This window comes from Pseudomonas sp. DF5 (assembly GCF_058148225.1).
Genome location: NZ_JBYVYM010000004.1, coordinates 57,672 through 173,014, shown reverse-complemented (window position 1 = coordinate 173,014; position 115,343 = coordinate 57,672). Strand labels below are relative to the sequence as shown.

Annotated in this window: 88 protein-coding genes (2 of these 88 cut by a window edge); 38 read left to right on the top strand and 50 right to left on the bottom strand. The window is 58.9% G+C overall.

Annotated features, from left to right (window positions below):
• Window positions 1-214: the 5' end (the start) of a Cys-tRNA(Pro) deacylase gene (ybaK, locus tag AC30D7_RS05595; protein ID WP_007938929.1), read on the bottom strand. 257 nt of this gene lie to the left of the window's left edge; 214 of the gene's 471 nt are visible here — the first part of the coding sequence; it begins with the start codon at window positions 212-214; its stop codon lies beyond the left edge, outside the window.
• Window positions 215-583: 369 nt separating this feature from the next.
• Here ybaK and AC30D7_RS05590 point away from each other — a divergent pair, with 369 nt between their 5' ends.
• From AC30D7_RS05590 to AC30D7_RS05540, 11 genes are all read left to right on the top strand, one after another.
• Window positions 584-1,435, top strand: coding sequence for an MIP/aquaporin family protein (locus AC30D7_RS05590; protein WP_019581559.1), 852 nt, complete (start codon window positions 584-586; stop codon window positions 1,433-1,435).
• Window positions 1,436-1,511: 76 nt separating this feature from the next.
• On the top strand, window positions 1,512-3,017 hold the full coding sequence (gene glpK / locus AC30D7_RS05585; RefSeq protein ID WP_018926616.1) for a glycerol kinase GlpK: 1,506 nt from the start codon (window positions 1,512-1,514) through the stop codon (window positions 3,015-3,017).
• A 95-nt stretch (window positions 3,018-3,112) separates the two neighbouring features.
• Entirely contained in the window at window positions 3,113-3,868 is a 756-nt protein-coding gene (locus tag AC30D7_RS05580; RefSeq protein WP_007938932.1) for a DeoR/GlpR family transcriptional regulator, read from the top strand.
• A gap of 317 nt (window positions 3,869-4,185) precedes the next feature.
• The gene (glpD, locus tag AC30D7_RS05575) at window positions 4,186-5,724 is read left to right on the top strand and encodes a glycerol-3-phosphate dehydrogenase (RefSeq protein ID WP_490133374.1); all 1,539 of its coding nucleotides are present in this window, start codon (window positions 4,186-4,188) and stop codon (window positions 5,722-5,724) included.
• A 433-nt stretch (window positions 5,725-6,157) separates the two neighbouring features.
• Window positions 6,158-7,072 (top strand): glutamate/aspartate ABC transporter substrate-binding protein, encoded by a 915-nt coding sequence (locus AC30D7_RS05570; RefSeq protein WP_490133373.1) that lies wholly within the window; start codon window positions 6,158-6,160, stop codon window positions 7,070-7,072.
• Between the two features lie 164 nt (window positions 7,073-7,236).
• A complete protein-coding gene (locus tag AC30D7_RS05565; RefSeq protein WP_490133372.1) occupies window positions 7,237-7,983 on the top strand; it encodes an amino acid ABC transporter permease in 747 nt (248 codons plus the stop codon).
• On the top strand, window positions 7,983-8,654 hold the full coding sequence (locus tag AC30D7_RS05560) for an amino acid ABC transporter permease (RefSeq protein WP_018926620.1): 672 nt from the start codon (window positions 7,983-7,985) through the stop codon (window positions 8,652-8,654). Before AC30D7_RS05565 ends, AC30D7_RS05560 begins: the two co-directional genes overlap by 1 nt.
• A complete protein-coding gene (locus AC30D7_RS05555) occupies window positions 8,651-9,385 on the top strand; it encodes an amino acid ABC transporter ATP-binding protein (protein ID WP_490133371.1) in 735 nt (244 codons plus the stop codon). Before AC30D7_RS05560 ends, AC30D7_RS05555 begins: the two co-directional genes overlap by 4 nt.
• Window positions 9,386-9,520: 135 nt before the next feature.
• Complete coding sequence (gene aauS / locus AC30D7_RS05550) at window positions 9,521-11,422, top strand: two-component sensor histidine kinase AauS (protein WP_490133370.1); 1,902 nt, start codon at window positions 9,521-9,523, stop codon at window positions 11,420-11,422.
• Complete coding sequence (gene aauR / locus AC30D7_RS05545) at window positions 11,419-12,747, top strand: two-component response regulator AauR (protein WP_490133369.1); 1,329 nt, start codon at window positions 11,419-11,421, stop codon at window positions 12,745-12,747. The genes aauS and aauR overlap by 4 nt, the downstream gene beginning before the upstream one ends.
• An 8-nt stretch (window positions 12,748-12,755) precedes the next feature.
• Window positions 12,756-13,085 (top strand): GlpM family protein, encoded by a 330-nt coding sequence (locus AC30D7_RS05540; RefSeq protein WP_490133465.1) that lies wholly within the window; start codon window positions 12,756-12,758, stop codon window positions 13,083-13,085.
• 47 nt (window positions 13,086-13,132) lie between these two features.
• On the opposite strand, the gene AC30D7_RS05535 is transcribed toward AC30D7_RS05540, so the two are convergent.
• From AC30D7_RS05535 to AC30D7_RS05520, 4 genes are all read right to left on the bottom strand, one after another.
• A complete protein-coding gene (locus AC30D7_RS05535) occupies window positions 13,133-14,041 on the bottom strand; it encodes a hypothetical protein (protein WP_490133368.1) in 909 nt (302 codons plus the stop codon).
• Window positions 14,038-14,733 (bottom strand): hypothetical protein, encoded by a 696-nt coding sequence (locus tag AC30D7_RS05530; RefSeq protein WP_490133367.1) that lies wholly within the window; start codon window positions 14,731-14,733, stop codon window positions 14,038-14,040. The genes AC30D7_RS05535 and AC30D7_RS05530 overlap by 4 nt, the downstream gene beginning before the upstream one ends.
• Window positions 14,734-14,837: 104 nt before the next feature.
• Window positions 14,838-15,506, bottom strand: coding sequence for a DsbA family oxidoreductase (locus tag AC30D7_RS05525; RefSeq protein ID WP_490133366.1), 669 nt, complete (start codon window positions 15,504-15,506; stop codon window positions 14,838-14,840).
• A gap of 176 nt (window positions 15,507-15,682) precedes the next feature.
• Window positions 15,683-16,717 carry an alpha/beta fold hydrolase gene (locus AC30D7_RS05520; RefSeq protein WP_490133365.1) on the bottom strand — a complete coding sequence of 345 codons (1,035 nt, stop codon included), beginning with the start codon at window positions 16,715-16,717 and terminating at the stop codon, window positions 15,683-15,685.
• A gap of 250 nt (window positions 16,718-16,967) precedes the next feature.
• Between AC30D7_RS05520 and AC30D7_RS05515 the strand changes: the two genes are divergently transcribed.
• Window positions 16,968-20,174 carry a hypothetical protein gene (locus tag AC30D7_RS05515; protein WP_490133364.1) on the top strand — a complete coding sequence of 1,069 codons (3,207 nt, stop codon included), beginning with the start codon at window positions 16,968-16,970 and terminating at the stop codon, window positions 20,172-20,174.
• 151 nt (window positions 20,175-20,325) lie between these two features.
• Here AC30D7_RS05515 and metE read toward each other — a convergent pair whose 3' ends face one another.
• Window positions 20,326-22,638: a 5-methyltetrahydropteroyltriglutamate--homocysteine S-methyltransferase gene (gene metE / locus AC30D7_RS05510; protein WP_490133363.1), complete on the bottom strand. Its 2,313-nt coding sequence runs from the start codon at window positions 22,636-22,638 to the stop codon at window positions 20,326-20,328.
• Between the two features lie 118 nt (window positions 22,639-22,756).
• Here metE and metR point away from each other — a divergent pair, with 118 nt between their 5' ends.
• Window positions 22,757-23,674, top strand: a complete 918-nt coding sequence (gene metR / locus AC30D7_RS05505; RefSeq protein WP_105345031.1) for a transcriptional regulator MetR — start codon at window positions 22,757-22,759, stop codon at window positions 23,672-23,674.
• Between the two features lie 5 nt (window positions 23,675-23,679).
• Here the strand turns inward: metR and AC30D7_RS05500 are convergent, their stop codons facing one another.
• The 4 genes from AC30D7_RS05500 to nosR all read right to left on the bottom strand — a co-directional run bounded on the left by AC30D7_RS05500 (window position 23,680) and on the right by nosR (window position 26,888).
• Window positions 23,680-24,189 (bottom strand): GNAT family N-acetyltransferase, encoded by a 510-nt coding sequence (locus AC30D7_RS05500; RefSeq protein ID WP_018926628.1) that lies wholly within the window; start codon window positions 24,187-24,189, stop codon window positions 23,680-23,682.
• 2 nt (window positions 24,190-24,191) lie between these two features.
• The gene (locus tag AC30D7_RS05495; protein ID WP_064616303.1) at window positions 24,192-24,830 is read right to left on the bottom strand and encodes a LysE family translocator; all 639 of its coding nucleotides are present in this window, start codon (window positions 24,828-24,830) and stop codon (window positions 24,192-24,194) included.
• A 36-nt stretch (window positions 24,831-24,866) separates the two neighbouring features.
• A complete protein-coding gene (locus AC30D7_RS05490; protein ID WP_018926630.1) occupies window positions 24,867-25,301 on the bottom strand; it encodes an NUDIX hydrolase in 435 nt (144 codons plus the stop codon).
• Between the two features lie 234 nt (window positions 25,302-25,535).
• Complete coding sequence (gene nosR, locus AC30D7_RS05485) at window positions 25,536-26,888, bottom strand: response regulator c-di-GMP phosphodiesterase, NosR family (RefSeq protein ID WP_018926631.1); 1,353 nt, start codon at window positions 26,886-26,888, stop codon at window positions 25,536-25,538.
• 257 nt (window positions 26,889-27,145) lie between these two features.
• On the opposite strand from nosR, the gene AC30D7_RS05480 reads away from it, so the two are divergent.
• From AC30D7_RS05480 to AC30D7_RS05455, 6 genes are all read left to right on the top strand, one after another.
• Complete coding sequence (locus AC30D7_RS05480) at window positions 27,146-29,452, top strand: GGDEF/EAL domain-containing response regulator (protein WP_490133362.1); 2,307 nt, start codon at window positions 27,146-27,148, stop codon at window positions 29,450-29,452.
• The gene (locus tag AC30D7_RS05475) at window positions 29,449-31,311 is read left to right on the top strand and encodes a putative bifunctional diguanylate cyclase/phosphodiesterase (protein WP_490133361.1); all 1,863 of its coding nucleotides are present in this window, start codon (window positions 29,449-29,451) and stop codon (window positions 31,309-31,311) included. Before AC30D7_RS05480 ends, AC30D7_RS05475 begins: the two co-directional genes overlap by 4 nt.
• 44 nt (window positions 31,312-31,355) lie before the next feature.
• A complete protein-coding gene (locus AC30D7_RS05470; RefSeq protein ID WP_490133360.1) occupies window positions 31,356-32,315 on the top strand; it encodes a cytochrome-c peroxidase in 960 nt (319 codons plus the stop codon).
• Window positions 32,312-34,120 (top strand): DAHL domain-containing protein, encoded by a 1,809-nt coding sequence (locus AC30D7_RS05465; protein ID WP_490133359.1) that lies wholly within the window; start codon window positions 32,312-32,314, stop codon window positions 34,118-34,120. Before AC30D7_RS05470 ends, AC30D7_RS05465 begins: the two co-directional genes overlap by 4 nt.
• Window positions 34,117-35,523: an ATP-binding protein gene (locus tag AC30D7_RS05460; RefSeq protein ID WP_490133358.1), complete on the top strand. Its 1,407-nt coding sequence runs from the start codon at window positions 34,117-34,119 to the stop codon at window positions 35,521-35,523. Before AC30D7_RS05465 ends, AC30D7_RS05460 begins: the two co-directional genes overlap by 4 nt.
• A gap of 279 nt (window positions 35,524-35,802) precedes the next feature.
• Window positions 35,803-37,422, top strand: coding sequence for an FMN-binding glutamate synthase family protein (locus AC30D7_RS05455; RefSeq protein WP_490133357.1), 1,620 nt, complete (start codon window positions 35,803-35,805; stop codon window positions 37,420-37,422).
• Between the two features lie 62 nt (window positions 37,423-37,484).
• On the opposite strand, the gene AC30D7_RS05450 is transcribed toward AC30D7_RS05455, so the two are convergent.
• From AC30D7_RS05450 to AC30D7_RS05425, 6 genes are all read right to left on the bottom strand, one after another.
• Window positions 37,485-38,966, bottom strand: coding sequence for a glucosyltransferase domain-containing protein (locus tag AC30D7_RS05450; protein ID WP_490133356.1), 1,482 nt, complete (start codon window positions 38,964-38,966; stop codon window positions 37,485-37,487).
• A gap of 33 nt (window positions 38,967-38,999) precedes the next feature.
• Complete coding sequence (locus tag AC30D7_RS05445) at window positions 39,000-39,965, bottom strand: glycosyltransferase family 2 protein (RefSeq protein WP_490133355.1); 966 nt, start codon at window positions 39,963-39,965, stop codon at window positions 39,000-39,002.
• Window positions 39,962-40,336 carry a GtrA family protein gene (locus AC30D7_RS05440; RefSeq protein WP_490133354.1) on the bottom strand — a complete coding sequence of 125 codons (375 nt, stop codon included), beginning with the start codon at window positions 40,334-40,336 and terminating at the stop codon, window positions 39,962-39,964. Before AC30D7_RS05440 ends, AC30D7_RS05445 begins: the two co-directional genes overlap by 4 nt.
• Window positions 40,337-40,473: 137 nt before the next feature.
• A complete protein-coding gene (locus tag AC30D7_RS05435; protein ID WP_490133353.1) occupies window positions 40,474-42,018 on the bottom strand; it encodes a glycosyltransferase family 39 protein in 1,545 nt (514 codons plus the stop codon).
• Entirely contained in the window at window positions 42,015-43,523 is a 1,509-nt protein-coding gene (locus AC30D7_RS05430; protein WP_490133352.1) for a glucosyltransferase domain-containing protein, read from the bottom strand. The genes AC30D7_RS05435 and AC30D7_RS05430 overlap by 4 nt, the downstream gene beginning before the upstream one ends.
• 1 nt (window position 43,524) lies before the next feature.
• Entirely contained in the window at window positions 43,525-44,466 is a 942-nt protein-coding gene (locus AC30D7_RS05425; protein ID WP_490133351.1) for a glycosyltransferase family 2 protein, read from the bottom strand.
• A gap of 251 nt (window positions 44,467-44,717) precedes the next feature.
• Here AC30D7_RS05425 and AC30D7_RS05420 point away from each other — a divergent pair, with 251 nt between their 5' ends.
• Complete coding sequence (locus AC30D7_RS05420; RefSeq protein ID WP_490133350.1) at window positions 44,718-45,842, top strand: OpgC family protein; 1,125 nt, start codon at window positions 44,718-44,720, stop codon at window positions 45,840-45,842.
• Window positions 45,843-45,896: 54 nt separating this feature from the next.
• On the opposite strand, the gene AC30D7_RS05415 is transcribed toward AC30D7_RS05420, so the two are convergent.
• Window positions 45,897-47,318, bottom strand: coding sequence for an amino acid permease (locus AC30D7_RS05415; RefSeq protein WP_019581581.1), 1,422 nt, complete (start codon window positions 47,316-47,318; stop codon window positions 45,897-45,899).
• A gap of 619 nt (window positions 47,319-47,937) precedes the next feature.
• Here AC30D7_RS05415 and AC30D7_RS05410 point away from each other — a divergent pair.
• The 3 genes from AC30D7_RS05410 (at window position 47,938) to AC30D7_RS05400 (ending at window position 57,001) form a co-directional block, all read left to right on the top strand.
• The gene (locus AC30D7_RS05410) at window positions 47,938-48,396 is read left to right on the top strand and encodes an REP-associated tyrosine transposase (RefSeq protein ID WP_490133349.1); all 459 of its coding nucleotides are present in this window, start codon (window positions 47,938-47,940) and stop codon (window positions 48,394-48,396) included.
• Window positions 48,397-48,678: 282 nt separating this feature from the next.
• Window positions 48,679-51,789 carry a transglycosylase domain-containing protein gene (locus AC30D7_RS05405; RefSeq protein ID WP_490133348.1) on the top strand — a complete coding sequence of 1,037 codons (3,111 nt, stop codon included), beginning with the start codon at window positions 48,679-48,681 and terminating at the stop codon, window positions 51,787-51,789.
• Window positions 51,790-52,183: 394 nt separating this feature from the next.
• Window positions 52,184-57,001 carry an NEL-type E3 ubiquitin ligase domain-containing protein gene (locus AC30D7_RS05400; RefSeq protein WP_490133347.1) on the top strand — a complete coding sequence of 1,606 codons (4,818 nt, stop codon included), beginning with the start codon at window positions 52,184-52,186 and terminating at the stop codon, window positions 56,999-57,001.
• Window positions 57,002-57,049: 48 nt separating this feature from the next.
• Here the strand turns inward: AC30D7_RS05400 and AC30D7_RS05395 are convergent, their stop codons facing one another.
• The 6 genes from AC30D7_RS05395 to AC30D7_RS05370 form a co-directional block, all read right to left on the bottom strand.
• Window positions 57,050-58,315, bottom strand: coding sequence for a hypothetical protein (locus AC30D7_RS05395; RefSeq protein ID WP_490133346.1), 1,266 nt, complete (start codon window positions 58,313-58,315; stop codon window positions 57,050-57,052).
• Window positions 58,312-58,809 (bottom strand): CS1 type fimbrial major subunit, encoded by a 498-nt coding sequence (locus tag AC30D7_RS05390; RefSeq protein ID WP_490133345.1) that lies wholly within the window; start codon window positions 58,807-58,809, stop codon window positions 58,312-58,314. Before AC30D7_RS05390 ends, AC30D7_RS05395 begins: the two co-directional genes overlap by 4 nt.
• A 15-nt stretch (window positions 58,810-58,824) precedes the next feature.
• Window positions 58,825-59,565, bottom strand: coding sequence for a molecular chaperone (locus AC30D7_RS05385; protein WP_490133344.1), 741 nt, complete (start codon window positions 59,563-59,565; stop codon window positions 58,825-58,827).
• Between the two features lie 43 nt (window positions 59,566-59,608).
• On the bottom strand, window positions 59,609-60,913 hold the full coding sequence (locus AC30D7_RS05380) for a hypothetical protein (RefSeq protein WP_490133343.1): 1,305 nt from the start codon (window positions 60,911-60,913) through the stop codon (window positions 59,609-59,611).
• Window positions 60,913-63,435 carry a TcfC E-set like domain-containing protein gene (locus AC30D7_RS05375; RefSeq protein ID WP_490133342.1) on the bottom strand — a complete coding sequence of 841 codons (2,523 nt, stop codon included), beginning with the start codon at window positions 63,433-63,435 and terminating at the stop codon, window positions 60,913-60,915. The genes AC30D7_RS05380 and AC30D7_RS05375 overlap by 1 nt, the downstream gene beginning before the upstream one ends.
• A 109-nt stretch (window positions 63,436-63,544) precedes the next feature.
• Window positions 63,545-64,033 carry a CS1 type fimbrial major subunit gene (locus AC30D7_RS05370; RefSeq protein WP_490133341.1) on the bottom strand — a complete coding sequence of 163 codons (489 nt, stop codon included), beginning with the start codon at window positions 64,031-64,033 and terminating at the stop codon, window positions 63,545-63,547.
• A 508-nt stretch (window positions 64,034-64,541) separates the two neighbouring features.
• Between AC30D7_RS05370 and AC30D7_RS05365 the strand changes: the two genes are divergently transcribed.
• Together AC30D7_RS05365 and AC30D7_RS05360 are read left to right on the top strand one after the other, a co-directional pair.
• Window positions 64,542-65,117 (top strand): PadR family transcriptional regulator, encoded by a 576-nt coding sequence (locus AC30D7_RS05365; RefSeq protein WP_490133340.1) that lies wholly within the window; start codon window positions 64,542-64,544, stop codon window positions 65,115-65,117.
• Window positions 65,114-65,905 (top strand): siderophore-interacting protein, encoded by a 792-nt coding sequence (locus AC30D7_RS05360; RefSeq protein ID WP_490133339.1) that lies wholly within the window; start codon window positions 65,114-65,116, stop codon window positions 65,903-65,905. Before AC30D7_RS05365 ends, AC30D7_RS05360 begins: the two co-directional genes overlap by 4 nt.
• 55 nt (window positions 65,906-65,960) lie before the next feature.
• On the opposite strand, the gene AC30D7_RS05355 is transcribed toward AC30D7_RS05360, so the two are convergent.
• The 3 genes from AC30D7_RS05355 to AC30D7_RS05345 form a co-directional block, all read right to left on the bottom strand.
• The gene (locus tag AC30D7_RS05355) at window positions 65,961-66,605 is read right to left on the bottom strand and encodes a Pr6Pr family membrane protein (RefSeq protein WP_028939482.1); all 645 of its coding nucleotides are present in this window, start codon (window positions 66,603-66,605) and stop codon (window positions 65,961-65,963) included.
• Window positions 66,606-66,607: 2 nt separating this feature from the next.
• Window positions 66,608-66,838, bottom strand: coding sequence for a VF530 family protein (locus tag AC30D7_RS05350; RefSeq protein WP_028939483.1), 231 nt, complete (start codon window positions 66,836-66,838; stop codon window positions 66,608-66,610).
• Between the two features lie 160 nt (window positions 66,839-66,998).
• On the bottom strand, window positions 66,999-68,387 hold the full coding sequence (locus AC30D7_RS05345; RefSeq protein ID WP_490133338.1) for an aminotransferase-like domain-containing protein: 1,389 nt from the start codon (window positions 68,385-68,387) through the stop codon (window positions 66,999-67,001).
• Window positions 68,388-68,736: 349 nt separating this feature from the next.
• On the opposite strand from AC30D7_RS05345, the gene AC30D7_RS05340 reads away from it, so the two are divergent.
• The 5 genes from AC30D7_RS05340 to lon all read left to right on the top strand — a co-directional run bounded on the left by AC30D7_RS05340 (window position 68,737) and on the right by lon (window position 78,258).
• Window positions 68,737-69,942, top strand: a complete 1,206-nt coding sequence (locus AC30D7_RS05340; protein WP_490133337.1) for a benzoate/H(+) symporter BenE family transporter — start codon at window positions 68,737-68,739, stop codon at window positions 69,940-69,942.
• Window positions 69,943-70,081: 139 nt separating this feature from the next.
• The gene (gene glyA, locus AC30D7_RS05335; protein ID WP_428634597.1) at window positions 70,082-71,320 is read left to right on the top strand and encodes a serine hydroxymethyltransferase; all 1,239 of its coding nucleotides are present in this window, start codon (window positions 70,082-70,084) and stop codon (window positions 71,318-71,320) included.
• 243 nt (window positions 71,321-71,563) lie between these two features.
• Window positions 71,564-72,946 (top strand): carbohydrate porin, encoded by a 1,383-nt coding sequence (locus tag AC30D7_RS05330; RefSeq protein ID WP_490133336.1) that lies wholly within the window; start codon window positions 71,564-71,566, stop codon window positions 72,944-72,946.
• A gap of 150 nt (window positions 72,947-73,096) precedes the next feature.
• The gene (locus AC30D7_RS05325; RefSeq protein ID WP_490133335.1) at window positions 73,097-75,505 is read left to right on the top strand and encodes a glucose/quinate/shikimate family membrane-bound PQQ-dependent dehydrogenase; all 2,409 of its coding nucleotides are present in this window, start codon (window positions 73,097-73,099) and stop codon (window positions 75,503-75,505) included.
• Window positions 75,506-75,840: 335 nt separating this feature from the next.
• On the top strand, window positions 75,841-78,258 hold the full coding sequence (gene lon, locus AC30D7_RS05320) for an endopeptidase La (protein ID WP_490133334.1): 2,418 nt from the start codon (window positions 75,841-75,843) through the stop codon (window positions 78,256-78,258).
• Window positions 78,259-78,402: 144 nt separating this feature from the next.
• On the opposite strand, the gene AC30D7_RS05315 is transcribed toward lon, so the two are convergent.
• Both AC30D7_RS05315 and AC30D7_RS05310 read right to left on the bottom strand, forming a co-directional pair.
• Entirely contained in the window at window positions 78,403-81,468 is a 3,066-nt protein-coding gene (locus tag AC30D7_RS05315; protein ID WP_490133333.1) for an efflux RND transporter permease subunit, read from the bottom strand.
• 6 nt (window positions 81,469-81,474) lie between these two features.
• On the bottom strand, window positions 81,475-82,575 hold the full coding sequence (locus tag AC30D7_RS05310; RefSeq protein ID WP_490133332.1) for an efflux RND transporter periplasmic adaptor subunit: 1,101 nt from the start codon (window positions 82,573-82,575) through the stop codon (window positions 81,475-81,477).
• A 94-nt stretch (window positions 82,576-82,669) separates the two neighbouring features.
• On the opposite strand from AC30D7_RS05310, the gene AC30D7_RS05305 reads away from it, so the two are divergent.
• The gene (locus AC30D7_RS05305) at window positions 82,670-83,314 is read left to right on the top strand and encodes a TetR/AcrR family transcriptional regulator (protein WP_230175144.1); all 645 of its coding nucleotides are present in this window, start codon (window positions 82,670-82,672) and stop codon (window positions 83,312-83,314) included.
• A gap of 132 nt (window positions 83,315-83,446) precedes the next feature.
• Here the strand turns inward: AC30D7_RS05305 and AC30D7_RS05300 are convergent, their stop codons facing one another.
• Window positions 83,447-84,229: a class I SAM-dependent methyltransferase gene (locus tag AC30D7_RS05300; protein ID WP_018926668.1), complete on the bottom strand. Its 783-nt coding sequence runs from the start codon at window positions 84,227-84,229 to the stop codon at window positions 83,447-83,449.
• Between the two features lie 93 nt (window positions 84,230-84,322).
• Here AC30D7_RS05300 and AC30D7_RS05295 point away from each other — a divergent pair, with 93 nt between their 5' ends.
• Window positions 84,323-84,943 carry a hypothetical protein gene (locus AC30D7_RS05295; RefSeq protein WP_019581603.1) on the top strand — a complete coding sequence of 207 codons (621 nt, stop codon included), beginning with the start codon at window positions 84,323-84,325 and terminating at the stop codon, window positions 84,941-84,943.
• Window positions 84,944-84,977: 34 nt separating this feature from the next.
• Here AC30D7_RS05295 and AC30D7_RS05290 read toward each other — a convergent pair whose 3' ends face one another.
• From AC30D7_RS05290 to ppc, 6 genes are all read right to left on the bottom strand, one after another.
• Window positions 84,978-85,799 carry an isocitrate lyase/PEP mutase family protein gene (locus tag AC30D7_RS05290; protein WP_433785258.1) on the bottom strand — a complete coding sequence of 274 codons (822 nt, stop codon included), beginning with the start codon at window positions 85,797-85,799 and terminating at the stop codon, window positions 84,978-84,980.
• 31 nt (window positions 85,800-85,830) lie between these two features.
• A complete protein-coding gene (locus tag AC30D7_RS05285; protein ID WP_490133464.1) occupies window positions 85,831-86,691 on the bottom strand; it encodes a DUF72 domain-containing protein in 861 nt (286 codons plus the stop codon).
• The gene (locus AC30D7_RS05280; RefSeq protein WP_490133331.1) at window positions 86,688-86,993 is read right to left on the bottom strand and encodes a hypothetical protein; all 306 of its coding nucleotides are present in this window, start codon (window positions 86,991-86,993) and stop codon (window positions 86,688-86,690) included. The genes AC30D7_RS05285 and AC30D7_RS05280 overlap by 4 nt, the downstream gene beginning before the upstream one ends.
• 257 nt (window positions 86,994-87,250) lie before the next feature.
• Window positions 87,251-87,925 (bottom strand): tRNA (adenosine(37)-N6)-threonylcarbamoyltransferase complex dimerization subunit type 1 TsaB, encoded by a 675-nt coding sequence (gene tsaB, locus AC30D7_RS05275; RefSeq protein ID WP_490133330.1) that lies wholly within the window; start codon window positions 87,923-87,925, stop codon window positions 87,251-87,253.
• Window positions 87,926-88,018: 93 nt separating this feature from the next.
• A complete protein-coding gene (gene adk, locus AC30D7_RS05270) occupies window positions 88,019-88,666 on the bottom strand; it encodes an adenylate kinase (protein ID WP_007940185.1) in 648 nt (215 codons plus the stop codon).
• Window positions 88,667-88,969: 303 nt separating this feature from the next.
• Entirely contained in the window at window positions 88,970-91,600 is a 2,631-nt protein-coding gene (gene ppc / locus AC30D7_RS05265) for a phosphoenolpyruvate carboxylase (RefSeq protein ID WP_490133329.1), read from the bottom strand.
• A 202-nt stretch (window positions 91,601-91,802) separates the two neighbouring features.
• Between ppc and AC30D7_RS05260 the strand changes: the two genes are divergently transcribed.
• The 3 genes from AC30D7_RS05260 (at window position 91,803) to lptF (ending at window position 93,679) form a co-directional block, all read left to right on the top strand.
• The gene (locus AC30D7_RS05260) at window positions 91,803-92,147 is read left to right on the top strand and encodes a hypothetical protein (RefSeq protein WP_019581608.1); all 345 of its coding nucleotides are present in this window, start codon (window positions 91,803-91,805) and stop codon (window positions 92,145-92,147) included.
• 272 nt (window positions 92,148-92,419) lie between these two features.
• On the top strand, window positions 92,420-92,833 hold the full coding sequence (locus tag AC30D7_RS05255) for a DUF4398 domain-containing protein (protein ID WP_490133328.1): 414 nt from the start codon (window positions 92,420-92,422) through the stop codon (window positions 92,831-92,833).
• Window positions 92,834-92,890: 57 nt separating this feature from the next.
• The gene (gene lptF, locus AC30D7_RS05250; protein ID WP_490133327.1) at window positions 92,891-93,679 is read left to right on the top strand and encodes a lipotoxin F family OmpA-related lipoprotein LptF; all 789 of its coding nucleotides are present in this window, start codon (window positions 92,891-92,893) and stop codon (window positions 93,677-93,679) included.
• Between the two features lie 123 nt (window positions 93,680-93,802).
• Here lptF and AC30D7_RS05245 read toward each other — a convergent pair whose 3' ends face one another.
• The 15 genes from AC30D7_RS05245 to AC30D7_RS05175 all read right to left on the bottom strand — a co-directional run bounded on the left by AC30D7_RS05245 (window position 93,803) and on the right by AC30D7_RS05175 (window position 112,305).
• On the bottom strand, window positions 93,803-94,132 hold the full coding sequence (locus tag AC30D7_RS05245) for a PA3694 family proteiin (protein WP_007940182.1): 330 nt from the start codon (window positions 94,130-94,132) through the stop codon (window positions 93,803-93,805).
• Window positions 94,129-95,043: an alpha/beta hydrolase gene (locus AC30D7_RS05240; protein ID WP_028939493.1), complete on the bottom strand. Its 915-nt coding sequence runs from the start codon at window positions 95,041-95,043 to the stop codon at window positions 94,129-94,131. The genes AC30D7_RS05245 and AC30D7_RS05240 overlap by 4 nt, the downstream gene beginning before the upstream one ends.
• Window positions 95,044-95,173: 130 nt before the next feature.
• Window positions 95,174-96,424, bottom strand: a complete 1,251-nt coding sequence (locus tag AC30D7_RS05235) for a flavohemoglobin expression-modulating QEGLA motif protein (protein WP_172901247.1) — start codon at window positions 96,422-96,424, stop codon at window positions 95,174-95,176.
• A gap of 63 nt (window positions 96,425-96,487) precedes the next feature.
• Window positions 96,488-97,042: a hypothetical protein gene (locus AC30D7_RS05230; protein ID WP_019581611.1), complete on the bottom strand. Its 555-nt coding sequence runs from the start codon at window positions 97,040-97,042 to the stop codon at window positions 96,488-96,490.
• Window positions 97,043-97,112: 70 nt separating this feature from the next.
• Entirely contained in the window at window positions 97,113-97,829 is a 717-nt protein-coding gene (locus AC30D7_RS05225; RefSeq protein WP_007940176.1) for a TetR/AcrR family transcriptional regulator, read from the bottom strand.
• Between the two features lie 102 nt (window positions 97,830-97,931).
• Window positions 97,932-99,434, bottom strand: a complete 1,503-nt coding sequence (gene lysS / locus AC30D7_RS05220) for a lysine--tRNA ligase (protein WP_019651828.1) — start codon at window positions 99,432-99,434, stop codon at window positions 97,932-97,934.
• Between the two features lie 109 nt (window positions 99,435-99,543).
• Window positions 99,544-100,639 (bottom strand): peptide chain release factor 2 gene (gene prfB / locus AC30D7_RS05215; protein ID WP_096481021.1). Its coding sequence is split into 2 segments (ribosomal slippage): window positions 99,544-100,566 and window positions 100,568-100,639, totalling 1,095 coding nucleotides; the frame shifts between segments, so codons are not numbered across the junction.
• A gap of 139 nt (window positions 100,640-100,778) precedes the next feature.
• Window positions 100,779-101,780 (bottom strand): diguanylate cyclase domain-containing protein, encoded by a 1,002-nt coding sequence (locus AC30D7_RS05210; RefSeq protein WP_490133326.1) that lies wholly within the window; start codon window positions 101,778-101,780, stop codon window positions 100,779-100,781.
• A 48-nt stretch (window positions 101,781-101,828) separates the two neighbouring features.
• Window positions 101,829-102,839, bottom strand: a complete 1,011-nt coding sequence (locus tag AC30D7_RS05205; protein WP_490133325.1) for a chemotaxis response regulator protein-glutamate methylesterase — start codon at window positions 102,837-102,839, stop codon at window positions 101,829-101,831.
• Window positions 102,836-105,145 carry a hybrid sensor histidine kinase/response regulator gene (locus tag AC30D7_RS05200; RefSeq protein ID WP_490133324.1) on the bottom strand — a complete coding sequence of 770 codons (2,310 nt, stop codon included), beginning with the start codon at window positions 105,143-105,145 and terminating at the stop codon, window positions 102,836-102,838. Before AC30D7_RS05200 ends, AC30D7_RS05205 begins: the two co-directional genes overlap by 4 nt.
• The gene (locus AC30D7_RS05195; RefSeq protein ID WP_490133323.1) at window positions 105,142-105,825 is read right to left on the bottom strand and encodes a chemotaxis protein CheW; all 684 of its coding nucleotides are present in this window, start codon (window positions 105,823-105,825) and stop codon (window positions 105,142-105,144) included. Before AC30D7_RS05195 ends, AC30D7_RS05200 begins: the two co-directional genes overlap by 4 nt.
• Window positions 105,822-107,087: a CheR family methyltransferase gene (locus AC30D7_RS05190; protein WP_490133322.1), complete on the bottom strand. Its 1,266-nt coding sequence runs from the start codon at window positions 107,085-107,087 to the stop codon at window positions 105,822-105,824. Before AC30D7_RS05190 ends, AC30D7_RS05195 begins: the two co-directional genes overlap by 4 nt.
• Entirely contained in the window at window positions 107,084-107,620 is a 537-nt protein-coding gene (locus AC30D7_RS05185) for a chemotaxis protein CheW (RefSeq protein WP_490133321.1), read from the bottom strand. Before AC30D7_RS05185 ends, AC30D7_RS05190 begins: the two co-directional genes overlap by 4 nt.
• On the bottom strand, window positions 107,620-109,242 hold the full coding sequence (locus AC30D7_RS05180) for a methyl-accepting chemotaxis protein (protein WP_490133320.1): 1,623 nt from the start codon (window positions 109,240-109,242) through the stop codon (window positions 107,620-107,622). Before AC30D7_RS05180 ends, AC30D7_RS05185 begins: the two co-directional genes overlap by 1 nt.
• 390 nt (window positions 109,243-109,632) lie before the next feature.
• Window positions 109,633-112,305 carry a hypothetical protein gene (locus tag AC30D7_RS05175; RefSeq protein ID WP_490133319.1) on the bottom strand — a complete coding sequence of 891 codons (2,673 nt, stop codon included), beginning with the start codon at window positions 112,303-112,305 and terminating at the stop codon, window positions 109,633-109,635.
• Between the two features lie 385 nt (window positions 112,306-112,690).
• On the opposite strand from AC30D7_RS05175, the gene ydcS reads away from it, so the two are divergent.
• The 3 genes from ydcS to AC30D7_RS05160 all read left to right on the top strand — a co-directional run.
• Entirely contained in the window at window positions 112,691-113,842 is a 1,152-nt protein-coding gene (ydcS, locus tag AC30D7_RS05170) for a putative ABC transporter substrate-binding protein YdcS (RefSeq protein WP_490133318.1), read from the top strand.
• Window positions 113,843-113,947: 105 nt separating this feature from the next.
• Window positions 113,948-114,985, top strand: a complete 1,038-nt coding sequence (locus AC30D7_RS05165) for an ABC transporter ATP-binding protein (RefSeq protein ID WP_490133317.1) — start codon at window positions 113,948-113,950, stop codon at window positions 114,983-114,985.
• Window position 114,986: 1 nt separating this feature from the next.
• Window positions 114,987-115,343, top strand: partial view of an ABC transporter permease gene (locus AC30D7_RS05160; RefSeq protein WP_019581622.1) — the beginning only. The gene runs 588 nt beyond the window's last position; only the first 357 of its 945 coding nucleotides appear in the window; it begins with the start codon at window positions 114,987-114,989; the stop codon falls past the right edge of the window.

Below are 115,343 nucleotides of genomic sequence, written 5' to 3'. Positions count from 1 at the left end.
CCTTCAAGTCCAGACTTCCGACGACCGGCACCACTGCCACCAATAACTCACCCTTCTCACTCGCCGCCAGCAATGTCTTGAACACCTGCGCGGGGTCCAGACCCAGTTTTTCCGCGGCCTCCAGACCATAGGACGCTGCCTTCGGGTCATGTTCGTAACTATGCACGCGATGTTCGGCACGAACTTTTTTCAACAAATCCAATGCGGGGGTCATGACAGCTCCAAGCTTGGCGGCAGAAGAAAAATACTGCGCAGGATTCTAGGTCATCGATCGACAAAAGGCTCTATTGCGGCGCTGTTTCCAAGGCCTGGCCGGGCTTTCAGCCGTTCATCCACGCGCTTCCCGCCAGATGAACGATGCGATCATTCACAGAACTAATAGTTTAAATATGACTGACGGTTCACTTTCGACCTTTGACAGCAGTGCTTCTTGTCTATATTTTTTCGAATGTGAACACTGTACTAATGTCTCACCGCAGCACCCGGCAGTAAGCCGAGCGCAGGATGGGGATCCTGCCTCGGTGGAAATCGCGCTTTGACCTCGATGGAAAAGCGCCAGACAACAACAAAAACGAGGTTTTCAATGACAACTGCGTTACAACAACCGTCGCTCTCGAGCCAATGCATGGCCGAGTTTCTGGGTACTGCACTGCTGATCTTTTTCGGTACCGGCTGCGTTGCCGCGCTCAAGGTCGCGGGTGCCAGCTTCGGGCTGTGGGAAATCAGCATCATCTGGGGGGTTGGTGTCAGCATGGCGATTTACCTCACCGCCGGCGTCTCCGGCGCTCACCTCAACCCTGCCGTGAGTATCGCGCTGAGTATTTTCGCTGACTTCGAAAAGCGCAAACTGCCTTTCTATATCTTCTCCCAGGTCGCCGGTGCCTTCTGCGGGGCATTGTTGGTTTACACGCTGTACAGCAACCTGTTCTTCGATTTCGAACAAACTCACCAAATGGTTCGTGGCACCGAAGCCAGCCTTGAATTGGCTTCGGTGTTCTCCACCTTCCCGAACCCTGCCCTGTCCACGGGCCAGGCCTTTTTGGTTGAAGTGATCATCACCGCGATTCTGATGGGCGTGATCATGTCGCTCACCGACGACAACAATGGCCTGCCCAAAGGGCCATTGGCGCCGTTGCTGATCGGTCTGCTGATTGCCGTGATCGGCAGCTCGATGGGCCCGCTGACCGGTTTCGCGATGAACCCGGCCCGCGACTTCGGTCCTAAACTGATGACTTTCTTCGCAGGCTGGGGTGAAATTTCCTTCACTGGCGGACGCGATATCCCGTACTTCCTGATTCCGGTTTTTGCACCGATTGTCGGTGCCTGTCTCGGTGCTGCAGCTTATCGCGGGCTGATTGCCCGTCATCTGCCCAGCGCCATACCTGCTACAAAGGACGCAGCACTGGCCATTGACGGCAAACCAAGAACGTCTTGAAACCGTTGGCGCGTGATCCTGCCCATTTTGATCCCTCGCCTGACTTCACTTCCTTATTTCGTCCAAGGCAATCGACATGACCGACATTCAGAATAAGAACTACATCATTGCCCTCGATCAGGGTACGACCAGCTCCCGCGCGATCATTTTCGATCGCGACGCGAACGTGGTCTGCACCGCCCAGCGTGAATTCGCACAGCATTACCCACAAGCCGGTTGGGTCGAACACGACCCGATGGAAATCTTCGCCACCCAAAGCGCCGTGATGGTCGAGGCCCTGGCTCAAGCCGGCCTGCATCACGACCAGGTCGCGGCCATCGGCATCACCAACCAGCGCGAAACCACCGTGGTCTGGGACAAGACCACTGGCCGCCCGATCTACAACGCGATCGTCTGGCAGTGCCGCCGCAGCACCGAAATCTGCCAGCAGCTCAAGCGCGATGGCCACGAGCAATACATCAGCGACACCACGGGCCTGGTCACCGACCCGTACTTCTCCGGCACCAAGCTCAAGTGGATCCTCGACAATGTCGAAGGCAGCCGTGAGCGGGCACGCAAGGGTGAACTGTTGTTCGGCACCGTCGACAGCTGGCTGATCTGGAAGTTTACCGGCGGCAAGGTGCACGTCACCGACTACACCAACGCCTCGCGCACCATGCTCTTCAACATCCACACGCTGGAGTGGGACGCGAAGATGCTGGACGTCCTCGACATCCCGCGCGAGATGCTGCCGGAAGTTAAGTCCTCGTCCGAAATCTACGGCCACACCAAAAGCGGCATCGCCATTGGCGGTATCGCCGGCGACCAGCAAGCGGCCCTGTTCGGCCAGATGTGCGTCGAGCCAGGCCAGGCAAAAAACACCTACGGCACTGGTTGCTTCCTGCTGATGAACACTGGCGACAAAGCGGTGAAGTCCAAGCACGGCATGCTGACCACCATCGCTTGCGGCCCGCGTGGCGAAGTGGCCTATGCGCTGGAAGGCGCGGTGTTCAACGGCGGCTCCACCGTGCAGTGGCTGCGCGACGAACTGAAGATCATCAATGACGCCCACGACACCGAATACTTCGCCAATAAGGTCAAGGACAGCAACGGCGTGTACCTGGTGCCAGCCTTCACCGGCCTGGGTGCTCCGTACTGGGACCCGTATGCCCGTGGCGCGCTGTTCGGCCTGACCCGTGGCGTACGCGTGGATCACATCATTCGTGCCGCGCTTGAGTCGATTGCCTACCAAACCCGCGACGTTCTGGACGCCATGCAGCAGGATTCCGGCGAACGCCTGAAAGCCCTGCGCGTGGACGGCGGTGCAGTGGCGAACAATTTCCTGATGCAATTCCAGGCCGACATCCTCGGTACTCAAGTCGAGCGCCCGAAAATGCGCGAAACCACCGCGTTGGGCGCCGCTTACCTGGCGGGTCTGGCCTGCGGCTTCTGGGGCAGCCTGGACGAGTTGCGCGGCAAGGCCGTGATCGAGCGCGAGTTCGAACCGGCGCTGGACGAAACCGCGAAGGAAAAACTCTACGCCGGCTGGAAAAAAGCTGTCAGCCGCACTCGCGATTGGGAACCGCACGAAGGCGCTGAATAAGCCACGGACCGGACTCGTATCCGGTTGTAACTGGTAGGGAGCGGATTCCTGCGGCATCATGGGCAAATTTTGCACGGCAGCCCAAAGGAAGCCCCATGAATCTGCCTCCCCGTCAGCAGCAAATCCTCGAACTGGTCCGCGAACGCGGCTATGTCAGCATCGAGGAAATGGCCCAGCTGTTCGTCGTTACACCGCAAACCATCCGCCGCGATATCAATCAACTGGCGGAAGTGAATCTGTTGCGTCGCTATCACGGCGGCGCCGCCTACGACTCCAGCGTCGAAAACACCGCCTACGCCATGCGCGCCGATCAGATGCGCGATGAAAAGCAGCGTATCGGCGAAGCCATTGCGGCGCAGATTCCCGATCACGCCTCGCTGTTCATCAATATCGGCACCACCACCGAATCCATTGCTCGGGCGCTGCTCAACCACAGCCACCTGAAAATCATCACCAACAACCTGCATGTGGCCTCGATGCTCAGCGCCAAGGACGACTTCGACGTGCTGCTGACCGGTGGCAACGTGCGACGTGATGGCGGCGTGGTCGGTCAGGCCAGCGTCGACTTCATCAACCAGTTCAAGGTCGACTTCGCCCTGGTCGGCATCAGTGGCATTGATGAAGACGGCAGCTTGCTGGATTTCGACTATCAGGAAGTGCGGGTGTCCCAGGCGATCATCGCCAACGCCCGACAGGTGATTCTCGCGGCGGACTCCAGCAAATTCGGGCGCAACGCCATGATTCGCCTGGGGCCGATCAGCCTGATCGATTGCCTGGTCACCGATCAGCCGCCTTCGCCGGCCCTGGCGCAGTTGTTGAGCCAGCACAAGATTCGGCTGGAGGTCGTGTAAGCACATCCCCCCTGTGGCGAGGGGGCTTGCCCCCGTTCGGCTGCACAGCAGACGCCAATCAGACAACATGCTCTTCCTGAGATACCGCGGTAGCCGGTTTTAGGGCCGCTTCGCAGCCCAGCGGGGGCAAGCTCCCTCGCCACAAAAGCACTCCCTACCATCATTCAATGTTCGAAAATTTTCCTTTAACGACCCTTCGATCAGTATTTTCAATCGAAGCACGCTGGCTGTGGGCGTCTTTATGGGCTAGTATTTTCGCAAATGAACATTAATGTTCGAATTCAAATATAGAAATCAAAAAAGCCCGAGGCCAGCCGATGCCCACTTCTACCTTGCCTACGCCCCCTCTCGCCGAGGTCTACGATATCGCCGTCATCGGTGGTGGGATCAATGGCGTGGGGATCGCAGCGGATGCCGCCGGTCGCGGCCTTTCGGTGTTCCTTTGCGAAAAGGATGATCTGGCCAGCCACACGTCGTCGGCCAGCAGCAAGCTGATCCACGGTGGCCTGCGCTACCTGGAGCATTATGAATTCCGCCTGGTACGCGAAGCCCTTGCCGAGCGCGAAGTGCTGCTGGCCAAGGCACCGCACATCGTCAAACAGATGCGTTTCGTGCTGCCGCACCGCCCGCACCTGCGTCCGGCCTGGATGATCCGCGCCGGCCTGTTCCTTTATGACCACCTCGGCAAACGGGAAAAACTCGAAGGCTCGAAAAGCCTGAAGTTCGGCCCGGACAGCCCGCTGAAAAGCGAAATCACCAAAGGCTTCGAATATTCCGATTGCTGGGTCGATGACGCACGCCTCGTCGTACTGAACGCCATGGCCGCCCGCGAGAAAGGCGCCCACGTTCATACGCAAACCCGCTGCGTCAGCGCCCGTCGTACCAAGGGTCTGTGGCACATGAACCTGGAACGCGCCGATGGCAGCCTGTTTTCGATCCGCGCCAAGGCACTGGTGAATGCTGCCGGCCCATGGGTCGCCCAGTTCATTCGTGATGACCTGAAGATGGAGTCACCGTACGGCATCCGTCTCATCCAGGGCAGCCACCTGATCGTGCCAAAACTGTACGAAGGCGAACACGCGCACATTTTGCAAAACGAAGATCAGCGCATCGTCTTCACTATTCCGTACCTGAACCACTTCACCCTGATCGGCACCACCGACCGCGAGTACACCGGCGACCCGGCAAAAGTGGCGATCACTGAAGGCGAAACCGATTACCTGCTGAAAGTGGTCAATGCCCACTTCAAGAAACAACTCAGCCGCGCGGACATCCTGCACAGCTATTCCGGCGTTCGTCCGCTGTGCAACGACGAATCCGACAACCCGTCGGCCGTTACCCGCGACTACACCCTGGCATTGTCGGGCTCTGGCGAAGAAGCGCCGTTGCTGTCGGTGTTCGGCGGCAAGCTGACGACCTACCGCAAACTGGCTGAGTCGGCGCTGGCACAACTGGCTCCGTACTTCGCGCACATCAAGCCAAGCTGGACCGCCAACGCTCCTCTGCCCGGCGGCGAAGACATGACCACTCCACAGGCCCTTAGCTCGCGGATCCGCGACAAGTTCGACTGGATCCCCACCGAAATCGCCCGACGCTGGTCCACCACTTACGGCAACCGCACCTGGCGCATGCTCGAAGGTGTGGAAAACCTGGGCGACTTGGGCGAACACATCGGCGGCGGCCTCTACACCCGCGAAGTCGACTACCTGTGCAGCGAAGAATGGGCGACCACCGCCGATGACATTCTGTGGCGCCGCAGCAAGCTTGGGCTGTTCACCACCGCGGCGGAACAGCAAAGGCTCAAGGATTATCTGAACAAGCTCGAACAGAACCGCAGCAAAATCGAAGCGGCCTGATCGGATATCCGGTTAAACCAAAGCCCCTGAATCTGACGATTCAGGGGCTTTTTCATACCGCGCATTACTGTAGGAGCGAGGCTTGCCCGCGAAGAACGATAAAGCGGTTCAACAGACAGACCGCAGTGCCCCCTTCGCGGGCAAGCCTCGCTCCTACAGTTTTGTGTGAGTCAATCCATTCGGTTTTCCGAACGCGACTCCTCGGTCGATTCGGAAAACCGGATCATCCGACAACAAACTCAACGTCACAAAAATTAAAACACTCTTAAAAATCAATAGCTTGCTAGATGATGCATGGTCTGGCACGAGTCATGCTCTACTCTCCCGGACGAATGTTTATTGCGCTACTCCTTCAGGAGCCGCCAGGCATTCGAAGCACCAAAAAAGGCCGATGAACTGGCTCCATAAAAAAAACAATGTCGAGGAAAATTTGATGCGCATCGTTCCCCATATCCTGGGCGCAGCCATTGCTGCCGCTCTGATTAGCACTCCAGTTTTCGCCGCCGAACTCACCGGCACACTGAAGAAGATCAAAGAGTCCGGCACCATCACCCTCGGGCATCGTGACGCTTCCATTCCGTTTTCCTACATCGCGGACGCTTCCGGCAAACCGGTTGGCTACTCCCACGATATACAGCTGAAAATCGTCGAAGCCATCAAGAAAGATCTGGACATGCCCAACCTCCAGGTCAAATACAACCTGGTGACCTCGCAAACCCGTATCCCGCTGGTGCAGAACGGCACCGTGGACGTCGAGTGCGGCTCCACCACCAACAACGTCGAGCGTCAGCAACAAGTTGATTTCTCCGCCGGCATCTTCGAAATCGGCACCAAGCTGCTGGCCAAGAAAGACTCGCCCTACAAAGATTTCGCCGACCTCAAAGGCAAGAACGTCGTGACCACCGCCGGCACCACGTCCGAGCGCATCCTCAAGTCGATGAACGCCGACAAGCAGATGGGCATGAACGTGATTTCCGCCAAAGACCATGGCGAATCCTTCCAGATGCTGGAAACCGGCCGTGCCGTGGCCTTCATGATGGACGACGCCTTGCTGGCCGGTGAAATGGCCAAGGCCAAGAAGCCAGATGACTGGGCCGTGACCGGTACACCACAGTCCTTCGAAATCTACGGCTGCATGGTTCGCAAAGGCGACGCACCGTTCAAGAAAGCCGTCGACGACGCAATCATCGCGACCTACAAGTCGGGCGAGATCAACAAGATCTACGAAAAATGGTTCATGCAGCCAATCCCGCCAAAAGGCCTGAACCTGAACTTCCCGATGAGCGCCGAGCTCAAGACCCTGATCGCCAATCCGACCGACAAAGCGGCTGACGAAAAGAAATCCTGATTTCTGACTAACGTTATCCCCTGAAAAGGCCTCAGCCCTTTCAGGGGTTGTCACTCCCTGCTGGCATTTCTGGAAACACTCGAACCGGTGGTTGTCGAGCCGTTCGCGTGTGCCTGACCGTCATCGGGCACTTGTACATCGATCGAATCCGAGGGGAGACCCTAATGAATTACAACTGGGACTGGAGCGTGTTCTTCAAGTCCACCGGCGTGGGCAGCGAGATTTATTTCGACTGGTACCTCTCCGGTTTGGGCTGGACCATCGCCATCGCCGTCGCCGCCTGGATCATCGCGCTGCTGCTGGGCTCGATCCTGGGCGTCATGCGCACGGTGCCGAATCGCATCGTATCGGGCATCGCGACCTGCTACGTCGAACTCTTCCGTAACGTGCCACTGCTGGTGCAGCTGTTCATCTGGTACTTCCTGGTGCCCGACCTGCTGCCGCAAAACCTGCAGGACTGGTACAAGCAGGACCTGAACCCGACCACCTCGGCCTTCCTCAGTGTCGTCGTGTGCCTGGGCCTGTTCACCACGGCCCGGGTTTGCGAACAAGTGCGCACCGGTATCCAGGCGCTGCCCCGCGGCCAGGAATCCGCTGCCCGCGCCATGGGTTTCAAGCTGCCGCAGATCTACTGGAACGTACTGCTGCCCCAGGCTTACCGCATCATCATTCCGCCGCTTACTTCGGAATTCCTGAACGTGTTCAAGAACTCCTCCGTCGCGTCGCTGATCGGCCTGATGGAGCTGCTGGCGCAGACCAAACAGACCGCCGAGTTCTCCGCCAACCTGTTCGAAGCCTTCACCCTGGCAACGCTGATCTACTTCACCCTGAACATGAGCCTGATGCTGCTGATGCGCGCGGTCGAGAAGAAAGTCGCCGTGCCGGGCCTGATTTCCGTAGGGGGTAAATGATGGAATTCGACTTCTCGGGCATCATTCCGTCCCTGCCGGGTATGTGGAACGGCATGGTCATGACCCTCCAGCTGATGGCCCTGGGCGTGAGCGGCGGGATCATCCTCGGCACGGTCCTGGCGTTGATGCGCCTGTCCCACAACAAACTGCTGTCGAACATTGCCGGCGCCTACGTCAACTACTTCCGCTCGATCCCGCTGCTGCTGGTCATCACCTGGTTCTACCTGGCGGTGCCGTTCGTATTGCGCTGGATCACCGGCGAAGACACCCCGATCGGCGCGTTCGCCTCGTGCATCGTGGCGTTCATGATGTTCGAAGCAGCGTACTTCTGCGAAATCGTCCGGGCCGGCGTGCAGTCGATTCCCAAGGGCCAGATGAGCGCCGCCCAGGCCATGGGTATGACGTATGGCCAGATGATGCGGTTGATCATCCTGCCGCAAGCGTTCCGCAAGATGACCCCGCTGCTGTTGCAACAGAGCATCATCCTGTTTCAGGACACCTCGCTGGTCTACGCGGTCGGCCTGGTGGACTTCCTCAATGCCTCGCGTGCCAGTGGCGACATCATCGGCCGCTCCAATGAGTTCCTGATCTTCGCAGGTCTCACGTACTTCATCATCAGCTTTGCCGCCTCGCAGCTGGTCAAGCGTCTGCAAAAAAGGTTCGCCGTATGATCTCTATCAAGAACGTCAACAAGTGGTATGGGGACTTCCAGGTACTGACTGATTGCAGCACCGAGGTCAAAAAAGGCGAGGTGATCGTGGTGTGCGGGCCGTCCGGTTCCGGCAAATCCACCCTGATCAAGTGCGTCAATGCACTGGAACCGTTCCAGAAAGGCGACCTGATCGTCGATGGCACGTCCATCGCCGATCCGAAGACCAACCTGCCGAAACTGCGTTCGCGGGTGGGCATGGTGTTCCAGCATTTCGAACTGTTCCCGCACCTGACCATCACCGAAAACCTGACCATCGCGCAGATCAAGGTGTTGGGCCGCAGCAAGGAAGAAGCCACCAAGAAAGGCCTGCAACTGCTTGAGCGCGTCGGGCTGTCTGCCCATGCGCATAAGCATCCAGGCCAACTTTCCGGTGGTCAGCAACAGCGTGTGGCGATCGCCCGTGCGCTGGCGATGGACCCGATCGTCATGTTGTTCGACGAACCGACCTCGGCACTGGACCCGGAAATGGTCAACGAAGTGCTCGACGTGATGGTGCAACTGGCCAACGAAGGCATGACCATGATGTGCGTGACCCACGAAATGGGCTTCGCCCGCAAGGTCGCGGACCGGGTGATTTTCATGGACGCCGGCAAGATTATCGAAGACTGCAAGAAAGAAGAGTTCTTCGGCGACATCAACGCCCGCTCCGAGCGTGCGCAGCATTTCCTCGAGAAGATTCTGCAGCACTGAGAAGGAAGACACCGCTCCCCCAATTGTGGGAGCGGGCTTTTGTGGCGAGGGGGCTTGCCCCCTCACCACACAGCAACTCCCACAGGCCCCGTGGGGATATGGATATTGTGTTGTGGTTGACCCAAGGCTTCTGTGATGAAATGCGACTCCACCTTCTATCGCGCAGCGCCGCCATCACTCGCCGTGAAACCCCGTCTGATTCGCCATCTGTTCCTGCCGCCGCTGATCATCGCCCTGATGATTGGATTGGGTTACATCGGCTTCTGGGTCAGTGAACACTACGGCATTCGCAGCCTCAGCGAGAACGGCCAGCGTCAGCTGGAACTGCACGCGCGCGCCGTCGAAAGCGAGATCAGCAAATACACCTACCTGCCCAGCCTGCTGGAACTCGAATCGAGTGTTTCCAAGCTGCTGGCAGACCCGTCGCCAGAACTCCGGCAGACGGTCAACGAATACCTCGAAGGCCTGAACCGGCGCAGCCGCAGTCGGGCCATTTATGTGATGGACACCACCGGCCGCGTACTGGCCACCAGCAACTGGCGCGATGTCGACAGTTATCTGGGCGAAGACCTGTCCTTCCGCGCCTACTTCCAGAGCGCCGTGCGTGGCCAGCCGGGACGTTTCTACGGCATCGGCAGCACCAGCGGCGAACCCGGCTATTACCTGGCTCATGGCCTGGAAGAACACGGCAAAATCACCGGCGTCGCGGTGGTCAAGGTTCGCCTCGAGGCCATGGAAGAACGCTGGCAACGCGCTCGTCTGGAAGCCTTCGTCAGCGACGAGAACGGCATCATCATTCTCTCCAGCGATCCGGCGCGGCGGCTCAAGTCGGTGCTGCCGTTGAGCGACGACACCAAGGAGCGCCTGGCCCGCAGCCTCCAGTACTACTGGTATCCGTTGAATGAACTGCAACCGCTGGCCCGAGAGAAACTGGCTGAAGGCGAGGAAAAACTGACCTTCCCCGCCAACAGCGAACTGGTGTCCGATGAAGAAAACATCAGCTACTTGTCGCAAACCCGGCCGCTGAGCGACACCCCGTGGAATTTCACCCTGCTCACGCCCCTGCAAGACCTGCGGCGTGAAGCGATCAATCAGGGAATCCTGGTGGCGGTGGCGTTTGCCCTGGTGGCATTCCTGCTGATCGCCTGGAACGAGCGCCGCAAAGTGATCGCCACCCGCCTCGCGGCGCGGGAAGCCTTGCAGGAAGCCAACAATCAACTGGAGCGTCGGATTACCGAACGCACCACTGACCTGCGCGCCAGCAACGAACGGCTCAAGGGTCAGATTCGTGAACGCCGACAGGCTGAAGAAACCTTGCGCCGCGCTCAGGATGAACTGGTACAGGCCGGCAAACTGGCCGCCATCGGCCAGATGTCCACCAGCATCGCCCACGAATTGAACCAACCGCTGGCAGCCTTGCGGACCTTGTCCGGCAACACCGTGCGCTTTCTGGAACGCGGTCAGCTGGATGTGGCCAGCACCAACCTCAAGACCATCAATGAACTGATCGACCGCATGGGCCGGATTACCGCCAGCCTGCGTTCCTTCGCCCGGCGCGGCGATGACAAGGGCCAGGCCAGCCTCGGCAAAGGCGTGGACGCCGCCCTGCAATTACTGGGCAGCCGGATGGAAAACGTGCCACTGCAATTGCATCGCGACTTTACCGACGTGCAGGTGCAGATCGACCAGACCCGTCTGGAGCAGATCCTGGTCAACCTGATCGGCAATGCGCTCGATGCCATGCAGTCGCAGCCCCAACCGGCGTTGTGGCTCGAAGGCGAGGAATTCGACGGCAAGTATCGCCTGCGGGTGCGCGACAACGGCCACGGCATCGATGCCGAAGCGCGCAAACATCTGTTCGAACCGTTCTTCACCACCAAGCCCGGCGAACAGGGCCTGGGTCTCGGCCTGACACTGTCAGCGAGCCTGGCTGCCGCCACGGGCGGGCATCTGGGTGTCGAACACCCGGCCAGCGGTGGTACCACCTTCGTCCTCAGTTTACCGTTGGTAAGCCCTACTCCCGCCGAGCCAATATGAACAACGACCTTAGTGTGCTGATCGTCGAAGACGACCCCCATGTGCTGCTCGGTTGCCAACAGGCGCTGACGCTTGAAGACATTCCCTGCATCGGCGTCGGCAGCGCCGAAGAAGCGCTGGAGCGGGTCGGCGATAACTTCGCCGGCATCGTTATCAGCGACATCCGCCTGCCGGGCATCGATGGCCTGGAGCTGCTGACCCGGCTCAAGGCCCGCGATCGCAGCCTGCCGGTGGTGTTGATTACCGGCCATGGCGACATCTCGATGGCTGTCGGCGCGATGCAGAAAGGCGCCTACGACTTCATGGAGAAACCTTTCTCCCCCGAACGCCTGGTGGACGTCGCCCGCCGTGCGCTGGAGCAACGCAGCCTGGCGCGGGAAGTCACCTCGTTACGTCGCCAACTGTTCGAGCGCGATTCCCTCGAAGGCCGGATCATCGGTCGCTCACCGGCCATGCAGAACCTGCGGGAACTGATCGCCAACGTCGCGGATACGTCGGCCAACGTGCTGATCGAAGGCGAGACCGGCACCGGCAAGGAACTGGTTGCGCGCTGCTTGCACGACTTCAGCCGCCGGCACAGCAAACAGTTCGTTGCGCTGAACTGCGGTGGCCTGCCGGAGAATCTGTTCGAAAGCGAAATCTTCGGCCACGAGGCCAACGCCTTCACCGGCGCCGGCAAACGGCGGATCGGCAAGATCGAACACGCCGATGGCGGCACGCTGTTCCTCGACGAAGTGGAAAGCATGCCGCTGCCGTTGCAGATCAAGCTGCTGCGGGTGCTGCAGGAACGCACCCTCGAACGCTTGGGCTCGAACCAGAGCGTGGCGGTGGATTGCCGGGTGATCGCCGCGACCAAGTCCGATCTGGATGAGTCGAGCAAGGCCGGCGAGTTTCGCAGCGACCTGTATTACCGCCTGAACGTGGTCACCCTGGAACTGCCACCGCTGCGCGAACGCCGCGAAGACATCCTGCAATTGTTCGAGCACTTTTTGCAGCAATCATCCCTGCGCTTCGACCGCTCGCCTCCTGAGCTGGACAACCAGACCGTGTCGATTCTGATGAGCCACGATTGGCCGGGCAACGTGCGCGAACTGCGCAACGTCGCCGAACGCTTCGCCCTCGGCCTGCCAGCCTTCAAAAAAACCGGCGCCAGTAGCGGCAACCAGAGCCTGGCCTTTGCCGAAGCGGTGGAAGCTTTCGAACGCAACCTGCTGAGCGATGCCTTGCAGCGCAGCGGCGGCAACCTGACCCAGGCCAGCCAGGAACTGGGGATGGCCAAGACCACACTGTTCGACAAAGTGAAAAAATACGGGCTGAGCCACTGATGGACCTGATTTTCAAAGCGACCCTGGGCGCGGCAGTGGTGGTAATCCTCGCCATGCTGGCCAAGACCAGAAACTATTACATCGCAGGCCTGGTGCCGCTGTTTCCGACCTTTGCGCTGATCGCTCATTACATCGTCGGCAAAGGGCGTTCGCTGGATGACCTGAAGACCACCATCGTGTTTGGCATGTGGTCGATCATTCCGTACTTCGTCTATCTGGCGACCTTGTATGTGATGGTCGACCGGATGCGGCTGGAGGCTTCATTGGCGGTGGCAGCGGTGGCGTGGTTGATGGCGGCGACGATGCTGGTGACGGTGTGGGTGCGCTTTCAATCCTGACCACAATTCCCTGTGGGAGCATGCCTGCTCGCCCCCGCAGGGTCGCATTACTGCCCGTAAACCTTCTGCAACTGCGCTTGTGTCAATGCATCCTCAAACGGCACAGGCACCGATTTCACCGCACCATAGAGGTTGCGATAACGCCAATAGTTTCCGCTATGGGCCAGTTGATAACCACGCTCGACCACTCGCTGGCCATCAAGAACATAGCGCAAGGTTTCCTGGGCAGCCGCTGGTGGCGCTGGCTGCATCAGGTCGGTGGCCAGAACGCGCATCGACTCGTCGATACACTCGTCGAGCACGGCCGTAACCTTCTCCAAGTCGAAGCCGCCATCGTCAATGCACTGCTTGCCGCAGCGCCGAATCGGCTGGCTGACCACTTCGATCCGCATGCGATACAGCGCCGACGCCGCAATGTCCTGGACCTGCACCTGATTGACCAGCACGAAACTGCCGCGATCAGGGGTGAGCATCAGTTTGGGTTCAATCACCAGACGCGCAGTGACCTGACCCTCCCCCTGCTTGAGCCCGGCCACTTGCGAAGCCTGTTGATAGCGCTTTTGCAGACGCTCCTGCAACGGAACGCCCGCGAGCAAGTCGGCCATGGGTCGCGCCTCGTTGAGCGCGGTTTTTTCCGCATCGCGCTGCAAACTGCCGCTACCCATCTGGGTGTTGATCAGGCTGGCTACCAGCAAGCCGGCAAGCCCGGCACCGTTGCCCGAGCTTGCCACCAGATTGTGACTCGAGGATGCGGCTTTCAGGGCCGCCTGGGAGTCAATCACGGTACTGGCGCCGACAAAGGATGGCGGCAACTGCACATCGACCTTAAGCCCGTGGGCCTGGACGTAGGGCAAGGCACCCGAATCCTTGAAACCGGCCTCAGGGGCCGGTTTCTGCGCACACCCCGCCAATATCGACAGAGCCAGCGCAGCGCCGACTACGAACGATCGCTTCATTGCGCGAACGGGGTAATCATTTGTTGGCGGCTATCGTCCATAGCTTGATAGAACGCGTTGGACAGGTTGGTATAGGTCGGTTCGTCCCACTCACCCTGAGCGGCTTGCGTCACGACAAAGGGTTTGAACCACAGCAGCTTGTTGTCTGCCAGATCGATCACCATACCCTGTCCACCCACTTGCGCCATCGGCACGCTGGTCGGCACGATGCTGTAGTAGCTGCGGGTGGCACCGGTGGCGTAGACATTCACCAGCAGCAAACGATCGACGCCGAAAGCGGCCTTGACCGGCGTCATGTCCCGGGTCATATAGCCTTCACGGAAACTGGTTTCCTTATAAGTCTTCAAATCGAGCGGCTGGTCTATCCGCTTGGCCTTGTAACCCTTGGCCTGCAGCTTGGCGACAATGGCATCCGGCAAGGTGTTGAGGTCGCGCACTTGCCATTTTTCGACATTGTCACTGAGCTTGCTGTTAACGCCCTTGTTGATCGCCAGATCGAGAAGCCCCTGATTGCCGGTCAACGCCAGCACCGGCTCTGGCACTACGGTGATCGCCACGCCGATAGTCGGCTCTTTGGCATCCCAGAATTGGTGGTCCAGCGGTACTGGAGGTTGCACATGAGCACAGCCTGTGAGGGTGAGGCAGGCAAGCAGCGTCAGCGCGGCCCAGGTGCGTAGAACGTAAAGATTCATGGATCAAGTCCCTATGATGATTAACGATGCTGCCTATGTCGGCAGCATCGGTAAAAACCATAGTGGCATATTGATATATTTTTCACTCCGCACAGATGGAGCCATCAGCCGTTGACCTTGCCGCCCCTGGCCTCGCTCATGATCTGCCGGATCGCACCAACGAACGCTTCCACCGGCTGCCCGCCAGTGACGGCGTATTGCCCGTTGAACACCACCGTCGGCACCGAACTCACTCCGCGCGATAACCACAACTGTTCTTCCTCGCGAACCTCTTTGGCGAATTCGTCCGAAGCCAGAATCGCTTCGGCACGCTGACGGTCCAGCCCGACGCTTTCAGCGATCTGCACCAATTGCCCGTGATCGGATGGATTACCGCTCTCGGTGAAATACGCCTTGAACAACGCCTCTTTCAGGTTGAACTGCAACCCTTCCAGCCCCGCCCAGTACAGCAAGCGATGGGCATCGAAGGTGTTGTAGATGCGGCTGTTGCCGTCCGTGCGAAAAGCAAACCCGACCTCGGCACCGCGGGCGCGGATCATCTCGCGATTTTTCTGCGACTGCTCAGGGGTCGAGCCGTACTTTTCGCTGATGTGCTCGGTGATGTTCTGCCCTTCGGGCCCCATCTTCGGGTTCAGCTCAAATGGCTGGAAACGGATCTCGGCCCGGACTTCGTCACCCAACACATCCAGAGCCCGGGTCAGGCCGTACAGGCCGATGACACACCAGGGGCAAGACACGTCACTGACGAAATCGATTTTCAAGGGGGTACTCATCACACACCTCGCAGGCTTGAATCACACCGGAAAGTTCGAACAATACACCAGGCGAGGGCTCGCAGCAGATCCCTTGTGGGAGAGGGCTTGCTCGCGAAGGCAGAGGTTCATTCAACATTGATGTGGCTGATACACCGCTTTCGCGAGCAAGTCTGTTCCCACAAGGGATCGGGGTGTTAGAGAAGGTTGTGTTCGGCCACCGGATCGATTTGCGCCCAGTGCGAAGTGTCTTCGCGATGTGCCTGCAAATACGGCAACACCGCTGCCAGCAACGGCGCCTTGAACGCTTCCTGAAAACGATGGGCCAGCCCCGGAATCAACTTCAACTGACTGCCACGAATATGTGCCGCCAGATGCACGCCATGCATCACCGGCAACAACGGATCAGCAGTGCCGTGAACCACCAGCGTCGGCACCCGCAGCTGGTTGAGCAACGCCACACGGCTCGGTTCGGCGAGGATCGCCATGATCTGGCGTTTCACGCCTTCCGGGTTAAATGCCCGGTCATAAGACAGCGCCGCTTGATGCAACAACGTCTGCCGATCATCAGTGACCGAAGGACTGCCCAGCGCCGCCAGCAGATCAGCCTGTTGCTCCAGTGCCACTGCGCGATTCGGCGCGCCGCGTCGCGCGAGCAACTGCACCAGCGCCGCGCTCGGCGCCGGCAAGCCTTCGGCGCCGGAGCTGGTCATCAACAAGGTCAGGCTCTCGACACGCTGCGGCGCCATCGCCGCCATATGCTGGGCAATCATTCCGCCCATGCTCGCGCCCAAAACGTGGAATTGCTCAACGTGCAACACATCCATCAGGCCAAAGGCATCGTCCGCCATATCGGTCAGGGTGTACGGCGCCGACACCGGCAACCCGAGTTTGTAGCGCAGCACTTCGAAGGTCAGGTTGGCGTCGGCAGGCGCTTGCCGCCAGGTCGACAGCCCGACATCACGATTGTCATAACGAATCACCCGGAAGCCTTGCTGACACAGCGCAACCACTACCTCGTCCGGCCAGTGAATCAACTGCCCGCCCAGGCCCATCACCAGCAATAAAGCAGGATCGGACGCACGGCCGATGCTCTGGTACGCCAGGCTCACCTGCGCCAGATCGGCATATTCGGTTGGAACGTTAACGTCGCAACGAGACGCCGCCAGGGACGGGAAATTGAACAACACAGCGATCAGAAAAACCGCTGTGGATAAAAATCGTGCACGCATGAAAAACACCGAAACGCAGAACTCCAGTAGAGCGCGAGTCTGATGAAGTTTGTACAAGCGCGCTGCCACAGTTACGTGACAGTTTGATGAAGAGTGCTGAGCGGTTGTGGAGCATACGGGCCCACCGCTCGTCGGAAAACAACCTCAGACTGTTATTTATGACAGTTGCCAGCCGCCAGCTTCGAGCCTTCAATCCTCTGACGCATCAATGCCCAGCGGTTCAGGCACCATCTCAAAATCGGAGCATGCTATGAGCGTTTATACAGCAGAACAGTTGGCCGCACTGCAAATCGAAAGCCCGCAGCAACCGGTCGATCTGTTCGCAGAGATCAAGTCAGAGGGGGCATTTACGCAGGATGGAATACTCAACCTGTATCCTGCCCTGATTCCTGGTTGGCACAAGGTCGACTATCCCGTGGCATCGTACGGGGTCAACGCTGACGAAACGGCTGGCACCGGAATTGGTTGGCTGATTCTCTTCCTCTCCTACGAATTGATGGCGGCGCAAGACACGATACGGCTATACATGAGCAAACGCCTTGAGCCGGGTCAGGTTCCGGATCCGACAGAGGAAGGTACCCTGATCAAGACAGTCGTGGTCCCTTCCGATCACAACAATCAGGACGTAGTCGGTTTAATTCCCAGAGCAGCCGTTGGAAGTCCGGGCATCTACTGGATTCGGTACACCGTCGAACGCACCAGTGGCAATGGCCCCGAACCCTCGGACGGACTCGCCGTATGGTTCAAGACAACCTTTCCGGACAGCCTCGATCCGACGGGCAACTCCAGCGAACGAGTGCCTTTGCAAGCCCCTGAGTTCCCATCGATTATCGATCAGGCGATGGTAGAGGCAGGGATTAAAGTCATTGTTCCGTCCTGGCCAATCATGACCGCCGGTGACGTTATTACCCTGACGATCGGCAATCAAATCGTCGAATACACCCTCAAGAATGATGAGGTGGGCCAGAACGTTGTGATGTTTGTGTCGTCTGCCATCCTCAAGCGAATCGGGCCCTCTGACCCGTTGTTGGTACGTTACAAAATCCGTGACCAGGTACACAACAGTAGCCTCACGTCCGAAACAGGTAAAGGAACGCTGATTCCGGAAGTTACCTATCTAGAAGCACCTTCAGTGCCTGGTTCAATAAAAGATGTTCTCCACCTCGACCACCTCGACCAAGCCCCCATGAAAGTCGAAATCTTCGTGGAACGCGCCGACGCCGTCGCTGGAGATAAAGTGGAATGCTTTCTCTACGACCCCACGACCGGAGTCACCCGCTCCTATGGTCCGTTCGATTACAAAAGAGGCACCCTCGTAATCGAGGTACCTTACGAAACGGTGAAAAAACTGGCCCCGGCAACTATAGAGCTCTACTACGAGCGTATAAGAATGGTGTCGGGCGTAGAGGAGCGCACCCCGTCCTTCTCCTATTTTCTGGAGCTGGTCGGCGAAAAATACCGTGCTCCAGCACCTACTGCACCGCAAGCCCGAGGCGGCGTGCTAACGCCAGACCTTGCAGAGACAGTGGTGTATGTCGGTCCCGGGATCGAGGGGCTGGAAATTGGCGATAAGGTAACGTTGACCTGCCTGAGTACGAGCGCAGGCGGCACCACTCGCCTGCAAACCTTTGAGCGATTTGTTACGCGATCGATGGTGATTCCAGGAGTGGGAACCGTCGTGCCGTTCGAGATCGACACGAGGCACTTTGCCACGTACCAGAGTGGCTCATTCCGGGTTACCTACACTGTAACCGGGGAAAATTACCTCGCCCCTCTGGAATCTCATGCGCTGCTTTTGCACATCGGTCCCGTCAAAAACACCTTGGGCGTCGTCGATGTCGGCAAGGATGTAAACGGTGTACTGGATCCCGAGGACATTCCTTTCGGCACACCGGCCATTTGCCCGGCAAAGGACCATACCCAGGTTGGCGATACGGTTTACCTCCAGGTGTGGACCGCTGATGACAGACTCGTCTGGGTCGACTCGCTACCCGTTACCGCCGCTCACATTGGTAAGGACATTGAGTTCAGATTGACGTTCGAACTGATCGACTCGCTGAACCACCAGGTCATCCGTATCGACTGGTACATTGAACGTAATCGAGCACTGCCGCTGACGGCACCCGAACTGGAGTTACGCGTTGGGGATATGGCTCTGGAGCTCCCGCCTCCGACGCTCGTTGAGGTGTCCACCGGCAACCACATCAATCCGCGGCTTACCGAAAAAAGCACAACCGTCGAAATCACCTATAAAGGCATGTCCGCCGTCCATAACATTGCTCTGATCGTGATTGGCCGCGCCGGCTTGGGCAGCCCTGTCGTGGCCACGCAGCCAGGTAACGCCAACGGTACGCTACTGATCGAATTGCCACTGACGACAGTGCCCGCCAACCTGCGCCACTTCATGAAACTTCGATACCGTGTGTCCCAGCCCGGACTACCTGACCAATACTCTGGCGTCACCACTTATGAAGTCACCGCTGTACCCGATGAAGCCATCGTATTTCCGAGCATCAGCATTGCTCAAGCGCCGGATCACAAGACGCTGGACCTCAGCACGTTTCAAGGCGATGCGCACTGGAGTCTGGCGCGCTGGCTATTTATCGCCGTAGGAACCCGAATGCGCGTGGCCTTAGGTGGAAGCAATGCGGCGGGAACCGATCATCTCATCATATTGTTCGATGGCGTGATTACTGCCGATCATGTGACAAGTGGGTTAAGCGGAGTCATTAACCGTCAGCAACTTGAACTGTTCAAGGATGGCAGTCAGGTGATGGGGCTTTCGATTGCGAACTTCAATAACAAGGGTGGCGTCGACACGTTTTTCCCTGTTCGTGAGTTAACACTCCTGAACAAGACCTGGGGTCTGCTCATCAATAGAGCGATCGATGCCAATACAAACGATTCGATTCCCAACGGCGGCAGCACCAAAACCAATCGCGTGACGTTGTCCGGCACGGGCAAACCGGATAGCACACTTACACTGTTCCAAAACGATAATGTCCCGAAACCCATCGGCACATTCAAAGTGCCCGCCAGCGGCAACTGGAGTTACACCTTCACCGTGACGGCCTCATCGTTTTATCGGCTGACCGTTCAAGTGCAACCTGACGGGCAGACCTCGCACCTATGGACGTTCAGTGTCCTTGCGCCCGAACCGGCTCCCGTCAGACCGCACATATTACTCGCGCTTAATACAAGAGGTCAGAACCTGTATGACTACCAGCGCACCACAACAACCGGCATCAGCATGAATGGCGTTGCGGCCCCTGGCGCGATGGTGCAGATATTGCTCAATGGCACAGTGGTTCAGGACCGCGTTCACGTAGGCACCAACGGATTCTGGCAGTCTGTCCTTTTTGGAGTGGGCTCTGGCACACACCGGCTCAGTGTAAGAGGCTTGTATGGAAACTATCCCGTTTCGCTGGTGTTCACACAGTCGGTGACCTACGGCTAGGGTACTGAGCGGTCGTATTCAAGACCGAGTCGCCTGCTTCGCGAACAAGCCCGCTCCCACAGGATTGATGTCGTACACAAATTTTGTGATCGACCTCTCCCCCGTGGGAGCGGGCTTGCTCGCGAAGATGCCAGAACAGGCGCCGCAGGGTTTAGGCCAACTGACTGCGCAACTGCCGCGCCGCCGCCACCATGTTCACCAGCGCCGCCTCTGTCTCCGGCCAGGCCCGGGTCTTCAACCCGCAGTCGGGGTTGACCCACAACCGCTCGGCAGGAATGCGCTTCACCGCTTTGCTCATCAACTTCACCATCTCGGCCGTGTCCGGCACCCGCGGCGAGTGGATGTCGTAGACGCCAGGGCCGATGTCGTTCGGGTAGTCGAAGGCTTCGAAGGCCTCCAGCAATTCCATATCCGAGCGCGAAGTTTCGATGGTGATTACGTCGGCGTCCATCGCCGCGATGGACTCGATTACGTCGTTGAATTCGCTGTAGCACATGTGGGTGTGGATCTGGGTTTCATCGCGCACGCCGGAGGCGCTCAAGCGGAATGCTTCCACCGCCCAGTCGAGGTATTCCTGCCATTGCGCCCGACGCAGCGGCAGGCCTTCACGGAACGCGGCTTCGTCAATCTGGACGATCTTGATGCCCGCAGCTTCCAGGTCGACCACTTCATCACGCAGGGCCAACGCCAACTGCTGCGCCTGGATTTTGCGCGAAACGTCTTCGCGCGGGAACGACCACATCAGCATGGTCACGGGACCGGTGAGCATGCCTTTCATGATCTTGTCAGTCAGGCTCTGGGCATAGGTGATCCAGTCGACGGTCATGGCGTTCGGGCGACTCAGGTCGCCGTAGATGATCGCCGGCTTGACGCAGCGCGAACCGTAGCTCTGGACCCAGCCGAAACGGGTGAACAGGTAGCCGTCCAGTTGCTCGGCGAAGTACTCGACCATGTCGTTGCGCTCGGCTTCACCGTGCACCAGCACGTCCAGCCCCAGGCGTTCCTGGATTTTCACGGCGTGGCGGATTTCGCTGTGCATGGCATCGGTGTAATCGTTGGCCGAAAGTTTGCCTTGCTTGAAGGCCTGACGAGCCAGGCGGATCGAACCGGTTTGCGGGAACGAGCCGATGGTGGTCGTCGGGAATGCCGGCAGCTGCAAGCGCGCACGCTGCTGCTCGATCCGTTTGGCAAACGGCGAATGGCGTTGGCTGTCTGCCGCGCCGATGGCGTTGATGCGGGCCTGAACATCCGCCTTGTGGATACGCGGCGATTGGGCGCGGCTGGCCGCAATGGCACGGCTTTCAGCCAGGGCGGCTTGCACCTTGGGCGCTTGCGGATCGTTCAGGGCATCGCGCAGCACGGCGATCTCACCGCATTTCTGCACGGCAAACGCCAGCCAGCTTTTCAATTCGGGGTCGAGTTTGTCTTCACGCGCAAGGTCCACCGGGCTGTGCAGCAGCGAGCAGGAACTGCTGACCCACAAGTTATCGCCAAAGCGCTCCTGGGCAAATTGCAGCTGGGCCAGCGCCTGCTCCAATTCGCAGCGCCAGACGTTGCGGCCATTGACCAGCCCCACCGAGAGAATCTTGTAGGTTGGCAGACGATCCAGCACCTGGCCCAATTGCTCCGGCGCCCGCACCGCATCGATGTGCAAGCCTTGCACCGGCAGCCCGACGGCCAGCCCGAGGTTGTCTTCCAGGCCACTGAAGTAGGTGGCCACGAGTTTTTTCAGCGGCGAGTATTGGAGGATGTGGTAAGCGCGCTCGAAGGCGTTTTTCCAGGCTTGTGGCAGGTCGAGGGTGAGGATTGGCTCATCAATCTGTACCCACTCCACACCTTGGGCGGCGAGGCGGCCAAGGATTTCGCCGTAGACCGGCAGCAGGCGTTCAAGCAGATCGAGTTTGTCGAAGTCGTTGCCTTTGGCTTTGCCCAACCACAGGTAGGTCAGCGGCCCGATGATCACCGGCTTGACGTTGTGGCCCAGCGCCTTGGCTTCTTCGACCTCATCGAACAGCTGCTCCCAGCTCAGTTTGAACTGTTGGTCTGCGCTGAACTCCGGGACCAGGTAGTGGTAGTTGGTGTCGAACCACTTGGTCAGTTCCTGGGCGTATTGCGCCTTGGCATGTTCGCCGCCGCAGCAGGTCGCGGTGGCACCACGCGCCATGGCGAACAGGGTGTCGAGGGTCGGCAGGCCGCGCTCATCCCTGGCGCCGTCGAAACGCTCGGGGATCACGCCGAAGGTCAGGGAGTGGGTCAGCACCTGGTCGTACCAGGCGAAGTCGCCGACGGGTAGCAGGTCGATGCCGGCGTCTTTCTGCAATTGCCAGTGGGTGGCGCGCAATTGGCGGCCGACGCTGTTCAGCGCGTTCTGATCGAGATCGCCCTTCCAGTAGGCTTCGAGGGCTTTTTTCAGTTCACGGTCAGCGCCGATGCGCGGAAAACCAAGGGTGTGGGCCTGAGCCATGGTGAGTTCTCTCTATTAAGGATGCTGTAAAACATGGCGCTATTGTCGACAGCTCACCCAACATGAGACAAACTCAACCTTTTCGTGTTGATCACAAGTTTTCCTCATGGAGCCCCCGGTGCTTGAAATCCGTCACCTGAAAACCCTGCACGCCCTGCGCGAAGCCGACAGCCTGGTGGATGCGGCCGACCGCCTGCACCTGACCCAGTCGGCGCTGTCCCACCAGTTCAAGGAGCTGGAAGAACGCATGGGCATGCCGCTGTTCGTGCGCAAGACCAAACCGGTGCGCTTCACCAGTGCCGGTTTGCGCCTGCTGCAACTGGCCGACGCCACCCTGCCGTTGCTGCGCAGTGCCGAGCGCGACATTGCACGGCTGGCCGGTGGCACGGCGGGGCGTTTGCACATGGCGATCGAGTGCCACAGTTGCTTCCAGTGGCTGATGCCGACCATCGACCAGTTCCGCGATGCCTGGCCGGAAGTCGAGCTGGACCTGGCTTCGGGTTTCTCCTTCGCCCCGCTGCCGGCGCTGGCCCGAGGCGACCTGGACCTGGTGGTGACCTCCGATCCGCTGGAACTGGTGGGCATCACTTATGTGCCGTTGTTCACCTACGAAGCCATGCTCGCAGTGGCGAACCAGCACCGCTTGGCGAACAAACCCTACATCGTGCCGGAAGACCTGCTCACGGAAACCTTGATCACCTACCCGGTGGAACGCGATCGGCTGGACATCTTCACCCGCTTCCTGGAGCCGGCCGACATCGAACCGGCGCAGGTGCGCACCTCGGAACTGACGGTGATGATGATGCAACTGGTGGCCAGCGGTCGCGGTGTCTGCGGCATGCCGCATTGGGCGCTGCATGAATACAGTTCACGGGGTTACGTGAAGGCCAAGCGACTGGGGGAGAAAGGCTTGTTCGCGACGTTGTATGCCGGGATCCGCGCCGACATGCTGGATGCGCCGTACATGCGCGACTTTTTGCTGACGGCCAAGGACACGTCGTTTTCGACGCTGGATGGGGTTAGTGCCGTCCGATAGAACGATCAAGGCTCAGGGGTGATCTCGCGCCACATGTGGATCTTGTCGAAGTAGTCTTCGCCGACCCGCACCGCCAACGGTTCCAGGCCAAACTGCACGAAGCCGCAGCGCTGATACAGCCTGAAGGCGGCTTCGTTGCCGGCGGTGACGGTCAACTGGATCAGCCTCAGGCCTTGATGACTCTGCGCTTCAGCCAACGCGGCCTGTAACAGTTGATAACCGAGCCCGCGCTGGCGCACCTTGCCGGTCACGTACATGCCAAACAGCGTCGCCTTGTGCCGGGCCTTTTCCCGAGACTCGAAGGCCAGGCCGACGATGCCTGCCAGTTCCCCTTCCTCGAACGCCCCGAGCACCCGGTCCAGCTTGCTGGTCAGGCGCGACTCCCACCACCCCAGCGGCATAGTGGCGCGCTCGCGCACGCTGGAAGTGAACGCCTGGGGATGCGAGTCGTAGGCTTCGAGCATCAGCGCCCGATAATCCAGGGCATGACTGGCATCAAGCCGCTGAATCCACATGTTCAGGCCACTCGCCGCTGCTCAAACATCAACCGCACCGCCAGCCCGGACAGGACGAAGCCCATGAAATAGCGCTGCATCGCCAGCCAGTTCGGGTTGTTGACGAACCAGGAGGCGATGCCTGCGGCGAACAGCGCGATCAGCAGGTTGACGCTGAAGCTCACGCTGATCTGGGTCAGGCCGAGGATGATGCTCTGGTTGAACACCGAACCGTGCTCAGGGGAAATGAACTGCGGAAACACCGACAGATAAAACACCGCGATCTTCGGGTTCAGAGCGCTGGTGAGAAAACCCATCGTGATCAATTTGCGTGACGAGTCCGCCGGCAACTGCTGCGCCTCGAACGGCGAACGCGCACCGGGCTTGACCGCCTGCCAGGCCAGCCACATCAGGTACAACGCACCGGCCCACTTCAGCACCTCGTAGGCCACCGGCACGGCCATGAACACCGCGGTCAAACCCGCTGCAGCAGCGAACAGGTGCACTAGAAATCCCGCGACCACACCCAGCAATGACGTCACCCCGGCCTTGCGTCCCTGGCAGATGGAACGGGAGATCAGGTAGATCATGTTCGGCCCCGGCGTGAGTACCATCAGCAACGCCGCGGCGGCAAAAATCAGCAAGTCTTGAAGTGGAATCATGGGCATCCTGTCCTTGAAGTCAGAGGGTCTGGGTGATCAGGCGGTTTCGATCAGTGAAGCTCGATAAAACGGCAAGATCAGGTCTCGTGTCAATGGCGCCAGCGTGAGATCGCCGTCGGTGGCCGGGTCGATCCAGCGCACCTCTTCGATTTCCGCCGCCGGGCAAACGTCAGAATCGATGGTCAGCTGAAACAGTTCGGCCTGTACGACAAAACCCGGCTCGTTGGCGGCCGGTGCCGAGAATGGCCCCAGGTAGGTGGCGTGCGCCGGATCGATGACCAGTCCCAATTCCTCCTCCAGCTCACGGGCCAGGGCGTGGACCGGTTGCTCATGAGCCTCGATCTTGCCCCCCGGCTGCATGAACGCCTGGGTGCCGCGCTTGCGCACCAGCAAGGTGCGACCGTCGGGGCCGATCAACAGGGCAGCGGCAATGTGGATGATGCGGGGCGAAGCGGCAGATGAAAGCGTCATGGATCAGGATTGGCCTTGGGTAAAGGCGCAAGGATCACATGAGCGCCGGCTTTTCGTCACGTCGAAAAGCACTGTGGCGAGGGGGCTTGTCGGAACGCCACACCGCCCCGTTTGAGTGCGTAGCACTCACAAGATCTCTGGTACATCAGAGTTTTTGGGGCTGCTTCGCAGCCCAACGGGAGCAAGCTCCCTCGCCACAAGAGCCCGCTCCCACTGTTGATCAGTGCTGAAAGCTCAACTCGTCTCGAGAATCGCCACTTCCTCCGGCACTTTCACAAAAATGCTGTACTTGGCACCTTCCATCGCCTCGAACGCGATCAGTTTCTCCACCAGCGGCCCGTTCAACACCTTGCCGGCATTGAGCAGCAGCATGCCGTTGTCGGCATTCAGGTTGCGCGCCAGGATCATGCCCGCCGCCAGGTCCCGGGTGGTCAGCACCTTGACCGTCGGATCGGCCAGCGTCACATCGCTCAGGTAAGCAGCACAGACCTTAATGAAATCCTCCACCAGTTCCGGGTCATAGAGCCGACCGGCGTACTGGCGGATATACACCAGGGCTTCATCGCTGTTCATCTGCCGTTCGAGGATCAGCCCGCGCTGCAACTCGATGAAATCCACCGCCAGTTTCAGCAACCGCGAACCGAGCGGAATGGCCTCGCCCTTGAGCCGATCGGGAAAACCGCTGCCGTCCCAGCGCTCCTGATGATGCAGGATCAGCCGCGCGGCATCCTTCATCGGATCAAGGGTCATCAGCAGCGACTCACTCTGTTTCGGATAACCCCGATAGCGCTCGCGGTCATTGTGATGCAGCAGATCCGAAGGCGTGCTCATCATGCTGTCGGTCCAGCTCAATTTACCGATGTTGTAGAGCGCCGCCGCCATGGTCAGGTCTCGACTGGTGGCTTCGTCCAGGTGATGGAGTTTGCAGTACACCCGCACCAGTTCGATGATCTGCCGGTTGGTCTGCTTGGCGGGTGGAAGGCGCAGGTTGGCCAGCAACGAAAACACTTCCGTGCCGGTGACATAGCTGCGTTTGAGCTCTTCGTAAGCCAGGTCCAGCATGTCAGCGGTCTGTTGCAGCTCGCTGGTGCGGGCCGCGACGTGTTTTTCCAGGGTGGTGTTGAGCAGCTTCAGTTTTTCGTTCTGGTCCCACGTCTCCTGCACCAGACGCAACCGCTCACGCTCGGAATACTGATAGGCCAGCGATTGCCGCAGCGTCAGCAGCATTTCCTCATCGTGCCAGGGCTTGCTGATGTAACGATGGATCTGCCCTTCATTGATGGCTTTGATAATGGCCGAGGGGTCGGCATAACCGGTCAACATGATCCGGGTGGTGTCGGGGTAGCGCTGATGGACGTGGGCCAGCAGCGTGGCGCCGTCCATATTGGGCATTCGCGCGTCACTCATCACCAGATCGACCGACCGCTGCTCCATGATTTCCAGGGCCTGGGCACCGCTGGTGGCCAGCAGCACCTCATAGGGCTGGCTGCGTAGCAGGCGGCGCAGGCTGTTGAGAATCGACTCCTCATCGTCGACCAGCAGTAACGTGGGTTTATCGGTCACAGTCGTGGGGAGCTGCTCTTCCATGGCGATACCTCAAGTGAAACCAGCCTCTTTATGTCAGGCGCGAAAAAACTTCCTCTGACTTTCCCGAGCCTGAGCTACAGGCTAGATGATTTTCCGACCGACTCCGCAAATGATTCGTTTCAGTCAACCGGGCGAATATCCGACCGGACGACTATGCTCAGGTCACTCGGATCCAAACGATGCCCGCTCCGTCCAGCACTCAGGGAAGGGATACCCTCTATGAGCCCACCGCACCAAACCGCTCTCGGTACAGGCGCATGTCAGTGAATACGCTGCTTGCGCGGACTAATCGTCGGATTCTCATCGTCGACGACACCGCGTCGATCCACGAGGATTTCGCCAAGATTCTCAGCCCGTCATCGATCGAAGACGACAGTCTGGCCAGCGCTGAAAACGCCCTGTTCGGCACCCCCGTGTCGGTATCGTCGCAAGGTTTTATCATCGAATCCGCGTTTCAGGGCCGTGAGGCGCTGGACAAGGTCGAGACCGCGCTGGCGAATGACTCGCCCTACGCGATGGCCTTCATCGACATGCGCATGCCGCCGGGCTGGGACGGCCTGGAAACCATCGAACGCCTGTGGCAGGTCGATCCCAAGCTGCAAGTGGCGCTCTGCACCGCGTATTCCGACTATTCCTGGGAAGACATCGACGAGCGCCTGGATCTGGGCGATCGCCTGCTGATCCTGAAAAAACCGTTCGATGCCATCGAAATCCGCCAGATGGCCAGCGCATTGACCGCCAAGTGGCAAATGACCGAAGACGCGGCGCTGAAAATGTCCCTGCTGGAACAAGCGGTCGAGGAGCGCACCCGGGAGCTGTCCGACGCCAACATCATCGTGCAGAACAGCCCGACCATTTTGTATCGGCTGCGGGGCGAACCGTCGTTTCCATTGATGTACATCTCCCACAACATCACCAAATACGGCCATATCGCGGCGGCCCTGGTGGCTTCGTCCAACTGGGCTCAGGAGCTGATCCATCCCGACGATCAAGAGAAAGTCGACACGGCCATGGCGCGGGTGCTGGACCGTCATGCAGCCGGTGCTTCCATCGAGTTCCGGATGCGCACCGGCGGCGGTGACTGGCGCTGGGTCGAAAACCGCTACATTCCGGTGCGTGACGATGAAGGCCGCTTGCTGGAAGTCGAAGGCATCATCATCGATATCACCGAGCGCAAACTGGCCGAGGAAAAGATTGCCCTGCTGGCCCGCACCGATGGGCTGACCGGGCTGGCCAACCGCGCGACGCTGATCGAGCGCCTGCATCAGGCATTCGCCGCCGCCCGGCGCGGGGCCACTCCGTTCGCCATGTTTTACCTGGACCTGGATCACTTCAAACGCATCAACGACACCCTGGGCCACCCGGTGGGCGACCTGCTGTTGCAGGAAGTCGCCCACCGGATCAAAACCTGCGTACGGGAAAACGACGTGGTCGCCCGCCTGGGGGGCGACGAGTTCGCGATACTGCAACTGGATGTCGGCGACCCGACCCAATCCGCGGCCCTGGCCGCCAAGGTGCGCGATACGCTGGTGCAGCCCTACTCCCTGGCCGGCAATGCTGTGCGGGTCTCGGTCAGCATCGGCATCAGCAGCTACACCCAGATCAGTCTCAGCGCCGACAACCTGTTGAGCCAGGCCGACATGGCGCTGTATCGCTCCAAGGAAAAGGGTCGCAACCAGTACCACTTCCACTCCGAGGAAATCAATCAGGAGGTGGTCGAACGCATGACCATCGCCAACGACTTGAAGACGGCCATCGAACGCGACGAACTCGAACTGCGTTACTGGCCTGAAGTGGACCTGAGCAGTGGCAAGATCCTCGGCATGGAAGCGCAGGTCAGCTGGAATCACCCGATACGCGGTTTACTGGAAGCCCCCGCATTTCTGCCCACGGCGGAAAAGACCGGCATCATCATTGCCCTCGGTCGCTGGGTGCTGGAGCGTGCCTGTCGGCAAATGCGCCAGTGGCGCGACGAAGGCATGGCGCCACCGGTGGTGGCGATAAAACTGTCCCTGGCCCAGCTCAAGAGTGGTCCCGAGCTGATCTATGACGTGTTGCGCACCACCGCCCACTGGAAACTGTGCCCATGGGACCTGCGTTTCGACGTCACCGAAGCGACCCTGGCCCAGACCAAGTGGACGCACAACGACATCCTGCCGCGCCTGCATGAGCTGGGGGTGAAGATCGCCATCGATGACTTCGGCACCGAATACTCTTCGTTCGACTACCTCAAGACTTACCAGGTCAATCATCTGAAACTCGCTCAGGCGTTCATCGACACCGCCGCCCACGACGCGGCCAGCGCCACCACCTTGCGAGCCATCATCAATTTCGCCCGCGACGTCGGGATCGGCATCATCGCCGAGGGCGTCGAAACCCAGGAGCAGCGCACTTCGTTGATGGCCACCGGCTCACCGATGAACGCCCAAGGTTACTACTACAGCAAAGCGGTCAGCAGCCAACAGGCCGCCGAGCTGCTGAAGGCCGGGAGCATCGTGCACGCGAATCACACTCCTGGGGCAATACCGGGCGATTCGCAACGTGCCACGGAGGACAAGGAATGAAAACTCCGTTCATCCAGGCCAACCGGCGCATTCTGATCATCGACGACACGCCCTCGATCCATGAGGACTTTCGCAAGATCCTGGGCGCCGATACCGACGATGAACACCCCCTCGCCGACACTGAAGCCGCGCTGTTCGGCACCCCGCAAGCAACCCGGCTGGTTTTCCAGCTCGACTCCGCCTACCAAGGCCAGGAAGCACTCAAACTGGTCAAGCGGGCCCAGGCAGAAGGTCGTCCTTACGCCATGGCGTTCACCGACATGCGCATGCCGCCTGGCTGGGATGGCCTGGAAACCATCGAACGGCTCTGGAAAGCCGACCCTAACCTGCAAATCGCGCTGTGCACGGCGTTCTCCGATTACACCTGGGAAGCCATGGCCGAACGGCTGGAGTTCGGCGATCAATTGCTGGTGTTGAAAAAACCTTTCGACAGCCTGGAAATCCGCCAGATGGCCAGCGCCCTGACCTGGAAGTGGCAGATGGCGCAGGACGCGGCGATGAAAGTGCTGAGCCTTGAGCAAACCATCGAAGCCCGGGTCCATGAACTGCTCAAGGTGTCTCATCTGTTGCAGTACGACGTGTTGACCGAGCTGCCCAACAGCACCTTGCTGGGTGACCGGCTGAACCAGTCCCTGGCCTTGTCCAGGCGCCATGACAAACAACTGGCGGTGATGTTTCTGGGGCTCGACCGCTTCAAGCGGATCAACAATGCGTTGGGCCACCCGACCGGTGACGAGATGCTCAAGCGTGTCGGGCAAAGCCTGGTGGCCTGCGTGCGCGCCTCCGACTCGGTGTTTCGCTATGGCTCCGATGAATTTGTGGTGATCCTGGCCGACATCCACCACCCACAACAGACCAAGGGCATCGCCGAAAAACTCTTGAACGCCATACGTGCGCCCCAGCACATCGCCGGCCATGACCTGAGCGTGACGGCCAGCCTGGGCATCAGCATCTACCCCAATGACGGTTTCGATGCCATCGCCCTGATCAAGAAAGCCGAAACCGCGATGCGCAACGTCAAGGAAAGCGGCCCAAACGACTTCAGCTTTTTCATTGATGAGATGAACCAGCGCGCCCGGGAACAGCAGACCATCGAATCGGGTATTCGCCTGGCGCTGGAACGGGACGAGTTTGTCCTGCACTACCAACCGAAACTCGACCTGGGCACCGGCAGGGTGGTCGGCGCCGAGGCGTTGATCCGCTGGCAAAAACCGGGGCACGGCTGGATCTACCCGACAGACTTCATCGGTGTGGCCGAAGACAGCGGCCTGATCGTGCCATTGAGCAAATGGGTGCTGGCCCAGGCCTGTCGACAAGCCCGCGCCTGGCAGGCGAATGGCCTGCCGGATCTGTGCATGTCGGTGAACGTGTCGGCCATCGATTTCCGCCAGCGGGATTTTGTCGAAGGCATCGAACAGATACTCCAGCAAACCGGTTTGGACCCCGCCTTGCTCGAGCTGGAAATCACCGAAGGCGTATTGATGCAGAACGTCGATGCCACGATGGTCGCGCTGAATCGACTCAAGGCTTTGGGCGTACGGCTGGCCATCGATGACTTCGGCACCGGTTATTCCAGCCTGAGTTACTTGCAACGATTTCCCATCGATGTACTGAAAATCGACCAGTCATTCATTCGGGGCCTGGGCTGTGACAGCAATGACGCGGCCCTGGTCGGTGCCATCATCAGCCTGGGCAAGAGCCTCAATCTGACGGTCATTGCCGAAGGGGTGGAAACCCTCGAACAACTGAATTTCCTCAAGGCCCTCCATTGCGAGGAAGGCCAGGGTTACTACTTCAGCAAAGCCGTGGAGCCGGACGCCTTCGTGCAATACCTGACATCCGTAAAACCCACCTCCTGAACGATGTGCAACGACACACAGGCCCTGCGCCAAGGAATCATAAGATGTCGCGCTCCTTCTGCTGCTTGCTCCTTGCACCTCTGCTCGGCTGTTGTCTGACAGCCAGCGGTGCACCGCTGGACGAACCGCTCAAACCCTTGCCTGCGGTGCCCGAGCAGAATCCCCTGCAAGTCGAACTCGGTCGTCGGTTGTTCAACGAACCACGGCTGTCGGTCAACAACAGCCTGTCCTGCGCCAGTTGCCATCGTCTGGAAATCGGCGGTGCCGACGACAAGGCGCTGTCCACTGGCTTCAAAGGCGAGCCCTTGACGATCAATACCCCAAGCGTATTCAACGCGAGCCTGAACTTCCGGCAATTCTGGAACGGCCGCGCCGACTCTCTGGAAACCCAAGCCCACGAAGTGGTGCAGAGCCCCAATGAAATGGGCAGTCATTGGGAGCATGTGGTCCAGATGCTGTCCGCCGACCCGGATTACAAAAGCGCTTTCACCAAGGCCTACCCGGACGGCGTCACCATGAACAATGTGCAAAGTGCCCTGGCCACCTACGAGCGCACGCTGATCAGCGCCAACTCGCGTTTCGACCAATACCTGTCGGGCGATACCGACATTCTCACGATCGACGAGAAGTACGGTTACCAACGCTTCAAGGACTACGGCTGCATTGCCTGCCATCAGGGGGTGAACATCGGCGGCAACATGTTCCAGAAGTTCGGGGTGATGGGCGATTACTTTCAGGCTCGAGGCAACCCCACCGAAGCCGATCTGGGCCGCTATCTGGTCACCAAGGCTGAAGAGGATCGCAACGTGTTCAAGGTGCCGAGCCTGCGCAATGTCGCCGTGACCGCGCCGTACTTTCACGACGGCTCGGCTAAAACCCTCGAAGAGGCGGTAGACGTGATGTTCAAGTTTCAGCTCGGCCGTGTGCCCTCTGACAAGGACAAGGACCTGATCATCAAATTCCTCAAGACACTGACCGGTGAATGGGGAGGCAAACCTTTATGAAAACCTTCCCCCGCCGCAACCTGGCGCTGCTCGCTGCCGTGGCCGTGCTGCTGGCCTCGACGCTGTTGTTCCTGTACCTCAAGTCCAGCTCGAACGAGACGTCGACCTACGCCGAATCCCGGGATTTGATCGGCCGGATCAAACAGTTGAATGCGCAATGGGAAACCGAGATTCTCAAGTCCAGGATCGCCATCAGTCACAACTACGATCCGCTGGTGGCACCGCTGAGCGAGATGACACGCCTGTGGCAGCTGTTCGAGACCATGGAGTCCAATCACGGCCGCAACGACCCCATCTGGCATGCCAGCCATGATGCATACCACGCCGCCATGCTGGAAAAAACCCGGTTGGTGGAACAGTTCAAATCCCACAACGCGGTGCTGCGCAACTCACTGGCGTTTCTGCCGACGGCCGAAGACGACATCCAGCAACCGCTCGCCCAATTGTCAGATGAAGACAAGCTGCAACTGCAGAACATCGCCACCGACACTTACGACTTGCTGCTCAGCAGCCTGGAATTCGCCCAGGTCACCTCCGACGATAAAGCGGCGGATATTCTGCTGGGGATGAACAAACTGGGGGTTAACAAGCAACGATTGCCGGAGCAGTTTCACAGCCCGATCGATATTTTGAGTAACCACGTCACCCTGATCCTGCGTGAGCAACCGGTGGTCAATCGGTTACTGGAAAACATCGAGGCCATTCCCGTGGCCGAACGGCTGGACGACATCACCGGCCTGCTGAACAAGGACCAGCAGCAAACCGATGCCATCGACCAGCGCTACCACTTCTACATGCTGGTGTTTTCGACGCTGCTGGTGCTGGTGCTGGTGTACCTGGCGATTCGCCTGATGCGCAGCTTCGGGGAGACTCAGCGGGTCAACAAGGAACTGCAAACCGCCAACGAAGTCCTCGAACAACGGGTCGAAGAACGCACCCGCGAACTCAAGGATACCCAGAGCGAATTGCTCGACACCGCGCGTCAGGCCGGCATGGCCGAGATCGCCACCAACGTGCTGCACAACGTCGGCAACGTGCTCAACAGCGTGAACATCTCGGCCGACCTGGTCACCCGAAGGCTGCGTAGCAGCAAGGCCCAGGGGTTGGGCAAGGCGATGCAGCTGATCAACGAACATCAAAGCGACCTTGGCACCTTTCTGACCCAGAACGAGAAAGGAAAACTGCTGCCCGGCTATCTGAATCAACTGGTTGAAGCCATTGCCCTCGAACAGCAAGGCATGACCGAGGAGCTCGCGCAGCTGAGCAAAAGCGTCGACCACATCAAAGACATCGTCGCCACCCAGCAGTCCTACGCGGGGGCCAACAACCTGGTGGAGCCGTTGTACATCAGCGAATTGCTCGAGGACGCCCTGCGCATGAACGCAGGCGCCTTGACCCGGCATCACGTCACGGTGGTCAAGGAGTACGGCGACGTACCGCAAGTGATGGGCGACAAGCACCGCTTGTTGCTGATCCTGATCAACCTGATCAGCAACGCCAAATACGCCATGTCCGACCTCAGCAACCGAGCCCGACAGATCACCCTTGGGGTAAAAGTCGTCGAGGACACGATCCTGCAAATCAGCGTCAAGGATGACGGCGAAGGCATTGCGCCGGAAAACATGACGCGGATCTTTGCCCACGGTTTCACCACCCGCAAGGAAGGCCACGGCTTCGGCCTGCACAGCTGTGCGCTGGCCGCGATCGAGATGAACGGCCATCTCACCGCCCACAGCGACGGACCGGGCAAGGGCGCCCTGTTCACCTTGCAGATCCCGTTGAACCCCGTCATGGAGGAAGCATGAGCGACCTATCGAACCGCCGCATTCTGCTGATCGACGACACGCCGTCCATCCATGATGACTTTCGCAAAATCCTCACCCCAACCTCGGCCAAACATGCCGAACTGGACGAAATGGAGGCCGCGCTGTTCGGCAGCGAAGTGAAATCCACCCAGCCTCTGTTCGAGCTGGATTCGGCCTATGGCGGCCAGGAGGGCCTGGGCAAACTCGTCCAGGCCTTACAGGAAGACCGCCCCTACGCCCTGGCCTTCGTCGACATGCGCATGCCCGAGGGCTGGGACGGTGCACAGACCATCGAACACCTGTGGCAGGAAGACCCGAGCCTGCAAGTGGTGGTGTGTACCGCCTATTCCGACTATTCGTGGGATGAACTGCTGGAGCGCCTGCACGCCCACGACCGCCTGCTGATTCTGAAAAAACCGTTCGACAATATCGAAGTCCAGCAGATGGCCAACACCCTGCTCACCAAATGGGACATGACCGAACGGGCGTCTATCCAGATGAGTCATCTGGAGCATCTGGTGGACCAGCGCACGACCCAATTCAAGCAGGCCAGCGAAGCATTGCAGCGGGAAATCGATGAGCGCAAACAACTGGAAAGCCAACTGGTGCAGTCGGAAAAACTCGCCTCGCTGGGGCAACTGGCGGCGGGTGTCGCCCATGAAATCAACAACCCCATCGGCTTCATTTCCTCCAACCTCGGCGCCCTCGATGGCTACTTCAAACAGCTGCAGACCATGCTCGATGCTTATCGGGAGGCAGAGGCTGTCATTACCTCAGGCGAAGTCCTCGAACGTCTCGGCCAGTTGCGTGAAAAGGTCGAGCTGGAGTTTCTGCGCGAAGACATTCCGCTGCTGATCAAGGAATCCAAGGATGGCATCAACCGTGTCGGGCAGATCGTCAAGGACCTGAAGGACTTCTCCCGCGTCGACTCCAATCAGGAATGGCAGTGGGCCAACCTTCAACAAGGCATCGAGTCGACGCTGAACATCGTCGCCAATGAACTCAAATACAAGGCCGATGTAGTGAAGGAGTATCAAACGCTGCCTGACATCGAATGCCTGCCGTCGCAGATCAATCAGGTGATCATGAACCTGATCGTCAACGCGTCTCAGGCCATGGGGCCGGAACGGGGCACCATCACCCTGCGTACCGGGCTTGAAGGTGAAACGGTGTCGATCGAAGTCGCGGACACCGGATCAGGCATCGAACCGGAATGCCTGCAGAAGATATTCGACCCGTTCTACACCACCAAACCGGTGGGCCAGGGGACAGGGCTCGGGTTGTCCCTGTCCTATGGCATCGTGAAAAAACACCGGGGCGACATTTCGGTACGCAGCAAAGTCGGCGTGGGTACCACGTTTCGGGTCGAGCTGCCGGTGCGCCAATCGAAAGCGGCTGTCTGACCAGCCGAACAAGGGATCAAATCTCAATCCAGGCTGTTTTCGTTTATTCTCCAGGCGCAGAATGCCTGACGCTCTGTGCTAACACAGGAAATCTCTGTGACGAGGGAGCTTGCTCCGCTGGATCGCGAAGCGAACCCAAAACAGGCAATGCGTTCAGTCAGACAAATCCCGTCAGCAGGTTTTGCGACTGCTGCGCAGCCGAGCGGGAGCAAGCTCCCTCGCCACAAAAGCCTGTATACCACGGTCCAACATGACCGAGTCCGAACCCAAGGAAACCGTATGAGCCTGTCACTCCTGAGCCGCTACGCCTTCTTTGCCGTCTGTGTGATATTCACCCTCGCCAGCCTGCCCTTCCTGGCATACGACTGGCTCTGGCCGATCGCCGCCGTCACCGGCGTCCTCAGCCTGGTGGGCCTGTTCGACCTGCTGCAAAGCCCTCATGCGGTGCGCCGCAACTACCCGATCCTGGGCAATATCCGTTATCTGGTGGAGGGCATTCGCCCGGAAATCCGCCAGTACCTGCTCGAATCCGACAGCGATGCCCTGCCCTTCTCCCGGGCCCAGCGTTCGCTGGTGTATTCGCGGGCCAAGAACGAGAGCGCCGACAAACCTTTCGGCACGCTGATCGACGTGTATCAGTCAGGTTTCGAATTCATCGGCCATTCGATGCGCCCGGCGCCGTTGAGCGACCCGAGCAGTTTCCGGGTGATGGTCGGCGGTCCGCAGTGCACCCAGCCGTACTCGGCATCGGTGTTCAACATCTCGGCCATGAGCTTCGGTTCCCTCAGCGCCAACGCCATTCGCGCGTTGAACCAGGGCGCCAAACTCGGCAACTTCGCCCATGACACCGGCGAAGGCAGCATCAGCCCCTATCACCGGGAAAACGGCGGCGACCTGACCTGGGAACTGGGCAGCGGCTACTTCGGCTGCCGCACCGCCGATGGCCGCTTCGACCCGGAACGCTTCGCCGCCCAGGCACAGAACCCGCAAGTGCGGATGATCGAAATCAAAATGAGCCAAGGCGCCAAACCCGGCCACGGCGGGATTCTGCCCAAGCACAAAGTCACCCAGGAAATCGCCGAAACCCGTGGCATCCCGATGGGCGAAGACTGCATTTCGCCGTCGCGCCACAGCGCGTTTTCCACGCCGATCGAAATGATGCACTTCATCGCGCAACTGCGTGAACTGTCCGGCGGCAAACCGGTGGGCTTCAAGTTCTGCCTGGGCCACCCGTGGGAATTCATGGGCATCGCCAAGGCCATGCTGGAAACCGGCATCCTCCCGGACTTCATCGTGGTCGACGGCAAGGAAGGTGGCACCGGCGCCGCGCCCGTGGAATTCACCGACCACATCGGCGTACCGATGCGTGAAGGCCTGTTGTTCGTGCACAACACCCTGGTGGGCCTGAACCTGCGGGACAAGATCAAACTCGGCGCCAGCGGCAAAATCGTCAGCGCCTTCGACATCGCCAGCGTCCTGGCCATCGGTGCCGACTGGGCCAACTCGGCGCGCGGCTTCATGTTCGCCATCGGCTGCATCCAGTCACAAAGCTGCCACACCAACAAATGCCCGACCGGCGTCGCCACCCAGGACACCCTGCGCCAGCGCGCGCTGGTTGTTCCGGACAAGGCCCAGCGCGTGTACAACTTCCATCGCAATACGCTCAAAGCCTTGGCCGAAATGCTTGCCGCCGCAGGTCTTGAACATCCTTCACAGCTGTCGGCCAAGCATCTGGTGCGACGCATGTCGGCGACCGAGATCAAGCTGTTTTCGCAGTTGCATGTGTTCCTCAAGCCAGGCGAGTTGCTCACCGGGGAAGTGAACGGCGAGTTTTATTCGCGGATGTGGCAGATGGCACGGGCGGATAGTTTTGAGCCTAATGAGGTGGTTGCAGCTTGATAAACCTCGAGACATAGGTCCCTGCCCCGTATGGCGCCACTGTCACCGGCAATGCCTGCCACCTAATTATAATGTTCACCACCTTCGATGATGTTTAGAACAATGTAACCTGTGCGACCGATGACATAAATACGATAAAAACGGCTGTTGACAACCGGGAAATCCTTCTCCGTATCAACAGCCGATAAAAAATCACGTTCTTCCATATAAAACACATTGGTAACTCCATACCTAGGCATCGTTTCAGCCAACAGTAGAAAATCGACATTAAGTATGTACCTCAAGACCGGCATCAAGTTAGTTACTCCACTCGCCGCCGAAAGCCAATCCTGATTGACAATAACCAGATTAAACCTCTCTACCTCTTTTAGCTTTTCATTAGAACTCACATCAAAAGTCAGCGTTTGAGCAACGCTAGCCCCGAGTAGTTTCTGAGCACTGAGCACGCGCCCATAGGCGTATGACAACGACAACATTGTAACCAGTGGTAGGGCGAGTAACATCGTGGCTCGCCAATGAATGCTATTGAGCGCCCGGTAACTCAGAAAGAACACAAAAACCAACGCACTTGAGAAACCGAGCATTAGCCTGGCGTTGTCATTGAAAAAATCAAAAACCATAGAAACGCCGGGTATCGATATCAATACCACCATTACAACAAACAAGCACAATACAAACAAAATAACTCTCTGCCAATAAGGGCTTTCAGCCCGAAACACAACAATAGCCAATTGCAAAAACCCAACAACTGCCAGAACCAGCAACAGCCAAAACAAACCAATACCTCCCTCACTATAAAACAATGAAATTTTTTCGCCGACAAGTTTTGCAATGCTTATCAGTTTATCAACACTTTCAACTTCTAGCGGGAGCAACGCCTTGCGTTCACCCGTCATAAACCGATAAGAACTCGCCAGATAAAAAACCACACCACACACCAACTTAGCAAATTGCTCCGCGCCCCAAGCGCACACTTTCTTTAAATCAGAATCTTTACCAACCACATTAAGAAACACTACACAACACAAGCCCGCATACACATTGATCAATATCTGATAAAAACTCAGTCCAGCACAAACGAGCCCACCCGATACCACTATTCGTTTCGCGACCGACGCATTCTTGTAAGTTACCGAATACACCACCGCAGCAAGTCCTAGCGCCATTCCGGGACCGTCATATTGATAAGACAAATTCTGCAAAAAAAAAGGACTGTACCAAAGCGGTAATACGACGAAGCACGCCGCTAGGGTCGGTTTTTCGAACAGATCCATAACCATGGACTTCAGTGCTAAAGACATGACTACAACCGAAACAAGCATAGGCAGTGGAAACAGGTTGGGCGCGCCCCGAGTGAGGGACAAACCTTGGTAAAGCCACTCCGTCAATATCCGGCCACTGGTTTTCCATTCCGTCCCGGCATACTGCGCCCGCCAAACGTCGTCAATGTAAAGATAGTCCGCCAAAATCAATGGAAAAATGTGCACCAGAAGAGCCATAAAAAAGAAACGCTGCACAGCTCGAGGCGCCAGCGCTCTGTTCATGTCACCTCCTTGCCGCCAAAAGTCGCTCACCGGCTAAATACTCCTTTTCAACTGAGTGTATTCACTCTGTGCGCTATCACATTTCACGACACTTCTAACCACATACTTTGGCCGATGTTTAGCTTCCATGTAGATCCGCCCAATGTATTCCCCCAATATTCCGATCCCGATCAGTTGCACACCTCCCAGAAACAGAATTGCGGTCATCAGCGACGGGTAGCCCGGCAATTCGTTGCCGAAAAAAATCTTGTCCAGAATCAGGCTGACCGCATAGGCCAGCGCAACCAGAGAGAGAGTTCCGCCGACATAGCTCCACAAACGCAACGGCACAGTGCTGAATGAAGTGATCCCATCCAACGCCAGATTCCACAACTTCCAGCCATTGAACTTGCTCTGGCCAGACGTACGGGACGCGCGGTCATATTCTATGGTTACGCTGTTGAACCCCGCCCAAGACAGCACACCTTTCATGAACAATTGCTGCTCTGGCAGCGCCTTGATGACATCCACCACCTTGCGATCCATCAAACGAAAGTCGCCAACATTTTCTTCAATACGCGTGTAAGCGATCCTGTTCAACAGGTGATAAAACATCGCTGCACAATGACGCTTCAGGTAACTGTCCGATGAGCGATCGCGGCGCTTGGCCAAGACCACTTCAGCGCCTTTTTCCCACTCTGCGATAAGCCGAGGGATGACGTCTATCGGGTCTTGCAAGTCCACATCCAAGGGAATAACCACGTCCCCACTGGCATACTCCAGCCCTGCGAATAACGCCGATTCCTTACCGAAGTTACGCGAAAAGTTGATCAGCAATACATCGCTGTCCGCCAAGGCTATGGCTTGGGCGAGATCCGATGTTCTGTCCGTACTGCCATCGTTGATGAACACGATTTCGATCTGGTGCCCGTGCAAGGATGTTTCCTGCCGCACGGTCTGATAGAAACGCTCGACTGATTGTTCTTCATTGAATACCGGAACTATCAAAGAAACTTTCATGCCTCGCGCTCGCGAAACACTACAAACCTCGAAAAAAAGAACCCACACACAAGACTAAAGAGCGAAAACGATGCGAGTGTCACCAGCCCATGCAATCTCCACACATCCGCAACACGTCCGACGGCAAAACTCAATACACCCATGAAACCTAAAAAAATCAGGTACCTGTAGACCGATACCCTCGTATCAAATGTATAAAGCGCATTCACATAGAAAGAAAATGAGGCGGCCACGCAAAACGCAGCAAAGTTGCTGCCCGCCTGACTCAGTTCGGCCGCAGTGTTCAGCACGTAAAATATCTGCCAATGAATAAACGTATTAGCGACGCCTATGACCGCGTAGGTGGTGAATCCTTTCCACAAGGCTTCCATATCGACGCCCACCGCATTCCCTTTTCAGTGGCCTTTAAACTAAGGCCACGTCCCGATAGGCGTCTACTGTCAGAAATAACAGGCTGAGCAAGATTCCAGACCAGCGGTCATGCTAACGAACGGGTCGTCAGTTACACCTAATGAAGCGCGTCCTCCACGATAAACAAACGAGCCTCACTGCCCCCTTCCCTTAGCGTCAGCACCTGTTTCCAATGTTTCGGAAACAAGGCGTCATGCTCAGGACGAGCAATGCCCGTCACCCACCAGACTCTCCTGGCATTGAGTTTCAGGGTCGAAAAATCATTGAAGAAAATCGAGTGCAGGTGACGGGGAATGAGTGCCCAGCCACCGTATTCGGCGGTTCCCCATAAGGTGCCGGTCGCTGTTTTGAAGACGTATAGCCTCGGCTGAATGCCTGTCGAGTTGTAGTACATGAACGGCAAGTACCAATACAGGTTATCCACAATGATCTCGTCCCCCGGATGCACTTCGCGGCCAAGATCTGCGACCACGGCGTCCAGCTTGGCGTCTCTGCGAATGCTGGTGCCGTTCATCTCATCCATTTGTGCGTAAACCGCCGCCAGCCCATGGATTTCTGCCCACACGATAAAAACCATGGCGACAGCCGCAAGAGCGGCATGGCGTTGGCTCAATGCGTCCAGTGCAAAGGCAACGATAAGGGGCAATGCCACGACAGCGAATACCAGGTACCTGGCATTGAAGACCGGAACGATCAGCGACACCAGAAACACGGTCAGCACCGGGACAAAGAAATAACCCACCAGCAAGACGCTGAAAGGTCGTTCATTGTGTGCCTTGAGCAATACCGCAGCGGCGCAAACCACGGCCAAGACCAAGGGTGTCACGCGCCATAAGTCACTGGTCGAACCCTCCATTACCACCAGTTGCCAAACGAAGGTCAGCACCGTCGGCCAGGTGAGCGGCGGTATCCATTCGAGCCCATCCATTCGCAATAATTGACTGATGAGAGGCGGTGCCCACGGCAGGAACAACACGACGATTGCACTGTTGGCCAGTATCCACGCACGTGCAGATACCGTGCCCTGGACCTTGCGCACTCGCCACCAAAAAAGCCAATGCACCAACACGCCCAGTGCAGCGAAGTAATGCGTGTAAAAAGCCGCCGTCATCAGCAGCACGTAAAAGACCGGGAAACGCTGTTGATCCGACGCCTTGACCCAGCACACCAGCACCACAGTCGCCCCCATCAGCCAAAACCCCAGCAAGGTGTACATGCGCGCTTCCTGGCTGTAGCGCACCGATATCGGCAGCAACGCCAACAATAATGCTGCGATCCATGTCGCCCTTCGCGTCGCCAACAGGCTCATCAATTTAATGCCCAGCAACAGCGTGCCGACATCAGCCAGTGCACTCAGGGACCGCGCAGATAACACGCCATGACCGAACAGCGACATCCAGTAATGCAGCAAGACATAGTAAAGCGGCGGATGAACATCCCGAGCCGTCGTGGCCCAGATGTACGCAGGCGAGCCCTCGGCCAGCAGTATGCTGAAAGCCTCGTCGTACCAGATGACCGGTACGGTGATGGCGTGAAATCTTGCCAACAATGCAATCGCCAGCACCACCAGCAGACCCGCTCCGTCGGCAAGCCCGGATGGCAAGCGTTTGAAATGGAATTCTGGGGCGCGCACCGGCTTCACCACTGAAGCGTGGCAATCGGCGCCGGCTCTTTCATCACGATGAAACCGTAGTCACCCAACAGATAGAGGTTGTAGAACTTGCTCTCCACCAGCGCTGGATAGCCCTGATAACCCACCATCGTCGCGTTGCGCCGCTCCCGCTCTGCGACCACGTTGGTAATGCCCGCTTTCGGCAGGTTTTCCGCCAGCATGTAGAAGTTGATGTTCAGCAGATAATGCAAAACCGGCATCTGTTTGAACGAGCCTGCGGCCTCCACCAGCCAGCGGTCGGAATAATTCACCGACATGTAAATGCGCTTGGCTTCGCGCAGTTGCCGATGGGATGCAATGTCATGCCCCAGGGAAAACAACGCACTGGAAGCAAAGGTGTTCTGCACCGACAGCACGCGGCCATAGGCGTAGGACAGTGAAAGCATGGCCAGCAACGGAACCACCAACAGCAGCGTCAACCGTTCATGAATGCGCGTCAGCGCCAGATGGCTCAAATAGAACAGCAGCACCAACAGCACCGCGAACCCCATCAAGGTTCTGGCGCCTTCATTGAAGTCGCGGAAAAACAACACAGCCCCCGACACTAGAAAAATCACGGTCGGCACAGTCAGCACACACACCAGGCCCATCACGATTTTTCTCAGCCCTGTGTCCTGGCGTGCCACGACGTTCCGGGCCAGCCGTACGCTGCCCGCGATGGCACACAACAGCAGCACGGCGAACACCCAGGTGAATCCACCGTGAAACAGCAGCACGACTTTTTCCAGCACGCGGCCGATGTTGATTTCCAGTTGCAGCCAGGGTGCCGCCGCCCAGTTCAGGAACAATACGCGGGTCTGATCCATGTATGGATAAGCGGTGACGCTGTAGATCAAGCCGCCGAGCACCACCTGCGCGATTTTCCAGCCGATCAACTCGCGCCATTGCGGCCAGGCCCATTTATCGTTCGCGCCCCTGAGCAGTTCGAGGCAACACAGGCCCAGAAACACATTAATACTCACCTGATAGAGCCCCAGCCCCAGGGCAATCAGGAAGGACGGCACCAGCCATTGCAGGATGCGCGAAGGATGACGAAACGTGATCGCATAGATCACCGCCACCAGGCTCAAGGCATTGGCCGGTCCGTCGTATTGATACGACAGGTTCTGCAGGAAGAACGGGTTGTACCAGAGCGGCAACACCACCAGGCAGCAGGATAGCGTCGGTTGGGGGTAGTAATGGAACGTCAGGCTGGTCAACGCAAAAGTCATGGCCAGGGAGGCGATCAACAGCGGCAATGGAAAGATGTTCGGCGCGGCATCGCTGAAGGTCAGCACGTTGTAGAACAGTTCGGTGAACAACCGCCCCTGCCCAACCCAGTCCGTGCCGGCGGACAGCGAACGCCAGTTGTCATCGATGTAGGGATAGTCGGCGAGGATCAGTGGAATGACATAAATCAGGGTCGCGAGTTGAAAAAACAGCCAGACCCGACGACGGCCGATTTCGCTGCTGAAAAAATCGCTCAGTCTGCCCATGCTAAAGCCCGACCCGGTCTTTGCCGCCGATGATGTCTTTGATCACATACCGTGGCCGATGCTTGGCTTCGATGTAAATGCGCCCGATATACTCACCGAGGATGCCGATGCCGATCAGTTGCACACCGCCGAGAAACAATATGGCCGTCATCAACGAAGGGTAACCGGGAACGTTATTGCCGAAGAAAATCTCGTCCAACACCATGTACACCGCGTACAGCACCGCGAAGATCGAAATGCCGCCACCAATGTAAGTCCACAACCGCAATGGCACGGTACTGAACGAAGTAATGCCTTCCAACGCCAGGTTCCACAGTTTCCAGCCATTGAACTTGCTGCGTCCCGCCACTCGCCGGGCCCGCTCATACTCCACCACCACAGTGGTGAAACCGGCCCACGACAGAACGCCTTTCATGAACAACTGATGCTCGGGGAGTGCGCGAATCACATTGACCACCTTGCGGTCCATGAGCCGGAAGTCCCCGACGTTTTCTTCGATGCGGGTGTAGGAAATCCTGTTCAGCAGGTGGTAGAACAGCGACGCGCTGTGGCGTTTCAGGTAACTGTCGCTGGCACGGTCCCGGCGTTTGGCGAGCACCACATCGGCGCCCTTCTGCCACTCGGCAATCAACCGCGGGATGACGCTGATCGGGTCCTGCAGGTCCACGTCCATGGGGATCACCGCATCGCCGGTGGCGTACTCCAGCCCGGCAAATAACGCCGGCTCCTTGCCGAAGTTGCGCGAGAAATTGATCAGCAATACCTGTTCATCGCTCTGGGCCAGTGCCTTGGCCTGCTCAGCCGTCTGGTCGGTACTGCCATCGTTGATGAACACGATCTCGACATCACACAGGTCGAGTCTCAACTCACGGCGCACCGCCTGATAGAACAGACTGATCGCCTGCTCTTCGTTGAATACCGGGACAATCAGCGAAACCTTCACGTTTCACACTCCTGAGAACCGAAGTGTAGATGCTCGCCAGATGCCATCAGGCGGCGTTCCGGTGCGCGAACGGTCCGGCAGACCGACGGCCACGCCATTCGAACCGTTCGCTATAACCAGCTGAGACATTCGGTAATATCCAGCCTTTTGCAATTACCCGTGAATCACGGCACCCTGCGCGCCGCTAATGTGTGCGCCCTCTTTACTTCGGCACCCACACCTTATTTCCCCCGTTTCAAGAGCCCGCCGTCATGACGTTTGAGCGCGATCACCGAATCGACTTTTTTCGCGGCCTGGCCCTGATTTTCATCTTCTGGGACCACGTGCCACAGAACCCGCTCGCGCAGTTCACGGTGCGTAACTTTGGCTTCAGCGACGCGGCGGAGATTTTCGTGTTCCTGGCTGGTTACGCCGCTGTGCTGGCTTACGGCAAGATCGCCCGGCGTGACGGGTTCATGGTCGCCACGGTGAAGATCCTGCGACGCGCCTGGGTGCTTTATGTAGTGCACATCTTTTTGCTGGCGCTGCTGATGGGGATCGTGTTTTTCGCCAACAGTCATGTGGAAACCCGCGATCTGGTGCAGGAAATGGGCTTGCAGTATTTCCTGAGCAATCCGCAGCAGGCGTTGATGGACGAGTTGCTGCTGCGCTTCAAGCCGAACCTGATGGACCCGTTGCCGCTGTACATTCTGTTGTTGCTAAGCCTGCCGCTGGTGCTGCCGATGCTGCTGCGCAAGGCTGAATATGTGGTGGGGCTATCGGTGGGGTTGTATCTGCTGGCGCCATGGCTTCAGTGGAATCTGGCAGGCACCGACGGGGGCGTGTGGTTTTTCAATCCAATGGCCTGGCAGCTGCTGTTTATTCTGGGGGGCGCGGCGGCGATTCATGGGCAGCGACCTCGGGTGCCGCAACTCCGACCGCTGACGCGGCAGCCGGTTTTCATCGCGGCTCTGACCTACCTGGTGGTGAGCGGGATGATCGCGCTGTCTTGGAAATGGCCGACCATGCATGACGCGTTCATGCCCCAATGGCTCGGCGAATGGCTCTACCCGATCAGCAAGACCAACCTCTCGCCGGCGCGCCTGCTGCACTTCCTCGCCCTCGCCTACGTCACCGCCAGGTCGTTGCCGGACACGGGTTGGACGCAACACTGGCTGGCGCGACAAAGCTGTCGCATGGGCCGTTACTCTCTGGAAGTGTTTTGTCTTGGCGTGCTGCTGGCGCCGTTGGCGGACATGCTCAACGCCTTGGGTGGGAATGCATTGGCGATGCAGCTGTTCAGCGCGATGCTGGGGGTCGGGTTGATGGCGTTGCTGGGGGTTTGGCTGGATTTCAATAAGCGGTTGAATGTGCCGATACCCGTGGCAGCCGTTTAAATGCAAAAGCCCCGATCATTCTGACCGGGGCTTTTGCATGGCTGGCGTTACAACTTACGAAGCCGAACGCACCGCGCCTTGCGTCACATTGGTCGGCTGCAACTTGAACATGTAGAACAACACCGTCAGCAGTACCAGGAACGCCGGGCCCACATACAGCGCCACTCGGGTGTCCGGGAAGTACGCCATCAGGCCGACCACCAGCACCAGAAATGCCAACGCCAGATACGAACTGATCGGGTACAGCCACATGCGGTATTTCAGGCCGGCACGTTCGCTTGCGCTCAGGCCTTTGCGGAACTTGAGCTGGGCCAGCAGGATCATCACCCAGGTCCAGATCGCGCCGAAGGTGGCTATCGCGGTAACCCAGACGAAAACCTTCTCAGGCACCATGTAGTTGAGCAGCACGCCCAGCAACAACGCGCCGATCGACAACAGCAACGCACGACGGGGCACACCGCCGTTCGAGGTTTTGGCGAAACCGGCCGGGGCCTGGCCGTTCTGCGCCAGGCTGTAGAGCATGCGCCCGGTGCTGAAGATGCCGCCGTTGCAGGACGACAACGCCGCGGTGATCACCACGAAGTTGATGATGCCAGCGGCGGTCTTGATGCCCAGACGCTCGAAGGTCATCACGAATGGGCTGCCCTGGGTGCCGATGGCGTTCCATGGGTAGATCGACAGAATCACGAACAAGGCGCCGACGTAGAACAGCAGAATCCGCCAGAACACCGAGCCGATCGCATTGGGGATGGTCTTCTGCGGATTCTTCGCTTCACCGGCGGTCAGGCCGATCATCTCGACGCCGAGATAGGCAAACATCACCATTTGCAGGGACATCAACACGCCTTGCACGCCATTGGGCATGAAGCCGCCGTGGGCCCACAGATTGGAAATCCCCAGGGCGACGCCGTCGTTGCCAAAGCCGAACGCGATCACACCGATACCGCCGACCACCATCGCAATGATGGTGACGATCTTGATCAGAGCGAACCAGAATTCGAACTCACCGAAGGCTTTCACCGCAATCAGGTTGATCGAGCCCATGCTGACCAGCGCGGCGAGTGCCCAGATCCAGCGCGGCACGTCGGGGAACCAGACGCCCATATACACCGCCACCGCGGTGATTTCCGCGACGCAGGTCACCAGCCACAGGAACCAGTAGTTCCAGCCGGTCAGAAAACCCGCCAAAGGCCCGAGGTAGTCCTGGGCGTAGCGACTGAACGAACCGGCGACCGGATTGTGCACGGCCATTTCGCCGAGGGCACGCATGATCACCAGGATCGCCAGACCACCAATAATGTAGGAAAGCATGATGGCCGGGCCGGCCATTTCTATGGCCTTGGCCGAACCCAGGAACAGGCCGACGCCGATACAGGCACCGAGTGCCATCAAGCGAATATGCCGTTCGCCCAGTTCGCGTTTAAGCGGGCCGCCCTGAGCGGTCTCGCCGTGAGGCAGGTGATTGCCGACTGGCATAGGGGTGCACCTCGTCTTGTTATTGGATATGACCACCGAGTGTCGAAGCGCCGACCGATAGGCCAGTGCCTGGTGAAACCGGGCCTGTCTTGTGGACAGACACGTCTTGTAGGACAAAACCTCCAAGATCAGCGGGGCGTGCAGTATAAAAAGCTAATGACAGGTGTTTTCACTATATAAAACACAATATTCAGCGATAACTAACGGGTAATACGCGCAAAACGGAGTGGCATTACCTGTCTTATGCAGGTTTTTTCGCCACTGAAACCGCACGGAGTATTGCACAGCAATGGTGCATCGTCATGCCCCTACCTAGGCAGCATTTACCTCGTTGATGCGTCTAGCTCAACCCTTTCAGACGCCCCCCCCCCCCCCTTGTGGAGAGGGAGCTTGCTCCCGCTCGACTGCGCAGCAGTCGCAAACCCGGTGAATCGTATTTATCAGACAAGTCCGGAATTGGGGCCGCTTCGCAGCCCAGCGGGAGCAAGCTCCTTCGCCACAAAAGCGCTATTCCCAATTGGATCCTGCATGGTTTTCGGAAATTTCAGTCAAGTGTTGCAGATTCAGGTTTGGAGATAGGGACTAGGGTCAAAGGGGGAACTTCAAAAGGGCGCAAGGAATGCATCCACAACCAAATTCACATCTGCTACGCCATGGACGATATTCAGAACAGGGTCGGGCCTATCTCATCACAGCAGTTGTGCACCAACGCCGCCGAATATTCACTGATTGGCGGTTTGGACGTCTGTTAGTTACCGAACTCAAGCGGGCCCACGACCAGAAGTGGGTCAACTCAATAGCGTGGGTCGTCATGCCAGATCACTTCCATTGGTTGGTACAACTCGAACAACACTCCCTGGCGCAACTCATGCAAGCCACCAAATCTCGCAGCACACTCTCCATCAACCGAGCGTCAAACAATGAAGGGGCTTTTTGGCAAAGCGGCTACCACGACCGGGCAATCCGCGATGGAGAAGGACTCCTGCCATTCGCTCGTTACATTGTTGCCAATCCTTTAAGAGCGGGGCTGGTCAAGAAAATTGGCGATTACCCACTATGGGATGCCTGTTGGCTATGAACCCAGCAGCACCATAACTCTGTGGCGAGGGAGCTTGCTCCCGCTCGGCTGCGCAGCAGTCGTGAATCCTGTACATGCGGTGTGTCTGAAAAAATCCGGTGTTGGTGGTTTTTGGGACTGCTGTGCAGTCCAACGGGAGCAAGCTCCCTCGCCACAACAGCCCTTCTCCGTAGGTAATCGTGTGCATCTGATATTTGGTTATTCACAATTTTTTCACCAACGCCAACCACCGTCTAAGCTTCAAACAAGTCCGATCAATCTGCGTGAATGGATCAGTCGACTATGGGCGCTTTGTGGCAAACCGATTCGAGTGAAACCGTGGTCCCGACTGAACGTGTGGATGAAGCGCCTTTACCTGAAAAACCCCGTCGCTCCCGGCACGGCTGGGGGGCGTTCTGGTTGCTGCTGCTGATTATCCTGATTGTTCTGGGCCTGGCTGCAGCCAAGGAAATGCGCACCTCCAAGTTCCAAGCCCGGGAAATCAGCAAGTATGCGGCCTCGCTGAAATACGAACTGCAACCCGGCCCCAGCGACGCAATTCGCTACCCTGGTGAAGGCCCGTTCGATCAGCGCCTGGGTTACAGCGCCCTGGATGAATTCCTGCCGCGCCTGCTCAAGCGCGATTACGTCATAGCGGCGCAAACCCGCTTTTCGCCTGCGCTGATGAAGTACAGCGATAAGGGCTTTTTCATTCCCTATACCGAGAAAATCCAGGCCGGGCTGTCGATCACAGATTGCCGTGCGGCACCGCTGTACCAGTTCAAATATCCACAACAGCTCTACTCAAGCTTTGCGGCGATCCCGCCGGTGGTGGTCAACAGCTTGCTGTTCATCGAAAACCGCTTTCTGCTCGATCCGCACCAGCCGCTGGCCAACCCTGCCGTGGACTGGCCGCGGTTCGGCATGGCGGCGTGGTCCCAGGTGGCCAAGCTGTTGCGCCTGCCGGGCCAATCGGCGGGCGGCAGTACGCTGGCGACACAGCTTGAGAAATATCGACACTCGCCCGACGGCTTGACCGTGTCGGGCGCGGAAAAAATCCGCCAAATGATTTCCGCCAGCGTGCGGGCCTATCAGACGGGGCCGGAAACCCTTCAGGTACGGCAAAATGTGATTCGCGATTACCTCAACAGTGTTCCGCTGTCCGCGGTACCGGGCCACGGTGAAGTGCATGGCATGGCCGAAGGTTTGCGTGTGTGGTACGGCGCCGACTTCAACAAGGCCAACGAACGGCTGGCCAGCACCGACACCGATCAGAAAAGCCTGGCGGAAAAAGGCCTGGCCCTGCGTGAAATGCTGTCGCTGATGATTGCTCAACGCCGCCCTTCGCACTACTTGACCAAGGGCCGCGATGAATTGGCCAGTCTGACCGACAGCCATATTCGCCTGCTGTCACAAAATGGCGTGATCGATGCGCCACTCGCGGCCGCGGCACTGGCCAGCCAAGTGACCTACCGCGACTGGCAGACCCAGCCCACCATCCAACCGATCGAAACCAATAAAGGCATCAGCGTGGCCCGCAGTCGTCTGGGCAATTTGCTCAATCGTCCGCTGTATGACCTCGACCGCCTTGACCTTTCCGCCACCAGTACCCTGCAAGGCGAGCTGCAAACCCAGGCCACCGCGTACCTCAAGCACCTGGCCGACCCGGCCTATGCAGCGGAAATCGGCCTGATCGGCGAACGCCTGCTCACCCCCACCAGCACCACGCAGGTGCGCTACAGCTTCACCCTGTTCGAACTGACCCCGGATGGTTCGCGGGTACGGGTGCAGACTGACAGCACCGACCAGCCGTTCGACATCAATGAAGGCAGCAAGCTGGAACTGGGCTCCACCGCAAAAATGCGCGTGCTCACCACCTACCTGCAGATCATCTCCGAATTGCACGATCGCTACGCAGGCATGACCGTTGCCGAGCTGAAGAAAACCGAAGTCGCCGAACAGGATCGCCTGAGCAGTTGGGCCATTGAGTACATGATTCAGAACACCGACCGCAGTTTGCCAAAAATGCTCGGCGCCGCCCTGGATCGCAAATATTCCGCCAGCCCCGGCGAGGCCTTTTTCACCGGCGGCGGGCTGCACACGTTCGTTAACTTCCGCAAGGAAGACAACGGCCGCATGCCGACTCTGCGCGATGCCATTCGTGAGTCGATCAACCTGCCGTTCATCCGGTTGATGCGTGATTTGGTGCGTTACAGTACCTACGCGGGCCCCAACTCCAGCGCCGAATTGCTCAAGGACGATCGCGACCCGCGGCGTCAGGAATACTTGGCCCAGTTCGCCGACCGCGAAGGCACCGCCTTCCTGTTACGGTTCTGGAAGAAGTACCAGAACAAGGACACCCAGACGCGCCTGGACACCTTCCTCGACAGCATGCATCCGACACCGATCCGCATGGCTGCCGTGCATCGTTATCTGTTCCCGCAGGCCGACCAGGCAAGTTTCAATACCTTCGTGCGCTCGCACCTCAAGGGCGCCAAGCTCACGGAAAAACTTACCGACGAACGCCTCGAACGGCTGTACCTGAGTTACGGCCCGGGCACCTACGACCTGCCGGATCAAGGTTTCATCGCCAAGGTTCACCCGCTGGATCTGTGGCTGATGGGCTACTTGCTGAACAACCCCGACGCCAAGTTCAGCCAGATCGTCAAAGCCAGCGAATTCGAACGCCAGGAGGTTTACAGCTGGCTGTTCAAAAGCAAACACAAGGGCGCCCGCGACAGCCGTATCCGCACGATGCTGGAGATCGAGGCATTCCTTGATATTCATCAGCGCTGGCAGAAAGTCGGCTATCCGTTCGATCACCTGGTGCCCTCGCTGGCCACCGCCATCGGCAGCTCCGGCGACCGCCCCGCGGCGCTGGCAGAGCTGATCGGCACCATCCTCAACGATGGTGTGCGCCTGCCAACGCTGCGTATCGACAGCCTGCATTTCGCAGCCGATACGCCCTATGAAACCCAACTGATCAACAATCCGGTAGTCGGCAAACGCGTGATGCCTTCCGAGGTGGCAACCGCCATGCGCGAGGCCTTGTCGCAAGTGGTGGATGCCGGCACGGCCAAACGCGTGGCAGGCAGTTTCAAACTGGCCGACGGTACCCCGTTGGCCATGGGCGGCAAAACCGGGACCGGCGACAACCGCATCGAAGCCATCGGTCCGGGAGGGCGGATTCTGAGCTCGAAATCGATCAACCGCACCGCAACGTTCGTGTTCTACATCGGCGATAGCCATTTCGGCACCTTGACCGCCTACGTGCCGGGGCGCACGGCCGAAGCCTTCAAATTTACCTCGGCGTTGCCCGTGCAAGTGCTCAAGGGCATGGCACCGATTCTGATGCCTTACCTGCAACCGGGGAGTCATACAGGATGCCTGCCTGTTGAAGTCGCCCGACACTGATCACGGGTGGTAATTAATTATTTTCGGCATTGATAATCTCAATGCATCGGCAAGTATCCACACGTATTCAAGAACAGTAATTCAGACTTTTACTTTGAGCCTTGGGAGTTAGGCTGGTGACCCTCATAAATATTCAAGGTTTTATAAAAACATGTCTGAAATACAAGGAAGTATATTGGGTGGTTCATTACCAGAAACGGCTGATTTAAAAGGCCGCCATTACGATTTTATCCAAAACCGGATCCACCCCATCTTCAAAAGCGCCTCATTGCAAAGGGTTCAGGAACTAAGACTCACTCAAACGGCAATCGGACAATGGATAAAGACTGCCACAGACATCGATCACACCCGGTTACAAGAATCCAACATCAAACTCTGGTCCGCGCAGAACAGAGTGGACCGCATTCTTGAAGAGTTACAAAACATTTATAAGTTTGCCGAGCCGCTGCTGACCGACGCGTTGTTGAAACAGTACGGTGTCGACGTTGATGTAAAGACAACCTGCCTGCATCTTTACTTACCCAAAGAGCGCCCTTGGTATGTCGCTGACCTCTCCGGCGGCGTGGTGACCCGTACGGTCTCACTGCTGGACGCCGCCCTGCACAACTTTGCGCTGACCGAAACCTGCGAATCGGGCTCGGACTTTATCAGTCAGCCCGATGCGCGCGGGCACTTCGACATTCAGCCGATCAAACGCAAAATGTCCATCGCACAGTTCCAGACCTTATGTCGCAAGTTGGACATCGGCGCCCGCTACGCCCGATACCTCGAAGAACAGTTGCTGCCCAGTGACGGCCTTGCTCAGGTCATGTTGAAACTCAACATCGTCAATTACGAGAAAGCCGCGTTCAAAGCGGCGGCTCAACAGGCGGTGATGACCGATGACATTGACGCCGACGCCCGCGATTTGATCCTGAAGATGCTTGATGGTCAGCGCAACCTCACCCGTAAAGGCCGGGTGATGCACTTCGCTGAACTATCCATTATGGACAGCCCGTTGACCGGGATCGTGCTGATTACACCGGATCTGGAACGAACCCGCGGTGTCGTACCGATATTTGCTTACGTCCCGCAAGACCCGGAGCACCCACTGAAAGAGTACTCCTCGACCACCGCGTTCATGAATGAGCTGACTCGCCAGCTGCGCGATAACAACATCATATCTTCTGCCGGAATGACCTATCGCCAGTACTTCAGCCGATTCGTAAACCAACCCGAGCGCGGGCATTTTTTCGGCGGGTTGGAGCAACGCCTGTTCGAAGTTAAATGGCATCGAAAAGAACCACTGGACCAACGCCCGAGCTGGCGGGAAGAGCCGGTCATCACCCCCAATTTACACTTCAGCGCCGCACCTATCCGCAGTGAGTTATGGGAGTACCTCTATCAGCAGAAGCTGAACAAAATCCTCAATGACGCGCGACACATTGCCGTGTCCACCGCCGATACCGATCGCAATGCCCGATGGGCCTGGTGGGAGAACTTCAAAAAAATTGTCTCGGACATCTTCAATGCCGCACTGATGGTCGTCACCCCGTTCGTCCCGGGACTGGGTTGGTTGATGATGGCGTACACCGCTTACCAGATCACCACCGACGTGATCGAATTCGTCGTGGACCTGGCGCTAGGCCTATGGATTGAAGCCGCCGAACATATTGTCGGGGTCGTGACGGACGTCGTTCAGTTGGCCACTTTCGCCGCAGGTGCGCAGATCGGCAAGATCGCACGCCTCAAACTCTCACCGCTGATCGAAGGCATGAAACCGGTGGAACTGCCCAACGGCCAGCAACGCCTGTGGCATCCCGACCTCAAGCCCTACGAGCAGCCGAACGTGGAGTTGCCAGCCGACTCCACGCCTGACGCATTGGGTTTGCACACCCACGAAGGTCAAACGATTCTGCCGCTGGATGAAAAACATTACGCCGTGCAAAAAGACCCGAAAACGGGCACCTATCGTGTCAAGCACCCCCATCGCGGTGAGGCCTATTTACCCGAACTGAAACATAACGGCTACGGTGCCTGGACACATGAAGCGGAGAACCCGCGAGACTGGGACAACCCCAAGCTGATGCGGCGCCTCGGTCGCTCCGTCGACGGTTTCAACGATACGCAGCTGGAACAAATTCGCGTTGCCAGTGGCACCGAGGCGGGGGAGTTATGCCGAATGTACGTCGAAAACACTGCCCCGCCCCCGTTGCTCACCGATGGCCTTGAACGCGCAGGTATTCAGCAGCAAACCGAGCAGGCTATTCATAACATTCGCTTTGGACAGCCCATCGATCCCGCTTCTTACTGGTTCGAGCCACTGTCGACTTACCTTGAAGGCTGGCCCTCGGACAAGGCACTGAGAGTTTACGAAAACACCGACCTGACAGGCCGGTTTCGCACTTACGGTAATGCCCAGGCGAGCGACGAACACACGCTCGGCACCAGTCTCACCCAACTCATGCAGGGGGATCTGCCCAAGCAGCTCGTCGAGTTCCTGAGCGAAGAAGAGCTTCAAGTGCTGATCGGCCCGGGTGTCTCCAGGGGAGAACGGATCCAGGCTCTACGCAATCAACTGGCTGACGAGGCAGATCGCCTCAGACCCGATATCTTCAATCAGCGCTATCAGGCCGCACAAGCGAGCGCCAACCCGCAGGTTCAACAGCTGCGCGACGTGGCTCCAGAGCTGTCGACCCGCGCGGCGACGGTACTGCTCAACAAGGCCGGCAGCGCTGAACTCGAACGCATGGCCCGGGACAAAAGCCTGCCGCTGGACCTGAAAAGCCAGGCCCGTGAAGCAGCCTTCGAAACCCGGGCAAACCATGCCTATGAAGGTTTCACCGATGATGCGCGCTGGGTGCCAGAAACCGAGCGGCTGGTGTTGAACGCGCTCAGAATTCACACCGACGCGTTCGGCGATTTGCGTATCGACGTTCGGCAGGGTTCCGACATCGGGCCCTTACGATGCAGCGTGGGTGCAGAAGACGCTTCGGTCATCCGGGTATTGATCAAGGACGACGGGGCACGGTACGAAGTGTGGGACGCCGACAACCACAAACTGCATGAAGCCGACGATTTTTACGAATCGGTGCTCAATGCCCTGCCAGCCAGTAAACGCACGCAACTGGGTTATCGGCCTGGCCAGGGATCCTGGTTCAGACAATGGGTGATGGTCAAAACCGAGGCTCCCGCCGAGCGTCGGATCGCGCTGGCAGAACCGCCGATTCGACTGATCGCCGACCCCGATACCCTGCTGCTGTTACGTGGCCCGGGCTTTTCCACGCAAAGGGCCACGCTGTCGGAACGGGTGCAGGATATTTACCCGCACTTGAACGAGCGCGAGGTCAGCACCTTTGTCCGATCGCTGGGTGAAGAACCTCAGGCGCGCAAGACCCTCGATCGACTTGACCGCGAACTGGACGATCTTCAAGTCACACTCAACAAATGGCGGTATCAGCAACCTGATGCCTGGGGCCCGGATCGTAACGGGTTCGTGAATGGTGGCGGGTTGCATATTTCCGAGCGGCTCATCGCCTGCTTTCAAAGAAAGTCGACGGCCTTTGGCGAGCGCAGCCCCACACTCGAAGGTGGGTATGTGCTGGACCTGTCAACGGAGTTCAACACGCTCGATCTTGAGCTGTGGTGGCGTGAACTGCCTGATCTCAAGTACTACCTCGACCAGGTCAGCACGCTCAATCTGGACCGCACTCTCTTTTCCGGCAGCGCCACGGGGCTGCTGAAGGATTTCCGTCATCTTCGGCAACTGAGTGCCCGAGGCTGCGGATTGGAAAAGCTACCTGTCGCCATCGGCAACATGCATTTCCTTCGCACGCTGCGCTTGATAAACAACCGGATCCGGTTGACCCGGTCATCGGTCGAGCAATTGCGGCATTTGACGCATATGGAAACGCTCAGGCTCGATGACAACCCTCAGTTGGGTCTGCTGCCGAGCGTCGAACGGATGCCGAAACTGAAGATTCTGAGTTTGAGCAATACCGGCGCAACCGCCTGGCCTGAAGGCCTGTTCACAAGGCGCCGCCCGCGCGGGTTTTATCTGGACCTGATGCAAAACCCGTTGCGCGACATCCCCTTGGTAGTTCCCGGTTCGGAGGACGCACGCCTCGTGGCACGTACGCGACTGTTTCCGACAGACCTTTCGGATGCCAACCTGATTGTCTACAAAGACTACCGACGCTCAGTGGGCATCAGCCCTGAACACCCTTACTCCGCCCTTGCGGACCGGGCGATCAATCAGTGGCCCATGGCTGACGACTCGCGATGGTGGAGCGACAAGGCCGCAGGCGTGGGCATCTTCAGGGTAGAAGCCTGGCACGACCTGATGACCGAGCCACACTCCCGAGGGTTCTTTAGCTTGATCCAGAAGCAGACCGAGTCTGCCGACTACCGCGCCGGTGGCGAGCGGCGCAAACAACTGAGTGACCGCGTATGGCGAATGATCGAAGCCATTGACCTGGACAAGGCATTGCGCAAGGAACTGTTCGAGATGGCGACCGCGCCGACCACGTGCGCTGACGCCGGTGCCCAGGTGTTTAACAACATGGGCATCAAAGTATTGGTCAGCGAGGCCTACGCCCAGTCGACATCGACTGCGATCCTTGAAAGCAAATTAGTGGCCTTGGCAAAAGGCGCCGCCCGTCTTGAACGGGTGGATGACATCGCCCGAGCCGATTTCGCCAGCCGGGAAGGTGATCCTGATGAAGTCGAAGTGTTCCTCGCTTACGAGACCGGCCTTGCCCAGCGCCTCGATTTACCCTGGCAGTCGCAGACCATGCTCTATCGACCGATTGCCGGTGTGAGTGCGAACACCCTCGACACGGCGTTCAACACCGTGACGTCGATGGAAAACGGCGATGGTTTGATCAACCACATGCTCGAACAGCCGTTCTGGGAAAAATACCTGCACGACACCTATCCCGCCGAATTCAGGCGCAATGCCCGCACGTACGAGCTCAGGACCGAGCTAGTGGAGGAATTGCGCGAAGCCCAACGTTCGTGGGCGAACTCCAAAGGACAACTGATAGCGCAGAGACAGGCGCTCAGACAGCGGCTGTTGGGGCTGGCCCAGCAACTGAACGTCCAGGAGAACATTGTGCTCACCGATGAAGAAATGACCGACGAGGTCTACGACGGATTGCTGAATGACCTTGGCTACGAAGAAAAACAGCTGGGTAGGCGTCTGACCCGGCAGGCGTTGCAAAGCGTCGGATAGTCACCAGTGCCCTGAAGGCAAACAACGCCTTCAGGGCACGCCACGCGCTTACCCGACTTCCGAATCCCAGATGACCGTCACGTTGCCCGAATACTGGCGTTGCGTTCCGGGCCGGATCATTTCGGCCACTTCACCCGCCGGGATTTCGAAGTGCAGTGTTCCCGGTTTGCGATCGACATAGAAACCCGGTACGAACAATTCGCTACCACTGCCATCGCGTCGCAGCAGTTGACGATGCACTGGCCGTCCCGTTGCGTCGGTAAGCCCCGCGGGCAGGGTGACGCGAACGTTGAGCGGCACAACATGGCCGGAAACCGGCTCTCGTAAAGAGCAGTTATCGCCGTCCTGGGTGTACTGGCACTCCAGGCGCATCTTGAAGCGACTCGACGACGCGACAGTGAAGGTCTGATCACGAAACAGCCGTGACGGTTTGCGCCCTTGCGTCAGCCAGGCCTGCCAGCCACCCTCAGGCACCAGCTCTACCCGGGTGCCGCCGGGAGGGATTTCGACCTTGAGCGTGTGCCGCACATCCAGGGAGAAATTGAGGGTCAGTTGGTTGTCGGCCGGAATCATCACATCGCCCATGTCGAAATCCTGATGGGGACCGACCGTGTAGGTGATGGAGCCGCTGTACTTGCCTGCCAGCATGTTCAGCGGGTCAGGTGTACGTAGCTCATACGCGAAAACGAAATACTGATACTTGAAAGACATTGGAATATCGAAAAGCGCTTTCTTGCTGCACACGCCAGCGCCTACCGGAACCCGCCAAAAGCTGTTGTAACCCGCGGAGTCAGCAGTGCCCCAGCCGACGCCCTGACAAGGCGCAGGCGCATAAACCCAACGCCCACCTTCCCACAATTGATCCCACCACCCTCCATTGGTCAATTCGGTAACAGGACGGGGAAGCAGTGATTCGTGACCGATACCTCCAATCCTTACGGAAAGTACTTTTGAATCACCCGACTCGTGAGTCACGCGCACGTCTCTCCACTCAGAGGGAACTCGGGCCATTCCACCCTGGCGCGGATCCGTATGATTGGCCAGAATTGGCGCGTTGGCGACGAATGGAATCGGTGTGACCAGACTGAAAAGCCCAAAAGGTTCACAGGCCTGCGGGACCTGACGACAGAAACCCTCAGACGGCGTCTGATTGATGAACTCATTTTTCTGCGGCTTCGCCGAGTCGGGCTCGAACACTGCGTCGATGTCCATGACGACCGCGTTGGCCTGCAGTGCCAGCACCGCGCACAAGAGGCTCGTCGCACCACCCCCCATCAGCATTCGCGCCAGTCGTTGACCGAATGCATTCATCATTGCGGCAACACCGCATTGAAAATCAGATTGACGCTGCCAAAGTAATTACCTGGCTTGTAAACCCCGTCGACCGGCGGTACAGGCACGATCTCCAGCGGCACCCGTTTACCCGACGCGGCTTCGCCCATTGACACCACTTCGCTGGATACCAGCTCACTCAACACGATGCCGTTGAACAGCACGCGCAAGCCGATGTCATGGGCATCGGTGCCGTTAGACAGATAAGGCCGCCCCTCAAGCCTGGCTTCAATCGAGCCGGCTTCACTTTTCACATCGAAGTACTTGCGCAGGCTGCCCAGTGTCGACGCCGTGAGGTTCCACGGCAGGCGCTGCTCGCGATGAATCCAGCCAGGGTCGGCGGGAATCACATAGAACGCCTGGGTCGGAATCGTCACGAACACCTCAAACACGTGCGTTTCCTTGGCGGCATAAGCCCAAGGGCTGGCCAGCAGGGCCGCCACCCACAGGTGCATGACAGTCAGATTCTTGAACATGGTCATCACCCGGAGTCAGCCCTTCACGTCGATTTTTTTGCTGCGCTCACCTTCGACCAAGGTGAAGCGGTACTCGCGACCGGCCTGCTTCTCAAACTGAAACGTGCGGCCGGCCAGAATGTGATGCTTGGTCGTTGGTTGGCAGTCCTGATCATTCTTGACCGCGCAATCCTTGAACTCGTCGATCACCACCACGGTGTTGCCTTTGTTGCGGATCCGGTAGTTGCCTGCCTCGTTCTCGATTGCGCTGTCGAAACGCGTTTCCTTGGGCCGCACGAAAAACACCGCGCCGTACCCCGCCAGCACCGTGACCCCTGCCGACAGGGACTTTTTGTAGTCTTCACGGTCTTCGCTGGAGACGGCGAATTCGTCTTCCTTCTCCGGTACAACCGGTACGAAACGCACCCGGAAATAGCGTTCCCTGTCGCGTTCGCCCATGTACAGCAACCGGGTGCCCTGCATGCCGTTGGCCGGCACGATCAGCCGTGCGGGACTTGCCATCAAGCCATCCCGGGCATTGCCGTCGGCCTGGGTCTTGAGCGGCACTTCGCGTGAGGTGCCATCGGCCTCATAGAGGATTTCAAGGATGTTGACCTTGACGAATGCCGTGCTGTCGCCGCCATTGAATACACGTTTCAAATAGGTACTTTTGTCGCCGTCCAGATAGTCGTAAACCGTTCCGATATTGATGCTCGGCGCGGCATGAGTCATCTGGGTGAAAAAACAAATACCAAACAGTGCCAACAGGTGTTTCATCGTACTGAACCTCGTTGAATTGAATGCTGCAAAGTGCGGCCCGCTAAACATCTGAATCCCAGATCACCGTTGCACTTCCCGAATAATGCCGTTGTCGTTCAGGGCGAATCATTTCTGCCACTTCGCTTGCAGGAATTTCGAAGTGCAGTGTTCCCGGCTTACGATCGACATAGAAACCTGGCTGGAACAATTGAGTGCCGCTACCATCACGCTGCAATTGCCTGCGATTGACCGGTGCCCCATCACCATCGGTCAAACCCTGTGGAAGACTGACACTGATGTTCATAGGCACCACATGACCCGAGACCGAGTCCCGCACCGCACAGGTTTTACTGTCTTGCGAATACTCACACTCCAGATTCATTTTGAAACGCGAGCTCGCGGAAATATTGAACGTCTGGTCCCTGAATAACCGCGTTGGTCTTCGACCTTGTTGCAGCCAGGCTTGCCAGCCACCTTGGGGAACCAACTCGACTTTGTTCCCCCCGGGGGGAATATCAATCTTTAGCGTATGTTGAACATCAAGGGTGAAGTTAATGGTCAAACTGTTGTCTTCGGGCAACATAATATCGCCCATATCAAAATCAAGACCCGGCCCGACGCTATAGGTGTAACTTCCAACGTACTGCCCTGCTGACATTTCCAGAGGATTGGGTGTTCGCAATGCATAACCGATCTGAAAATAGTCGTAATGAAGACTGGATATTCGATAGTCCGCCGTGGGTGCACACCACCCTTCCCTGGGGCCCGTCAGCCAGAAAAAAGACCGCCAGGTTGGCTGAACAAACATCCCCCCCGTGTAAAAACAGGGGGGAGATGGGTAAGTCCAGTTATACCCTCCCCACAACTTAACATGTGCCTCTGCATTACCAGCCGGAGCACCTTCGCCGATGAGATTCTGGACGGTATCCGGCAGATAATACCGTGCACCAATTGATGCAATGCGCACAGACAGTGTTGACTCTTCCCGGGTATCCTTATTGATAACTTGCAATGGACGCCAATCTGTAGGCGCTCTAAACATTGCTCCCTTGCGTACATCCGTATGCTTCGCCTCGATTGCACTAATTGAATTGAATTTAATAGGCGCCAAAATACTAAAAATGGACAAATCACTACAAAAAGTCGGGTATAAAGCGCAGTGGCCGGTAAAAGGCGTGGTGTTAACAAATTCATTGCGCGCGGGGTTCGCATAGTCCGGTTTGAACGCTGCGGTCACCTCAATGGACACCGCTGTACTAGAGACTGAATACAATAAAAACAACAAACTGATCGCACAACGGCACAACGGTTTTATAAACACATTGAAACCTCCCAGGGTGGATAAAAAAAGAATGCCTCTACTCATCAACCGGCTTTTTCTGCCTGCTGACCGGCATCCGCCAATGTGTCCGGCGTGCAACGCAAATCCCCGATCATCAGCACATTGTTTTCCGTTCGCCCCTGGCTCGGGTCCAGCCGGAACTGGCACAGCAACTGATTGCCATGACGCACTTCCAGGGTCGGTGACCCGGCGTTCATTTCCATGGAGAAGAACCCATCCACCTCACTCACCCCGCGACTGGCGTGGTTGATGATGTGGTGGCCCTTGAGCGGGTTGCCTTGGGGGTCGATCAGGCGACCGAGTACGGTTAGGGTGCGCATCACGCGGATCTGGCGATAGTCCACGCCGCCCTTGTTCAGGTGATAGCTGGAACGGGATGGCTGAATGGTCGCGGCGGGAACATCGGTGCCCTCAAAATCGAAACTGACCGAGCTGCTTTTGTAAGCCGTGATCGGCACAAAATTGCGCCCGGGTTTGAGCACCGCGCTGCCACCGCTCAAATCGTCGGCACGCAGGGTAATGGCGTCGATGTCCGACTCGACATCGATAATCATGCCCGCACCGTCGCGGTGGTATTGGCTGGTCATGACCATTTTTTGCCCGCCGACGGCCACAGTGCTGTCCAGGTTCAAACCGCCGGTCAGGTCGTTGTTGAACGATGAGCGCTGGATAAACCCGTCGCCGTTGACCACGTCCGATTGCATCGACGCCATCGCGTTCAAACCGATGCCGTAGGTGTCGGTGATGGCCGTGGCCGAAACGTTCTGCAGCACGTGATCCTGCAAGGTTTTGCGGTAGGTCAGCGAGGCATTGTTATCGCGCCCGCCATCGCGATCGGTGCGGGTGCCGATGCTGCCGGACCACTGCTCTCCCGGGCCGCCCAGCGCGATGTTCACGCTCAGGTCGAGGCCGCGATTGCGATCATTGCCCGAGCTGAAGCTGCCTGGACGATCGAACAGCGACAGGCGCCAGTTGGCATCGCTGCCGAACAGTTGAGTGCGTTGGTTCCATCCCAGATCCAGGCCGACGCCTTCTGTGTTGCCCTCGCTGTGAGACACCCGGGCATTGACCGAACTTTTACTGGTGAGTCGATGATTCAACGACAAGGAAGAGTTACTGGTCTGGCCGATAAATACGTTGCGCTGACGCACGCGCGTGCCGTCCGGCAGAGTGTCGTACAGCCGCGTGGTGTCGAGCCAGCTGCGGTTATGGCTGGCGACGATGCTACCGCTGCCATAGGAATACAGGCCCTGCACGTCGAGGCCGGTGCCGTAGTCTTCAGTTTTGTAGACGTTGGCAAAGAGGCTGGCGTTGTTGACGATTGCCCAGTCAACCGACGTGCCGTATTGCAGCGAGTCGCGCACCTGCCGCCCTGTCAGGCCGAGGATCACACGCGGGTGCCACAGGAAGTTGAAGGCGGCACCGGCGGTCATGTCGCCATCGGCCTGCTCTTCCCAGTTGCTGAGCAATTTGGATTCGCGACCGGCGAACAGGTTGTAGCGCCAGCGCTCATCATGATTGCGCCAATTGTTGGGTTTGTAGACCAGCTCCAGCGTGCTGGAGGTGATTTGGCCGTCTTCGATCAGGCGCACTTCCACTTCATAAATACCGCCGGGCAGCGGACGCGTATCGAGGGTCTGCAACCCGGCCGGAACGGCCTGGGTGTTGATCAGCAAACCGTCGCGGTAAATCTCCACCGAGCCTTGTCGATTGGCCGTGACGTAGATCGGATAAACCGCCGGTTTCGGATTGTTGATGGCCAGGCTGTCGGAGCTGCCGTACATGACGCCCAGCGCCGTGTCAGGGCTTGCGCCAAAGGTTCGCGGCTGACGGGTCAGGCCTTCGGATGTGGGCGTGAAATAGCCCAGGCGCAGAAAGTTGCCTTGTAATTCACGCTGGGTAAAAAGCTCATGCACGGCGTGATAGATCTGGTTGTCCACACCGCCCAGGCGCGACAGCTGCATATTGACCGCTTGGGTCCAGTTGCCCAGGCTACTACTGGCTTCCAGACCGTAACGACCACCGAGGTCCTGGTTCTGGCCGCCATTGAGGTTCAACTGGTTGCGCACGATCAGGCCGGTGCTGCCACCTTCGGGCAGGTTGTAATACTGCTGCACCTGATCGTCCCGCTCGGCGTTTTCCGTGAGAATCGACACCAGCGAGTTTTCCAGGCTGTAGTGCACGGCCAGCAGTTGCTCAGGGCAACCGCTCTTGCACGTGCCCAGCGGCACACCTTGTTTCAAGTAGTTCGACCAGGTGTCGCGCTCACTGGCTTTGATGGTGCTGTCGCCGACATCATTGAAGTCAACTAAGGTGATTCGATCGTCGCGGGTCAACACGACCATCGCCTCACCGAGAAGCTGTTGATCAAGTTCCACGCGCACCGCCAGCGGTACATCAAAGAAGTGCTCTTCGAACTCGCTCGGTAACCCCTTGGCTTGCGCAAGCAAACTTCGAGGTGTGTGGCCGTTGTCCGCAGGCGCGGCCAGGGCGGTTGCACAAAAACATAGGGCAAGCGCCGTCGCGATGGGAGTCATCGGGAACATGAACGGGATACTCTGAAGATAAGTGCGTTGAAACCCGATCGATAGGCAGTGATTACCCATCGACCGGTAAGTGTTAACAGATAAGGCTAAGCCTTAAGTCATGACTGACTTAGTTGATGCGCGGAATGGCATCGAAGACCACAATTGGATTGGCCGTGTAAAAACCTGTCTGAGTTGTATTCGGTTGGGCGGCGGTAATCACCAGATCAGCCCGCATGCCCCCGTTGGATTCGGAATCGCCGACCACTTCTTTAGACGCACCGGTCAAGGTTACACCGTTGAAGGCGTAGGTCAGCGCGATGGTGTTGTTGCCGTTGAACAGGGGTTGCGGACCACCTTCCAGATAAGCATTAACCGAACCGTTATTGTGGCGGATATCGTAAGCCGCACGCAGCGGGCTCAAGGTCTCGGATATCACGTTGAAGACCATCTTTTCATCTTTACCGAAGTCAGGATTCACCGGTCGGGCGTGGAATTCATTGGTGGGGATATCAGCGCTGATGTTGATGGACGAGCGCGCTTCTTCCGCAGCGAACGCCATCGAAGAGCTCAGGGCCAGGAGGGTCATCGGAACGGCGATTGCAAGCTTCTTGAACATTATTAAGTACCTGTCTATTTCAAAGGATTGGTCCGTGGAAAGCATGAGTCGCCCATATTACCGCCTTGAATAGAGGCAATCTGGCTCAACTTTCGACGAGGAGAATGATCGACCAATCCGCTGAGAAAGTAAGTACGTAACTTCCGAAGAACATGTAGTAACAACTGCCCACGACCCAGTAGAAAAAACCCGCAGATTCAATATTTAAAACATTCAACCGACAGAAACATACTACAAACAGTTTTAACAAAAAAAGCACACAGATTAATTAAATACATTCCCTGTAAGAGAAGGACTACTTAGGCGTAACCATTAAAAATCATTCGCTGTTAGTTACGCATAATTAGATCAAAGACTCTAAAACAGCAAGCTACAAAACGGCATGTCCCACGCCGCACTGAAACCCGCCGCGATGCCCCCTCAGGCAACGACCGTTGGTCCTGTTGGCTTGCCATCTCGATAAGATATATCTTAAGTTGTATCTAAACACGACGAGAGAAGACAAAAAATGAGAGACCATCATTCCCCCCACCGCGAACACGGCGACGGCCGCGACGGCTTCGAGAAACGCCCCGGTCGAGAACGCGGCGGTCGCGGCCCACGCGTATTCGCCCCTGGCGACCTGAAATTGCTGCTGCTGGCGCTGATCGCCGAGCAGCCGTGCCACGGCTATGACCTGATCCGCCAGATTGAAAGCATGTTCGACGGCGCCTACAGCCCCAGCCCCGGCGTGATCTACCCGACCCTGACCTTCCTTGAAGAAAGCGAAATGATCCTGGGCGACGCCGAGGGCGGCAAAAAACGCTACAGCATCACCGACGCCGGACGTCTGTCTTTAAGCGAGCAGGCGATTGCCCTGGACGGTGTGCGCATGCGCATCGAAGTCAGCAAGCGCTCATTGCGCGGCCAGGACCGCCCAGCCGAGATCCACGAGGCGGTGCACAACCTGCGTCATGCCTTGCAAATGCACCATGGTCGCTGGAGCCCGGACGAAATACTGCGGGTACGCGACCTGCTCAACAACACGGCCAAAGCCATCGTCGACGGCCCCACCGTTCAACCCGTTTCGGAGAAAGTCGAATGACCGACGTTATCGTGCTATCCCAAACCATTCACCGTGTCAGCCACGAGATCAAGCGGCGGCGTCTGCAAGTGCTGCGCGTGGTCGACCTGACGCCGCGCATGCGCAGGATCACCCTGGGCGGCCCGGAACTCGCAGGCTTCGTCAGCCTCGGCACGGATGACCACGTCAAACTGTTGTTCCCGCAAAACGCAGCGGAACAGGCAGCGCTGGAAACCCTGGTACTCGGCGCCGGCAAGGACAACGGGCCGATGCCCGCAATGCGCGACTACACGCCACGTCGTTACGACCTGGACACGCTGGAACTGGATATCGATTTCGTGCTGCATGGCGACGGCCCTGCCTCGACCTGGGCCGAGCAGGCCAAACCCGGCCAGTTCCTGCACATCGGCGGGCCGCGTGGCTCGATGATCGTGCCGGACATCTTCGACAGCTACCTGCTGATCGGTGACGAAACCGCCCTGCCCGCCATCGCCCGCCGCCTCGAAGGCCTGGCGGCCAATCGGCGCGCACTGGTGATCGTGGAAGTGGAAAACGGCGCCGAACAACAACGCCTGGAAAGCGCCGCGCAGGTCGATGTGATCTGGGTGCTGCGCGAAGGAGGCAAAAACAACCTGCTGACCACCGTGCAACAGATCAAGGTGCCCGCCGGCAATCTGTACGCGTGGGTGGCGACCGAGACCAAGGTGTCGCGGCAGATTCGCCGGGTATTGCTCGATGAGCACGGGCTGGACGAGCAGTTCGTGAAGGCTGTCGGCTACTGGCGGCTGGAGGACAGCGACGAGGAATAAACGCTGTGCATGCTTTCTGTGGTGAGGGGGCAAGCTCCCTCGCCACAGTCAGTGTTCACTTGCGATCCGTGCGCCACCGATCCAACCCGATTACCAGCAGTGAAATCAGCACAAACCCCGCCAACAATCCCCCGGCATTCACGAACACCTGTGGATAACCCAGTTTGTCGACATCAATGAACGGATAGGGATAAGTCGCCAGCAGATGCCCACGCCAAAGCACATAGCCGAAGTACACCAGCGGATAAATCACCCACAACGCAATGTGCCGCAGCCGCAACGTCCCCTTGGGTACACAAAACCACCAATAAACCAGGAACAGCAGCGGCATGACGTCATGCATCAACTCATCGGCCAGCCATTGCCAGCCTTCGGGATGCCATAAATGGCGCAACAACAGGCTGTACGCCACACCGACCACCGCGATACTCACCGCAATTGCGCTGCTGACCCACGGCTGCAAAAACCAGCGTCGCGCCGCTGACTCGCGGGATGTCAGTTCGCAGGTCAGCACCACCGCCACCAGCGTGTTGGTCAGCACGGTGAAAAAGCTGAAAAAACTCACCAGCCCACCCAGCAGACTGGCCGCGATACTCCAGCGGGCATAGAGAATCAGGTACATCTGAATGCTCAAGCCCGCCCAGCCCAGAATCGCCGCCACGGCCACACAACGACGCCTCGCGGTCGAGGATTTGACCATGCTCAGACCGGGCGCTTGGTGCGCATCAGCTTCACGTACAGACGCTCGACCTTCTCCCGCGCCCACGGAGTTTTGCGCAGGAATGTCAGGCTCGACTTGATGCTCGGATCGCTCTTGAAGCAGCGGATATCGATACGCTCGGCCAGCCCCGACCATTCGTAGTGTTCAACCAGGGCGTTGAGGATTTGCTCCAGCGTCACGCCGTGCAGGGGATCAGGGTTGTGTTCGGTCATGCCGGGCCTTCGAACGATGAAAGGATGGGAAGCCGCGCACCTTAACGGAGGCTTTCGTCCGGTGGAAGGGCTCCGGACAGAGGCATTCGTCAGAGGCTGAATTAACTGTAGGCGAGTTGGCCATCATCCGAGGGACAAACGTCAGGAGATAGCGCCCGGCTCAGTAATAACGACGCGGATCCGAATCGATCAGGCTGGCCAGCTTGGTCAGGGCAAACCGCAATTCGTCCTGGCTGGTGGGCGACATCAACACCAGTCGCACGCAGCGCGTAATGCCACTACGTTCGGCCTGAAACTGGGTACCGCTGAGGACCAGCACACCGTTGGCACGGGCCAGCATGGTGAATTCGTCGCTGGTCCAGGGCTCGGGCAGCGTCAACCAGACGTGGTAGGCATACGGCTGGGTCTTGAGCTCGAAATTGGCGAAGATTTCCTGAGCGATCGCCTGCCGCCCGGCGGCTTCGTTGCGCTGAATACGGATCAGCTTTTTATCCAGCCCCTCGGTGATCACATTGCTGGCCAACTGAGCGGTCAATGGCGACGGCATCCAGACGCTGCTGCGCACCATGGAGGTCAGGCGCGACAGCAGTTTCGGCGGGCTGTAGAGATAGCCAATCCGCAAGGCCGGCATGACCGACTTCGACAGACTGGTCAGGTACACCGAACGATCCGGAGCGAACGCCGACAGCGGTTTGATCGACGGGTCGGTGGCCAGAAAACCGTAGATGTCATCGTCCAGGATGATGAAGTCGAACTCCTCGGCCAACGCCGCGATTTGCGCCCGACGTTTTTGCGACATGATCGCCGCCGTCGGGTTCTGGCATGTCGCCACGCAGACCAGCATGGCCGGTTTCTCACGCTGGCACAGTTCGCGCAGCGCTTCGGGAATGATCCCTTCATCGTCCATTGGCACGCCACGCAGGCGTCGTTCCAGTCCATGGGCAAGGGAAATGATGCCGGGGTAGCAGAGCTCCTCGCAGAGCACCAGATCACCGGCGTTGGTCAGCGCACTCATTGCGACCATCAAACCATGCTGTGCGCCGGCGGTGATCACCACTTGCTGCCATTGCGCATCGGGCAACGAATGGCGCAGCCATTGCGCGCCCGCCTCGCGATGAGCCGGATGTCCGCCATCGGGGGCGTAATCGAGGGCATCGGCAAAATCCGTGCTTTTGGCCATGCCCACCAAGGCTCCGCGCAACCAGTATTCCAGGGTTTCGCTGTAAGGCTTGATGATCGAAAGGTCCAGTAACTCAGACTGCCCAAGATTCAGCGAGACGGCACTGTTGCTGGCCGGCAGTTCCAACTGTTTCTGGTTGAGCACATAAGTGCCGCGCCCTACTTCCCCCTGCACCAGACGCCGCCGATGGGCTTCGCTGTAGGCACGGCTGATGGTACCGGGCGTGACATTCAGCATGGTGGCCAGCTCCCGCAGGGTCGGCAGACGATCACCTTCGTTCAACACGCCGTTGCTGATATCGCGCGCCAACGCATCGGCAATCGACAAATACATCGGCTGGTTGAATTCGCTTAGCTGAGGAACCCACATGAATGACCACTACCATCGTAGAAATGATGAATATCCGAGCATATCACAGGGAGGTCAGGCAACTAATAAATGGACTCAATCAATAAATTGAGTCGATTGACTCGGCGAATGAATCGAAAAGCATCTTTCACGAAAAATATTTTAAAACAACAAAATATATTTACAAATCAATTAGTTATTAAGATTAAATCCGACAAAATACACCTTGATAACCAAAAAGCATCTCGCAACAACCTACTCATCTATTGAATCAACTCAATTCATTCAAATACACTCATCTCGAATCGAAGCAATCGACTCAATCTCAATTCTGAATCACCGCGTGCCCGCCACGCCAAGTCGAGACATCATGGACACTCTCAGAAAGGATCTATCCCTGTCAGCGGTCATTGCAGGCTTCATCGCCGTGATCATTTCTTATGCCGGCCCGCTGATCATCGTGTTTCAGGCGGCCCGGGAAGCGCACCTGCCCAACGATCAAGTGTCGTCCTGGATCTGGGCCATATCCATCGGCAGCGGCATTACCGGTCTGTTATTGAGCTGGCGCTTGAGGATTCCGGTGATTACGGCATGGTCGACACCGGGTGCGGCGTTGCTGGTGTCGATGCTGCCCACGGTCTCCCTGCCCGAGGCCATCGGCGCCTATGTGGTGGCTTCGGTGATTATCGCGGTGGTCGGCTTGTCCGGTGCGTTCGACAAACTGATGAGTCGCCTGCCAAAAGCCATCGCCGCCGCCATGCTCGCCGGCATCCTGTTTCGTTTCGGCGCCGAACTCTTCACCTCGATCAAGCTGCAGCCGAGCATGGTGCTGTCAATGATCGCGGCGTACCTGCTGTTTAAACGCTTTTCACCGCGCTACGCCATCCTGTCGGTATTGATTGTCGGCTGCGCCGTGGCCGCCTCGTTCGGTGTACTCAATACCGGTTCGATCACCATCGATCTCGCTCACCCGATCTTCATCGCCCCGCAGTGGAGCTGGCACGCGATCATCAATATCGGCCTGCCGCTGGCCCTCGTCACCCTGACCGGGCAGTACGTGCCGGGCATGGCGGTGTTGCGCACCTCGGGCTACAACACCCCGGCGCGCTCGATCATTTCGGTCACGGCCATCGGTTCGATTTTGATGGCGCCATTCGGCTCCCATGGCTTAAACCTGGCGGCCATCACCGCCGCTATCTGCACCGGCCGCGAAGCCCATGAGGATCGCGACAAGCGCTACATCGCCGGGATCGCCTGCGGGGTGTTCTACATTCTGATGGGTATCTTTGGCGCGACCCTCGCTTCGGTGTTTTCTGCCTTGCCCAAAGAGCTGATCGCCTCCCTCGCCGGCCTGGCCCTGTTCGGAGCGATCAGCGCCGGGCTGACCGGCGCCATGGCTGACGAGAAACAACGTGAAGCCGCGCTGATCACCTTCCTGGTCACCGCCTCGGGTATGAGTTTCCTGGGGCTGGCCGCGGCATTCTGGGGGCTGATCTTCGGGCTCGTGGCACATTTCGTACTGACCTACACCCGGGAAAGCAAAGCCGGCACCGTCGCCGAGGGCAGCCGACCATGACCGTTCGTTACGACTTCACGGGCAGGGTCTGAAAGACACGTCCATTTTTCTTTCCGACACCAGCAAATCCCAGTCACGGGTGCTGCCGTATCACGCGCCAGCCCCTTGGCTGAGGCACTTATTTAAAGGAATGCCCTCCATGAGCCTGCAGAATCTAGACCCCACCCTCGCTCGCCTGATCGGCCGTGAACGCAACCGCCAGGAAACCCACCTGGAGCTGATCGCCTCGGAAAACTACGTCAGCGAAGAAGTGCTGGAAGCCCAAGGTTCGGTGCTGACCAACAAGTACGCCGAAGGCTACCCAGGCAAGCGCTATTACGGTGGCTGTAAAGTGGTCGACGAGATTGAAAGCCTCGCCATCGAACGTGCCTGCAAACTGTTTGGTAGCGAATATGCCAACGTCCAGCCGCACTCCGGCTCCCAGGCCAACCAGGCCGTGTTTCTCGCTGTGCTCAACCCTGGCGACACGATTCTGGGAATGTCCCTGGCCGATGGCGGCCACTTGACCCATGGCGCCTCGGTAAACTTCTCCGGCAAGTTCTACACCGCCTATTCTTACGGCCTGGAAAAACACAGCGAAACCCTCGACTACGCCGAGATGGAAGCCCTGGCCCGGGAACACCGGCCGAAAATGATCATTGCCGGTGCCTCGGCGTATTCCAGAACCATCGACTTCCAGCGTTTTCGCAACATCTGCGATGAAATCGGGGCGTACCTGATGGTCGACATGGCGCACTACGCCGGACTCATCGCAGCCGGCCTGTACCCCTCGCCGGTTGGCATTGCCGACTTCGTCACCTCGACCACTCATAAAACGCTGCGCGGCCCACGGGGCGGTCTGATCCTGGCCAAACGCGAACATGCGGCGTTGCTCGACAAGACGATATTCCCGGTTTATCAGGGTGGACCTCTGATGCACGTCATCGCCGCCAAGGCCGTAGCGTTCAACGAAGCCCTCGGTGATGACTTCAAGCACTATCAGCAACGCGTCATCGACAACGCCAGGACCATGGCGGATATCCTTACTCGACGCGGCCTGCGGGTGGTGTCAGGGGGCACCGACTGCCACATGTTCCTGCTCGATCTGCGCGCCAAGAACATCACCGGAAAAGATGCCGAGGCGTTGCTCGAGAGCGCCCACATCACCTTGAACAAGAACGCGATCCCCGACGATCCGCAAAAACCTGCAATCACCAGCGGCATCCGCATTGGCACACCCGCCCTGACCACGCGGGGCTTCGGTGAAGCCGAATGCGCCGAAGTGGCCAACCTGATTGCCGACCTGCTTGAGCAACCGACCAATGCGGCGCTGCTGGACAATGTCCGTCGACGGGTGATGCATTTGTGTGAATGCTTCCCGGTCTATCTGTTGAATTAACGGCCCTGAAACATAGCGAGGCGGACTATTCAGTCCGCCTTTTTTTTGCGTCACCTGGCACTGCGGCGACCGGTCGCAGCCGACTGTTACCAAATCCGAAATGATCCATGTCAGTAAAAGCCCTTTCTCAATGTGTTACAGAACATTATCCTTACGCCCGTCCAGCTGAAACGCTTCTCCCCTGCTGCATTCCTGCTGCGTTCAGCGCATCCCCTTTAGAAAAAGATCAAGAATTCCTTCTCTATGCCTGATTTTCAAACTCCGCGAGACAGCGCTGTCTCACCCGCTGTGTCCAGCCGAAAAGCCCTGAAGCTGATCAGCGGGCTCACCGCGCTGGGCCTTGCCACTTGCACCCAGGCCGCGCCAGCCTTCGATAGCGACTCGCCATGGATGCTGGGTGACTGGAACGGCACTCGCACCGAACTTTCGGAAAAAGGCTACGACTTCAAAGTCGATTACACCGGCGAAATGGGCAGCAACCTGCACGGTGGCTACGACCATGACCGTACCGCACGCTACAGCGATCAGTTTGCCTTGGGCACTCACCTGGACTTGCAGAAGATTCTGGGTTGGGACGACGCTGAATTTCAGCTGACCATCACCGAACGCAACGGCAACAACATCAGCAACGACCGGATCAACGACCCGCGTGTCGGCGGTTTCACCTCGGCTCAGGAAGTCTGGGGCCGTGGCCAGACCTGGCGCCTGACGCAGATGTGGTATCAGCAGAAATTCTTCGACCAGAAGCTCGACATCAAGGTCGGCCGCTTTGGCGAGGGTGAAGACTTCAACAGCTTCCCCTGCGACTTCCAGAACCTGGCGTTCTGCGGCTCCCAGGTCGGTAACTGGGTCGGTGGCATCTGGTACAACTGGCCGGTCAGCCAGTGGGCCATGCGCGTCAAATATCACCTGACGCCAAAGCTCTACGCGCAAGTCGGGGCTTACGAGCAAAACCCGTCCAATCTGGATCGTGACAACGGTTTCAAGCTCAGCGGCAGCGGCACTCAGGGCGCAATCCTGCCGGTCGAACTGGTCTGGACCCCGAAACTCAATGGCCTGCCGGGTGAATACCGCGCTGGTTACTACTACAGCAGCGCCAAGGCCAGCGACGTCTATAAGGACAGCAATGGCCAGCCGGCCGCCCTGAGCGGCGAGGCTTACCGCAGTGCATCGAGCAAGCATGGCGTATGGCTCGGTATTCAGCAGCAACTGACCAGCCGCGCCAGCGACAATTCACGCGGCCTGAGTGTGTTCGCCAACGCCACGATGCACGACAAGAAGACCAATGCCATCGACAACTATGTCCAGGCCGGCGTCGTCTACAAAGGCCTGTTCGATGCCCGAGCCAAGGACGATATCGGCTTCGCGCTGGCCCGTGTCCACGTCAACCCGGCCTACCGCAAGAACGCCGAGGCCACCAACCAGGCCCGCGCCGTCCAGGACTTCGACGATCCGTCGTTCCTGCCCCCGCAAGACACCGAATACAGCAGCGAGCTCTATTACGGCGTGCACGTCACCAACTGGCTGACCGTGCGCCCGAACCTGCAATACATCCGCCACCCCGGTGGCGTGGACAAGGTCGACGACGCACTGATTGGCGGGATCAAGATCCAGTCATCGTTCTAACTAAACGCATAAAACCGGTGGGAGCGGGCAAGCCTGCTCCCACAGGGACCGCATCAACCAAACACTTTTTCGATGAACCCTGCCCGCGCCAGATCGTCATCTACAGTGAACTTGCGCGGGACTACTTAAAACGTCACGGAGAACCACACTATGAGCACTGATGGTGCTTTGAGTCGAAGCCGTTTATTGCCGACCCTGCTCGGCATTCTGCTTCTACTAATGGGCCTGGCCTTGCTGGCCGGGGGGATCAAGCTGAGCATGCTCGGCGGCTCGCTGTATTACCTGCTGGCCGGTATCGGCCTGATGGTGGCCGGTGGGCTGCTGCTGGCCGACCGTTATGCGGCGCTGAGCGTGTACGCGGTGGTGCTGTTCGCCAGTACCGTCTGGGCACTGTGGGAAGTCGGTCTGGACTGGTGGCAACTGGTGCCACGTCTGGCGCTGCTCTTTACCCTCGGCATCGTCATGCTGCTGCCATGGTTTCGTCGCCCGTTGCGTCGCGGCGACTTCAACCCGGTCGGCACCGGTGTGCTGAGTGCTGCCGTGGTCATCGCCGGTGTCGCCGCGCTAGCCAGCCTGTTCACCAACCCTGGTGAAATCAAAGGCCAACTGGACCGTGACGCCGTGCCTGGCATGAGCAACACCGCCCCGGCAATGCCCGATGGCGACTGGAACTCCTACGGCCGCAGTGCCCATGGCGATCGCTACTCGCCACTGGCGCAAATCACCCCGCAGAACGTCAGCAAACTGGTTCCCGCCTGGACGTTCCGTACCGGTGACCTGCCAGGCCCGAACGACCCGGGCGAAACCACCGCCGAAAACACCCCGCTCAAAGCCAACGGCATGCTCTATGTCTGCACGCCGCACAGCCAGGTGATCGCGCTGGACCCGGACACTGGCAAGGAAATCTGGCGTTTCGATCCGAAGCTCTCCACGCAGAACGCGGCGAACTTCAAGGGTTGGGCGCACATGACCTGCCGTGGCGTGAGCTATCACGATGATGCCGCCTACGCGACCGAGCAGAGCCCGACCGGCACTGCCAACCCGCCAGTGACCAGCGTCTGCCCGCGCCGGATCTTCCTGCCGACCGCCGACACCCGGCTGATCGCCCTGAACGCCGACACCGGCAAAATGTGCGAAGACTTCGGTAACGGTGGCCAGGTCGACCTGACCGCCAACATCGGCGGCTTCACCCCTGGTGGTTACTACTCCACTTCGCCACCGGCGGTCACCAAAGACCTGGTGGTGATTGGCGGCCACGTCACCGACAACGTTTCCACCGACGAGCCAAGCGGCGTGATCCGCGCGTTCGACGTGCACACCGGCAAACTGGTGTGGAACTGGGACAGCGGCAACCCGGACGACACCACGCCGATTGCCGAAGGCAAGGTCTACACCCGCAACTCGCCGAACATGTGGTCCATGTTCGCCGTCGACGAAAAACTCGGCATGCTGTACTTGCCGATGGGCAACCAGACCCCGGATCAGTTCGGTGGCGCGCGTACCCCTGAATCGGAACTGCATGCCGCCGGCCTGACCGCGCTGGACATCGCCACCGGCAAAGTGCGCTGGCACTTCCAGTTCACTCACCATGACCTGTGGGACATGGACGTCGGTGGCCAGCCAACCCTGATGGACCTGAAAACCGCAGACGGTGTAAAACCGGCGGTGCTCGCGTCCACCAAGCAAGGCAGCATCTACGTGCTGGACCGCAGCAACGGCCAACCGATCGTGCCGATCAATGAAATCCCGGTGCCGCAAGGCGCGGTGGAAGGCGACCACACTTCGCCGACCCAACCGATGTCCGACCTGAACTTCGTGCCGCCGACCCTCAAGGAACGCGACATGTGGGGCGTGACCCCGTTCGATCAGATGCTGTGCCGGATCGACTTCAAATCCCTGCGTTACGACGGCATGTTCACGCCGCCATCGCTGCAAGGCTCGATCGTTTATCCGGGTAACTTCGGTGTGTTCGACTGGGGCGGCATGTCGGTTGACCCGGTGCGTCAGATTGCTTTCGTGAACCCGAGCTACATGGCGTTCAAGTCGAAACTGATCCCGGCCGCCGAAATCGCCAAACAAGGCCCTCGCGTCAGCGAAACCCAAGGCGTACAGCCCAACAAAGGCGCGCCATACGGCGTGATCCTCGAAGCCCTGCTGTCGCCAATGGGCCTGCCGTGCCAGGCACCGGCGTGGGGTTACGTGGCGGCGGTCGACCTGACCACCCACAAAACCATCTGGAAGCACAAGAACGGCACCGTGCGCGACAGCTCGCCGGTTCCGATTCCTCTGAGCATGGGCGTACCAAGCCTGGGCGGGACCTTCACCACTGCCGGTGGCGTGGCCTTCCTGAGCGGCACCCTCGACCAGTACCTGCGCGCCTACGACGTGAAAAACGGCAAGCAGCTGTGGGAAGGCCGCCTGCCAGCCGGCGCGCAAACCACACCGATGACCTACACCGGCAAGGACGGCAAGCAATACGTGCTCGTCGTCGCGGGTGGTCACGGCTCGCTGGGCACCAAGCAAGGTGACTATGTGATTGCGTACAAACTGTCGGAATAAGCGGTAGCGGCAGTTGAAACAAAGGCGACGCCCTGTGAGGGGCGTCGCCTTTTTTTGTGGGCGCTGCAATCCCCGCCATCCCCAAAATCCCTGTAGGAGCGAGGCTTGCCCGCGAAGGCGATTTCACATTCAACATTGAAGTCGCCTGATACACCGCCTTCGCGGGCAAGCCTCGCTCCTACAGTAGGGCGGCGTGCATCTTTTGATCTGGCTTTTGACCTTGATCCACCCGCACCTGTCAAAACCCTGAACACACACTCTGAAATAGCCAGGGCCATTGAAACCACCCCCCACCTGCCCCATCTAAGATCCATACCCTATTGCGCAGGTGCCCCATGACCGACCAGCAAGAATTCCCTGAAGACCCGAGCGAATACGCCGAAACAGACAACAACGAACACCCTTCAACCGGCAAAGGCCTCACCCTGCCTGGCCAGAACCTGCCGGACAAGGTCTACATCATCCCGATCCACAACCGGCCTTTCTTCCCGGCGCAAGTGCTGCCGGTGATCGTCAACGAAGAGCCGTGGGCCGAGACTCTCGAACTGGTGAGCCAGTCCGACCACCATTCCCTGGCCCTGTTCTTCATGGACGCCCCCCAGGACAACCCGCGCCATTTCGACACCAAAGCCCTGCCGGAATACGGCACGCTGGTCAAAGTCCATCACGCCAGCCGCGAAAACGGCAAACTGCAATTCGTCGCCCAGGGCCTGACCCGGGTGCGCATTAAAACCTGGCTCAAGCACCATCGCCCGCCGTACCTGGTGGAAGTCGAATACCCGCACCAGCCCACCGAGCCGACCGACGAGGTCAAGGCCTACGGCATGGCGCTGATCAATGCGATCAAGGAGCTGCTGCCGCTGAACCCGCTGTACAGCGAAGAGTTGAAAAACTACCTCAACCGCTTCAGCCCCAACGATCCGTCACCCCTGACCGACTTCGCCGCCGCCCTGACCTCGGCCACGGGCAGCGAGTTGCAAGAAGTGCTCGACTGCGTGCCGATGCTCAAGCGCATGGAAAAAGTCCTGCCGATGCTGCGCAAGGAAGTCGAAGTCGCGCGCTTGCAGAAAGAGATTTCCGCTGAAGTTAACCGCAAGATTGGCGAACATCAGCGCGAGTTCTTCCTCAAGGAACAACTCAAGGTCATCCAGCAAGAGCTGGGGCTGACCAAGGACGATCGCAGCGCCGACATCGAACAGTTCGAGCAACGCCTGACGGGCAAGGTGCTGTCGCCCCAGGCGCAGAAACGCATCGTTGAGGAAATGAACAAACTGTCGATCCTCGAAACCGGATCGCCGGAATACGCGGTGACCCGCAACTACCTCGATTGGGCGACTTCGGTGCCGTGGGGCGTGTATGGCGAGGACAAACTCGACCTCAAGCATGCGCGCAAGGTGCTGGACAAACACCACGCCGGCCTCGACGACATCAAGGACCGCATCCTCGAGTTCCTCGCGGTCGGTGCCTATAAAGGCGAGATCAGCGGCTCCATCGTCTTGCTGGTGGGCCCGCCGGGTGTGGGCAAGACCAGCGTCGGTAAATCCATCGCCGAATCCCTGGGGCGGCCGTTCTATCGCTTCAGCCTCGGCGGCATGCGCGACGAAGCCGAGATCAAGGGGCACCGACGCACCTACATCGGCGCACAACCGGGCAAACTCGTCCAGGCGTTGAAAGACGTCGAAGTGATGAACCCGGTGATCATGCTCGACGAGATCGACAAGATGGGCCAGAGCTACCAGGGCGACCCGGCCTCGGCACTGCTGGAAACCCTCGACCCGGAACAGAACGTCGAATTCCTCGACCACTACCTGGATTTGCGCCTGGACCTGTCGAAAGTGCTATTCGTTTGCACCGCCAACACCCTGGACTCGATCCCCGGCCCATTGCTGGACCGGATGGAAGTGATTCGCCTGTCGGGTTACATCACCGAAGAAAAAGTCGCCATCGCCAAGCGTCACCTGTGGCCGAAACAGCTGGAAAAGGCTGGTGTATCCAAAGGCAGTCTGTCCATAAGCGACAACGCCCTCAGATCGCTGATCGACGGCTATGCCCGTGAGGCCGGAGTCCGTCAGCTGGAGAAAAACCTCGGCAAACTGGTGCGCAAAGCGGTGATGAAGCTGCTCGACGAACCGAAAGCCGTCATCAAACTCGGCCCCAAAGACCTGGAAGCCTCACTCGGCCGCCCGGTGTTCCGCAACGAGCAAGTGCTGTCCGGCGTCGGCGTGATCACCGGGCTGGCCTGGACCAGCATGGGCGGCGCGACCCTGCCGATCGAAGCCACGCGCATCCACACCCTCAACCGAGGCTTCAAGCTCACCGGGCAACTGGGGGACGTGATGAAAGAGTCGGCGGAAATCGCCTACAGCTACGTCAGCTCCCATCTGAAGCAATTCGGCGGTGACCCGACATTCTTCGATGAAGCCTTCGTCCACCTCCACGTACCGGAAGGCGCAACACCGAAAGACGGCCCGAGCGCCGGCGTGACCATGGCCAGCGCCCTGCTCTCCCTCGCCCGCAACCAGCCGCCGAAAAAAGGCGTGGCCATGACCGGTGAACTGACGCTGACCGGGCACGTACTGCCGATTGGCGGCGTGCGCGAGAAAGTCATCGCGGCGCGTCGGCAGAAGATCAATGAACTGATTTTGCCGGAGCCGAATCGCGGTAACTTCGAGGAGTTGCCGGACTACCTGAAGGAAGGGATTACCGTGCACTTTGCCAAGCGTTTTGCGGATGTGGCGAAGATATTGTTCTGAGCCGTAACCTGAGCGTTTCCATGTGTTGGGAATAATCAGACTCAGCAAAAAGCCCGCTGACCTTTTAAGGGGCAGCGGGCTTTTCATTTATGTCATCTACAAGGGAATGCGGTGAACCAAACCACGAGGTCGAGGCCACCAGGATCAAGCCGGTTCTTTTTTCACTCTGAACCAAGCCGCATACAACGCCGGCAAGAACAGCAACGTCAACGCCGTCGCCACAATCAGCCCGCCCATGATCGCCACCGCCATCGGCCCGAAAAACACACTGCGCGATAATGGAATCATCGCCAGCACCGCCGCCAGCGCGGTCAACACAATCGGCCGGAAACGTCGCACCGTCGCCTCGATGATCGCCTGCCAGGGCTTGAGTCCGGCAGCGATGTCCTGCTCGATCTGATCCACCAGAATCACCGAGTTACGCATGATCATCCCGGACAGCGCGATGGTCCCGAGCATGGCGACGAAACCGAACGGCTGACGGAACACCATCAGGAACAACGTCACCCCGATCAAACCCAGCGGCGCGGTCAGAAACACCATGACCGTGCGTGAGAAGCTGCGCAGTTGCAGCATCAGCAACGTCAGTACCACCACGATGAACAGCGGCACCCCGGCCTTCACCGAGTTCTGCCCACGGGCCGAGTCTTCCACCGTACCGCCGACTTCCAGCAGATAGCCGTCCGGCAGTTCGGCGCGGATCGGATCGAGGGTCGGCATGATTTGCTGCACCAGTGTCGCCGGTTGTTCCTTGCCGTAGATGTCGGCGCGAACCGTCACGTTGGGCAGGCGGTTACGGTGCCAGATGATGCCTTCTTCGAAGCCGTATTCCAGCGTGGCAATCTGCGACAGCGCCACGCTGCGACCGTTGTCGGTCGGCACGGCCAGGCTCGGCAGCAATGCCAGTTCAGTGCGCTCATGCACCGTGCCGCGCAGCAGGATCTCGATCAATTCGTTGTCTTCGCGGTACTGACTGACACTGGAGCCGGTCAGCGAGCTTCGCAGGAACCCCGAGAGGTTCGCCGTGCTCACGCCCAGCGCCCGCGCGCGGTCCTGATCGATGTTCAGGTACACGACTTTGCTCGGCTCTTCCCAGTCCAGATGCACGTTGGCCACGTGTGGATTCTCGCGAACCTTGGCCGCGACTTTGCGCGCCAGGGCGCGGACGTCCGCAATGTGTTCACCGGTGACCCGGAACTGCACCGGATAACCGACCGGCGGGCCGTTCTCCAGTCGCGTGACCCGCGAGCGTAGGGCCGGGAATTGTTCGTTGAGGGTTTCGATCAGCCAGGTACGCAGGGCTTCGCGTTCTTCGATGGTTTTGGCCAGGACTACAAACTGCGCGAAGCTCGCGGCCGGAAGTTGCTGGTCCAGCGGCAGGTAGAAACGCGGCGAACCGGTGCCGACATAAGCCACGTAGTTGTCGATCCCGGCGTGATCCTTGAGCAGACCTTCGAGACGTTTCACCTCTTCGGCGGTGTTGCTCAGGGAGGCGCCTTCGGCCAGTTTCAGATCGACCATCAATTCCAGCCGCCCCGATGCCGGGAAGAACTGCTGCGGCACGAAACGGAACAGCACCACGGACGCGACGAACATCACGATGGTCAGCACGATCACCGTTTTGCGTCGGCGCACGCACCACTCCACCAGCCGTCTGACGCGCTGATAGAACGGCGTACCGTAAGGGTCTGGCTGGTCGGTGCCGTGTTTGGCGGCGTGAATTTTCGCCAGGTCCGGCAGGAGTTTTTCCCCCAGATAAGGCACAAAAACCACAGCGGCCACCCACGACGCCAACAGCGCGATGGTCACCACCTGGAAGATCGAGCGAGTGTATTCGCCGGTGCCCGATTGCGCGGTGGCAATCGGCAGGAAACCGGCGGCGGTGATCAACGTACCGGTGAGCATCGGGAACGCGGTGCTGGTCCAGGCATAGCTGGCGGCCTTGATCCGGTCGAAGCCCTGCTCCATTTTGATCGCCATCATTTCCACGGCGATGATCGCATCATCCACCAGCAAGCCCAGCGCCAGCACCAGCGCGCCGAGGGAAATCTTGTGCAAGCCGATGCCGAGGTAATACATGCAGGCGAAGGTCATCGCCAACACCAGCGGTATCGCCAGCGCTACGACCATGCCGGTGCGCACGCCGAGGGAGAAGAAGCTCACCAGCAACACAATCGCCAGGGCCTCCACCAGTACCTGAACGAACTCGCCAACACCGGTTTTCACCGCGGCGGGTTGATCGGAGACCTTACGCAACTGCATGCCGGCCGGGAGGTTTTGCTGAATCCGGGCGAACTCGATTTCCAGCGCCTTGCCCAATACCAGAATATCGCCACCGTCCTTCATGGCCACCGCCAGACCGATGGCGTCTTCAGCCATGAAGCGCATGCGCGGCGCCGGTGGATCGTTGAAGCCACGACGAACGTCCGCCACATCACCGATACGGAACGTGCGATCTGCAACGCGGATAGGGAAGTTCTTGATCTCGTCGACTGTCTGAAAATTTCCCGAGACCCGTAGCTGTAAACGCTCGCTGGTGGTTTCGAAGAAGCCGGCGGTGGACATCGCGTTCTGTTCTTCAAGTGCCTGCTGCACCGCCGCCAGCGGCACTCCGAGGGTGGCCAGTTTAACGTTGGAGAGTTCGATCCAGACCTTCTCGTCCTGCAACCCGAGCAGGTCAACCTTGCCCACATCCTTGACCCGTTGCAGCTGAATCTGGATGCGGTCGGCGTAATCCTTGAGCACTGCGTAGTCAAAACCCTCGCCGGTCAAGGCGTAGATGTTGCCGAACGTGGTGCCGAACTCATCGTTGAAAAACGGGCCCTGGATACCCGGTGGCAGGGTCTGGCGAATATCGCCGATTTTCTTGCGGACCTGATACCAGAGGTCCGGGATATCCACCGAATGCATGGAATCGCGCGCCATGAACGTCACCTGGGACTCGCCCGGGCGGGAGAACGAGGTGATCCGTTCGTACTCGCCGGTTTCCATCAGTTTCTTTTCAATACGCTCGGTGACCTGACGCGCCACTTCTTCAGCCGTGGCTCCCGGCCAGTTGGTACGAATTACCATGGCCTTGAAAGTGAACGGCGGGTCTTCGCTTTGGCCAAGCTTGGTGTAGGACAACGCCCCGACGACAGCCAGCAGGAGCATCAGGAACAGTACGATCTGGCGGTTACGCAGCGCCCATTCGGATAGATTGAAACCCATCGGGGATTACTCCTTGTGCGCCAGATTGACCACGCGGTTGGAGCGATCCACCGGGCGCACTTGCTGCCCGTCGTGAAGCACATGAACACCGGCCGCCACCACCCAGTCACTGGCGTTCAGCCCCTCGAGCACCGGCACGGTTTTCTCGCCAAATGCACCGACCCGCACCGGGACTTTTTTCAAGGTGTTGTTGGCGCCGACTACCCATACGTAGGTGGCGCCGTTTTCTGCGGTGAGGGCCGACAGCGGCACTGACAACGGCACCACTTCGGCGGTCTGGATGAACACCCGGGCGCTCTGGCCGAGTTCGGCGGGAACCTTGCCGGCGGTAAAAGCGATACGAGCGGCAAAAGTGCGGGATTTTGGATCGGCGGCAGGCGACAACTCACGGATCTGCCCAGGAAAACGCTGATCGGGTTGGGTCCAGAGCTCCACCGAGACCGGCTGACCGACCTTGAAACGACCGAAGCTCTGCTCCGGCAGGCTGATCAACACTTCGCGCTCGCCATCGGTGGCCAGGGTAAACACGGTTTGCCCGGCCGCCACCACTTGCCCGACTTCAACCGAACGCTTGGCCACCACGCCATCCTGCGGCGCACGCAGCACCGCGTAACTGGCCTGATTGGTCGAGACATTGAATTCGGCTTTGATTTGCTTGAGGCGGGCCTCACCGGAGCGGTAGAGATTTTCCGCGTTGTCGTACTGCGAACGGCTGACCATCTGTCGCTCCATCAGCGTCTTGTAGCGATCACGCTCGGCGCGCACCAGGTTCAGATTGGCTTCGGCAGCCGCGACCTGGGCACGGGTGGCTTCCAGTTGCAGGCGCACGTCCTGAGGGTCGAGTTCCGCCAGGGGTTGGTCAGCCTTGACCCGCTGCCCTTCTTCGACCAGTCGTCGGCTGACTTTGCCGCCAATCCGGAAGGCCAGGTCCGGCTCATACCGCGCGCGAACTTCACCGGGGTAACTTTCCATTGCCTGGGCCGAGGGCTCTGGCTGCACCACCATGGCTGGGCGCACGCTGACCGGAGGGGCTTCTTCATGGCCACACGCTGACAATAAAAAAGCCAGACTGACCGGCAACGCGAGGGGCAAGGCAAAGCGCAGCATGGTGAACGACCTTTCGCTAATGGGGCTTGGAATAATTATACTGACCAGTATGTTATTAATAGCAAACTCACCAGTCCAGTATTAAAAGCGAAGAATGTCAGACAATCTTTCCACCCCCAGCGGTCCGGGCCGTCCCAAGGATCTGGCCAAGCGCCGGGCAATCCTCGACGCGGCGAAAATCCTGTTTTTGAGTAAGGGATACGCCAACACCAGCATGGATGCCGTAGCGACTGAGGCCGGCGTGTCGAAGCTGACGGTCTACAGCCACTTCAACGACAAGGAGACGCTGTTCTCTTCCGCCGTCGTGGCCAAATGCGAGGAACAATTGCCTCCGCTGGTTTTTGAATTGCCGGACGGCATCGCCGTGGAAACCGTGCTGCTGAACATCGCACACGGCTTTCATCAGCTGATCAACAGCGACGAATCGGTGAACTTGCACCGGCTGATGATGACGCTGGGCAGCCAGGACCCGAAACTTGCACAGATCTTCTTCGAGGCCGGGCCGGAACGCGTGCTGCATGGCATGGAGCGTTTGCTGAGCAAGATCGATCAGAGTGGCGTGTTGAGCATCGACAAACCGCGCAATGCCGCCGAGCACTTCTTCTGCCTGCTCAAGGGCGCGGGGAATTTCCGCTTGCTGTATGGCTGTGGTGAGCCGGTAACCGGGGATGCGGCCGAAGCCCATGTGCAGGAAGTGGTGGGGTTGTTTATGCGGGCTTATCGGCCGGAGTCGGCCTGATCGATTTGTGGTGTTTGGGCCGACGCTATCGCGGGCAAGCCCGCTCCCACAGATTCCGAGGTGTTCTCGGATATTGTGCCTAACACAAAACCTGTGGGAGCGAGGCTTGCCCGCGATGGGAGCGACTCGGTCTTAAGGCTTGAGCGCTTTCTTCGGATAAATGTCATACCGGCTGGATTTACCGTCCAGCGCATGACTCGGTTTCGGCCCGTCAATGCACGGCGCCTTGCGCGGGCGTTTGACCACCACCCGGTGACTGGCCAGGGCCAACGCCGCTTCGAGTAGGGCCGGCGCATCCGGATCATCGCCGACCAGCGGCCGGAACAGACGCATTTCCTTCTTCACCAACGCGGTTTTCTCACGATGGGGAAACATCGGGTCGAGGTAGATCACCTGCGGCGGCTCGCCTTCCCAGTTGCGCATCACCTCGATCGAATTGCCCTTGAGCAAACGCATCCGCGCCACGATCGGCGCTACGTCGAAATCTTCCGCGCCGCGCGCCAGGCCATCTTCAAGCAAGGCGCCGATCAGCGGCTGGCGCTCGATCAGGCTCATCTCGCAGCCCAGGCTGGCCAACACGAACGCGTCCTTGCCCAACCCGGCCGTGGCGTCCAGCACCCGTGGCCGCACGCCTTGGGCGATGCCGACCGCCTTGGCGATCATCTGACCGCTGCCGCCGCCGTACAATCGACGATGGGCCGCGCCACCCTCGACGAAGTCGACCCGCACCGGCCCCGGTGCATCCGGCCCCAGTTGTTGCAGCTGCAACCCCTGCTCGCCCACCTGCAAGGCAAACTCGCCGTCATCCACCTGCAACGGCAAACCCAGGCGCTCGGCCCATTGCTCGGCCTGTGGCTGGAAAGTCGCGCCCAAGGCTTCGACATGGATGCGGCAGGCCGCAGGTTGCTCAATCATGGGAAAACACGCTCAAAAAATTAATGATCGGCAAAAACGGCCGATAACCAAACTATCGAGCATTTTGCCAGAGCTGAGCGTCGACCGAGAAAAATGTCAGGCATTCAACGCACATCGATAGGTTACATCTCGCCCCACGGCGATTTTGGCCTGCGAAATTCCCAAGCACTGAGCGGCGTCAGTCACCTGTGGCAGGATTTTTTTGCCCAGGCCCTGGCCGATCAGTCGGGCGATGTGGTGCCGGCGTCGCTCAACTTTCCGCCGGTCGATCTCGACAGCCCGGTCGAACCGACCGTCGGCAGCGAGCTGCTGGCGCACATCATTTCCCAGCGCGAATGTGATGTGAAAGAAACCGAAGTCCGCCCGCCGGAACCATTGTTTCTGCCAATTGCCGAGTTCGAAATGGACCTGGCCGACAAACCATTCCCGCCGTTCCCGCCGGAAGAAATCGTCGCGCAACAGAAACAGCAGGATTTCGAAAGCGGCTGGGTTCGCCCGATCGTGCTCACTGCCGGTCAACCGCTGCCCGAGCCTGGTGCCGCGCCGCAACCGCGTCCGCTGCACTTGCCGATCGCCGAGTTCGAACTCGACCTGCTGGACAAGCCGTTCCCGCCGTTCTCACCGCAAGAGTTGGTGGAACAGCAGAAACAACTCGATTTCGATAACGGCTGGGCGCGCCCGATCGTTCTGCAGAACCTGCGCATCGCCGCATAACCCCTCAGCGGCCCAGCCCCTCGGTCCGCCCCCATCAGCCTTTGAAGAACTGATTGGCCTTCTGGAACGGCATCGACCGGGAAGTGAAGCCGAAGGTCCCGTGCTGCTGGATTTCCTCGGCCGCGCGCAGGAACTCGCCATACGCTGCCAAAGCCAGGGCTGAACCGACGCTGATGCGCTTGACGCCCATTTCGCTCAACTGCGCAACCGTCAGCTTGAGCCCGCCCGACATCAACACATTGACCGGTTTTGGCGCCACGGCACGAACCACCGCCAAGACCTCTTCGGCATTGCGCAGGCCTGGGGCGTAAAGCACGTCCGCGCCGGCCTCGGCGAATGCCCGCAAGCGGCGAATGGTATCGTTGAGGTCAGGATTGCCGTGCAGATAGTTCTCGGCACGGGCTGTCAGCGTGAAGGGAAAAGGCAAACTGCGAGCTGCTGCGACGGCGGCTTCGATACGCGCCACCGCATGTTCGAAGCAGTAGATCGGACCGTCCTCACGCCCCGTGGCATCTTCGATCGAACCGCCTACGGCACCGGCCTGAGCGGCCCGCAGAATACTTTGGGCGCACTCGGCAGGAGCGTCGGCAAAGCCGTTTTCGAGATCCACCGCGACCGGCAAATCAGTGGCCGCGACAATCGCCTCAACGTTTGCCAGGGTATCGTCGAGCGTCAGCCCGCCATCAGGACGGCCCCGGGAAAAGGCATAACCGGCGCTGGTGGTTGCCAGTGCCTCGAAGCCAAGGCTGGCGAGCATTTTCGCCGAGCCGGCGTCCCAGGGGTTGGGAATGACAAAAGTGCCCTCGCGTTCGTGCAGTGCTTTGAACGCCTGGGCTCGAAGGGTTTGCGCATCCATTGGCAGGCTCCTGAAAAAGGGAAAACCCGCTTCAGAGCAAACCAAGTTGCTCGGCGGCGGGTTCTCTGTATAGCTCAGGCAGCGGCGGCAAGCCAGGCAGACGCAGCATCAGTTGTGCGTGAAAACGTTGAGCCAGTTTTGCCGCCAGCAGGTTATCGGCGGTGTGCAGGAAGATATATGGCGTGCGGCCCTCTTCGATCCAGACGGCGATTTTCTCGACCCATGGCACCAGGAACGGATCGTTGGCTTCCAGCTCCGGATGGCCGATGAAGCGCACCTGTGGAAATTGAGTGAACGCTGCAGGGCGAGGCGGCACCCTGGGCTTTTTCGATTGGGCGTGGAGCACCGAAGGATCAGTCGAGGTGCAGCTGAACAGCGCGCGCGGATCGAGGCAGATGCGCTCGACGCCACGATCCAGCAGCAGACGATTGAGCATTCGCTCGGCATCGCCCTTGGCAAAGAACTCGTCATGCCGCACTTCGACCGCCAACGGTCGGTCCACGGCATCGATAAAACCGGCCAGCTCCGACAGTCGTTGCGGGGTGAAGCTTTTGGACAATTGCAGCCACAATGGCGAAACCCGCGCCCCTAGAGGACTGAGCAATTGCAGGAAGGTTTCGGCGGCGGTCAGTTGTTCGCGCAGGTCACCGCTGTGGCTGATGTCGCCAGGGAATTTGGCGGTGAAGCGAAAGTGTTCGGGCATGGTCTCGGCCCAGCGCTGCACGGTGGCGGCAGCCGGGCTCGCGTAGAAGGTGGTATTGCCTTCCACGGCGTTGAACACTTGAGAATAAAGATCAAGAAACTCGGCGGGCCTGGCGTCTTGTGGATACAAGTAGTCACGCCAGGCGTTTTCGCTCCAGGACGGGCAGCCGAGGTAATAAGGCAGCATCAGATGTACAGGTCGAGACCCAGCACATCCGCATCCCAGTCGACAAAAGTGGCAGTGCTCAGGTAACTGGCCAGTGCCATCGCCACGCTTTTGCTCATGGCGCGGTGATAAATCATGTCTTGTTGACGCGCGGGAAGATTGCTCAGGCGTTGCGCGGAGGCTTTAGCGGCGCGGGCTGCCAATTGCTCTTCGGTAGGGAATTCCAGCTCGCCGTCGATATCGACGGAGTCATCCTCAGACACAGGGCCTTTGCGGGGCTTGCGCTTGATCGGGTAGGACTGGGAGGAAACGCCGTCTATACGCATAAGTGCATGCTCGGTATCGATGATGGCAGTTTAGTGGCGCATTACCCACTTCGCAAACCGCCGAGTGATAACTAGAACACAGAAAAACGAAAAGGTTTAAAAGCGGCGGGCAGAAACTGATGATTAGCTATTTCCGTTAGATCGCCTTCGCGGGCAAGCCTCGCTCCTACAGGTATTGAGTCGGACACAATAGTGCGGCGTCTTGGTACCTGTAGGAGCGAGGCTTGCCCGCGAAGGGGTCAACTCGGAATCAAGGATTACCGCGCTTTCGGGGTCGCGACTTTATCGCGCAGATACACCGGCTGCGCCTGATCGGCCACGATCGCCTCACCGCGTTCCCAGGCGAAACGCGCCAGGGTCAGCAAATCTTCGGCGTGGGGCAGCATGCCCGCGTCCTGGCCGCTCAGGTTCACCGCAATACGCTCGGCATAACCCCAACCGGTGCCCGCGCCGAACCACTCGCCGCTGGCATCGACCGGCAACGCGGCGGCTTCCGGTGGCAATACCGCTTCGTTGCCCACCAGCCGCATCTCCCCCGCCGTTTCGCGGTAGCAGCCCCAATACACCTCATCCATACGCGCATCGATGGCTGCCGCGACCTGGCTGACGCCGTGTTCGCGATAAGCCCGCTGGGCGAGGACGGCGAGATTGGACACCGGCAACACCGGACGGTCCAGCGCAAACGCCAGCCCTTGCACCACGCCGATGGCAATCCGCACACCGGTGAACGCACCCGGCCCGCGGCCGAACGCGATGGCATCGACCGCTTGCAGCGTGGTCTCGGCATCGGCCAGCAGTTGCTGGATCATCGGCAGCAGCTTCTGCGCATGCAGGCGCGGGATCACCTCGTAATGGCTCGTGACCTTGCCGTCATGCAGCAAGGCAACGGAGCAAGCTTCAGTCGCGGTGTCCAGGGCCAGCAAGGTGCTCATCGATGTATCCGTAAGAGAGGTCAGAAAAAGTGCGCCAGTATAAACAACTACGGCCCGCAAGCGGGCCGTAGAAGATGAAGCCGATCAGACTTTTCAGCTCAGTGCTTCAAGCACCTTGCCGGTAATCGTCTCAACCGAGCCGACGCCAGGAATATGGCTGTACTTCGGCTTGCCCTGAGCAGCGGCAAGGCCCTGGTAGAACTCCACCAGCGGTTTGGTCTGGGAGTGGTAGACCGACAGGCGATGACGCACGGTTTCTTCGGTGTCGTCCTTGCGCTGCACCAGCTCTTCACCGGTGATGTCGTCTTTGCCGGCGATTTTCGGCGGGTTGTAGACGGTGTGGTACACGCGGCCGCTGGCCTCGTGAACGCGACGACCGGCGATACGTTGAACGATCTCTTCGTCATCGACGGCGATTTCGACCACGTTGTCCAGTTCCACACCAGCTTCTACCAATGCTTCAGCTTGCGGAATGGTGCGCGGGAAACCGTCGAACAGGAAACCGTTGGCACAGTCAGGCTGCGCGATACGGTCCTTGACCAAAGCGATGATCAGATCGTCGGAGACCAGACCACCGGCATCCATGATGCTCTTGGCTTTAACACCCAGCTCGGTGCCGGCTTTTACGGCAGCACGCAGCATGTCGCCGGTAGAGATTTGCGGAATGCCGAATTTTTCGGTGATGAACTTAGCCTGAGTACCTTTACCGGCCCCGGGAGCTCCCAGCAGAATGACGCGCATTAGATGTGCTCCTCAATTTTTTATTTAGAATTACTTAAACAAAACAAAGGATTCGCCTCGTAGGGCCAATCTCAAAAAATAGGGTCGTGACCGCCCAAACGGCCAAAGGCTGATCAAGATACACAGCAGGCCCTGCCCACACAAGCCGCCGAAAGTCGGAGAAACCTGCGCCGGATGTGCCCTTTCGAAGGGGTACCCCAAGTCGCAACCCCATCATTAACTGTCGCGTGACAGACCTTTTCGACCGCTCGCCGGCAGGCACTCGACGCTCGCGCCGGGTGCCTGTTCCCTAAGACGAAAACCTTAGCCGGTATTTCGCAAACCGGCGGCAATCCCCGCCACAGACACCAGCAACGCCTGTTCTACCGGGCTGCCCTGCGCCTCATCCTGTTGCCGCGAACGGGCCAACAGTTCGGCCTGCAATAGATGCAGAGGGTCGAGGTAAGTGTTGCGCAGGCGGATGAATTCAAGGGTGTCTGGGCTATGTGCCAGTAGCTGGGACTGACCCGTCAGCCCCAGAACCACCGCACAGGCCTGCGACAATAGGTCGCGTAAATGCGCCCCCAAAGGGAGCAGATCCGGCTCGACCAGGCGCTCGTCGTAAGACTGGGCGATATCGGCGTCGGCCTTGGCCAGCACCATTTCCAGCATATCGATGCGGGTGCGGAAGAACGGCCATTGCTCGCGCATCTGCCCCAGCAGCTCCCCTTCGCCGCGCTCCAGCGCCTTGCTCAACGCCGTTTCCCAGCCGAGCCAGGCCGGCAACATCAGGCGCGTCTGGGTCCAGCCGAAAATCCACGGAATGGCGCGCAGGCTTTCGATGCCGCCGGCGCGGCGCTTGGCCGGGCGGCTGCCCAACGGCAAGCGCCCCAACTCCTGCTCCGGGGTGGACTGGCGGAAATACTCGACGAACTGCGGATTTTCCCGCACCACGGCACGGTAAGCCTTGACCCCATCGGCGGCCAATTCGTCCATCAAATGGCGCCAGGCAGGCTCGGGAGGCGGTGGCGGCAGCAAGGTCGCTTCCAGCACCGCCGCCAAGTACAGATTGAGGTTTTGCTCGGCGATGTCCGGCAGGCCGAATTTGAAACGAATCATTTCCCCCTGCTCGGTGGTGCGGAAGCGCCCCGCCACCGACCCCGGCGGCTGCGACAGAATCGCCGCGTGCGCCGGGCCACCACCACGCCCCACGGTGCCGCCGCGACCGTGGAACAACAGCAGTTCCACTTGTTGCTCGCGGCAAATATCCACCAGCCGCTCCTGCGCCCGATACTGCGCCCAGGCCGCCGCCGTAGTGCCGGCGTCCTTGGCCGAGTCGGAATAACCGATCATCACTTCCTGCGGCCCTTGCAGCCGCGAGCGATAACCCGGCAGCAACAACAGTTTCTCGATCACCGGGCCGGCGTTATCGAGGTCGGCGAGGGTTTCGAACAGCGGCACCACACGCATCGGCCGCAATACGCCGGATTCCTTGAGCAGCAACTGCACGGCCAGCACATCGGAAGCAGCGCCGGCCATGGAAATCACGTACGAGCCGAGGGAAGCCCCCGGCGCGGCAGCGATTTCCCGGCACGTCGCCAGCACTTCGCCGGTGTCGGCAGACGGCTTGAAGTAGGCCGGCAGCAACGGCCGGCGATTGTTCAGTTCACGCATCAGGAAGGCGATGCGCTCCTCTTCGTTCCAGTCTTCATAACGACCCAGGCCGAGGTAGTCGGTGATTTCGGTCATGGCCGCGGTGTGGCGGGAGGAGTCCTGGCGCACATCGAGGCGTACCAGGAACAGCCCGAACGTCACCGCACGGCGCAAGCAGTCGAGCAACGGACCGTCGGCGATGACGCCCATGCCGCATTCATGCAGCGAGTGGTAGCACAGCTCCAGCGGGTCCAGCAGGTCGCGGTTGTTTTGCAGCACATCGGCCGACGCCGGTGTGGTTGCCGTCAGGGAGGCATGGGCCCAGTTGCGAGTTGCGCGCAGGCGCTCACGCAACTGCTTGAGCACCGCACGGTAAGGTTCGGCGCTGTCGCCAGCCTTGGCTTTCAACGCGTCACTGGCCTGCTGCATCGATAACTCGGCGGCGAGGTGATCGACATCGCGCAAGTACAAATCGGCGGCCATCCAGCGTGCCAGCAACAATACTTCGCGGGTCACGGCGGCGGTGACGTTGGGGTTACCGTCGCGGTCGCCGCCCATCCACGAAGCAAAGCGAATCGGTGCGGCTTCCAACGGCAAGTGCAGGCCAGTGGCGGCATGCAGAGCCTGATCGGCCTTGCGCAAATAGTTGGGAATCGCCTGCCACAGCGAATGCTCGATCACCGCAAAGCCCCACTTGGCTTCATCCACCGGCGTCGGGCGGGTGCGGCGGATTTCTTCGGTGTGCCAGGCTTCGGCGATCAGGCGCTGCAAGGTGGTCTTGATCTGCTCGCGCTCGGCGGTGGTCAGGTCGCGATGATCCTGGGCCGCCAGTTGCGCGGCGATCGCGTCGTACTTCTGGATCAGTGTGCGTCGCGCCACTTCGGTGGGGTGCGCGGTCAATACCAGTTCGATGTCCACCCGCCCCAGTTGCCGGGCCAGGGATTCGGCGTCATGGCCGGCAGTCAACAGGCGAGCGAGCAACTCCGGCAACACCCGGGCCTCGAACGGCGCGGGTTGTGACTCTTCGCGGCGGTGAATCAGCTGATATTGCTCGGCGATATTGGCCAGGTTGAGGAACTGGTTGAACGCCCGCGCCACCGGCAGCAATTCGTCTTCGCTCAACTGGTTGAGACTGGCGCTGAGTTCGGCATCCATCGATCCGCGACGGTCGGCCTTGGCGCCTTTGCGGATTTGCTCGATCTTGTCGATAAAGCCATCCCCGTACTGCTCACGAATGGTGTTGCCCAACAGCTCACCCAACAGGTGAACGTCCTCGCGCAAGCGTGCATCAATATCGGTCATCAGCAGTTCTCCAGCGAAAATCCGGGCGGCTATGCTTTGATAATAGAGAGTGCCGTTGTAAAGCGGTTCTTACAAGTAAACCAGGGACTGCAAACCCCGAACGTTGCAGCTAGGCTCAACACCAAGCCGTACAGCGGCTTGCCACCGGCCACCGCCGGACACTCACCCGGCCTGCCATGAGCAGGTGCGTAATGAGGTCATTATGAAAATCCGCGAGCTTGCCAAGCACTGGGAAGAAAACGCCAAGGGTCGCCTGACCGACTCCGGCTACACGATTCGTCTGGACGTGGAAGCCGCCGCACGGCTGGCGGCGATTATCGATATGTACCCCAAAAGGCACCCTGAAGAACTGCTCGGAGAATTGATTGGCGCAGCCCTTGAAGAACTTGAAGAAAGCTTTCCGTATGTGAAAGGGTCAACGGTGGTCGCCACCGACGAAGAAGGTGATCCGCTGTACGAAGACGTCGGTCCGACCCCGCGTTTTCTCGCCTTGTCCCGTCGTCATTTGCACGATTTGTCGACCGATAACGACAAGCCAAAACACTGATTTGCGCGTCTTGTTCCCCTTCCAGAAATACGTATTTCCTGGCCCGTGCAGGGCCGGGAATACCCCTGTGCGCGGCTAAAGTTCCCGATTTAGAGCCTTGTCCATCAGGTCAAAGTTTTTTCGGGCGAAAGGCCATATTCTCTGAACTTTTAAAAAATACCTCGGGTCAACCCAGTAACCACGCCTGGGACGGCCGTTTCAAAATGCTCTGGAAATTCAAGGTTGCGGCTCCTTGCCCAGGATGGGTTCAGATGTTTTTCAGGAGTTATCCAATGGAGTTGAAAACCATGAAGACCAGCATTGCTTCATCCTCGTCCACCCACCTGCGCGGTTTCAAACTGGCGGCCCTGGCCATCGGCAGCAGCTTGGTTCTGGCCGGATGCGCTGGCAACCCGCCCACCGAGCAATACGCCGTGACCCAATCGGCCGTGAACAGTGCCGTCAGCGCCGGGGGCACCGAATTCGCCGCGGTGGAAATGAAGTCCGCTCAGGACAAGTTCAAACAAGCCGAAATCGCCATGCACGACAAAAAGTATGACGAAGCCAGAATGCTCGCCGAACAGGCCGAGTGGGACGCCCGAGTGGCAGAACGCAAAGCCCAGGCGATGAAAGCCGAACAGGCTGTAAAGGACTCACAGAAAGGTGTTCAGGAACTGCGTCAGGAAAGTCAGCGCACCGTGCAATAAGCGCGCATCCCGATGTTCAGGCCCTGACACTCTTATCGATAGAAAGGACGAACCGCTATGCGCAAACAATTGATGATACCCGCCCTTCTGGCCGCAAGCGTTGCACTGGCTGCCTGCTCCACACCACCCAACACAAACCTGGAGCAAGCCCGCACCAACTACGCCGGTCTGCAAGCCAACCCGCAAGCCAGCAAAGTCGCGGCACTGGAAACCAAAGACGCCAGCGATTACCTGGACAAGGCCGACAAGGCTTACCAGGACAAGGAAGACCAGAACAAGGTCGACCAACTGGCTTACCTGACCAACCAGCGCGTTGAAGTGGCCAAGCAGACCATTGCCCTGCGCACCGCTGAAAACAACCTGAAAAACGCCTCGGCTCAACGGGCCCAGGCGCGTCTGGATGCCCGCGACCAGCAGATCAAACAATTGCAGGCCAGCCTCAACGCCAAACAGACCGATCGCGGCACGCTGGTAACGTTCGGTGACGTGCTGTTCGCCACCAACAAGGCCGACCTGAAATCCAACGGTCTGGTGAATATCAACAAACTGGCGCAGTTCCTTCAGGAAAACCCCGACCGTAAAGTGATTGTCGAAGGCTACACCGACAGCACCGGCGCGGCGTCGTACAACCAGTCGCTGTCCGAGCGCCGCGCGACCTCGGTGCAAGTGGCCCTGATCAAGATGGGTGTCGACCCGGCGCGCATCGTGGTCCAGGGTTATGGCAAGGAATACCCGGTGGCCGAAAACACCAGCGTTTCCGGCCGCGCGATGAACCGTCGGGTAGAAGTGACTATTTCCAACGATAACCAGCCGGTGATTCCGCGTTCGGCTATCAGCTCGAATTAAGTGAACCACGCTGCCATGTAACGTCTGTAGGAGCGAGGCTTGCCCGCGAAGAACGATGACTCGGTGTATCTATTAGACCGCGTCATCGTTCTTCGCGGGCAAGCCTCGCTCCTACGGGATGTTTTATTGTTCGAGTTTTTGCGGGGTTTCCTGGCCCATGCAGCGCACGGCTTTTTTCTTGTTGTTGACCAGTACGCCGGTCAGGCCTTTCTGTTCGGTATCAAACATCACCAGCACGCCATCAATGCACTGCGCCACTTGCGCGGCCGGTTCCAGGGAGATTTTGTAGTCTTCGCCCGGCACGGTCTTGAGCATGGTGAAGTCGCTGAGCAGCAACGCATCCTCGGGTTTGGCGAAGTGCAGGTAGCCGTACCACCACAGGGCCCCGACGGTGCCGAGGATGCTGCAAATACCGGTGATGATCAGCGGGATGGCGTTACGTTCTTCACTCATTGCGGACTCTCTGGTGGTTCATCTTCAGAATTCGGAGGTGCCGGGTAATTCGGGATCTCACCCAGGCGACGCAGACCGTTGAAATGCTGCGGGTCTTCGAGGTAGCGCAGCATGACTTTGCGCCAGACCGGGTCGGCGAAGGTTTGCACATGACCGCCACGGGTCAGTTGCAGCACTCGCGGCGGCGGCGCAGCTTGATACAGTCGGATGCCGTTGGAAAGGGGCACCAGCGGATCATCGATACTGTGATAGATCAGTTTCGGTACACCATTGAGCTGCGTCATGGAACGGATCGCGCTATCGCCATCCGGCACCAGCCAGGACAACGGCACCTGGAACGGCCAGGTCATCCAGGAGGTGCTGAGGGCGAAACGCCCGACATCGCGGTAGCTGGCAGGCACGCCATCGAGCACGAAAGCCTTGAGTTGCCGCTGGCGCTCGGGATGCTGGGCCAGGTAATGCACGGCCATCGAACCGCCAAGGCTCTGACCGAGAAGGATCAACGGCTTGCCCTTGACCTCCGGCGCCTGGTCGAGCCATGTGAAGGCGGCGTCGATGTCCTGATAAATCTCCGGCAACGCCGGCTTACCTTCGGACAATCCGTACCCGCGATAGTCCACCAGCAACACCTGATAGCCCTGCTTCGGCAACCACCAGCTCGCACCCAGATGCCACGCCAGGTTGCCGCCGTTACCGTGCAGATGCAGCACAGTGCCTTTGACTTCGACGCCTTTTTTCGCCGGCAGCCACCAGCCATGCAGCTTGAGGCCGTCGGCAGTGGTCAGGGTGACGTCGCGATAGTCGAGCTTGGCTTTTTCCGGGGTGAACGGCTGGCCGGGCTCGGGGTAGAACAGCAAAGAGCTGCAACCGCCGAGGGCCAGGAGCAGGCAGAAGATGCCGAGGATTCTCATCCGGTGAAGCCTCAATGTGGGTGATCGTTCCCATGCTCCGCGTGGGAGTGCATACCGTGACGCTCTGCGTCACAGTGGACGCGGAGCGTCCATGGCGGCATTCCCACGCAGAGCGTGGGAATGATCTGAATCAAAGGATATTGGAGTAATCCGCTTCGATCCGGTCCAGGCTCAGGTGGTTGAGGAAGTTGGAGAAGCACATCCACGCCGACAACGCGTTCATGTCGCGGAACTGCTCGGGCAGGTACTTGGGCGGCACCACCAGGCCTTCGTCCACCAATTGGCGCAAGGTCCGCATGTCCTCCAGCGTAGTCTTGCCGCAGAACAACAGCGGTATCTGCTCCAGCTTGCCTTTGCGCACGGCCAACTGAATGTAGTTGTAAATCATGATAAAGCCCTTGAGGTAGGACAAGTCTTTGGTAAATGGCAGACCATTCGGCACCGAGCCGCGGAACACCCGACTGGCATTGCCGTAGCTTTCGGCCATTTCAAAGCCCTGAGCCCGGAAGAACTCAAAGATCTGCAAGAAGTCCGCACCCTCCTCCACCATATGAATGGCGCGGGTGCGGTTGGTCAGTTTGCGCAAGCGGCTCGGGTAGGAGGCGAAGGTGATGATCTCCATCAGGATCGCCAGGCCCTCCTGAGTCACGGTGGACGACGGCGGGCCTTTGGACAGGAACGTACAGATCGGCTGATTCAGGCCGTTGAGGGTGGTGCCCACATGCACCAGCCCTTCATGGACTTCCAGCGCACGCACGTCGCGATTGTTGAACATCGCGTCGGTGCGGATCTTGATGTAGTCGGCGCCGGCCGCCGCGTCGGCGACGATCCCGTCGGACTCGAACACCCGGATGGTTTCCTCGTTTTCGCCAAACACCTTGTTCAACCGATGTTGCAGCAGGTCGACGGCTTCCTTGGCCGTGAGGACTTTCGGTTCGTCCTTGAGGTCGCCACGGCCGTCGATGTTGTTCAGGTAATCGGAGAGCATCAGCCCCAGGTCGGCCAGGGTCGGGTCGCCGGCGTGAAACGCATCGGACGCCGCGCCGTACAACTCCTGGGAAATCAACCCGAAATCCTCGGTGCCGCGCGCTTCAAGCATGCGCACCACCATGCGGTATTCCTTGCACATGCGGCGCATGATCTGCCCGACCGGGTTGAACTGGCCAAGTTGCCGAGTGATGTCGCGCTCGATGTTCTGGAACTCCAGCTTCACTTTGCTGGAGTCGAACGACAGCGGTCGATTGAGGTAGTAGTCGCGGTCCACGGCCGGCATTTCCTTGCCCTTGCCCTTGAGGAACCCCTTGCGAATACTGTCATCCCACTTGACCGCATCCAGAATGCGAATCGGCGTCTGCGCCAGCACTATGCGATCGGACAACATGCGTATCGTCTGCTGGTATTCGTCCACCCGAGACTCCTGTAGTAAAGCTGTTACGTGCTGGGTTTATTTGGTTTTGGCCAGGCGCTGATAGCGTACCGCTTCGACGAAGACATCGGAATTGGCCGGGTCGTCGAGGTAGGCGAATACCTGATCCAGGCTGTTGTTGATCAACACCCCATCGCCATCTTCAGTCTGAAAGCCTTCGCCACTGAGGGCTTCTTGCCCCATGGCCTGTCTGATCTGCTCAAGGTCGAGGTTGTAGACCACCAGTTCGTGCTTATCGTTGAGCTCGAAACCGGCGATGGTGAAATGCCCGCCGAACTGCGCCGGCACCTTCGCCGACAGGTACCAGCGATTGCCATGGCGCGACACCGTGAAGGGATAGGCTTCGCGTTCATGGGGTTTGGCCTTGAAGTAGCTGACCGCCTGGTAGTGATTGTCGCCGACGCGTGTCAGTTCCAGGTTCATCGGCTCGCCCCAGGCGTTGGTGCTGGCCCATTTGCCGAGCAGCCCTTTGGGCGCGGGCTCGCTGGCGGGCAGCGACTCCTTGAAGGTCACCAGGCAGCCACTGAGCAGCAGGAACGACAAGGCGATCACCACGACACGCCAGGCTTTCATTCAACACTCCCTATCGACACACGATGCCCCCTACTGGCCACTCTCCCACAGGGTTGAGTCTCACAAGGGGTTACACCGACGCCAGTACCAGGTGCATGTAGCGGGTCAGGATGCCGAGCATTTCCTCTTCGGCAACAGGCTCGGCATCGTTGAGCAGGCCCTGATATTCCATCCGTCCGACAATCGCCGTCAACACTTTGGCATCTTGTTGTGGCTCGCGGGAACCCAATACTTCGAAAAGCTGGCAGGTGCCCTGCAAGAGAATTTGCTGATGGGAACGCACCAACAACGCCAGACGCGGGTTAAGCAACGCTTCCTGGCGGAAGGCTTGCTCGGCCATCAAGTGCTCGCGGCGATTGATCAATTGCCGATGAACATAGTCAGCCATCAGCCGTGCGATATCGTCCGCCAGCTGCGAGCGCGACTCGGCGGTGCCATCACCGCTGACAACCATCTCGCGCAACAGGCCTTCGTTGCTGGCCCACAACCGGGCCATGTATGCCGCGCTGCGTTCCACGTATTGGGCAAAGGTATCGGTGAGCAGGTCATCGATGTCCTTGAAGTAGTAAGTGGTGGCCGACAGCGGCACACAGGCCTCGGCGGCCACCGCACGGTGCCGCACAGCCCGCACGCCATCGCGCACGACAATGCGCATCGCCGCGTCGAGAATGTCCTGTCGACGCTGTTCGCTGCCCTGTCGGCTGGCCTTGCGGCCCTGGTACTGAACACTTTCAGCGACCGCAGTGGCGATATCCGCTGCACCTTCTTGAGCAATTGCACGATTCACGACAGGTATTCCTCTCTAACGTCAAAAGTAACCAATTGATACGTTTGTACCAGACAGGCAATAAAAAGCCGCCTGTTTTAGGCGGCTTTTTAATTGAAACATTTACGCTTGCGGGCGCATGTGCGGGAACAGGATCACGTCGCGGATCGACGGTGAGTTGGTCAGCAACATCACCAGGCGGTCGATACCAATCCCTTCACCAGCGGTCGGCGGCATCCCGTACTCCAGCGCGCGAACGAAGTCGGCGTCGTAGTGCATGGCTTCGTCGTCACCGGCGTCCTTGTCGGCCACCTGTGCCATGAAGCGTTCGGCCTGGTCTTCCGCGTCGTTCAACTCGGAGTAGGCGTTGGCGATTTCACGGCCACCGATGAACAGTTCGAAACGGTCGGTGACGTTCGGGTTCTCGTCATTACGACGGGCCAGCGGCGACACTTCGAACGGGTACTGGGTAATGAAGTGCGGCTGTTCCAGCTTGTGCTCGACCAGTTCCTCGAAAATCATCACCTGCAGTTTGCCCAGGCCTTCGAAGCCCAGCACCTTGGCGCCGGCCTTCTTGGCGATGGCGCGGGCCTTGTCGATGTCCTGCAGGTCGGCAGCGGTCAGCTCCGGGTTGTACTTGAGGATCGAGTCGAATACCGACAGACGCACGAACGGCTCGCCGAAGTGGAACACCTTATCGCCGTAAGGCACGTCGGTGCTGCCCAGAACCAGCTGCGCCAGTTCGCGGAACAGTTCCTCGGTCAGGTCCATGTTGTCTTCGTAGTCAGCGTGGGCCTGGTAGAACTCGAGCATGGTGAACTCGGGGTTGTGCCGGGTCGAAACGCCTTCGTTACGGAAGTTGCGGTTGATTTCGAAGACTTTCTCGAAGCCACCGACAACCAGACGCTTGAGGTACAGCTCCGGCGCGATACGCAGGAACATCTGCATATCCAGCGCGTTGTGGTGAGTTTCGAACGGCTTGGCCGCCGCACCACCCGGAATGGTTTGCAGCATCGGCGTTTCGACTTCCAGGAAGTCACGCTTCATCAGGAAGCTGCGAATGTGCGCAATCACTTGCGAACGCACGCGGAAGGTCTGGCGCACGTCTTCGTTGACGATCAGGTCGACGTAACGCTGGCGGTAGCGCTGCTCGGTGTCGGACAGGCCGTGGTGCTTGTCCGGCAGCGGGCGCAGGGATTTGGTCAGCAGGCGCACGTTGGTCATTTCAACGTACAGGTCGCCCTTGCCGGAACGGGCCAGGGTGCCTTCGGCGGCAATGATGTCGCCCAAGTCCCAGGTTTTCACCGCGGCCAGGGTTTCTTCGGACAGGGTTTTACGGTTGACGTAAACCTGGATGCGCCCGGACATGTCCTGGATCACCATGAACGAGCCACGGTTGAGCATGAGACGACCGGCAACCTTGACCGGGATCGCAGCCTCTGCCAGCTCTTCCTTGGTCTTGTCCGCGTACTTCTTCTGCAAGTCTTCGCAGTAGGCGTCGCGGCGGAAGTCGTTGGGGAAGGCCTGGCCCTTGGCGCGCTCGGCAGCAAGCTTTTCCTTGCGCAGGGCGATCAGGGAGTTTTCTTCCTGTTGCAGGGCTTGCGGGTCGAGTTGTAGGTCGCTCATGTCTTTAAATATTCCATCAGGTTCGTTGCCCCGGCCTTCGGCCGGGGATCGCTGGCAAGCCAGCTTCTACAGGGATCGCGCTGTATCAGGCGATCCTGTATTGCACGTCTTACAGCCCTTGTTTCAGGCTCGCCACCAGGTATTCGTCGATGTCGCCGTCGAGCACCTTGTCGCAGTCGCTGCGTTCGATGTTGGTACGCAGATCCTTGATCCGCGAGGCATCGAGCACGTACGAACGGATCTGGTGACCCCAGCCGATGTCCGACTTGGTGTCTTCCAGAGCCTGGGAAGCAGCATTGCGTTTCTGCACTTCCTGCTCGTACAAGCGCGCCCGCAACATTTTCATCGCGGTGTCTTTGTTGGCGTGCTGGGAGCGTTCGTTCTGGCAGCTGACCACGGTGTTGGTCGGTACGTGAGTAATCCGTACGGCCGAGTCGGTGGTGTTTACGTGTTGACCACCGGCACCGGAGGAGCGGTAGGTGTCGATGCGCAGGTCCGACGGGTTGATGTCGATTTCGATGTTGTCATCGATTTCCGGCGAAACGAACACGGCCGAGAACGAGGTGTGACGACGGTTGCCGGAGTCGAACGGGCTCTTGCGCACCAGACGGTGCACGCCGATTTCGGTACGCAGCCAGCCAAAGGCGTATTCGCCCTTGATGTGCACGGTCGCGCCTTTGATACCGGCGACTTCACCGGCCGACAATTCCATGATGGTCGCGTCGAAACCGCGTTTATCCGCCCAGCGCAGGTACATGCGCAGCAGGATGTTGGCCCAGTCCTGGGCCTCGGTACCGCCGGAGCCGGCCTGGATGTCCAGGTAGGCGTTGTTCTGGTCCATCTCGCCGCTGAACATGCGACGGAATTCGAGCTTCTCGAGGGCTTCGCGCAAGCGCTCCACTTCAAGGGCTACGTCGTCGACGGCGGCCTGGTCTTCTTCCTCGGCAGACATCAACAGCAGGTCCTTGGCATCGGCCAGACCGCTGGACATTTCATCGAGGGTTTCTACGATCTGGGCCAGCGCAGAGCGCTCGCGACCCAGGTTCTGAGCGTACTCAGGGTTGTTCCAGACACTCGGATCTTCAAGCTCGCGATTGACTTCGGTCAGACGCTCATGCTTTTGATCGTAGTCAAAGATACCCCCGAATAGTTTCGGAGCGCTCGGACAGGTCCTTGATACTGTTAAGGATCGGGTTGATTTCCATGGCGGGCAGCACTCGTTGGCGAACTTTTGAAAGCCGGCGAGTATAACGTAATCGAGCTGTCACGGCAGCCCGCCTGGCGGCTTTAGGGGCAACATAAAACCTGTGGCGAGGGGGCCTGGGGCTTCACTTAATCTGAAGACTACTCAATTCCCACCTGATTACGCCCATTGTTCTTCGCCAGGTACAGCCCCTTGTCCGCCGCCGAGATCAATTGCCGGCAATCAACGCCCGGCTGCGGGGTCATGGTCGACAGGCCGATGCTGATGGTCAGGCACGAACCTTCGGTCGGGAAAATGTGCGGGATCTTCAACCCGGCCACGGTCCGACGCAGCTTTTCCGCCACCAGCCGTGCACCGCCCGGCGAGGTGTTGGGCAAGACCAGGACGAACTCTTCGCCGCCGTAACGGGCCGGCAGGTCCGATGGCCTGGCGCTGGCGTCACGAATCGCCGTGGCGACTTTGCGCAGGGCTTCATCACCTTCGAGATGACCAAAACTGTCGTTGTAGGACTTGAAATAGTCGACATCGATCATCAGCAACGACAATTGCGTCTGGTCACGCATCGAACGCCGCCACTCCAGTTCCAGGTATTCGTCGAAATGCCGGCGGTTCGACAGCCCGGTCAGGCCGTCGGAGTTCATCAAGCGTTGCAGCACCAGGTTGGTGTCGAGCAATTGCTGCTGGCTCACGCGTAAGGCGCGATACGCCGCGTCACGCTGCAGCAGGGTCATGTAGGAGCGCGAGTGATAGCGGATGCGCGCCACCAGTTCGATGTTGTCCGGCAGCTTGACCAGGTAATCGTTGGCCCCGGCGGCAAATGCCGCGCTTTTGATCAGCGGGTCTTCCTTGGTCGACAGGACAATGATCGGAATGTCCTTGGTGGCCGGGTGATTACGGTATTCGCGCACCAGACTCAGGCCGTCCAGGCCGGGCATGACCAGATCCTGAAGGATCACCGTCGGCTTGATGCGGATCGCCTGGGCGATGGCCTGGTGCGGGTCGGCGCAGAAATGGAAGTCGATGTTTTCTTCGTTCGACAGACCACGGCGCACCGCCTCGCCGATCATCGCCTGATCGTCCACCAACAACACCATGGCGGCGTTTTCGTCGGTTTTGAAGTCGTCGAGCTGTAATTCATTCATGTGCGGTCACCTGAGTACTGCTTGGGCCACGATTGCTGCTAATGATAGTCATTTTTGGAAAATCTCCAGCAAACGTGGCGCTATCTTGTCCAGTGGGCGGATTTCCACGGCAGCCTCGATAGCTGCGGCCGCCTTGGGCATTCCGTACACGGCACTGCTGTTCTGGTCCTGAGCGATGGTCAGGTAGCCCTGTTGGCGCATGAGTTTAAGCCCCTGGGCGCCGTCGCGCCCCATACCGGTTAGCAGAACGCCCACGGCGTCACCGCTCCAGTAACTGGCCACACTCTCGAAAAACACATCGATCGACGGACGATAGATCTCATTGACCGGTTCGGCTGTGTAGGCCAGCGTGCCGTTCTTCAGCAGGCGAATATGATGGTTGGTACCAGCCAGCAGGACCGTGCCGCTTTGTGGCGGTTCGCCTTCCTGGGCCAGGCGTACATCCAGGCCGCTGGCGGTGGCAAGCCATTCGGCCATGCCGGCGGCGAACACCTGATCCACATGCTGGACCAACACGATGGCGGCCGAAAAATCGGGTGGCAAACCCTTGAGCAGCACTTCCAGCGCCGCCGGCCCGCCAGCGGATGAACCAATGGCCACCAGGTGTTGGCGCGAGGCCGAGTTGCGGTGCGGGCTCGGTGCCGCTCGCACCCGATTGCTGTGGTCACCAATCAGCCAGCCAATGTTCATGATCTTGCGCAGCAGAGGCGCGGCAGCTTCCTGAGGGTTGCCAGCACCCAGCGCCGGGGTATCGACCACATCCAGCGCGCCGTAGCCCATGGCTTCGAACACCCGGTGCACGTTCTGTTGACGGTCGACGGTGACAATGACGATCGCGCAGGGGGTTTCGGCCATGATCCGCCGGGTCGCTTCCACGCCGTCCATTAACGGCATGATCAAGTCCATCAGGATCAGGTCCGGGGTGTATTCGGCGCAACGTCGCACCGCCTCCACCCCGTTGCCGGCGACCCAGACCACCTCGTGCGCCGGTTCGAACGCCAGAGCGCGGCGTAAAGCCTCTACCGCCATGGGCATGTCGTTGACGATGGCGATTTTCATGTTCGCGCCCCTCCAATGAGCTCAACGACTGCATCCAGCAAGGCGTCATCATGAAAACTGGCCTTGGCTAGATAATAGTCGGCGCCGGCGTCCAGTCCACGACGCCGGTCTTCTTCGCGGTCCTTGTAGGACACCACCATCACCGGCAGCGATTGCAGACGATTGTCGCGACGCAATAAAGACACCAACTCGATGCCGTCCATGCGCGGCATGTCGATGTCGGTGATCAGCAGATCGAAATTCTCCGAGCGCAGGGCATTCCAGCCATCCATACCGTCCACCGCCACGGCGACGTCGTAACCGCGATTGAGCAGCAATTTGCGCTGCAACTCACGAACAGTCAGCGAATCGTCCACCACCAGAATCCGTTTACGCGAGGCTTCGACGGCCTGATTGGCGTGCCGGGCAATGCGCTCCAGACGTCCGGTATTGAGCAGTTTGTCCACCGAACGCAGCATGTCTTCGACGTCGACGATCAGCACCACAGAGCCGTCGTCGAGCAAGGCTCCGGCGGAAATGTCCTGCACCTTGCCCAGACGCTCGTCCAGCGGCAGCACCACCAGCGTCCGCTCGCCGATAAACCGCTCGACCGCCACCCCGTAGATCGCCTCGCGCTCGCGCATGACCACGACTTTGAGGGTCTGCGCGCTGTTCTGGCTCGCCGGGCGATGCAACAGCTGACTGGCGGCGACCAGCCCGACATGCTGGCCTTCGTACCAGAAGTGCTGCCGGCCTTCGACTTGCACGATGTCTTCCGGCTCCAGATCGCACATACGCTCGATGTGCGCCAGCGGGAAGGCATACGCCTCGTCACCGACTTCCACCACCAGACTGCGCACCACCGACAGCGTCTGCGGCACTTCAAGATGGAAACGACTGCCCGCGCCCGCCGTCTGCTCCAGCACCACGGCGCCGCGCAACTGCCGGACCATGTGCTGGACCGCATCCAGCCCGACGCCGCGCCCGGACACTTCGGTGACCGTGTCGCGCAGGCTGAAACCCGGCAGAAACAGGAACGTCAGCAGCTCTTCTTCGCTCAACTGCGCGGCAGTCTCGGCTGGGGATAACTGCCGCTCGACGATCGTGCGGCGGACCTTTTCCAGGTCGACGCCATTGCCATCATCGCTCAGCTCCAGCACCAGCAGACCGGCCTGATGGGAGGCTCGCAAACGGATCACGCCTTCCTCCGGCTTGCCCGCCAAGCGTCGCTGTTCCGGGGTTTCGATGCCATGATCCACCGCATTGCGCAGCAGGTGTGTCAGCGGCGCCTCGAGCTTTTCCAGTACGTCTCGGTCGACTTGGGTCTTGTCGCCCTCGATCTCCAGCCGCACCTGTTTGCCAAGGTCGCGCCCAAGATCGCGGACCATGCGTACTTGACCGCTCAGCACGTCGGCGAACGGCCGCATGCGACAGGCCAGCGCGGTGTCATACAACACCTGCGCGCGCTGGCTGGCGTGCCAGGCGAACTCGTCCAGTTCGGCGTTTTTTTCCACCAGCAATTGCTGGGACTCAGCCAGCAATCGGCGGGCATCGCCCAAGGCTTCCTGGGCTTCGAGGCTCAAGGCATGGTCCTTGAGATGGACGTTGAGGCTTTCCAGCGCCCGCAGGCCATTGCTCTGCATGCGTTTAAGGCGCTGCATGGTGGCCAGGTGCGGCTTGAGGCGCTGGGTTTCCACCAGCGATTTACTCGACAGGTCGAGCAGGCTGTTCAAGCGCTCGGCCGTGACGCGTAATACACGCTCGCCAGTGTCGGTGGTGCGCTTGGTCTTGGACGCAGGCTCGGCGGGCTCTGACTGGGGTGTTTCAATGAGCGTTTCGACGGGTGTTTCGGCGACACGAACGGGCGGCTCGACCCTGGGTGCCGGCGGTTCGAGCGGAGGTTCTGCCATCGGCAGCGCGATGGGGGCAACCGTCGCCATGTGTTCAAGCAGCCGTCCCATCAAGACGACGTAAGCGTCGATATCCGCAGGCGCCGGAGCATTGTTCGGCGTCGCAATCCGCATCAGCAGATCGGTGCCCTGCAACAGCGCATCAATGTGTTCGGGTCGCAGGTACAGGCGCCCTTCCTGGGCGCTGACCAGGTAATCCTCCATCACGTGGGCGACGCTGACCCCGGCATCGACGCCTACAATCCGCGCCGCGCCCTTGAGCGAATGGGCCGCGCGCATGCACGACTCGAGGTAATCGGCCTGGGTCGGATCACGCTCCAGCGCCAGCAGACCGGCGCTCAGCACCAGGGTCTGGGCCTCGGCTTCCAGGCTGAACAGCTCCAGCAAGGAGGCGTCACGCATTTGGTCGGGGGTCATGTGAGGCTCCGGGTCACGGCAGACAGCAGCTGCTCTTCATCCAGCCAACGCAGGCTGCGACCTTTGAATGGCAAGACTCCGCGGGTGTATTTGGCGCTGGCCTGGGTGCCGGACTGGGACGCGGCATCGAGAATGCGCTCATCGATGGCGTGAATCCCGTCCACTTCGTCCACCGGCACAACCACCGGCCCGCCGTGGGCGGCGATGATCAGCATCCGCGGCGTTACCCGTGCGCCGGGCGCCACGCTACTGGTGTCGTCGAGCCCCAACAGCTCCACCAAAGACAGGCACGCCACCAAGGCACCGCGCACATTCGCCACGCCGAGCAATGCCCGGGAGCGCTGGTGCGGCAAGGAATGGATCGCTTGCAGCGGCGCCACTTCGACCAGGCTGCGAGTGGCCAGGCCCAGCCACTCTTCGCCGAGGCGAAACATCAGCAGCGAGCGGGTTTTCACCTCACTCTCGGCCACCGTGGAGATTTGCCCACGGTCGCCCTGCGACAAGGCGTAGCGGTCGAGCAAGCGCGTGGCGGCAGCCGAATACACCGCGCAATTGCGGCAATGAATGTGATCGGTCAGCAGCGGGCAGGACTGATCGCCGTGGATACCGATACGGTTCCAGCAGTCGTCGATGGCCTGGGCATCTTCATGGGTGACGCTCAAGGTGTCGGAGGCGTTCATCGTTTACGCTCACTGTCAGCGGCGCGCTCGCTACGGGCGGCGCGGGCCTGCAATCTTCTGGCACCCGCCGCATCGCCCTGGGATTGCAGCAAAGCCGCCAGGTGCATCAATGCGTCGGGGTGTTGCGGTTCGAGGTACAACGCCTTGCGATAAAAACCCTGGGCCTCCAGGGCACTGCCGGCGACATCGCTGAGCAGCCCCAGCCAATAGAACACTTGGGCCACGGGCTCGTGACTACGCAAATAACTTTCGCACGCGGTACGGGCCTCGGCACTTTTACCTTCGTTGGCCAGCGCGGCAATGTTCGCCAGCAGCGTGGCGGCGTCCGAAGGGGTGGCGTTGGGAGTTTGAGGCACCGGCACGACCGCCGCGAAGGGTCGACTGCGCACCGGTGGCGGAGTCACGCTGCGCACCGGTTGCTGTGCCGGCAGCGGCATCGGCACAAAGGTCGCCAGCGGTTCGGGCGCGCTCTGGCGACTGAAGGCAAACGACTGCGGGATCCCGATCGAACGCATGCCGAAACGACCGAGCAGGCTGCCCTCGGCCGGGCCGATAAACAGCACGCCATCGACGTGAGTCAGGCGCTTGAGCACTTCGAACACTTGCTGCTGGGTCGGCTGGTCGAAATAAATCAGCAGGTTGCGACAGAACACGAAGTCATAGGGCGGCTCGTTGACCAGCAAGGTCGGATCCAGCAGGTTACCGACCTGTAAACGCACCTGTTCAAGCACGCGTCCACTGAGGCGATAGTTGTCATGTTCAGCGGTGAAATGGCGCTCGCGAAATTCGATCTCCTGGCCACGAAACGAATTCTTGCCGTACAACGCAAGCCTGGCCTTCTCCACCGATAGCGGGCTGACATCCATGCCGTCGACCTTGAACTGGTGCGGCGCCAGCCCGGCATCGAGCAATGCCATGGCGATCGAGTACGGTTCTTCGCCGGTGGAACATGGCAGGCTGAGGATTCGCAGGGCGCGCATGTTGTTGATCGCTGCCAGTCGCTTGGCTGCCAGCTTCGCCAGCGTGGCGAATGATTCCGGGTAACGGAAAAACCAGGTTTCGGGGACGATCACCGCTTCGATCAGCGCCTGCTGTTCGTCGCGCGAGCCCAGCAACGTGTGCCAGTACTCATCGGCCGTCAGCGCCCGAGCCGCCGTGATGCGCTGGCGCACCGCGCGCTCGATGATCGCCGGGCCGACCGAGCCGACATCCAGGCCGATACGCTCCTTGAGAAAATCGAAAAAACGCTGATCGCTGCTCATCCCTGCTCCTCAATCTGCGCCAGGTCCAGCGGCGGCGAGGGAAACAATAAGGCGCGAACCTGTGCATCCAGTAAATCGGCAACCCGTACCCATTGCAGCAGCCCCTGGGCATCTTCGCGCACCGGGCCGAGGTACGGCGCCTGGCGATTGTCCAGGCCATAAGGCTGAAAGTCCGCCGGGTTGCAGCGCAACGTGTCGGTGGCTTGTTCCAGAATCAGCCCGAGCAATTGCGCAGGCGTCGCCTCATCCGGCCGATAGTGCACCAACACCAGTCGCGTGCTGGTGCGGGCCTGGGCCGGTTGGCCAAACGTCAGCGCGCTGAGGTCGATCACCGGCACTACCGCGCCACGATAGGCGAACACCCCCGCCACCCAGTCCGGCGCCCGGGGAATGGGCTTCAACGGCAGTTGCGGCAGTACTTCGGCCACCTCGATAGCCTGCAAGGCGTAGCGCTCGCTGCCGATGCAGAACACCAGAAACAACGACTGCTTCGCCGGCATCGCCGCGCCGCGCCTGGCCGTAAGTTCGCTCATCAGACTTTGAATCGCGAAACACCGCCACGCAGCCCAACGGCCACCTGGCTCAGTTCGTCGATGGCGAAACTGGCCTGGCGCAAGGACTCGACAGTCTGGCTGCTGGCATCGCCCAACTGCACCAGCGCGTGGTTGATCTGCTCGGCGCCGGTGGCCTGGGCCTGCATGCCTTCGTTGACCATCAACACCCGCGGCGCCAGCGCCTGAACCTGATGAATGATCTGCGACAGCTGCTCGCCCACCTGCTGCACCTCGGACATGCCGCGGCGCACTTCCTCTGAGAACTTGTCCATGCCCATGACCCCGGCCGACACGGCCGACTGGATCTCGCGCACCATCTGCTCGATGTCGTAGGTGGCCACAGCCGTCTGGTCTGCCAGACGCCGCACTTCGGTGGCGACCACGGAAAATCCGCGACCGTATTCACCGGCCTTCTCGGCCTCGATTGCGGCGTTCAGGGACAACAGGTTGGTCTGGTCGGCGACTTTGACAATGGTCACCACCACCTGGTTGATGTTGCCGGCCTTCTCGTTGAGGATCGCCAGCTTGGCATTCACCAGATCTGCCGCGCCCATCACCGAATGCATGGTGTCTTCCATGCGCGCCAGGCCTTGCTGACCAGAACCGGCCAGCACCGAAGCCTGGTCGGCGGCGGTGGAGACTTCGGTCATGGTGCGCACCAGGTCGCGCGAGGTCGCGGCAATTTCCCGCGAGGTGGCGCCGATTTCAGTGGTGGTGGCCGCGGTTTCGGTGGCGGTGGCCTGCTGTTGCTTGGAAGTCGCGGCGATTTCGGTGACCGACGTGGTGACCTGCACCGAGGAGCGCTGGGCCTGGGACACCAGCGAGGTGAGCTCGGTCATCATGGCGTTGAAGCCGGTTTCCACCGCGCCGAATTCGTCCTTGCGATCCAGATTCAGGCGATTGCTGAGATCGCCGGTGCGCATGACTTCGAGGATATCCACAATCCGATTCATCGGCGCCATGATCGCACGCATCAACAGCAGGCCGCAGAGGCCGGCGACGATGACTGCCACCAGCAAAGAGACGCCCATGCTGATTTTGGCGGCTGTCACCGCATCACTGATGGCCAGCGTGGATTGTTCAGCCAGGGCGTGATTATTTTCAAGAAGGCTGTTCAGCTGCTTGCGCCCATTGACCCAGGCCGGCGTCAGTTTTTGCTCCAGGGCAAGAAGCGCCTGGTCGTACTCTTTACGCTGATAGAGATCGAGAACGTTGCTCATTTCTTTGTTGTAGAGCTGATGACGCACTTCGAACTCGTCGAACAGAACCTGATCGTCCTGAGTGAAAATGGTTTTGCGGTAGTTGGCTATTTGCTCGTTCAAGCGCTCTTCGAAGCTTTTGTACATGGTCTGGTCGGCGACGGTCATTTCGCGACGTCCGGAAAGGCCGACAATCTGTTGGGTGAGGTTAAAGCTGTCGACCCACGCGCCGCGGATCATCGAACTGAAATACACCCCGGGAACCGCATCGGTGCGGACTGATTCTGCGCTGGCGTCGATCTTCATCAACCGAGAAAAAGACACCACGACCATCAGCAGCATGATCGCGATAATTACCGCAAAGCTCGCCAAAATGCGTTGGCGCAACGTCCAGTTCTTCACAGTCAGTCCTCGGTGCGGGTCAAATGCTGCGGAGTATAGCTGAGGGTGTTTCATTTATAAGACGAGGTTTTGCCGCTTCTTGCGACTTGGGGGAAATAGCCGAAACGCTTCTGCATCTGGACTTTCCGCTGGATCGGGTGGAGGGTGCCTGCGGTGAATGGCAAGAATGGGCCGTGGATTGGCCGTTGGAATCTTTGGCGCTGCTGAAAATACCATCGTCGGATCGCCACCCGGACCAGGCTCGCTCACACAGTAGACCGCGCCCGTCAGGGCAACTCGGTCGAGTGTGGAAGCGAGCTTGCTCGCGAAGAACGATGGAGTGGAACAACTGAGAACAACTACTGAGCATAAGAGGTCAGTCACCTCGGCACGCTTATGCCTGCGTGCAGGCTACTCGACCTGAATAACCGTGATAATCGTTTTGGTTTTATAGGCTATATAGAGGCGCGAACCATCAGGGCTGAGGGCAAGGCTTTTCGGGTCACTTGCAACATCAAAAGTCTTGACCACCTGGAAACTCACGGTATCGAAAACCCTCACTTTTGCATCCTCGCTGGCAACATAAAGTAATCGGCTATCGGGACTCAGGGTCATAACACCCGGCTTGAAAGTATTGACCGAACGAATTTCGGAAAAATGCATGGATTCAAAAACTTTGACTTGTTGAAGGTGGATAAGACTGAGATAAATGCGATTTCCATCCAGACTGACTGCAAACCCTCTCACCCCACTCATTTCAGAACTTCCTTCAACGACCGCACCAGTATATGTATTGAAACTTCTTATTCTACAACCATCCGAATAATAACCTCCAAAGACAAATACACGCCGACCGTCGGGACTGAGCAGAACTGGCCCTTGAGAAACACCACTCTTACTCAACAAAACTTTATCAAGTTTTAATATGGTATCGATTTTTGTCAACGCTGAATTGGACAAAGCATATACATCAACACCTTCCCACCCCCAAACGCAACCGCTCCAATTATAGAGTGCCAACCTAATAAAAGTTTGCTCCCCAGTTGCCAAGTTCAGATTTATCGCACCATAATTATAACTACTAGTTATAAAAACCTGATTACTATCAGGATTAATGGCAACATGATATCCATTCAGCTTTTCCAGAGGCGTACCCAATACCTGCAAGCTCTGGGCATCAACGACTACTAATTTGCCATCTGTATTCGACGGTTTTATCGCAAATATTTTGGTACCGTCTGGACTAACAGTGATAGGACTTGAAATAAAACCAACTTCAAAGTTACCTACCTTCCCCCTCGCCGTTACATTCAACCCCGCACTCACCACTTTACCATCATATTCGGCCTTGATTGTGTAAGCTGTCGAAGGAGCATCCGTCCCAGTAATACCCCCTATCTTCAACTCACCAAACAAACTCGTCTTGAACTCACGCCGTCCCGTACTGCCATCTGCATATTTAAAGTTGTTTGGAATGGTCAGATACACCTTCGCCTCTTTGATGAAGTCTCCATTTTCATTCACCAGTTTCAATTCGATGTCGGTGAGACGCCCCAGCGGCGCAACGCGATAAGGCGCATTGAGGAACTCCAGCGTAGCTTTCATCCCTGCCGTCACCAGCGTGTAGCGCTTCAACGTGAAGGTCACGATCGTGTCAGCGTTTTCATTGGGGTAGAAATCCACCCGTAGCCGAACCCTCAATTGATTACCCGGTTTGAACAGCTCCAGCTCTTTGCGGGGGAGCACATGGTCGAGCCCGTTCTGGATCTCCAGCGCCGTCAAGGTGTTGCCCACGGCGATCGCGACAGTTTTGGGATTGTCGTCTGTGCCGGTCCCCAGCACGTGCAGCCAGTACTTTTGCCCCAGGCCGATCAAAGGCCAGGGCGCGCAGACGATCCGTGCATCGCCTGTAAACGCTCGCAGGTCCACGGAGTCCGTCCCGTAAGCCTCAACAATTTCCGGTGCCGGAAAGTTCGGATCCGTCACGTTGACGCTTTCTATTTTAAGGGACAGCGTCTCAGAGTCCGTCTCCTTACCATCGCGCAACAAGACCCACTTAAATGCCACCTCCTTGTTCCCGTTGGCCAGAATGAACGCCGGTGTGAGCTGAAAATTGGCGCGATCGTTGGTATTGAAGTTAATGAATCCGAATACCGGTGTCCCGACTCCCGCGCTTCCCCCGGTCACCACCAATTTGGCTCTATCGCCCGTTTTAAAACCTGCAGCCCAATCGACCCGAACAATGAACCCGGTCGTATGTTTGATGGGAAAGATCACATTGCCTACCAGCGCCGGCACGAAAGGAGCAGGTGGAACTTCTTCTTTGGGTGTCAGGTCGACCATGATCGACAGGGTCGGCGACGGCAGTGAGTTCTGGGTACCGTTCCCCAATTGGTCCTGTACCGTATAAAAAATCTGGAAATCCTTACTATTACCGCCCCCGATGAAAGCGGCTTGCGGGATAGGAATGTCGAACGCACCGTTGAGATCAGCGTTGGTTACGGTGTATTTGAACGTATAACCGTTACAGTCCACCGTCACGACATCGTGGAGTTTTGCAAAAGGGTAAGACACGGTCAGTGGTACACCTCGTGCGGCCTCTTCCGGACCCACCCCCTTTTTCTTTATCGCTTCCGGTAAATCGAGACCCAACCCCTCGTGGATGTCATTGTCGTCGGCTATCGGGTCCAGGCCGCCCGGGCGACTCCTGCTGTATAGCACCCACAGTTTGGGTGACTCCTCAGAATTGCCACTGACGCGATGGGCTACATAATGGAAAAATTGGAGACCCTCGCGAAGCAGAGCTCTGGGGACGTTGAAAACAGTGCGTTTCGTCGCTGGATCGATCGTCGAAGGAGCATCAATGGGCGTGACATTGCCATTGAGATGAAGTGTCAGAGAATCCGCCTCAGGAAATGGTGGATCCACTACTACCAGCAGATTCCCGGCCGCCGTGAGCCTTAATGGCACACCTACAAGCGGCTCTCCAACAGTCGGGTCTTCCCATTTGACGTCTGGCGTTGCCCCCTCAATTTTGGCTACTGAAAGCGCCAGGGTTGCGGAATCACTAGAAAGATCAGTCATCGCACACGCTCCTTGTCGACAGACCGCGAAAGGCCGCGGGGATAGCGGTATCAAACCGCGGTCTCGAAGGCGTGGCTACTGTCAGAAATAACAGGTAGCCGCTGTTTTGCGATGAATGGTCGCGCGCGAGAAAACAAACCCCGCCGCCCTGTACACGGGGGCGGGTTTGAGTGTCGGGCGCGAATTCACCCGCGCGATCTATTTCATCAAATGCCGCCTTGAAGATTTGTCGACTGCGAAACCGGGCACTAGGCTGGGTAAATCCACAACGCAGCCCGGCCTCAGTCAACCTCCCGCAAACCGCACTACGCTAATAACAAGCCATTCATGGCGAACGACCCCGTTCAACGCTGTCCCGACCCTAATCACAGAAGAGGGAAACCCCATGTTCGAACACAAGACCGCACTGCTCAGTGCAATCGCCACGGCGCTTCTGGCCAGCGCCAGCCTGCAGGCCGCCGAACCGCTGAAAGCCGTCGGTACCGGCGAAGGTCAGCTGGATATCGTTGCCTGGCCCGGCTATATCGAACGGGGCGAAAGTGACAAGGCCTACGACTGGGTCAACGCTTTCGAGAAGGAAACCGGCTGCAAGGTCAACGTCAAGACGGCCGGTACGTCCGATGAAATGGTCAGCCTGATGGCCAAGGGCGGTTACGACCTGGTGACGGCGTCCGGCGATGCCTCCCTGCGCCTGATCGCCGGCAAGCGTGTCCAGCCGATCAACACGGCATTGATCCCCAACTGGAAAAATCTCGATCCACGCTTGAAGGATGCGCCGTGGTATGTGGTCGACAAGCAAACTTATGGCACCCCCTATCAATGGGGTCCGAACGTGCTGATGTACAACACCAACGTGTTCAAACAGCCGCCGACCAGTTGGAGCGTGATACTCGAAGAGCAGAAGCTGCCCGACGGCAAATCCAACAAGGGCCGCGTGCAGGCGTATGACGGCCCGATCTACATCGCGGATGCGGCGCTCTACCTGAAAACCGCCAAGCCGGAACTGGGCATCAAAGACCCTTACCTGCTCGACGAAAAACAGTACAAGGCCGTGCTCGATCTACTGCGCGGTCAACAAAAGCTGATCCACCGCTACTGGCACGACACCACCGTGCAGATGAGTGACTTCAAGAACGAAGGCGTGGTGGCCTCCAGTTCCTGGCCGTATCAAGTCAATGGCCTGATGAACGAGAAACAGCCAGTCGCCTCAACCATCCCCAAAGAAGGCGCCACCGGGTGGGCCGATACCACCATGATGCACGCCGAAGCCAAGCACCCGAACTGTGCCTACAAGTGGATGGACTGGTCGCTGACACCGAAGGTCCAGGGTGATGTGTCCGCCTGGTTCGGCTCGCTGCCGGCGGTCCCGGCGGCGTGCAAGGCAAGCGAACTGCTGGGGGCCGAGGGTTGCAAGACCAACGGTTTCGACCAGTTTGACAAGATCGCCTTCTGGAAAACCCCGCAGGCTGAGGGTGGCAAGTACGTGCCATATAGCCGTTGGACCCAGGACTACATCGCGATTATGGGAGGTCGTTAGGCCCTCTTCGCGAGCAGGCTCGCTCCCACAATGGAAGGCGATCAACTGTGGGAGCGAGCCTGCTCGCGATGTTTTCAAAGAGTCAATTTCTGGAGCACCACCCCCATGACGCTTGCAGTCCAGTTCACCAACGTATCCCGTCAGTTCGGTGAGGTGAAGGCCGTTGACCGGGTTTCCATCGACATCCAAGACGGCGAGTTCTTTTCCATGCTGGGCCCTTCCGGCTCAGGCAAAACCACCTGCCTGCGCTTGATCGCCGGTTTCGAACAGCCAAGCACCGGTTCCATCCGGATTCATGGTGCCGAGGCCGCCGGGCTGCCGCCGTATCAACGCGACGTGAACACCGTGTTCCAGGATTACGCGCTGTTCCCGCACATGAACGTACTCGACAACGTCGCCTACGGTTTGAAAGTCAAAGGTGTCGGCAAGACCGAACGCCACAAACGGGCCGAAGAAGCCCTCGACATGGTCGCCCTCAACGGCTACGGCAAGCGCAAACCGGTGCAGCTGTCGGGCGGCCAACGCCAGCGTGTGGCCCTGGCCCGCGCGCTGGTCAATCGCCCTCGCGTGTTGTTGCTCGACGAACCACTCGGGGCACTGGACCTGAAACTGCGCGAGCAAATGCAAGGCGAACTGAAGAAGCTGCAACGCCAGCTCGGCATCACCTTCATCTTCGTCACCCATGACCAGACCGAAGCGTTGTCGATGTCCGACCGCGTGGCGGTGTTCAACAAGGGGCGCATCGAACAGGTCGACACGCCACGTCAGCTCTATATGAAGCCGACAACCACCTTCGTCGCCGAATTCGTCGGCACGTCCAACGTGATCCGCGGTGATCTGGCCCGGCAGTTGAGCGGCAATCCACAACCGTTTTCGATCCGCCCGGAACATGTGCGTTTCGCCGAAGGCCCGCTGGCCAGCCATGAAATCGAAGTCAGCGGCGTGCTGCATGACATCCAGTATCAAGGCAGCTCCACCCGCTATGAGTTGAAACTGGAAAACGGTCAGACCCTGAACATCAGCCAGGCCAACGTCCAGTGGCTGGACGCCAGCGCGCAACATCAGGCCGGGCAGCGTATCAGCGCTCGTTGGGCACGCGAGGCGATGATTCCCCTGCACGACAATGTTGTAGGCGGGGTATGAGATGGACAGCGTGATCTCTCGCACCCCGGCCAACGGCTCGCCGCTGCGCCGGTTTTCCAACCTGCTGTACCGGCGACCGAACCTGTATCTGTCGCTGCTGCTGGTGCCGCCGTTGCTGTGGTTTGGCGCGATCTACCTCGGCTCGCTGCTGACCCTGCTGTGGCAAGGCTTCTACACCTTCGATGACTTCACCATGACGGTCACCCCCGACCTGACGCTGGCGAACTTCGCAGCGCTGTTCCAGCCATCGAACTTCGACATCATCCTGCGCACCCTGAGCATGGCCATCGTCGTGTCGATCGCCAGTGCAATCGTGGCCTTCCCGATCGCCTACTACATGGCGCGCTACACCAGCGGC

Excerpts from the sequence above, each read along its gene's own strand:
- tsaB (WP_490133330.1), bottom strand. The coding sequence starts at position 87,925 with ATGAGCACCTTGCTGGCCCTGGACACCGCGACTGAAGCTTGCTCCGTT.
- AC30D7_RS05360 (WP_490133339.1), top strand. The coding sequence starts at position 65,114 with ATGACCGACGTTATCGTGCTATCCCAAACCATTCACCGTGTCAGCCAC.
- AC30D7_RS05350 (WP_028939483.1), bottom strand. The coding sequence starts at position 66,838 with ATGACCGAACACAACCCTGATCCCCTGCACGGCGTGACGCTGGAGCAA.
- AC30D7_RS05500 (WP_018926628.1), bottom strand. The coding sequence starts at position 24,189 with ATGTGGATTCAGCGGCTTGATGCCAGTCATGCCCTGGATTATCGGGCG.
- AC30D7_RS05495 (WP_064616303.1), bottom strand. The coding sequence starts at position 24,830 with ATGATTCCACTTCAAGACTTGCTGATTTTTGCCGCCGCGGCGTTGCTG.
- AC30D7_RS05330 (WP_490133336.1), top strand. The coding sequence starts at position 71,564 with ATGCCTGATTTTCAAACTCCGCGAGACAGCGCTGTCTCACCCGCTGTG.
- glpK (WP_018926616.1), top strand. The coding sequence starts at position 1,512 with ATGACCGACATTCAGAATAAGAACTACATCATTGCCCTCGATCAGGGT.
- AC30D7_RS05375 (WP_490133342.1), bottom strand. The coding sequence starts at position 63,435 with ATGTTCCCGATGACTCCCATCGCGACGGCGCTTGCCCTATGTTTTTGT.
- AC30D7_RS05295 (WP_019581603.1), top strand. The coding sequence starts at position 84,323 with ATGTCAGGCATTCAACGCACATCGATAGGTTACATCTCGCCCCACGGC.
- AC30D7_RS05380 (WP_490133343.1), bottom strand. The coding sequence starts at position 60,913 with ATGAGTAGAGGCATTCTTTTTTTATCCACCCTGGGAGGTTTCAATGTG.
- AC30D7_RS05450 (WP_490133356.1), bottom strand. The coding sequence starts at position 38,966 with ATGAACAGAGCGCTGGCGCCTCGAGCTGTGCAGCGTTTCTTTTTTATG.
- AC30D7_RS05290 (WP_433785258.1), bottom strand. The coding sequence starts at position 85,799 with ATGGATGCGCAAACCCTTCGAGCCCAGGCGTTCAAAGCACTGCACGAA.
- AC30D7_RS05365 (WP_490133340.1), top strand. The coding sequence starts at position 64,542 with ATGAGAGACCATCATTCCCCCCACCGCGAACACGGCGACGGCCGCGAC.
- AC30D7_RS05305 (WP_230175144.1), top strand. The coding sequence starts at position 82,670 with ATGTCAGACAATCTTTCCACCCCCAGCGGTCCGGGCCGTCCCAAGGAT.
- ydcS (WP_490133318.1), top strand. The coding sequence starts at position 112,691 with ATGTTCGAACACAAGACCGCACTGCTCAGTGCAATCGCCACGGCGCTT.
- nosR (WP_018926631.1), bottom strand. The coding sequence starts at position 26,888 with ATGGAAGAGCAGCTCCCCACGACTGTGACCGATAAACCCACGTTACTG.
- AC30D7_RS05490 (WP_018926630.1), bottom strand. The coding sequence starts at position 25,301 with ATGACGCTTTCATCTGCCGCTTCGCCCCGCATCATCCACATTGCCGCT.
- AC30D7_RS05390 (WP_490133345.1), bottom strand. The coding sequence starts at position 58,809 with ATGTTCAAGAATCTGACTGTCATGCACCTGTGGGTGGCGGCCCTGCTG.
- AC30D7_RS05560 (WP_018926620.1), top strand. The coding sequence starts at position 7,983 with ATGGAATTCGACTTCTCGGGCATCATTCCGTCCCTGCCGGGTATGTGG.
- aauR (WP_490133369.1), top strand. The coding sequence starts at position 11,419 with ATGAACAACGACCTTAGTGTGCTGATCGTCGAAGACGACCCCCATGTG.
- ppc (WP_490133329.1), bottom strand. The coding sequence starts at position 91,600 with ATGACCGATATTGATGCACGCTTGCGCGAGGACGTTCACCTGTTGGGT.
- AC30D7_RS05230 (WP_019581611.1), bottom strand. The coding sequence starts at position 97,042 with ATGAAAGCCTGGCGTGTCGTGGTGATCGCCTTGTCGTTCCTGCTGCTC.
- AC30D7_RS05430 (WP_490133352.1), bottom strand. The coding sequence starts at position 43,523 with ATGGGCAGACTGAGCGATTTTTTCAGCAGCGAAATCGGCCGTCGTCGG.
- AC30D7_RS05520 (WP_490133365.1), bottom strand. The coding sequence starts at position 16,717 with ATGCGTGCACGATTTTTATCCACAGCGGTTTTTCTGATCGCTGTGTTG.
- AC30D7_RS05165 (WP_490133317.1), top strand. The coding sequence starts at position 113,948 with ATGACGCTTGCAGTCCAGTTCACCAACGTATCCCGTCAGTTCGGTGAG.
- AC30D7_RS05385 (WP_490133344.1), bottom strand. The coding sequence starts at position 59,565 with ATGAAACACCTGTTGGCACTGTTTGGTATTTGTTTTTTCACCCAGATG.
- AC30D7_RS05175 (WP_490133319.1), bottom strand. The coding sequence starts at position 112,305 with ATGACTGATCTTTCTAGTGATTCCGCAACCCTGGCGCTTTCAGTAGCC.
- lptF (WP_490133327.1), top strand. The coding sequence starts at position 92,891 with ATGCGCAAACAATTGATGATACCCGCCCTTCTGGCCGCAAGCGTTGCA.
- AC30D7_RS05480 (WP_490133362.1), top strand. The coding sequence starts at position 27,146 with ATGTCAGTGAATACGCTGCTTGCGCGGACTAATCGTCGGATTCTCATC.
- AC30D7_RS05515 (WP_490133364.1), top strand. The coding sequence starts at position 16,968 with ATGAGCGTTTATACAGCAGAACAGTTGGCCGCACTGCAAATCGAAAGC.
- AC30D7_RS05190 (WP_490133322.1), bottom strand. The coding sequence starts at position 107,087 with ATGAGCAGCGATCAGCGTTTTTTCGATTTTCTCAAGGAGCGTATCGGC.
- adk (WP_007940185.1), bottom strand. The coding sequence starts at position 88,666 with ATGCGCGTCATTCTGCTGGGAGCTCCCGGGGCCGGTAAAGGTACTCAG.
- AC30D7_RS05370 (WP_490133341.1), bottom strand. The coding sequence starts at position 64,033 with ATGTTCAAGAAGCTTGCAATCGCCGTTCCGATGACCCTCCTGGCCCTG.
- AC30D7_RS05420 (WP_490133350.1), top strand. The coding sequence starts at position 44,718 with ATGACGTTTGAGCGCGATCACCGAATCGACTTTTTTCGCGGCCTGGCC.
- AC30D7_RS05205 (WP_490133325.1), bottom strand. The coding sequence starts at position 102,839 with ATGAAAATCGCCATCGTCAACGACATGCCCATGGCGGTAGAGGCTTTA.
- AC30D7_RS05355 (WP_028939482.1), bottom strand. The coding sequence starts at position 66,605 with ATGGTCAAATCCTCGACCGCGAGGCGTCGTTGTGTGGCCGTGGCGGCG.
- AC30D7_RS05210 (WP_490133326.1), bottom strand. The coding sequence starts at position 101,780 with ATGAATGAATTACAGCTCGACGACTTCAAAACCGACGAAAACGCCGCC.
- AC30D7_RS05255 (WP_490133328.1), top strand. The coding sequence starts at position 92,420 with ATGGAGTTGAAAACCATGAAGACCAGCATTGCTTCATCCTCGTCCACC.
- AC30D7_RS05580 (WP_007938932.1), top strand. The coding sequence starts at position 3,113 with ATGAATCTGCCTCCCCGTCAGCAGCAAATCCTCGAACTGGTCCGCGAA.
- AC30D7_RS05565 (WP_490133372.1), top strand. The coding sequence starts at position 7,237 with ATGAATTACAACTGGGACTGGAGCGTGTTCTTCAAGTCCACCGGCGTG.
- AC30D7_RS05555 (WP_490133371.1), top strand. The coding sequence starts at position 8,651 with ATGATCTCTATCAAGAACGTCAACAAGTGGTATGGGGACTTCCAGGTA.
- AC30D7_RS05440 (WP_490133354.1), bottom strand. The coding sequence starts at position 40,336 with ATGGAAGCCTTGTGGAAAGGATTCACCACCTACGCGGTCATAGGCGTC.
- AC30D7_RS05445 (WP_490133355.1), bottom strand. The coding sequence starts at position 39,965 with ATGAAAGTTTCTTTGATAGTTCCGGTATTCAATGAAGAACAATCAGTC.
- metE (WP_490133363.1), bottom strand. The coding sequence starts at position 22,638 with ATGGCTCAGGCCCACACCCTTGGTTTTCCGCGCATCGGCGCTGACCGT.
- AC30D7_RS05535 (WP_490133368.1), bottom strand. The coding sequence starts at position 14,041 with ATGAAGCGATCGTTCGTAGTCGGCGCTGCGCTGGCTCTGTCGATATTG.
- aauS (WP_490133370.1), top strand. The coding sequence starts at position 9,521 with ATGAAATGCGACTCCACCTTCTATCGCGCAGCGCCGCCATCACTCGCC.
- AC30D7_RS05465 (WP_490133359.1), top strand. The coding sequence starts at position 32,312 with ATGAAAACCTTCCCCCGCCGCAACCTGGCGCTGCTCGCTGCCGTGGCC.
- AC30D7_RS05315 (WP_490133333.1), bottom strand. The coding sequence starts at position 81,468 with ATGGGTTTCAATCTATCCGAATGGGCGCTGCGTAACCGCCAGATCGTA.
- AC30D7_RS05325 (WP_490133335.1), top strand. The coding sequence starts at position 73,097 with ATGAGCACTGATGGTGCTTTGAGTCGAAGCCGTTTATTGCCGACCCTG.
- AC30D7_RS05280 (WP_490133331.1), bottom strand. The coding sequence starts at position 86,993 with ATGCGTATAGACGGCGTTTCCTCCCAGTCCTACCCGATCAAGCGCAAG.
- AC30D7_RS05415 (WP_019581581.1), bottom strand. The coding sequence starts at position 47,318 with ATGCCAGTCGGCAATCACCTGCCTCACGGCGAGACCGCTCAGGGCGGC.
- AC30D7_RS05475 (WP_490133361.1), top strand. The coding sequence starts at position 29,449 with ATGAAAACTCCGTTCATCCAGGCCAACCGGCGCATTCTGATCATCGAC.
- lon (WP_490133334.1), top strand. The coding sequence starts at position 75,841 with ATGACCGACCAGCAAGAATTCCCTGAAGACCCGAGCGAATACGCCGAA.
- AC30D7_RS05185 (WP_490133321.1), bottom strand. The coding sequence starts at position 107,620 with ATGAGCGAACTTACGGCCAGGCGCGGCGCGGCGATGCCGGCGAAGCAG.
- AC30D7_RS05345 (WP_490133338.1), bottom strand. The coding sequence starts at position 68,387 with ATGTGGGTTCCTCAGCTAAGCGAATTCAACCAGCCGATGTATTTGTCG.
- AC30D7_RS05200 (WP_490133324.1), bottom strand. The coding sequence starts at position 105,145 with ATGACCCCCGACCAAATGCGTGACGCCTCCTTGCTGGAGCTGTTCAGC.
- AC30D7_RS05240 (WP_028939493.1), bottom strand. The coding sequence starts at position 95,043 with ATGAGAATCCTCGGCATCTTCTGCCTGCTCCTGGCCCTCGGCGGTTGC.
- AC30D7_RS05235 (WP_172901247.1), bottom strand. The coding sequence starts at position 96,424 with ATGTTGTCCGATCGCATAGTGCTGGCGCAGACGCCGATTCGCATTCTG.
- AC30D7_RS05260 (WP_019581608.1), top strand. The coding sequence starts at position 91,803 with ATGAAAATCCGCGAGCTTGCCAAGCACTGGGAAGAAAACGCCAAGGGT.
- AC30D7_RS05470 (WP_490133360.1), top strand. The coding sequence starts at position 31,356 with ATGTCGCGCTCCTTCTGCTGCTTGCTCCTTGCACCTCTGCTCGGCTGT.
- AC30D7_RS05395 (WP_490133346.1), bottom strand. The coding sequence starts at position 58,315 with ATGATGAATGCATTCGGTCAACGACTGGCGCGAATGCTGATGGGGGGT.
- AC30D7_RS05300 (WP_018926668.1), bottom strand. The coding sequence starts at position 84,229 with ATGATTGAGCAACCTGCGGCCTGCCGCATCCATGTCGAAGCCTTGGGC.
- glpD (WP_490133374.1), top strand. The coding sequence starts at position 4,186 with ATGCCCACTTCTACCTTGCCTACGCCCCCTCTCGCCGAGGTCTACGAT.
- AC30D7_RS05410 (WP_490133349.1), top strand. The coding sequence starts at position 47,938 with ATGCATCCACAACCAAATTCACATCTGCTACGCCATGGACGATATTCA.
- glyA (WP_428634597.1), top strand. The coding sequence starts at position 70,082 with ATGAGCCTGCAGAATCTAGACCCCACCCTCGCTCGCCTGATCGGCCGT.
- AC30D7_RS05405 (WP_490133348.1), top strand. The coding sequence starts at position 48,679 with ATGGGCGCTTTGTGGCAAACCGATTCGAGTGAAACCGTGGTCCCGACT.
- AC30D7_RS05455 (WP_490133357.1), top strand. The coding sequence starts at position 35,803 with ATGAGCCTGTCACTCCTGAGCCGCTACGCCTTCTTTGCCGTCTGTGTG.
- AC30D7_RS05570 (WP_490133373.1), top strand. The coding sequence starts at position 6,158 with ATGCGCATCGTTCCCCATATCCTGGGCGCAGCCATTGCTGCCGCTCTG.
- AC30D7_RS05245 (WP_007940182.1), bottom strand. The coding sequence starts at position 94,132 with ATGAGTGAAGAACGTAACGCCATCCCGCTGATCATCACCGGTATTTGC.
- AC30D7_RS05525 (WP_490133366.1), bottom strand. The coding sequence starts at position 15,506 with ATGAGTACCCCCTTGAAAATCGATTTCGTCAGTGACGTGTCTTGCCCC.
- AC30D7_RS05310 (WP_490133332.1), bottom strand. The coding sequence starts at position 82,575 with ATGCTGCGCTTTGCCTTGCCCCTCGCGTTGCCGGTCAGTCTGGCTTTT.
- lysS (WP_019651828.1), bottom strand. The coding sequence starts at position 99,434 with ATGAGCGACCTACAACTCGACCCGCAAGCCCTGCAACAGGAAGAAAAC.
- AC30D7_RS05590 (WP_019581559.1), top strand. The coding sequence starts at position 584 with ATGACAACTGCGTTACAACAACCGTCGCTCTCGAGCCAATGCATGGCC.
- AC30D7_RS05530 (WP_490133367.1), bottom strand. The coding sequence starts at position 14,733 with ATGAATCTTTACGTTCTACGCACCTGGGCCGCGCTGACGCTGCTTGCC.
- AC30D7_RS05195 (WP_490133323.1), bottom strand. The coding sequence starts at position 105,825 with ATGAACGCCTCCGACACCTTGAGCGTCACCCATGAAGATGCCCAGGCC.
- AC30D7_RS05340 (WP_490133337.1), top strand. The coding sequence starts at position 68,737 with ATGGACACTCTCAGAAAGGATCTATCCCTGTCAGCGGTCATTGCAGGC.
- AC30D7_RS05460 (WP_490133358.1), top strand. The coding sequence starts at position 34,117 with ATGAGCGACCTATCGAACCGCCGCATTCTGCTGATCGACGACACGCCG.